The 109,662-nt window shown below is 70.5% G+C and carries 112 protein-coding genes (2 of these 112 cut by a window edge); 71 read left to right on the forward strand and 41 right to left on the reverse strand.

What is annotated here, in order from left to right; genetic code table 11:
• The 3 genes from ACF1AJ_RS14210 to ACF1AJ_RS14220 form a co-directional block, all read right to left on the reverse strand.
• Window positions 1–935: the 5' portion of a transporter gene (locus ACF1AJ_RS14210; RefSeq protein WP_391507918.1), read on the reverse strand. Its footprint begins 637 nt before the window's first position; 935 of the gene's 1,572 nt are visible here — the first part of the coding sequence; its start codon is at window positions 933–935; its stop codon lies off the left edge, out of view.
• Window positions 917–1,690: an ABC transporter ATP-binding protein gene (locus tag ACF1AJ_RS14215; RefSeq protein ID WP_309855239.1), complete on the reverse strand. Its 774-nt coding sequence runs from the start codon at window positions 1,688–1,690 to the stop codon at window positions 917–919. Before ACF1AJ_RS14215 ends, ACF1AJ_RS14210 begins: the two co-directional genes overlap by 19 nt.
• Before the next feature lie 291 nt (window positions 1,691–1,981).
• Window positions 1,982–4,267 (reverse strand): hypothetical protein, encoded by a 2,286-nt coding sequence (locus ACF1AJ_RS14220; protein WP_391507919.1) that lies wholly within the window; start codon window positions 4,265–4,267, stop codon window positions 1,982–1,984.
• Between the two features lie 260 nt (window positions 4,268–4,527).
• Here ACF1AJ_RS14220 and ACF1AJ_RS14225 point away from each other — a divergent pair, with 260 nt between their 5' ends.
• Window positions 4,528–5,898: an ABC transporter substrate-binding protein gene (locus ACF1AJ_RS14225; RefSeq protein WP_391507920.1), complete on the forward strand. Its 1,371-nt coding sequence runs from the start codon at window positions 4,528–4,530 to the stop codon at window positions 5,896–5,898.
• Window positions 5,899–6,264: 366 nt separating this feature from the next.
• Here the strand turns inward: ACF1AJ_RS14225 and ACF1AJ_RS14230 are convergent, their stop codons facing one another.
• From ACF1AJ_RS14230 to ACF1AJ_RS14240, 3 genes are all read right to left on the reverse strand, one after another.
• Window positions 6,265–7,518, reverse strand: coding sequence for an MFS transporter (locus tag ACF1AJ_RS14230; protein WP_391507921.1), 1,254 nt, complete (start codon window positions 7,516–7,518; stop codon window positions 6,265–6,267).
• 133 nt (window positions 7,519–7,651) lie between these two features.
• Window positions 7,652–8,626, reverse strand: a complete 975-nt coding sequence (locus tag ACF1AJ_RS14235) for a carbohydrate ABC transporter permease (protein WP_391507922.1) — start codon at window positions 8,624–8,626, stop codon at window positions 7,652–7,654.
• Complete coding sequence (locus ACF1AJ_RS14240) at window positions 8,626–9,597, reverse strand: carbohydrate ABC transporter permease (protein WP_391507923.1); 972 nt, start codon at window positions 9,595–9,597, stop codon at window positions 8,626–8,628. The genes ACF1AJ_RS14235 and ACF1AJ_RS14240 overlap by 1 nt, the downstream gene beginning before the upstream one ends.
• A gap of 417 nt (window positions 9,598–10,014) precedes the next feature.
• On the opposite strand from ACF1AJ_RS14240, the gene ACF1AJ_RS14245 reads away from it, so the two are divergent.
• From ACF1AJ_RS14245 to ACF1AJ_RS14285, 9 genes are all read left to right on the forward strand, one after another.
• Entirely contained in the window at window positions 10,015–11,049 is a 1,035-nt protein-coding gene (locus ACF1AJ_RS14245) for a LacI family DNA-binding transcriptional regulator (RefSeq protein WP_018192717.1), read from the forward strand.
• Window positions 11,050–11,338: 289 nt separating this feature from the next.
• A complete protein-coding gene (locus ACF1AJ_RS14250; RefSeq protein WP_391507924.1) occupies window positions 11,339–12,376 on the forward strand; it encodes a BadF/BadG/BcrA/BcrD ATPase family protein in 1,038 nt (345 codons plus the stop codon).
• Window positions 12,377–12,415: 39 nt separating this feature from the next.
• Window positions 12,416–13,675, forward strand: a complete 1,260-nt coding sequence (locus tag ACF1AJ_RS14255) for a 6-phospho-beta-glucosidase (protein WP_391507925.1) — start codon at window positions 12,416–12,418, stop codon at window positions 13,673–13,675.
• A complete protein-coding gene (locus ACF1AJ_RS14260) occupies window positions 13,672–15,222 on the forward strand; it encodes an FAD-dependent oxidoreductase (RefSeq protein ID WP_391507926.1) in 1,551 nt (516 codons plus the stop codon). Before ACF1AJ_RS14255 ends, ACF1AJ_RS14260 begins: the two co-directional genes overlap by 4 nt.
• A gap of 74 nt (window positions 15,223–15,296) precedes the next feature.
• Window positions 15,297–15,614, forward strand: a complete 318-nt coding sequence (locus ACF1AJ_RS14265; RefSeq protein ID WP_391507927.1) for a hypothetical protein — start codon at window positions 15,297–15,299, stop codon at window positions 15,612–15,614.
• 74 nt (window positions 15,615–15,688) lie between these two features.
• Entirely contained in the window at window positions 15,689–16,171 is a 483-nt protein-coding gene (locus ACF1AJ_RS14270) for a hypothetical protein (protein ID WP_391507928.1), read from the forward strand.
• Entirely contained in the window at window positions 16,152–16,601 is a 450-nt protein-coding gene (locus ACF1AJ_RS14275; protein ID WP_391507929.1) for a DUF6098 family protein, read from the forward strand. The genes ACF1AJ_RS14270 and ACF1AJ_RS14275 overlap by 20 nt, the downstream gene beginning before the upstream one ends.
• The gene (locus tag ACF1AJ_RS14280) at window positions 16,594–17,229 is read left to right on the forward strand and encodes a hypothetical protein (RefSeq protein ID WP_391507930.1); all 636 of its coding nucleotides are present in this window, start codon (window positions 16,594–16,596) and stop codon (window positions 17,227–17,229) included. The genes ACF1AJ_RS14275 and ACF1AJ_RS14280 overlap by 8 nt, the downstream gene beginning before the upstream one ends.
• Window positions 17,226–18,191 (forward strand): glycosyltransferase, encoded by a 966-nt coding sequence (locus ACF1AJ_RS14285; RefSeq protein ID WP_391507931.1) that lies wholly within the window; start codon window positions 17,226–17,228, stop codon window positions 18,189–18,191. Before ACF1AJ_RS14280 ends, ACF1AJ_RS14285 begins: the two co-directional genes overlap by 4 nt.
• 5 nt (window positions 18,192–18,196) lie before the next feature.
• Here ACF1AJ_RS14285 and ACF1AJ_RS14290 read toward each other — a convergent pair whose 3' ends face one another.
• The 6 genes from ACF1AJ_RS14290 to ACF1AJ_RS14315 form a co-directional block, all read right to left on the reverse strand.
• Window positions 18,197–19,063: a hypothetical protein gene (locus ACF1AJ_RS14290; RefSeq protein ID WP_391507932.1), complete on the reverse strand. Its 867-nt coding sequence runs from the start codon at window positions 19,061–19,063 to the stop codon at window positions 18,197–18,199.
• Window positions 19,064–19,085: 22 nt separating this feature from the next.
• Complete coding sequence (locus ACF1AJ_RS14295) at window positions 19,086–19,349, reverse strand: Rho termination factor N-terminal domain-containing protein (RefSeq protein ID WP_018192707.1); 264 nt, start codon at window positions 19,347–19,349, stop codon at window positions 19,086–19,088.
• A gap of 61 nt (window positions 19,350–19,410) precedes the next feature.
• Window positions 19,411–20,064 (reverse strand): hypothetical protein, encoded by a 654-nt coding sequence (locus tag ACF1AJ_RS14300; protein ID WP_391507933.1) that lies wholly within the window; start codon window positions 20,062–20,064, stop codon window positions 19,411–19,413.
• Window positions 20,065–20,170: 106 nt separating this feature from the next.
• On the reverse strand, window positions 20,171–21,694 hold the full coding sequence (locus ACF1AJ_RS14305) for an FAD-dependent oxidoreductase (protein ID WP_391507934.1): 1,524 nt from the start codon (window positions 21,692–21,694) through the stop codon (window positions 20,171–20,173).
• Between the two features lie 45 nt (window positions 21,695–21,739).
• Window positions 21,740–22,021: a hypothetical protein gene (locus tag ACF1AJ_RS14310; RefSeq protein WP_391507935.1), complete on the reverse strand. Its 282-nt coding sequence runs from the start codon at window positions 22,019–22,021 to the stop codon at window positions 21,740–21,742.
• Between the two features lie 82 nt (window positions 22,022–22,103).
• A complete protein-coding gene (locus ACF1AJ_RS14315) occupies window positions 22,104–22,442 on the reverse strand; it encodes a hypothetical protein (protein ID WP_391507936.1) in 339 nt (112 codons plus the stop codon).
• An 85-nt stretch (window positions 22,443–22,527) separates the two neighbouring features.
• Here ACF1AJ_RS14315 and ACF1AJ_RS14320 point away from each other — a divergent pair, with 85 nt between their 5' ends.
• From ACF1AJ_RS14320 to ACF1AJ_RS14335, 4 genes are all read left to right on the forward strand, one after another.
• A complete protein-coding gene (locus ACF1AJ_RS14320; protein WP_309855209.1) occupies window positions 22,528–23,139 on the forward strand; it encodes an NAD(P)H-dependent oxidoreductase in 612 nt (203 codons plus the stop codon).
• A 53-nt stretch (window positions 23,140–23,192) separates the two neighbouring features.
• Window positions 23,193–23,996 carry a putative protein N(5)-glutamine methyltransferase gene (locus tag ACF1AJ_RS14325; RefSeq protein ID WP_391507937.1) on the forward strand — a complete coding sequence of 268 codons (804 nt, stop codon included), beginning with the start codon at window positions 23,193–23,195 and terminating at the stop codon, window positions 23,994–23,996.
• Between the two features lie 54 nt (window positions 23,997–24,050).
• Window positions 24,051–24,866: a tryptophan-rich sensory protein gene (locus ACF1AJ_RS14330; protein WP_391507938.1), complete on the forward strand. Its 816-nt coding sequence runs from the start codon at window positions 24,051–24,053 to the stop codon at window positions 24,864–24,866.
• A 90-nt stretch (window positions 24,867–24,956) separates the two neighbouring features.
• The gene (locus tag ACF1AJ_RS14335) at window positions 24,957–25,880 is read left to right on the forward strand and encodes an AEC family transporter (protein ID WP_391507939.1); all 924 of its coding nucleotides are present in this window, start codon (window positions 24,957–24,959) and stop codon (window positions 25,878–25,880) included.
• Window positions 25,881–25,911: 31 nt separating this feature from the next.
• Here the strand turns inward: ACF1AJ_RS14335 and ACF1AJ_RS14340 are convergent, their stop codons facing one another.
• Window positions 25,912–26,427 carry a tetratricopeptide repeat protein gene (locus ACF1AJ_RS14340; RefSeq protein WP_391507940.1) on the reverse strand — a complete coding sequence of 172 codons (516 nt, stop codon included), beginning with the start codon at window positions 26,425–26,427 and terminating at the stop codon, window positions 25,912–25,914.
• A 9-nt stretch (window positions 26,428–26,436) separates the two neighbouring features.
• Window positions 26,437–26,970 carry a TOPRIM nucleotidyl transferase/hydrolase domain-containing protein gene (locus ACF1AJ_RS14345; RefSeq protein WP_391507941.1) on the reverse strand — a complete coding sequence of 178 codons (534 nt, stop codon included), beginning with the start codon at window positions 26,968–26,970 and terminating at the stop codon, window positions 26,437–26,439.
• A gap of 65 nt (window positions 26,971–27,035) precedes the next feature.
• Between ACF1AJ_RS14345 and ACF1AJ_RS14350 the strand changes: the two genes are divergently transcribed.
• The gene (locus tag ACF1AJ_RS14350) at window positions 27,036–27,347 is read left to right on the forward strand and encodes a hypothetical protein (protein ID WP_391507942.1); all 312 of its coding nucleotides are present in this window, start codon (window positions 27,036–27,038) and stop codon (window positions 27,345–27,347) included.
• Window position 27,348: 1 nt separating this feature from the next.
• On the opposite strand, the gene ACF1AJ_RS14355 is transcribed toward ACF1AJ_RS14350, so the two are convergent.
• Together ACF1AJ_RS14355 and ACF1AJ_RS14360 are read right to left on the reverse strand one after the other, a co-directional pair.
• Window positions 27,349–27,894, reverse strand: coding sequence for a hypothetical protein (locus tag ACF1AJ_RS14355; protein ID WP_391507943.1), 546 nt, complete (start codon window positions 27,892–27,894; stop codon window positions 27,349–27,351).
• 35 nt (window positions 27,895–27,929) lie between these two features.
• Window positions 27,930–28,199, reverse strand: coding sequence for a TetR family transcriptional regulator (locus tag ACF1AJ_RS14360; protein WP_309855198.1), 270 nt, complete (start codon window positions 28,197–28,199; stop codon window positions 27,930–27,932).
• A gap of 84 nt (window positions 28,200–28,283) precedes the next feature.
• On the opposite strand from ACF1AJ_RS14360, the gene ACF1AJ_RS14365 reads away from it, so the two are divergent.
• Together ACF1AJ_RS14365 and ACF1AJ_RS14370 are read left to right on the forward strand one after the other, a co-directional pair.
• Window positions 28,284–29,213, forward strand: a complete 930-nt coding sequence (locus tag ACF1AJ_RS14365; RefSeq protein ID WP_391507944.1) for an aldo/keto reductase family oxidoreductase — start codon at window positions 28,284–28,286, stop codon at window positions 29,211–29,213.
• Window positions 29,214–29,387: 174 nt separating this feature from the next.
• Complete coding sequence (locus ACF1AJ_RS14370) at window positions 29,388–30,596, forward strand: GDSL-type esterase/lipase family protein (protein ID WP_391507945.1); 1,209 nt, start codon at window positions 29,388–29,390, stop codon at window positions 30,594–30,596.
• Between the two features lie 6 nt (window positions 30,597–30,602).
• Here the strand turns inward: ACF1AJ_RS14370 and ACF1AJ_RS14375 are convergent, their stop codons facing one another.
• Window positions 30,603–31,511: a 5'-3' exonuclease H3TH domain-containing protein gene (locus ACF1AJ_RS14375; protein ID WP_391508770.1), complete on the reverse strand. Its 909-nt coding sequence runs from the start codon at window positions 31,509–31,511 to the stop codon at window positions 30,603–30,605.
• Between the two features lie 90 nt (window positions 31,512–31,601).
• On the opposite strand from ACF1AJ_RS14375, the gene ACF1AJ_RS14380 reads away from it, so the two are divergent.
• The 4 genes from ACF1AJ_RS14380 to ACF1AJ_RS14395 all read left to right on the forward strand — a co-directional run bounded on the left by ACF1AJ_RS14380 (window position 31,602) and on the right by ACF1AJ_RS14395 (window position 34,635).
• Window positions 31,602–32,051, forward strand: a complete 450-nt coding sequence (locus ACF1AJ_RS14380; protein WP_391507946.1) for an SRPBCC family protein — start codon at window positions 31,602–31,604, stop codon at window positions 32,049–32,051.
• 34 nt (window positions 32,052–32,085) lie between these two features.
• Entirely contained in the window at window positions 32,086–32,490 is a 405-nt protein-coding gene (locus ACF1AJ_RS14385; protein ID WP_391507947.1) for an NUDIX domain-containing protein, read from the forward strand.
• Between the two features lie 74 nt (window positions 32,491–32,564).
• Window positions 32,565–33,779, forward strand: a complete 1,215-nt coding sequence (locus ACF1AJ_RS14390; protein ID WP_391507948.1) for an alpha/beta hydrolase family protein — start codon at window positions 32,565–32,567, stop codon at window positions 33,777–33,779.
• 1 nt (window position 33,780) lies between these two features.
• On the forward strand, window positions 33,781–34,635 hold the full coding sequence (locus ACF1AJ_RS14395; protein WP_391507949.1) for an SDR family oxidoreductase: 855 nt from the start codon (window positions 33,781–33,783) through the stop codon (window positions 34,633–34,635).
• A 73-nt stretch (window positions 34,636–34,708) separates the two neighbouring features.
• On the opposite strand, the gene ACF1AJ_RS14400 is transcribed toward ACF1AJ_RS14395, so the two are convergent.
• From ACF1AJ_RS14400 to ACF1AJ_RS14410, 3 genes are read right to left on the reverse strand one after another with little or no spacing between them, the layout of a single operon-like run.
• A complete protein-coding gene (locus tag ACF1AJ_RS14400; protein WP_391507950.1) occupies window positions 34,709–36,397 on the reverse strand; it encodes a phospholipase C in 1,689 nt (562 codons plus the stop codon).
• A 59-nt stretch (window positions 36,398–36,456) separates the two neighbouring features.
• A complete protein-coding gene (gene efeB / locus ACF1AJ_RS14405) occupies window positions 36,457–37,689 on the reverse strand; it encodes an iron uptake transporter deferrochelatase/peroxidase subunit (RefSeq protein ID WP_391507951.1) in 1,233 nt (410 codons plus the stop codon).
• Window positions 37,686–38,888 carry an imelysin family protein gene (locus ACF1AJ_RS14410; protein WP_391507952.1) on the reverse strand — a complete coding sequence of 401 codons (1,203 nt, stop codon included), beginning with the start codon at window positions 38,886–38,888 and terminating at the stop codon, window positions 37,686–37,688. The genes efeB and ACF1AJ_RS14410 overlap by 4 nt, the downstream gene beginning before the upstream one ends.
• A 227-nt stretch (window positions 38,889–39,115) precedes the next feature.
• On the opposite strand from ACF1AJ_RS14410, the gene ACF1AJ_RS14415 reads away from it, so the two are divergent.
• The gene (locus ACF1AJ_RS14415; protein WP_391507953.1) at window positions 39,116–39,334 is read left to right on the forward strand and encodes a hypothetical protein; all 219 of its coding nucleotides are present in this window, start codon (window positions 39,116–39,118) and stop codon (window positions 39,332–39,334) included.
• On the opposite strand, the gene ACF1AJ_RS14420 is transcribed toward ACF1AJ_RS14415, so the two are convergent.
• The gene (locus ACF1AJ_RS14420; RefSeq protein ID WP_391507954.1) at window positions 39,331–39,978 is read right to left on the reverse strand and encodes a response regulator; all 648 of its coding nucleotides are present in this window, start codon (window positions 39,976–39,978) and stop codon (window positions 39,331–39,333) included. The two genes, ACF1AJ_RS14415 and ACF1AJ_RS14420, sit on opposite strands and share 4 nt — an antisense overlap.
• Window positions 39,979–40,236: 258 nt before the next feature.
• Between ACF1AJ_RS14420 and ACF1AJ_RS14425 the strand changes: the two genes are divergently transcribed.
• From ACF1AJ_RS14425 to ACF1AJ_RS14515, 19 genes are all read left to right on the forward strand, one after another.
• On the forward strand, window positions 40,237–43,194 hold the full coding sequence (locus tag ACF1AJ_RS14425) for a PAS domain S-box protein (protein ID WP_391507955.1): 2,958 nt from the start codon (window positions 40,237–40,239) through the stop codon (window positions 43,192–43,194).
• Window positions 43,195–43,351: 157 nt separating this feature from the next.
• Window positions 43,352–43,657: a hypothetical protein gene (locus ACF1AJ_RS14430; protein WP_391507956.1), complete on the forward strand. Its 306-nt coding sequence runs from the start codon at window positions 43,352–43,354 to the stop codon at window positions 43,655–43,657.
• Window positions 43,658–43,713: 56 nt separating this feature from the next.
• The gene (locus tag ACF1AJ_RS14435; RefSeq protein WP_391507957.1) at window positions 43,714–44,163 is read left to right on the forward strand and encodes a hypothetical protein; all 450 of its coding nucleotides are present in this window, start codon (window positions 43,714–43,716) and stop codon (window positions 44,161–44,163) included.
• Window positions 44,160–45,392 carry an NRAMP family divalent metal transporter gene (locus tag ACF1AJ_RS14440; RefSeq protein ID WP_391507958.1) on the forward strand — a complete coding sequence of 411 codons (1,233 nt, stop codon included), beginning with the start codon at window positions 44,160–44,162 and terminating at the stop codon, window positions 45,390–45,392. The genes ACF1AJ_RS14435 and ACF1AJ_RS14440 overlap by 4 nt, the downstream gene beginning before the upstream one ends.
• Window positions 45,389–45,793: a hypothetical protein gene (locus tag ACF1AJ_RS14445; protein ID WP_391507959.1), complete on the forward strand. Its 405-nt coding sequence runs from the start codon at window positions 45,389–45,391 to the stop codon at window positions 45,791–45,793. The genes ACF1AJ_RS14440 and ACF1AJ_RS14445 overlap by 4 nt, the downstream gene beginning before the upstream one ends.
• Window positions 45,780–46,124, forward strand: coding sequence for a PRC-barrel domain-containing protein (locus ACF1AJ_RS14450; RefSeq protein WP_391507960.1), 345 nt, complete (start codon window positions 45,780–45,782; stop codon window positions 46,122–46,124). Before ACF1AJ_RS14445 ends, ACF1AJ_RS14450 begins: the two co-directional genes overlap by 14 nt.
• 88 nt (window positions 46,125–46,212) lie before the next feature.
• Window positions 46,213–46,707, forward strand: coding sequence for a DUF4383 domain-containing protein (locus ACF1AJ_RS14455; RefSeq protein ID WP_391507961.1), 495 nt, complete (start codon window positions 46,213–46,215; stop codon window positions 46,705–46,707).
• Between the two features lie 9 nt (window positions 46,708–46,716).
• On the forward strand, window positions 46,717–47,964 hold the full coding sequence (locus ACF1AJ_RS14460) for a cytochrome P450 (RefSeq protein ID WP_391507962.1): 1,248 nt from the start codon (window positions 46,717–46,719) through the stop codon (window positions 47,962–47,964).
• On the forward strand, window positions 47,961–48,938 hold the full coding sequence (locus ACF1AJ_RS14465) for a glycosyltransferase (RefSeq protein ID WP_391507963.1): 978 nt from the start codon (window positions 47,961–47,963) through the stop codon (window positions 48,936–48,938). The genes ACF1AJ_RS14460 and ACF1AJ_RS14465 overlap by 4 nt, the downstream gene beginning before the upstream one ends.
• A 116-nt stretch (window positions 48,939–49,054) precedes the next feature.
• Window positions 49,055–50,092, forward strand: a complete 1,038-nt coding sequence (locus ACF1AJ_RS14470; RefSeq protein ID WP_391507964.1) for an iron-containing redox enzyme family protein — start codon at window positions 49,055–49,057, stop codon at window positions 50,090–50,092.
• Window positions 50,089–50,295: a CDGSH iron-sulfur domain-containing protein gene (locus tag ACF1AJ_RS14475; protein WP_391507965.1), complete on the forward strand. Its 207-nt coding sequence runs from the start codon at window positions 50,089–50,091 to the stop codon at window positions 50,293–50,295. The genes ACF1AJ_RS14470 and ACF1AJ_RS14475 overlap by 4 nt, the downstream gene beginning before the upstream one ends.
• Before the next feature lie 161 nt (window positions 50,296–50,456).
• Window positions 50,457–50,936: a CinA family protein gene (locus tag ACF1AJ_RS14480; protein WP_391507966.1), complete on the forward strand. Its 480-nt coding sequence runs from the start codon at window positions 50,457–50,459 to the stop codon at window positions 50,934–50,936.
• The gene (locus ACF1AJ_RS14485; protein WP_391507967.1) at window positions 50,933–51,469 is read left to right on the forward strand and encodes a DUF6328 family protein; all 537 of its coding nucleotides are present in this window, start codon (window positions 50,933–50,935) and stop codon (window positions 51,467–51,469) included. Before ACF1AJ_RS14480 ends, ACF1AJ_RS14485 begins: the two co-directional genes overlap by 4 nt.
• Window positions 51,470–51,543: 74 nt before the next feature.
• Window positions 51,544–51,879, forward strand: coding sequence for an Lsr2 family protein (locus tag ACF1AJ_RS14490; protein ID WP_391507968.1), 336 nt, complete (start codon window positions 51,544–51,546; stop codon window positions 51,877–51,879).
• Between the two features lie 80 nt (window positions 51,880–51,959).
• On the forward strand, window positions 51,960–54,332 hold the full coding sequence (locus ACF1AJ_RS14495) for a molybdopterin oxidoreductase family protein (RefSeq protein WP_391507969.1): 2,373 nt from the start codon (window positions 51,960–51,962) through the stop codon (window positions 54,330–54,332).
• On the forward strand, window positions 54,329–54,790 hold the full coding sequence (locus ACF1AJ_RS14500) for a hypothetical protein (protein WP_391507970.1): 462 nt from the start codon (window positions 54,329–54,331) through the stop codon (window positions 54,788–54,790). The genes ACF1AJ_RS14495 and ACF1AJ_RS14500 overlap by 4 nt, the downstream gene beginning before the upstream one ends.
• 9 nt (window positions 54,791–54,799) lie before the next feature.
• Window positions 54,800–55,336: an HPP family protein gene (locus tag ACF1AJ_RS14505; RefSeq protein ID WP_391507971.1), complete on the forward strand. Its 537-nt coding sequence runs from the start codon at window positions 54,800–54,802 to the stop codon at window positions 55,334–55,336.
• Window positions 55,333–56,187, forward strand: coding sequence for a DUF6457 domain-containing protein (locus tag ACF1AJ_RS14510; RefSeq protein ID WP_391507972.1), 855 nt, complete (start codon window positions 55,333–55,335; stop codon window positions 56,185–56,187). Before ACF1AJ_RS14505 ends, ACF1AJ_RS14510 begins: the two co-directional genes overlap by 4 nt.
• Window positions 56,184–57,347 (forward strand): molybdopterin molybdotransferase MoeA, encoded by a 1,164-nt coding sequence (locus ACF1AJ_RS14515; protein WP_391507973.1) that lies wholly within the window; start codon window positions 56,184–56,186, stop codon window positions 57,345–57,347. Before ACF1AJ_RS14510 ends, ACF1AJ_RS14515 begins: the two co-directional genes overlap by 4 nt.
• Before the next feature lie 144 nt (window positions 57,348–57,491).
• Here ACF1AJ_RS14515 and ACF1AJ_RS14520 read toward each other — a convergent pair whose 3' ends face one another.
• Window positions 57,492–58,388 (reverse strand): SDR family oxidoreductase, encoded by an 897-nt coding sequence (locus tag ACF1AJ_RS14520; protein ID WP_391507974.1) that lies wholly within the window; start codon window positions 58,386–58,388, stop codon window positions 57,492–57,494.
• A gap of 274 nt (window positions 58,389–58,662) precedes the next feature.
• On the opposite strand from ACF1AJ_RS14520, the gene ACF1AJ_RS14525 reads away from it, so the two are divergent.
• The 8 genes from ACF1AJ_RS14525 to ACF1AJ_RS14560 all read left to right on the forward strand — a co-directional run bounded on the left by ACF1AJ_RS14525 (window position 58,663) and on the right by ACF1AJ_RS14560 (window position 67,246).
• Window positions 58,663–59,664 (forward strand): SIS domain-containing protein, encoded by a 1,002-nt coding sequence (locus ACF1AJ_RS14525; protein ID WP_309855153.1) that lies wholly within the window; start codon window positions 58,663–58,665, stop codon window positions 59,662–59,664.
• A gap of 10 nt (window positions 59,665–59,674) precedes the next feature.
• A complete protein-coding gene (locus ACF1AJ_RS14530; protein WP_391507975.1) occupies window positions 59,675–60,598 on the forward strand; it encodes a PfkB family carbohydrate kinase in 924 nt (307 codons plus the stop codon).
• Window positions 60,599–60,633: 35 nt separating this feature from the next.
• Window positions 60,634–61,728 carry a LacI family DNA-binding transcriptional regulator gene (locus ACF1AJ_RS14535; RefSeq protein WP_391507976.1) on the forward strand — a complete coding sequence of 365 codons (1,095 nt, stop codon included), beginning with the start codon at window positions 60,634–60,636 and terminating at the stop codon, window positions 61,726–61,728.
• Between the two features lie 239 nt (window positions 61,729–61,967).
• Window positions 61,968–63,290 carry an ABC transporter substrate-binding protein gene (locus ACF1AJ_RS14540; RefSeq protein WP_391507977.1) on the forward strand — a complete coding sequence of 441 codons (1,323 nt, stop codon included), beginning with the start codon at window positions 61,968–61,970 and terminating at the stop codon, window positions 63,288–63,290.
• Complete coding sequence (locus ACF1AJ_RS14545) at window positions 63,287–64,273, forward strand: carbohydrate ABC transporter permease (protein WP_391507978.1); 987 nt, start codon at window positions 63,287–63,289, stop codon at window positions 64,271–64,273. Before ACF1AJ_RS14540 ends, ACF1AJ_RS14545 begins: the two co-directional genes overlap by 4 nt.
• Window positions 64,267–65,103 carry a carbohydrate ABC transporter permease gene (locus ACF1AJ_RS14550; RefSeq protein WP_309855145.1) on the forward strand — a complete coding sequence of 279 codons (837 nt, stop codon included), beginning with the start codon at window positions 64,267–64,269 and terminating at the stop codon, window positions 65,101–65,103. Before ACF1AJ_RS14545 ends, ACF1AJ_RS14550 begins: the two co-directional genes overlap by 7 nt.
• A 4-nt stretch (window positions 65,104–65,107) precedes the next feature.
• Window positions 65,108–66,277 carry an MFS transporter gene (locus ACF1AJ_RS14555; RefSeq protein ID WP_391507979.1) on the forward strand — a complete coding sequence of 390 codons (1,170 nt, stop codon included), beginning with the start codon at window positions 65,108–65,110 and terminating at the stop codon, window positions 66,275–66,277.
• A gap of 87 nt (window positions 66,278–66,364) precedes the next feature.
• The gene (locus ACF1AJ_RS14560) at window positions 66,365–67,246 is read left to right on the forward strand and encodes a manganese catalase family protein (protein WP_391507980.1); all 882 of its coding nucleotides are present in this window, start codon (window positions 66,365–66,367) and stop codon (window positions 67,244–67,246) included.
• A 64-nt stretch (window positions 67,247–67,310) separates the two neighbouring features.
• Here the strand turns inward: ACF1AJ_RS14560 and ACF1AJ_RS14565 are convergent, their stop codons facing one another.
• From ACF1AJ_RS14565 to ACF1AJ_RS14580, 4 genes are all read right to left on the reverse strand, one after another.
• Complete coding sequence (locus tag ACF1AJ_RS14565) at window positions 67,311–68,501, reverse strand: MFS transporter (RefSeq protein ID WP_391507981.1); 1,191 nt, start codon at window positions 68,499–68,501, stop codon at window positions 67,311–67,313.
• Window positions 68,502–68,556: 55 nt separating this feature from the next.
• Complete coding sequence (locus ACF1AJ_RS14570) at window positions 68,557–69,495, reverse strand: helix-turn-helix transcriptional regulator (protein WP_391507982.1); 939 nt, start codon at window positions 69,493–69,495, stop codon at window positions 68,557–68,559.
• 63 nt (window positions 69,496–69,558) lie between these two features.
• A complete protein-coding gene (locus ACF1AJ_RS14575) occupies window positions 69,559–69,732 on the reverse strand; it encodes a hypothetical protein (protein WP_309855133.1) in 174 nt (57 codons plus the stop codon).
• 2 nt (window positions 69,733–69,734) lie between these two features.
• Entirely contained in the window at window positions 69,735–70,136 is a 402-nt protein-coding gene (locus ACF1AJ_RS14580) for a ChaB family protein (RefSeq protein WP_391507983.1), read from the reverse strand.
• Between the two features lie 146 nt (window positions 70,137–70,282).
• On the opposite strand from ACF1AJ_RS14580, the gene ACF1AJ_RS14585 reads away from it, so the two are divergent.
• From ACF1AJ_RS14585 to ACF1AJ_RS14610, 6 genes are all read left to right on the forward strand, one after another.
• Complete coding sequence (locus ACF1AJ_RS14585) at window positions 70,283–71,497, forward strand: zinc-dependent alcohol dehydrogenase (protein ID WP_391507984.1); 1,215 nt, start codon at window positions 70,283–70,285, stop codon at window positions 71,495–71,497.
• A gap of 52 nt (window positions 71,498–71,549) precedes the next feature.
• Window positions 71,550–72,323 (forward strand): alpha/beta fold hydrolase, encoded by a 774-nt coding sequence (locus ACF1AJ_RS14590; RefSeq protein ID WP_391507985.1) that lies wholly within the window; start codon window positions 71,550–71,552, stop codon window positions 72,321–72,323.
• On the forward strand, window positions 72,320–73,030 hold the full coding sequence (locus tag ACF1AJ_RS14595) for an esterase/lipase family protein (RefSeq protein WP_391507986.1): 711 nt from the start codon (window positions 72,320–72,322) through the stop codon (window positions 73,028–73,030). Before ACF1AJ_RS14590 ends, ACF1AJ_RS14595 begins: the two co-directional genes overlap by 4 nt.
• 91 nt (window positions 73,031–73,121) lie before the next feature.
• Entirely contained in the window at window positions 73,122–73,496 is a 375-nt protein-coding gene (locus tag ACF1AJ_RS14600; protein WP_391507987.1) for an META domain-containing protein, read from the forward strand.
• Between the two features lie 179 nt (window positions 73,497–73,675).
• The gene (locus ACF1AJ_RS14605; RefSeq protein WP_391507988.1) at window positions 73,676–75,109 is read left to right on the forward strand and encodes a glutamate decarboxylase; all 1,434 of its coding nucleotides are present in this window, start codon (window positions 73,676–73,678) and stop codon (window positions 75,107–75,109) included.
• Between the two features lie 59 nt (window positions 75,110–75,168).
• The gene (locus tag ACF1AJ_RS14610) at window positions 75,169–76,782 is read left to right on the forward strand and encodes an amino acid permease (RefSeq protein ID WP_391507989.1); all 1,614 of its coding nucleotides are present in this window, start codon (window positions 75,169–75,171) and stop codon (window positions 76,780–76,782) included.
• Between the two features lie 4 nt (window positions 76,783–76,786).
• On the opposite strand, the gene ACF1AJ_RS14615 is transcribed toward ACF1AJ_RS14610, so the two are convergent.
• Window positions 76,787–77,692: an SDR family oxidoreductase gene (locus ACF1AJ_RS14615; protein WP_391507990.1), complete on the reverse strand. Its 906-nt coding sequence runs from the start codon at window positions 77,690–77,692 to the stop codon at window positions 76,787–76,789.
• A gap of 106 nt (window positions 77,693–77,798) precedes the next feature.
• Between ACF1AJ_RS14615 and ACF1AJ_RS14620 the strand changes: the two genes are divergently transcribed.
• Together ACF1AJ_RS14620 and ACF1AJ_RS14625 are read left to right on the forward strand one after the other, a co-directional pair.
• Window positions 77,799–78,362, forward strand: coding sequence for a helix-turn-helix domain-containing protein (locus ACF1AJ_RS14620; protein ID WP_391507991.1), 564 nt, complete (start codon window positions 77,799–77,801; stop codon window positions 78,360–78,362).
• 83 nt (window positions 78,363–78,445) lie between these two features.
• A complete protein-coding gene (locus tag ACF1AJ_RS14625) occupies window positions 78,446–79,408 on the forward strand; it encodes a PrsW family intramembrane metalloprotease (protein ID WP_391507992.1) in 963 nt (320 codons plus the stop codon).
• Here the strand turns inward: ACF1AJ_RS14625 and ACF1AJ_RS14630 are convergent.
• The gene (locus tag ACF1AJ_RS14630) at window positions 79,380–80,354 is read right to left on the reverse strand and encodes an NAD(P)/FAD-dependent oxidoreductase (RefSeq protein ID WP_391507993.1); all 975 of its coding nucleotides are present in this window, start codon (window positions 80,352–80,354) and stop codon (window positions 79,380–79,382) included. The genes ACF1AJ_RS14625 and ACF1AJ_RS14630 overlap by 29 nt on opposite strands.
• Window positions 80,355–80,419: 65 nt before the next feature.
• Here ACF1AJ_RS14630 and ACF1AJ_RS14635 point away from each other — a divergent pair, with 65 nt between their 5' ends.
• Entirely contained in the window at window positions 80,420–80,998 is a 579-nt protein-coding gene (locus ACF1AJ_RS14635) for a helix-turn-helix domain-containing protein (protein WP_391507994.1), read from the forward strand.
• Window positions 80,999–81,027: 29 nt separating this feature from the next.
• Here ACF1AJ_RS14635 and rimK read toward each other — a convergent pair whose 3' ends face one another.
• The gene (rimK, locus tag ACF1AJ_RS14640) at window positions 81,028–82,254 is read right to left on the reverse strand and encodes a 30S ribosomal protein S6--L-glutamate ligase (RefSeq protein WP_018192648.1); all 1,227 of its coding nucleotides are present in this window, start codon (window positions 82,252–82,254) and stop codon (window positions 81,028–81,030) included.
• Window positions 82,255–82,280: 26 nt separating this feature from the next.
• Between rimK and ACF1AJ_RS14645 the strand changes: the two genes are divergently transcribed.
• Window positions 82,281–82,757 (forward strand): ATP-dependent zinc protease, encoded by a 477-nt coding sequence (locus tag ACF1AJ_RS14645; protein ID WP_391507995.1) that lies wholly within the window; start codon window positions 82,281–82,283, stop codon window positions 82,755–82,757.
• Between the two features lie 294 nt (window positions 82,758–83,051).
• Here ACF1AJ_RS14645 and ACF1AJ_RS14650 read toward each other — a convergent pair whose 3' ends face one another.
• A complete protein-coding gene (locus tag ACF1AJ_RS14650) occupies window positions 83,052–83,930 on the reverse strand; it encodes a hypothetical protein (RefSeq protein WP_391507996.1) in 879 nt (292 codons plus the stop codon).
• Window positions 83,931–83,961: 31 nt separating this feature from the next.
• On the opposite strand from ACF1AJ_RS14650, the gene ACF1AJ_RS14655 reads away from it, so the two are divergent.
• The 3 genes from ACF1AJ_RS14655 (at window position 83,962) to ACF1AJ_RS14665 (ending at window position 86,604) form a co-directional block, all read left to right on the forward strand.
• On the forward strand, window positions 83,962–84,849 hold the full coding sequence (locus tag ACF1AJ_RS14655; protein ID WP_391507997.1) for a DNA-methyltransferase: 888 nt from the start codon (window positions 83,962–83,964) through the stop codon (window positions 84,847–84,849).
• 68 nt (window positions 84,850–84,917) lie between these two features.
• Window positions 84,918–85,742: a phosphatase PAP2 family protein gene (locus ACF1AJ_RS14660; RefSeq protein ID WP_391507998.1), complete on the forward strand. Its 825-nt coding sequence runs from the start codon at window positions 84,918–84,920 to the stop codon at window positions 85,740–85,742.
• A 121-nt stretch (window positions 85,743–85,863) separates the two neighbouring features.
• Entirely contained in the window at window positions 85,864–86,604 is a 741-nt protein-coding gene (locus ACF1AJ_RS14665) for a DUF4190 domain-containing protein (RefSeq protein ID WP_391507999.1), read from the forward strand.
• Window positions 86,605–86,608: 4 nt separating this feature from the next.
• Here the strand turns inward: ACF1AJ_RS14665 and ACF1AJ_RS14670 are convergent, their stop codons facing one another.
• The 3 genes from ACF1AJ_RS14670 to ACF1AJ_RS14680 all read right to left on the reverse strand — a co-directional run bounded on the left by ACF1AJ_RS14670 (window position 86,609) and on the right by ACF1AJ_RS14680 (window position 89,316).
• Window positions 86,609–87,493 (reverse strand): alpha/beta fold hydrolase, encoded by an 885-nt coding sequence (locus ACF1AJ_RS14670; protein WP_391508000.1) that lies wholly within the window; start codon window positions 87,491–87,493, stop codon window positions 86,609–86,611.
• A 12-nt stretch (window positions 87,494–87,505) separates the two neighbouring features.
• On the reverse strand, window positions 87,506–87,898 hold the full coding sequence (locus tag ACF1AJ_RS14675; RefSeq protein ID WP_391508001.1) for an SRPBCC family protein: 393 nt from the start codon (window positions 87,896–87,898) through the stop codon (window positions 87,506–87,508).
• Between the two features lie 143 nt (window positions 87,899–88,041).
• Complete coding sequence (locus ACF1AJ_RS14680; RefSeq protein ID WP_391508002.1) at window positions 88,042–89,316, reverse strand: hypothetical protein; 1,275 nt, start codon at window positions 89,314–89,316, stop codon at window positions 88,042–88,044.
• A 45-nt stretch (window positions 89,317–89,361) separates the two neighbouring features.
• On the opposite strand from ACF1AJ_RS14680, the gene ACF1AJ_RS14685 reads away from it, so the two are divergent.
• A complete protein-coding gene (locus ACF1AJ_RS14685) occupies window positions 89,362–89,916 on the forward strand; it encodes a CGNR zinc finger domain-containing protein (protein WP_391508003.1) in 555 nt (184 codons plus the stop codon).
• Here ACF1AJ_RS14685 and ACF1AJ_RS14690 read toward each other — a convergent pair.
• From ACF1AJ_RS14690 to ACF1AJ_RS14715, 6 genes are all read right to left on the reverse strand, one after another.
• Entirely contained in the window at window positions 89,904–90,926 is a 1,023-nt protein-coding gene (locus tag ACF1AJ_RS14690) for a LacI family DNA-binding transcriptional regulator (RefSeq protein ID WP_391508004.1), read from the reverse strand. The two genes, ACF1AJ_RS14685 and ACF1AJ_RS14690, sit on opposite strands and share 13 nt — an antisense overlap.
• Before the next feature lie 27 nt (window positions 90,927–90,953).
• Entirely contained in the window at window positions 90,954–92,405 is a 1,452-nt protein-coding gene (locus ACF1AJ_RS14695; RefSeq protein WP_391508005.1) for a GH1 family beta-glucosidase, read from the reverse strand.
• Window positions 92,406–92,407: 2 nt separating this feature from the next.
• A complete protein-coding gene (locus tag ACF1AJ_RS14700; RefSeq protein ID WP_391508006.1) occupies window positions 92,408–93,310 on the reverse strand; it encodes a carbohydrate ABC transporter permease in 903 nt (300 codons plus the stop codon).
• On the reverse strand, window positions 93,307–94,389 hold the full coding sequence (locus tag ACF1AJ_RS14705; protein ID WP_391508007.1) for a carbohydrate ABC transporter permease: 1,083 nt from the start codon (window positions 94,387–94,389) through the stop codon (window positions 93,307–93,309). The genes ACF1AJ_RS14700 and ACF1AJ_RS14705 overlap by 4 nt, the downstream gene beginning before the upstream one ends.
• Before the next feature lie 68 nt (window positions 94,390–94,457).
• Window positions 94,458–95,780 carry an ABC transporter substrate-binding protein gene (locus ACF1AJ_RS14710; protein WP_391508008.1) on the reverse strand — a complete coding sequence of 441 codons (1,323 nt, stop codon included), beginning with the start codon at window positions 95,778–95,780 and terminating at the stop codon, window positions 94,458–94,460.
• Between the two features lie 328 nt (window positions 95,781–96,108).
• Window positions 96,109–98,175 (reverse strand): MDR family MFS transporter, encoded by a 2,067-nt coding sequence (locus ACF1AJ_RS14715; RefSeq protein WP_391508009.1) that lies wholly within the window; start codon window positions 98,173–98,175, stop codon window positions 96,109–96,111.
• Window positions 98,176–98,493: 318 nt separating this feature from the next.
• On the opposite strand from ACF1AJ_RS14715, the gene ACF1AJ_RS14720 reads away from it, so the two are divergent.
• Both ACF1AJ_RS14720 and ACF1AJ_RS14725 read left to right on the forward strand, forming a co-directional pair.
• Window positions 98,494–99,393 (forward strand): DUF1287 domain-containing protein, encoded by a 900-nt coding sequence (locus ACF1AJ_RS14720; RefSeq protein ID WP_391508010.1) that lies wholly within the window; start codon window positions 98,494–98,496, stop codon window positions 99,391–99,393.
• Between the two features lie 60 nt (window positions 99,394–99,453).
• Window positions 99,454–100,281 (forward strand): D-alanyl-D-alanine carboxypeptidase family protein, encoded by an 828-nt coding sequence (locus ACF1AJ_RS14725; protein WP_391508011.1) that lies wholly within the window; start codon window positions 99,454–99,456, stop codon window positions 100,279–100,281.
• Window positions 100,282–100,299: 18 nt separating this feature from the next.
• On the opposite strand, the gene pgm is transcribed toward ACF1AJ_RS14725, so the two are convergent.
• Window positions 100,300–101,919 carry a phosphoglucomutase (alpha-D-glucose-1,6-bisphosphate-dependent) gene (gene pgm / locus ACF1AJ_RS14730; protein WP_391508012.1) on the reverse strand — a complete coding sequence of 540 codons (1,620 nt, stop codon included), beginning with the start codon at window positions 101,917–101,919 and terminating at the stop codon, window positions 100,300–100,302.
• Between the two features lie 57 nt (window positions 101,920–101,976).
• On the opposite strand from pgm, the gene pheA reads away from it, so the two are divergent.
• From pheA to ACF1AJ_RS14745, 3 genes are all read left to right on the forward strand, one after another.
• A complete protein-coding gene (gene pheA / locus ACF1AJ_RS14735; RefSeq protein ID WP_391508013.1) occupies window positions 101,977–102,978 on the forward strand; it encodes a prephenate dehydratase in 1,002 nt (333 codons plus the stop codon).
• Between the two features lie 30 nt (window positions 102,979–103,008).
• On the forward strand, window positions 103,009–103,632 hold the full coding sequence (locus ACF1AJ_RS14740) for a hypothetical protein (protein WP_391508014.1): 624 nt from the start codon (window positions 103,009–103,011) through the stop codon (window positions 103,630–103,632).
• Window positions 103,633–103,894: 262 nt separating this feature from the next.
• Window positions 103,895–105,145 carry an SGNH/GDSL hydrolase family protein gene (locus ACF1AJ_RS14745; protein ID WP_391508015.1) on the forward strand — a complete coding sequence of 417 codons (1,251 nt, stop codon included), beginning with the start codon at window positions 103,895–103,897 and terminating at the stop codon, window positions 105,143–105,145.
• A gap of 46 nt (window positions 105,146–105,191) precedes the next feature.
• Here ACF1AJ_RS14745 and ACF1AJ_RS14750 read toward each other — a convergent pair whose 3' ends face one another.
• Window positions 105,192–106,190, reverse strand: a complete 999-nt coding sequence (locus tag ACF1AJ_RS14750; RefSeq protein WP_391508016.1) for a diacylglycerol/lipid kinase family protein — start codon at window positions 106,188–106,190, stop codon at window positions 105,192–105,194.
• 38 nt (window positions 106,191–106,228) lie between these two features.
• Here ACF1AJ_RS14750 and serS point away from each other — a divergent pair, with 38 nt between their 5' ends.
• From serS to ACF1AJ_RS14765, 3 genes are all read left to right on the forward strand, one after another.
• Window positions 106,229–107,494: a serine--tRNA ligase gene (gene serS, locus ACF1AJ_RS14755; RefSeq protein ID WP_391508017.1), complete on the forward strand. Its 1,266-nt coding sequence runs from the start codon at window positions 106,229–106,231 to the stop codon at window positions 107,492–107,494.
• Window positions 107,491–108,294, forward strand: coding sequence for an HAD family hydrolase (locus ACF1AJ_RS14760; protein WP_391508018.1), 804 nt, complete (start codon window positions 107,491–107,493; stop codon window positions 108,292–108,294). The genes serS and ACF1AJ_RS14760 overlap by 4 nt, the downstream gene beginning before the upstream one ends.
• A 166-nt stretch (window positions 108,295–108,460) precedes the next feature.
• On the forward strand, window positions 108,461–109,662 hold the 5' portion of the coding sequence (locus ACF1AJ_RS14765; RefSeq protein WP_391508019.1) for an LCP family protein. The gene runs 91 nt beyond the window's last position; 1,202 of the gene's 1,293 nt are visible here — the first part of the coding sequence; it begins with the start codon at window positions 108,461–108,463; the stop codon falls past the right edge of the window.

Below are 109,662 nucleotides of genomic sequence, written 5' to 3' on the forward strand. Positions count from 1 at the left end.
AGCAGCGGGATGATGAGCAGCTGCCGGAGGTACCGCGGGTCGCGGAACCAGTACGTGAGGCAGCGCGCCGCGATGGCGCCGGCCGGCGTGCCCGGCAGGATGCCGAACAGGCCCGACTTACCGGGCGCACGGACGCGGGACGAAGCGCGGGCGGGGGTGACAAGGGAGCGCGCGAGCCCCCACCGCCAGACCGCCCAAAGTACCGCGAACGTCGCGACGGCGATGAGCAGCCGCAGCACCGCGCCGAGCGGGTCGCCCGCGGCGACGGCTCCGGGCACGGCCCACACCGCGCCGAGGGGCGACCAGCCGAGGCCGGCGGCGACCGCGGGCAGGGCGTCTGCGGACGACCGCAAGCCGCTGGTGATCCCGATGATGATCGGCCCGGCGAGGATGAGCGGGATCAGGATGAGCAGGCCGCTGGCCTCGCGGAAGCGGCGGCCCGAGGACAGCCCGCTCGCGATGGAGGTGACCGCGCGCGACACGACGATGCAGGTCGCGGCGCCGAGCACCCCGGTCACCAGGGCGATCAGGGCGACTCCCGGCGAGTGCAACCAGGGAAGGGCGGTTCCCAGGGACGCGATGGTCGTCGCGGCGCCCGCCACGCCGACCGCGCCGCTCAGCAGCATGCCGAGCATCAGAGGCCGGAGGGCGATCGGATAAACGGCGAGGTGCCCGGGGTCGAGGGTCTGCTCTACGCCCGAGAGCAGCAGCGGCAGCACCGCCCAGCCGAGCACGGCCGCCGAGCCCGCGAGCACCACGGCGGTCGTCGCGACCTCCGCGGGCGCGAACGACAGGCCGACGAGCGCGCCGAGGACGACGAGGAGGCCGACGGCGCCGTAGATCGCGCCGATGATCACGGCGACCAGCTGCCCGGTGCTGCGGCGGAACGAGTTCTTGAGGACGAGCAGGCGCAGCCTTACGAGTGTCGCAACCACTCCGGCCCCTCCCCGACACGGCGTCCGCCGACGAGCTCGACGAAACGGTCCTCGAGCGTCGAGCCCGCGCGCACGTCGTCCACCGAGCCCGCGGCGACCACGCGCCCGGCCGTGATGACGGCGACGTGGTCGCACATCCGCTCCACCAAATCCATCACGTGCGACGAGACCACCACGGTCCCGCCGCCGTCGACGTAGGTGCGGAGGATGTCGCGGATGTTCGCCGCCGAGACCGGATCGACCGACTCGAACGGCTCGTCCAGCACGAGAACGCGCGGAGCGTGCACCATCGCGGCGGCGAGGGCGATCTTCTTCGTCATGCCCGCGGAATAGTCGACGACGAGCGTTCCGCCCGCCGACTCCAGGTCGAGCAGCTGCAGCAGGTCGTGAGTGCGCTGCTGGGCGGTGGGGCGGTCCATCCCGCTCAGGAGTCCCGCGTACTCGACGAGCTGCTGCCCGGTCAGCCGGTCGAACAGCCGGACGCCGTCCGACAGGACGCCGACCATCGCCTTCGCCGCGAGCGGGTTCTTCCACATGTCGACGCCGTGGATGAGAACCTCGCCGGCATCCGGACGCAGCAGGCCGGTCGCCATGCTGAGCGTCGTCGTCTTGCCCGCGCCGTTCGGTCCGACCAGCCCGTAGAAGCTGCCGGACGGCACATCCAGGTCGATCCCGTCGACTGCGACCTTCTGGCCGAACCGCTTGTGCAGCCCGCGAACCCTGATCGCGAGGTCGTCGTCCTCCGCCACGCGCACCCCCTCACGTCGTCCGTGCCGTCCGCACGTCGGACAGCCCGTGCGACCACCCTATCGGCGGGGTCCGACGCCATGTCCAGGAGTACGGACGATCCGACACGGCGGCTTCGGCGAGGCCGGACAGGACGCGGCATGCCGTGCACGCCTCGGGTTCGCGTCGGCATACCGCGCCTGTTCTCCGGCGGGGGAGGGAACGCCCGCCGGAGAGTCCTCCGGAGGCGAGGACGCGACCGGATTGCGCATCCGCCCGGTTGGCAGGCCGCTCTCAGGTTCGGGTCCAGGACGCGGCGGTCAGCTCCCCAGCGGACCGACGTACGAGCGCGCCTGCAGCGGGAGGGCGAGGGCGGCGCCGAATGCGGCGACCTCCGCGCGCAGGTCCACAGCGTCCGATCCCGCCGCCGCCTCCGCCGGGCGGAATCGGTAGCGCAGCGTCCCGGTGAACTCCTGCCGCGCCTGGAAGTTGGTGAAGTGCAGATTGTTCATGACCCAGCTGTTGATGTGTCCCACCGGAGCATCGAGGGTGCGCGCCCACTTCCCGGTGTGGAAGCCGCCCAGCTGGACGAGCGGCGCATCCACCGCGCCCCAGAGCACCGCCGATCCGCCGTCGGCGCTGCGAACGCCGACGGCGTGCTGGACGGAGTACCAGTCCTTCGACGTGTCCGGCAGCTGTTCGGTCTCGGCGGCGAAGACGGCGCCCGCAGTCTCCAGCAGGAACTCCGGGCGGTCCACGGCGAACGGGAAGGCGACGAACAGGCTCTCCGGCCCGAAGTGCTCGGACTTCGCGATGTGCACGGCGAGGTCGATGTCGTCCAGCTCGCGGTAGAGGGTGAGCGTGTGCGTGGCAGTGAGGCTCCCGGGGAGTTCACTCGACCATCGGATGCGCGCGTAGGCGTCGGTCTCGATCGTCTCCGGCGACGAGGTGGATGCGGCGTGCGAGCGCTCGAACTCGGGGCCGGGGAAGCCGGGGTTGAAGTTCTTCGGGTTGTCGAAGATCGCGTGCGAGCGACCGGCCGCGGTGACGGTCTCGGCGACGACGGCCCCGAGACCGTGCGGCGCGTGCGCATCCACCACCTCCCGGCCGGTCCGGACGTCCACGAGCGAGACGACGCCGCCGCGCCCCGGGTCGACGGTCGCCCGGAAACGACCCGTCTCGACGGTCGTGCCGCTGGTGGCGGCGGGCTCCTCGGCTGGCGCGGGCAGCACCACGACGCTCGACGCGGGCACGTCCGCGACCAGTGTCACCCGGCGGGACCCTCCGACCTCCGCCTCGACGGCCTCCCGGCGCGGGCGGTCGGTGAGGTTGGCGACCAGCACGCCGTCCGCCTGCTCGGGCTCGCGGCCGGACGCCGCGAGGCGGTACAGGGCCTCGACGTTCAGGTCGCGGGCGAGATCCCGGGCCCCGTAGGCGAAGCCGGCCTTCGCGTTCCAGTGCGAATGGCTGAAGTGCGAGTGCGGCTTGGAGTAGGTCTCCCACGAGCCCCAGGTGTGCTCGCCGAAGAGCAGGAGCTCCTCATCCACCCGCTCGAACGTCGCCGCGAGCTCGGCGTCGTCGCGCACGCGCACCGGGCCCCGGCGGTAGCCCAGGACCGTCGCGAGCGCCGGCTCGCCCTCCCCGCGCTCCCGGGCGAGATCGAGGGCCGCGCGCGCAGAGAGCGCGAACCGCCGCGCCTCGCGGTAGACGGCGACCTCGCGGGCGGTGGAGCCGTGGCCGTGCGACCACCAGTCCGCCCACTCGCCGCGGAACACGGGCAGGTCATCGGACGACTGCGCGGCCAGCGCGTCCATCGCCGTGTCGATCGTCGCGGTCTCCATCGGGATGTCGGGGTGCCGCTCGTTCCAGTGCCGCACCACGCCGGTGAACAGCGCCGTCGGCCAGCGGTTGTCGTTGCCCGCGTGCACCACCGCAGTGTCGAACGGGTAGTCGTCGCGCGCGTCGAGGCGCTCGACGAACTCGAGGATGCGCCGCTCGGCGAGGGCGGCATCCCCGTCGACGATGCCCCACTCCTCGCCGAAGCCGTAGTGCGTTGAGAGGAGGGTGAGCACGCGCCGACCGGAGGGCGCCTCCCACCGGAACACGCTCGGCTGCTCCAGGGGCGCGCGGCCGTGGTCGGGGTTCAGGGCCATGACGAGTCGGTCGATCCCGGCGTCCAGCATCGCATCGGCCACACCCCAGGCGATGCCGTTCACGTCGCCGTGCTGCTCGGTGCGCACCGGGATGCCGGCGTCGCGGATGCGCTGGAGCGACCGGTAGGCGGCTTCGAACTCGGCGAGGTCGGGCAGCTGCGTCATGTTGAGGTACCCGCCGGTCACCGCGATGGTGCCGTCGGCGGCCAGTTCCCGCAGACGCGCCGTCTCTGCCGGGGTCGCCGTTCGGAGGAATTCGAGCACCGGCCGCGCCACCTCGAAGGTCCAGCGGAAGCGGTCGGGAGCGTCCGGCGCGGCGGCGTCCTCGTCGGCCAGCCGGATCACTTCGCGCACGATCTGAGCGTGCATCCCGTCGATGATGCGGGGGCCGTTGGTGTAGCCGACGTCGTGGTGGGTGTGACCGAGCAGCAGTAAACGGCGGATGCGGGGCATCAGGGCCTTCCTTGCGGTGAATGTGGCATCGTTGCCATACGACCCTAGGGCTTGAGAAGCGCAAGCTTCAAGCGTAAGAAACGATCAAGTAACGAAAACCGGCTCCGAGGACCCGGTCCCCTTGTGAAGAGCGTCACCGCTGCATTAGCGTGCGATGTGGGAAGGTTTCCATACTGTCGCTCAGACCCCGGCAGTAGGGGATCCCGTACCTCTTCGCACGGGCGAGGACGCCCGCTGCGACACCACTGAAGGGAAATCAGATGAACAAGAGGCACACCGCCTTCGCCGCGCTGGCACTCACCGCGTCGGTGGCGCTCCTCGCCGGTTGCAGCTCCAGCGGCGGCAGCTCGTCCGGCGGGGACTTCTCCAAAGACGCCAAAGGCAGCCTGAACGCCTGGGGCTTCGACAACGCCGACGACGTCGGCACCTCCCGAATCGACTACGCCAAGAGCCAGCTCAAGGGCGTCACCATCAAGATCGACCAGACCCCGTTCGACGCGCAGAAGTTCACCACCCGCGTCGCCGGCGGCAACGTCCCGGACGTCGTCCAGATGGACCGCAACTTCGTCGCCACCTACGCGGCGCAGGGACTCATCCAGCCGCTCGACCAGTGCTACAAGGTGCACGACGTCGACCCAACGTCCAGCTACTACCCCTCCGTCATCGACGACATCACGTACAAGGGCAAGGTCTACGCGGTCCCGCAGTTCTACCAGCCGCCGGCGATCATCACCAACGAGCGCGTCATGAAGGCGGCCGGCGTGACCGACGCCGAGATCGACACGTCCAAGCCGGACACGCTCGTCGCCGCGATCAAGAAGATGTACAAGTCGTCGGGCGGCAACCCGTCCGTGCTCGGCTTCGACCCGGTCGCGGGCGGCCAGGCCGGTCTGTGGATCCTCGGCTACGGCGGACAGATCATCGGCAGCGACGGCAAGCCGACCCTCGACGACTCGAAGAACGAGAAGGGCCTCGAGGTGCTCAAGCAGATCACCGACGCCCAGGGCGGCTACGCCAAGGTGAAGAGCTTCACCGACTCGTTCGACACCTTCGGCGAGAACAACCAGTACGTGAAGGACCAGGTCGGCGCGCAGGTCAACGCCCAGTGGTACGTCAACGTGCTGACCCCGTTCGTCGACAAGGTGGACATCGGCGCGGTCCCGTTCAAGGGCCCGGACGGCCAGCCGTTCACCGTCGCCTCGGGAACGTCGTTCGTCATCCCGACCGGCGCCAAGAACAAGGACGCCGCGTGCGCCTGGGCGCTCAACCTCACCAACCTGCAGGCGTGGGAGGCTGCGGGCGCTGCCCGTGCCGAGACGCTGAAGAAGACGCCCGGCGCGATCAACACCGGCCTCTTCACGGGTTCGCCGGAGGCCGACAAGACGCTGCGTGAGAAGTACGTGAAGCCGTCCGGCAACGCGGGCTTCGATAAGGCGATCTCGACCTACTACGACGTGGTGGGCAGCGGAAAGTCGTTCGGTGCTTCGCCGGCCGGCCAGCAGATCCAGACGGAGCTGCAGAACGCCATCCAGTCGGTGCTCCTCGGTAACAAGTCGCCGAGCGAGGCCCTGAAGGATGCGCAGGCCGCGGCCATGAAGGCCTACGACCAGTCGACCAAGAGCAGCAAGTAACCCGCTCGCACAGGGGCGGTCTCCTCGCGGAGGCCGCCCCTTCTGCGTGCCCGCCGCGCACGTCCTCGCGTCGAGGTGCACGTAGTTGCGGCCGCCTACGGCGTGTCGAGCGCATCTACGTGCACTTCGCGGGCTTTTCCGTGTGCGGGATGCGCGCGCCGAGCGCGGGAGCGCGCACCGAGCTGCGAGTACGTGCGGTAACTCGCCCCGCTTCCCCGCATCCACTCACGTCGCGCGCCGGTCCGCCTGGCGTTGAGGTGCACGTCGTTGCGGCCGCCTGCGGCGTGTCGCGCGCACCTACGTGCACCTCGAGGCCGGACAGGTGCGGGATGCGCGCGCCGAGCGTGGGAGCGCGCGGCGGCCGCGCTACGCGTCCGCGGGGGCGGGCAGGTCCGCGACCTCGCGCACGCCGCGCAGCGACGCCCAGAGGATGACGGGGCACGCGAGGAGGAGCACGCCCGCGACGATGAGCGTCCAGCGTGCGCCGATCGCATCGCCCAGCAGGCCGCCGACGATCGCGCCGACCGGGAAGAGGCCCATCACGACGACCTGCATGGTCGCGTTGACCCGCCCGAGGACGCGGTCGGGACAGATCTGCTGCCGCACGCTCACCTGGGTGATGGCGTAGACGATCTGCCCGAATTCGCCGGCCGCGATGCCGAGGACGATCAGCAGAGTCCACCATCCCGGCTGGGCGAAGGCGCCGAGCAGCGACAGCGGCGCGGTGACGGCAAGCGAGAGCCAGACGATGCGCACCGACCCGACCGCCCGCGACAGGCGCGTGGTGAAGGCGGCGCCGATCATGACGGTGACCGAGCCGACCGCGATGACGATGCCGATCAGCGCGGGAGAGAGCCCGAGCGTCCTCGACAGGAACACGATGTTCACCGCCGACGCGATCGCGAACGAGAAGTTGCTCAGGGCGCTCGCCAGCGCCGTCGACCGCAGCACGCGCGAGCGGAACACGAAGCCGAGACCCTCCGCGATCTCCGTCCGCATCCGCCGACGGTGCTCAGGAGCCGTGGGCTCCTCCTCCCGCGCCCGGATGCCGAGAAGGCATAGCGCGGACACCGCGAACGTGCCCGCCTGCACCAGCACGACCGTCGCTGCGCCGATCAGCGACACCAGCACGCCACCGAGGGCGGGCCCGGCGACCTGCCCCGAGGCGCGCACGAACTCGAGGGAGGAGTTGCCGGCGAGGACGCGCTCCCGTCCGATCACGGCCGGCAGATAGCTCCGATAGCCGACATCGAAGAACACGCGAGCGACACCGGCCAGCAATGACACGACGAGCAGCTGACCCATCGTGAGCAGCCCGAAAACCGCCGCCAGGGGGATGGTCGCCAGCAGCACAGCGCGCACCAGATCGCTGGCGACGAGGAGCGGCCGCCGACGCATCCGGTCGACCCACGCGCCGGCGGGGAGCCCGAGCAGGGCGAACGCCACGGTGGATGCCGCCCCGAGCATCCCCACCTCGAACGGTGTCGCGTCAAGGCTCACCACGGCGAGCAGCGGGAGGGCGACACCCGAGACCTGGGCGCCGAGCTGGCTGGTGGTCTGCCCGATGAGCAGCAGACGGAAGTCGCGGGATGCGAACAGAGAGGGAGAAGGAGTTGTCACGACGAGGGGCCTTTCGAATCCGGAACAGGTGGTCCTCCCACCCGCCGGCTCGATCCGAGAATCGTCGCTAGGGGGGTTAAACGTTACCGGGCGCGGTGGACGATGTCCAACCGCGCCCGGTGTCCGGGATGGGTCAGCCCTTGCGGCCCTGCGTTGCCACGCCTTCGATGAAGTACCGCTGGCCGAAGCCGAACAGCAGCAGCATGGGCAGCGTCACGATCAGCGCGGCCACCATCACGTACTGGTAGTCGCCGTGGCCGCCGTTGGTCGGGCTGAATGTGGTCATCGCGTACGAGATGCCGAGCGGCACGGTGAAGCCCTCGACGCCTCCCGCGTTCAGGTAGATCAGCGCCGCCTGCAGGTTGTTCCAGCTGGCCTGGAACTCGAACAGGAAGATGATGATGAACGACGGGATGCTGAGCGGCATCGCGATCTTCGTGAACAGCTTCCAGTAGCTCGCGCCGTCGAGCCGTGCGGCCTCGAACAGCTCACGCGGGAGCCCCATGAAGAACTGCCGCTGCAGGAAGATGTAGAACGCGGAGCCGAACAGGTTCATACCGAACAGCGGGAGCCACGTGCCGATCAGGCCCAGGTTCTTCCAGATCAGGTACTGCGGCACCATCGTGACGGCGCCGGGCAGCATCATCGTCGCCAGCACCAGGCCGAACAGCAGCGTCCGGCCGGGGAACTTGAAGTACGCGAACCCGAACGCGACGATCGAGCTCGAGATGGCGACCAGGCCGGCGGCGAGGACGGCGATGACGACGCTGTTGCCGATCCACGAGAGCAGCGGCAGCTGGTTCCACACCTCCACGTAGTTCTGCGGCGTGAACGTCTTCGGCCACAGGGAGTTGTCGAACACCTCCTGCCGCGGCTTGAGGCTGGCGGCGAGGAGCCAGGCGAACGGGTACAGGAAGAGCAGCGCGAAGGCGATGGCGACGATCCAGAGGACCGTCTTCCCGATGATCGTCCTCGGCTTGTACCAGCGGCCGCCGGCGGGCTTGTCGCCGCGTCCGTTGGAGGAGCTGCCTTGCAGCTGGGCGGCTTCCAGCTCGGAGGCGAGCGGGGCCAGGGCCGCGGCGGCAGTGGACTGGGTCGCGGAGGACATCACTTGTCTCCTTCGTAGTAGACGAGGCGGTTGCTGACCTTCACCTGGATGAGCGTGATGATGAGGATGATCACGAACAGCAGCCACGCCATCGCCGCGGCAAAGCCGAAGTTGAACTGGCGGAAGGCCTGCTGGAAGAGGTACACGCCGTAGAACAACGACGAGTCGGGGGAGGCGTTCGTCTGGTCTCGCCAGAACAGCAGGTAGGCCTGGTCGAACACCTGGAGGGCCGCGATCGTCAGCACCACCACGTTGAAGAAGATCGCCGGGGAGATCATCGGGATGGTGATGGTGAAGAACTTGCGGATGGGGCCGGCGCCGTCGAGGGACGCCACCTCGTAGAGGTCGCGGGGGACGTTCTTGAGCGCCGCGAGGAAGATCACCATGGTGCCGCTGACGCCCCACAGGGTCATCAGCACGATCGAGGGCTTCACCCAGTTCGGGTCGATCAGCCACTGCGGGCCCTCGATGCCGAAGATGGCGAGGAAGCGGTTGATCGCTCCGGTGTTGCCGTTGAGGAGCAGCAGGAAGATGGATGCGGTGGCGACCGCCGGGGTCATCTTCGGGAGGTAGTAGATGGTGCGGAACGCGCCGGCGCCGCGGCCCACCCAGTTGAGGAGGAGCGCCAGCAGCAGCGCGAAGATGATCTCCAGCGGCACCGCCATCACGGCGTAGAACAGTGTGTTGCCGAGCGAGAGGCCGACCTTGGGGTCGTTGAACAGCTCCGAGTAGTTGTCGAAGCCGGCCGGCGTCGCGCTGTTGGTCGCCAGGTTGTAGTTGCTGAACGAGATGAAGAGGCTGTACAGCATCGCGCCGAGCGTGAACACGAGGAAGCCGATGATCCACGGGCTGATGAAGAGGTAACCCGCGATCGCCTCGCGCCTGTTGTACTTGGTGCCCCGCTTCTTCTTGGCGGGCTTGTCGTCGCCCGTCCGGGTCTTGCTGCGCGACGTATCGGAGAGGACGGCCATCACCGGCTCCTCTTCCTTGCGCCATCGAGCTCGGTGATCTTCATCGCCACCCTTTCGATCCGTCCCCCGCCTCCGTCGGCGTGGTGTGTGGCATCGTTACCACATAGCAGCGACTATAAGTCCTCCCGAGCGTGCCTGCAACCGGAGCCCAGCCCATTCCCGGGCACGGGCGGCCTCTCGGGATGCGGACCGTCTCGGCTATGTGGGCGGTGCCGGCGGGGGAACTGCCTGTATGACGCGAACGGTACACCCGGTTACGCCGGTCGTCACGGGCGGAGCGCCCTCCGCGACGCCCGTCGGCGGCTCTTGCGGCGGCGCCGTGACGCATCCGTGACGGCACGGCAGCGGGCCGGCGCGGCGGCCATTAGGGTGGATTCGCCGGGCGTCCGGCGCTCCGGCGCCCGTGGAAAGGGTTCGATGATCGAGAACGACGCCGACGGCACACAGCGGCGCGCGACGCTGAAAGATGTCGCGCTGGCCGCCGGGGTGTCGCAGTCGACCACTTCCCGCGCCCTGAGCGGTGAGGGCTACGTCGCCGCGGGGGTCCGCGAGCGGGTGCTCGCCGCCGCCGAGTCGCTCGGGTACGTCCCGCACGCCATGGCTCGCAGCCTGCGCAAGCAGGACAGCCGCACGATCGGCGTGCTCGTCTCCGACCTGCGCAACGCCTTCTACGCGGATCTCGCCGCGGGCATCGCCGCCCGCGCCCGCCGCGAGGGGTACACGATGATGCTCGTCGACGACCAGGGCTCCACCGAGGCCGAGATGGATGCCGCGCGAGCGTTCGTCGCGACGCGCGTCGCCGGAGTGATCGTCACACCCCTCTCGGGCGACGTCTCCAATTACCTGATGCGCCAGCACATCCCCGTCATCGAGGCCGACCGCCAGTTCTCCGCCGGCCGCTGCGACGCGGTCATCATCGACAACGCGGGCGTGGCGAAGCGGATGACGGACCACCTGATCGACCTCGGTCACCGCCGCATCGCGCTGTTCATCGACGAGACGACGTGGACGACCGGTGGCGAGCGGGCCGCCGGTTACCGCAGCTCACTGGAGGGGTCGGGCATCCCCGCCGATCCGTCCCTCGTGATCTCCACCGGATGGGATGCGGACGGCGCCCGCAAGTCGGCGATCGACATCCTGGCCCGCCGCGACCATCCGACCGCGATCTTCGCCGCCAACAACCTGCTGGCGGAGGGCGTCTGGCGGGCCACCAACGATCTCGGACTGCGCATCCCCGAGGACGTCAGCGTCGTCTCCTTCGACGACTCCGAGTGGATGAGCATGGTGAGCCCGGGCATCACCGCCGTGGCTCAGGATGCGGTGTCGCTGGGCGAGACCGCGCTCGACCGACTGCTGGGGCGCCTGCAGGACCCCGCAGCCGAACCGCAGACCATCGTCCTCGAGGCGCAGGTGCTGCCCCGCGGCTCCACGGCGGCGCCGCGCGCGCTGTAGCGGCGCGACGCTGCTCTGGCCGCACATTCGCCGCGAATGTCCGTTATGCCGCGTCCATAACGCACATTCGGCAAGAATCTCCGCGATTTGGCGCAAATCTCGATCTGGTCGAGGTGAACGACGCACATTCGGCACGAATGTCCGTTTTTGCCGGGCCGATAGTGCACATTCGGCACGAATCTCGGCGTCGGTAGGCGGTGCCCGAGGCGATTTGGCGCAAATCTCGCGAGGAGATGGTCGGTGCCGCGCCCCGGCGGCAGAGTGGAAACGATCCCATATTTGCGGCAGGATGGGCGCGGCGAAAGGATCGACGCTGACGAACACGCATCGCGCACCGCACCTCGGGCTGTCCGTCGCCATCGACGGCGGCAACTCGAAGACGGAGGTCGTCGTGCTGGAGGGCGGCCCGCACGGACTGACGGAGCGAGCCCGCGGCATCGGCCCCGGCAGCGGCGCCGGACCCCATGCGGTGGCGTCCGCCGTGGCAGCCGTCCTCCGCGATCTCGGCATCGCAGCCGCGACCGTCACCCGCGTCTCCGCGGCCGTGGCCGGGCTCGACTTCCCCGGCGACGAGCGCGGCCACCGCGCAGCGCTGGCCGAGCTGTTCCAGCGCGCGGCGGTCGAGGTCGTCGGCGACGCGGTCGCGGTCCTGGACGCGGGTGCCGGGCTCGGCGACGCCCTCGCCGTCGTCTGCGGCGCGGGCCTGAACGCCGTCGCCCGCGGACCGCACGGGCTCGCGACGGTCCCCGCGCTCGGCTGGCCGAGCGGCGACTGGGGCGGCGGCGACGAACTGGGCCGTGAGGCGGTCCGCGCGGCGGCTCGTGCGGAGGACGGGCGCGGGCCGTCCACGTCGCTGCTGCCGCTGGTCCTCACCGAGACCGGGGCCGCCGACACCGTCGCCCTGTCCCGGGCGATCCGCGACGGCGACGTCTCCATGCGCCAGGTCGGCTCCCTCGCCTCGGTCGTCGCCCGCGCCGCGGCCGAGGGCGACCCGGTCGCATCCGGCATCGTCGAGCGGGCGGCGGCGGAGGCGGTGGCGCTGGCAGCCGTCGTCGCGAGAAGAGCCTGGGCAGCCGATCCGGCCTCCACGGGGGATGCGCCCGGGCGGCGTCTTCTCGTCCCGCCCGGCACGCCCGCCGTCCTCGCCGGAGGCATGTTCTCCGACCCCGGCTTCCGGGGAACCGTCTCCTCGGGCCTCCGCCGCCTCGGCTTCGACCCGCGACCGCTGGAGTTCCGCCCGGTCGACGGCCTCGTCCGCGCTCTTCGCGAGGCTCTGGCCCGGACGTCGACCGACGCCCCTACCGACCCCCATCCGCGCACTCCCTGACACCCCCACGCCCCATCCCGAACCACGAAAGGACCCGCGATGAAGGTCACGGTCATCGGCGCAGGCTCCACCTACACCCCCGAGCTGGTCTCGGGGTTGTGGAACGAGCGCGAGCGCCTCACGGTCGACGAACTCTGGCTGATGGACGTGGACGGCCCGCGCCTGGAGATCGTCGGCGGCATGGTGCGGCGCATGCTCGCCCGTCAGGGAGCCGACGTCCCGGTCACGTTGACGACCGACCGCACGGCCGCCATCGACGGGTCGGATGCCGTACTCATCCAATTGCGCGTCGGCGGCCAGAGCGCGCGGCTCCAAGACGAGCTGTTCCCCCTCGCCTGCGGCTGCGTCGGCCAGGAGACGACGGGAGCAGGCGGCCTCGCGAAGGCGTTGCGCACGGTCCCAGTCGTCCTCGACATCGCACGCGAGGCTCGGGAGCGCGCCAACCCGGGCGCGTGGATCGTCGACTTCACGAATCCCGTCGGCATCAACACGCGGGCCCTGCTCGACGACGGCCATCGGGCGATCGGGCTGTGCAACTTCGCGATCGGCGTCCAGCGGTGGATCGCACGCGAGCATGGCGTCGAGCCGCACCGGGTCGAGGTGGACCCGGTCGGCCTCAACCACCTGTCGTGGGTGCGCCACATCCGGGTGGACGGTGTGGATGTGCTGCCCGGCATGATCGCGGAGCGTTCGGACGACCTGGGCCGCCGCGGAGGCGTTCCGGGCGAGCTCATCCGCGACCTCGGTGTGCTCCCCTCCTATTACCTGAAGTACTACTACGCGCATGACGCCACCGTCGCCGAGATGGTCGCGGGCACGCCGCGGGCAACCGTCGTGGCCGACGTGGAGCGTGAGCTCCTCGCCCTGTACGCCGACCCGACCGTCGACACCAAGCCCCCGCAGCTGGAGGCGCGCGGCGGTGCCTTCTACAGCGAGGCGGCGACGGCGCTGCTCGCGTCTCTCGTGGCCGGCACCGGCGACACCCACGTCGTGAACGTCCGCAACGACGGGCTGATCCCCGGTCTCGCGGACGATGACGTGATCGAGACCCTGTGCCGAGTGGATAGGTCGGGCGCGACCCCGCAGCCGCAAGAGCCGGTCGCACCGGAACTGCTCGGGCTCATCCAGCACGTCAGTGCGTATGAGCGGCTCGCCGGGCGCGCCGCGGTGACCGGCGACCGTCAGCTGGTGCGGAAGGCGCTGCTGGCGCATCCCCTCGTCGGCCAGTGGGATCTGGTGACGGCTCTCGAGAAGGGCATCTTCGAGACGGGCGGCCAGCTTCTGCCGCAGTTCGCATGAGCGCGTTCGAGGTGGCGGTCTACGGGGCCACCTCCGCCGGCGTCGCAGCGGCCGTCGCGGCGGCCGAGTGCGGCGCGCGGACGGTCCTCGTCGAGCCCGGCCGGCACCTCGGCGGCATGACCTCCGGCGGCCTCGGCTACACCGACGTCGGAGACGTCCGCGCTCTCGGCGGCGCGGCCGCACGCCTCCGAGCCGACATCGCCGAGCACTACGGCACCACCCCCGGGCACTACGCCGGGCCGGAACCGCACGTCGCCGAGGCGATCTTCCGGCGGTGGCTGGAGGAGGCCGGCGTCGACGTGGTCTTCGCCGCCCGCCTGACCGACGTCGAGACCGCGCAGGGCCGGGACGGCCGCGAGCTGCGCTCCTTCACCGTGAACGGCGGCGACCGCATCCAGGCCGGCGTATTCGTGGATGCGAGTTACGAGGGCGACCTGCTCGCGGCGGCGGGCGTGCCGTACCGCGTCGGGCGCGAGGACCGCGGCCTGCACGGCGAGCGGTTCGCGGGAAGGCAGGAGCTCCTCCCCGGCATGCACAACATGCCGCCGTGGGTGTCGCCCTTCGCCGACGATCCGACCGGGCTGACGGCGGGACGCCTCCTGCCGCAACTCCACGACCGCCCGCTCGCGCAGCTCGGCGAGGGGGACGGCGGCGTGATGTCGTACGGCTTCCGGGTCTGCCTCACGACTGCCGCCGACCGCATCCCGTTCGATCGTCCCGACGGCTACGACGACGAGTACTGGGAGCTGGGGCGCAGCCTCTTCGCCCGCGATCGGAGGGAGGGCGTCGAACGCACGGCCGGTCGGATGCTGGGGCTCGAACCGAACCTGCCGGGCGGGATGGCGGACGGCAACTCGCTCGGACCGGTGTCGTTGAGCGTTCTGGACGGATCGGCGTGGGAGTACCCCGACGCCTCGCCGGAGCGGCGCGAGGAGATCCGTCGGCACCACGTCGACCACACGCGCGGCTTCCTCTACTTCCTGTCGCACGACCCTGCGGTGCCGTCCGCGATCCGGAGCGAGCTGGCGCGCTGGGGACTGCCGCGCGGCGAGTTCGCCGACACCGGCCACCTTCCGCACCAGCTCTACGTGCGGGAGGCGAGAAGGATGGTCGGCGAGCGCATCCTGACCGAGCACGACCTGCTCGCCGGCGGGATGCCGGAGGACACGGTCGCGCTCGGTTCGTACCACATCGATATCCGCGAGGTGCAGCGCGTCTGGCGCTGGGTGTACGAGCATCCTGACCCGATCGGAACCGTCTTTACGGAGGGGTACCTCTCCGTCCCCGTGCCGGTCTACGGCATCCCGTACTCCGCTCTGCTGCCGAAGCGGGAGGATGCGACGAACCTTCTGGTACCGGTCTGCCTGTCCGCCTCGGCTGTCGCTTTCGCGTCGGTTCGGATGGAGCCGCAGTACATGATGCTCGGCCAGGCCGCAGGCGCGGCGGCAGCGCTCGCGGCAAGCGCCGGTACACCGGTACAAGATGTGAGGATCGCGCAACTCCAGGAACGGTTGGAGGCCTCCGGACAAGCGATCCGCCTCCCCTAACCACGGTCTGGCACCGGTGTCAATCCCCCTGACGCGACAGGATTTGCATGCCTCCTTAGGGCACTATGAGGACCATGGGAAAACTCGTCTACGGCGCTGGCCAGGAGTATGACCTCGACGATCGGGTGCTCAGCCACGTCAAACTGGCCATCGTCGCCAAGCTTCGCCGCCACGAGAGCTTCCTGCTGAACTGGGATGTCCCGGTCGAACAGGGTTCCGGCCGCGTCTCGCTCTGGATCAGCCGCGAAGTGCCGCTGGCGTTCCAGTTCAGCGGCAGCCGTCCGCCCGCCATCAACCCGCAGTGGCTCGAAGCGCTGATGCACACCTCCCAGCGCACGGGGGGCATGGTGATCATGCCCGAGGACGAAGTCGAGCGTCACCTGCCGGGCTGACCGCACGGTCCAGGCGGTTCGTCAATCCCCTGCTTTCGAATGCGTCTCGACTTACTTTTGCTTGCATGGGCGATATGACTGCGACGGCAGTGTTGATGATGCTGCCGCGGCGTGCGCGGACGCCGGTCGCCGTCCTGACGGATGGCGTGGTCCCGTCCTCCCTCCGTCTCGACGTCTTCGGCGGACGTGACCTCTTCGTCCGCATGCGGCGCGGGCCGGGCGTCCACGGTCTGAGCGAGCCCTACCGAGAGGTGCCGCGCGACGACTACCCGGCGGAGTCGGAGCCGGCGCTGGTGGTGACGTCGGAGCGCTATGCCCAAGCCCGCTTCGCCTGTTCGGCTTCGGTTTTCGGCGCGTCGGACGTCGTCGTCTTCGTGCCCCTGGACGACGATGCGGAGGCGCCTGCGCGCATCGACATCCCCATCCCCTCGCTCGACCGCCCGTCGTGGCATGCGTTCGAGCTGGTGTCGCGCACCCGCATGGAGTGCCGGTACCGTGTCGTGCCGCAGCGCGACGGTGTCCCGACCGGAGGTTCCCATGCTCTATCAGCTCTCTGAGATCGAGCGCCTTCTCGACGAGGCGCCCGGGCTCTACGTCCGATACTCGGCGGGCTATGCGGCCGATCTCGAGGCCGGGCCCTTCGACACCGAGAGCGGCCTCCCGCTCCCCGGCCTGCCTGCCCGGCCGCTCGATCCCGCAGCCTGGTGGAGCCTTCCCCCACGCGAGTGGATCGCTCGGCAGTTGACCCGTCTGCCGGCTCCTCGGCACGCCCCGTTCGACGGTGTGCGCCCTGAGCGCTTCGCGTGGCTGCTGCGCGGCCGCCCCGCCGGTCACGGTCTGGACGGCGAGGCGCTGGTCGCCGACGTCGAGGTGGTCGGCCGGCTGGCGGAGTGCCTGATCGCGGAGGCCGACCGCGTGTGCGAGGAGCGGTTCGACGCGGAACCCGGGCGTCGCGAAGCGGAGCTGGTGTCGGTGGCGCATGCCTGAACGTCTGCTCGTCGAGGCCACGGCCATCCTGCAGCTCATCTCCGACAGTCCGTCGGGCGGCACGGCCATCGTGTTGCGGACGCCCGAGGCGCCGCCGTTCGTCGTGATGGGCGACGACACGGAGGAGGGCTTCTCGCGGCTGCGCCGGGGCGCGATCGCCTACGGGGTTCCCGAGCTGTATCAAGTGCTTCCGCGGGACATGCTGCGCGCCGGCCACATCCTGCACGTCCGGGACGACCATCGGCCGGCGCGGGTGGACAAGGCGGGTTCGATCTTCGGGCCGACTCCGGACAAGCTGTGGGTGCCGCTGGATGATGAACGTCGCCCGTTCGCGCGGATGCGGGTGCCCATCCCGTCGCTGGAGCGACCGGCGTACGTGGAGTTCGCGCTGGAGAGCGACGGTGACGTGCTGGAGTACCGGTTGGACGGCGAGGCGCGGATCGGCGACGGCTACATCTGCTCGTACTGCGGCAAGCTCTGCCCCACGAAGGAGCCGCACACCGCAGCGCACGGCGTGGCCGGGCATACGCACGCCGGCGTCGCCGCGGGCCAGGACCAGGACGGGCCGGCGCCCGAGACCGGGCCTCTGGAAGTGAGGGGCCACCCCGGCCCCGGGTCGCAGCTGTGAGCCGCGCTCTGCGGCTGCTCGTCTGGCAGGTCCACGGCGGCTGGATGGATGCGTTCGTGCGCGGTCGTCACACCTACCTGCTTCCCGTGGATGCGGCAGGCGAGGGCGGGGTCGGCGCACGCGACTGGCCGGCGAACGTCGTCGACGTCCCGGAGGCCGACCTGGCGTCCACTCCGTTCGACGCCGTCGTGGTGCAGCGGCTGGAGGAGTTCGACCTGGTCGAACGGCTCACGGGCCGGCGTCCCGGTGTGGATGTGCCGGTCGTGTTCGTCGAGCACAACACGCCCCAGGAGGGCGTGCCGAACTCGCGGCATCCCCTCGCCGACCGGGACGACCTGCTGATCGCCCACGTCACCCACTTCAACGCGCTGTTCTGGGACACCGGCTCGACCCGCACCCGGGTGATCGAGCACGGCGTCGTCGACTACGGCAACCACTTCACCGGCGAGCTTCCGCGCGCCGCTGCCGTGATCAACGAGCCGGTGCGGCGCTGGCGGGTGACCGGCTCGGATCTTCTCGGCGGTTTCGCCGCTGTGGCCCCGGTCGACGTCTTCGGCATGCAGGTGGACGACCTGGCGCACGCGCTCGGCGTCGGCGGCGACCGGGTGGTCGCCGCGGGCGACATCGAGGCGCCTCGGCTGTTCACCGAGGTCGGGCGTCGGCGTGTGTACGTGCATCCCAACCGCTGGACGTCGCTGGGGCTCTCGCTGCTCGAGTCAATGACGGCCGGGATCCCGGTCGTGGCGCTGGATGCGACGGATGCGCGCCGCGCCGTGGTACCTGGGGTCGGCGCCATCTCCACCGACCTGACCGAGCTGCACGACGCCGTCCGCGCGTTCGTGGACGACCCCGGTCGCGGGGCGGAGGCGGGCGGACGCGCGCGCGAGTGGGCGCTGGAGCGGTTCGGTCTCGGCCGCTATCAGGCCGAGTGGGACGACCTGCTGTCGCACTGGGTCGGCTGACCCCGTCAGTCGTCTCGCGCGTCCCGCAGGGCCTTCTCCGCTTCGCGGACGGCGCGTTGCGCGTCGGAGATCCGGGTGCGCAACTCGCGCTCGGCGGCACGCGCCTCGCTCAGGTCGTCGGTGATCCGCTGAAGTCGTCGTTGCAGCGAGTCGCGCTCGGCCTCCAGATCGCCGCGCCGGTCGACCGTCTCGTCGAGCTCGTCGTCGAGGGCCTCGGCGTCTTCGCGGGCGCGCGCGACTGCCTTCTCGGCGGCCCGGATGCGGCGCTGCCGTTCCCGGCGCTCACTCGGCGACTCGGTGTGCTCCTCCTCGGCCGGCTCGTCGTCCGCTTCGGCGGCGTCGGCATCCTCGCCTCGGCTCTGCGCCTTCCGGCGGCCTGCCCTCGGCGCCGGGAAGTCCTCGATGTCGATCGGCAGCGCGACGGCGTCGGAGACGTCGACCTGCTCGAGACCGGTCGACTCGAGGGCGCGGACCAGCATCCCGCTTCGAACCGCGGCTGCCGCTGCCGGGTCGATGACGGCCGCCTGCAAGGTCTCCTCGACCTCGCGCTGAACCGCCGGGCTGAGGTCCAGTCCGTCGGTCGCGCGCTGCAGCAGCCGCTGGCGCTCCTGGGTGAGCGCGCGGATCTCGGCGCGGTCGCGGGAGGCGAACGCGTCCCGCATCCGCGAGCCGATGTCCAGCACGTCGCCGACGAGGTCGGGGTGCTCCCGGGTGAGCGCGTTGATCGCGGCCGCCGACGCCGACGGCTTGCGCAGGGTCTTGATCTGCTTGGCCGTCGAGCGGTCGGCCTGGGCCGCGGCCGCGTTGCGCCGGGCGATGAAATCGCCGGGTGCGGCCGAGTACAGCTCGCCGGCCACATCCCGCAGGTCCATGCCGCGAGTGTACGCGCGGGACTCAGTGGTTGCGGAGCTCCTTCACGAGCTCGCCCTTGTTCTTCTTGGAGTAGCCGCTGAGGCCGAGCTCTTTCGCCCGCTTCTTCAGCTCGGGCACCGTCCAGTCCTCATACGAACCGGAGTCGCCGCCCTTCCGGCCGACCGAGGATCGGCCGCGGGACGCTGCGGCGTTGGAGATGCGAGCCGCCTTCTGCTTGGAGTCCCCCTCCTTGCGCAGCTTCTCGTAGAGCTCCTGGTCTTTCAGCTGGGGCTTGTTGCCGGGCATATCCGCTCCTTCCGTTTCGGCAGGAACAGTACGCCCGGCACCGCCGGCTGTCAGGGTGCGATCAGACGCGCGGCCCCTTCGCCGCCTTCACCGCGCCGAAGTACTCGTTGGATGGGCGGAGCCACATCAGCACGACCGCGACGATCGTCGCGAGCACTTGCAGCAGCCCGGTTCCGAAGCCGGTCAGCAGGTTGAGCAGCGAGAGCACGGTCAGCACCGTGAGGACGATGCGCGCCCAGTTCGCGCCGCGACGCATGAAGTACGCGAAGAGGACGAACACGACGGCCCAGAAGATCAGCGTGACGATCGACCAGGTCACGAGGAAGGTGACGGATGCATCGGCGACCTGCTGCGCGGTGAGGCCTTTGAGGTCGCTGCCCTGCTGCTCGATGATGCGCACTTGGTCGGCGCGCGAACCGGAGACGACGGCGATCGTGATGATGCCGCTGATCACGCTCAGCACGGCGCCGGCGACATACAGCCAGAACGCGATGTTGACGGTGTTCGGCGGAGACGTCGGCGCGACGGTGGTGGACGGGCCGGTCGCTGCGGCCGGGTACGAGCTCGGGGGCGGCGGCGGCGCCGACGGGATGCCCTGGCTGGGCGGCGGCGGCGGAGGAGGAGTCGGACCGGATGCGGGCGGCGGGCTGACCGGCTCGCCCGCCCCGGCGGGTCCGGCGGGGCGCGGCGTGCTCTCGTCGTCTGGGTTCGTCATGCGGCGACCATACTCCCGGCCCGATCGGCCTGACTAGGCCTCGCCGGGCGGGCCGGTCGCGGAATGGCCGCAGGCCGGCCGCGCGCGATCCCGGGCGACGCGCCCGTCAGACGGTCGTCTCCGGCGCCCGGACGGCGGGAGCCGGGGCGAGCGGCTGGGTGGCCGGGCCTTCGAGCACCGTGCCATCCGGCGCGAAACGCGAGCCGTGCAGCGGGCAGTCCCACGACAGTTCGGCGTCGTTCCAGCGCACCACGCCGCCGAGGTGGCTGCAGACCGCGGTGAGCGCGCACGTCGTCCCGTCGACCGTCGACACGGCGACCGGGGTGCGACCGCGGCGGCCGACGGTGCCGGTGCCCTCCGCGACCAGCTCGTCGCCGACCTCCGGGCCCGTCTGAGCGGACGCCCACTCGGTCACCGCGGCCTTGCCGACGCCGGCGTTCATGGCGACGCCCGACGCGATGTCGGCCGGCCGGGTGACCCGGTGGTGCATCACGCGAGCCCACTCGAGGGTCTCCCCGGTCAGGTCGGCGGTGAGGCTGAGTGCGGAGGCGACGGCGTTCGTCATCCCCCACTTGTCGTAGCCGGTGGCCAGATAGATGCGGCCGCGGCCGCGGGGCAGCCAGCCGACGAAGGGGATGCGGTTCGCCGACCGGTAGTCCTGCGCTGCCCACCAGTGGGTCCGCTGCGCGCCGGGGAAGGTGCGCTCGGCCCACGTGGTGAGGTCGGCGAGCTTCTCGGCCGGGGAGTCGGCGCGGCCGGCCGGGTGCCCGTTGCCGCCGACGAGCAGCAGACGGCTACCGTCCGCCGCGGTCGCGGTGCGGAGGGAGCGGGTGGGTGAGTCGGCGGAGATGTACATGGCCTCCGGGATGTCGCCCGGCACACGGAAGGCGGTGACGTATGAGCGCGTCGGTTCGACCTTGGCGAAGTACAGGCCGCGGTCGAGGATGGGCGTCCCGGTCGCGATGATGACCTGGTCGGCGCGGGATGTGCCCGAGGTGCTGGTGACGACGGCCGGCTTCGCGGCCGAGACGTCGGTGACCCGTTCGCCCTCCACGATCCGCCCGCCGAGCCGCCGGAACTCCGCGGCGAGCGCGGCCAGCACCTTCAGCGGATGCACCTGCGCCTGGCCGCCGAGGGTGAGCGCTCCCTCCACGGCGAACGGCAGCTCGGTGGTGCGCTCCTCCACGGCGTCGAGGCCGGCAACGCGGGCGGCGGCGAGTTCCGCATCCAGCTTGTCCAAGCCGTCGAGCGTTGTGGCGTACGTGACGGCGTCACGCGTCTCGTAGGGTACGGCCTGTTCTTCGAGGAAGTCGAGCAGCCAGCCCTGGCCCGCCGTGTTGCCGTCGACGTAGGCGCAGAGCACCGCCTCGGAGGCATGCCGGCGGATGGAGGAGAGCGTCGTGCCCTGCAGCAGGCTCACCTTCCCTGTCGTGTTGCCGGTGGTGACCGCGCCGACCGTGCGCGCCTCGAGCACCAGGACGCGCATCCCCGAGCGAGCCAGCATCAGGGCGGTCGCGAGGCCCGTCAGGCCGGCGCCGATGACGATGGTGTCGTAGTGCCCGTCCCACTCGAACGCGTCGGTCGGGATGTGCGGAGAGGTCTCGAGCCAGAGGGACGTCGTCGGCGGCATGACACGAGCATCCCCCGTCGAGGACGCCGTGGGAAGCGGTTGACTTCAGGCCAGCGAGTCGAAGTCGAACCAGAACGCGTCGTCGTCGTCCTCCCCGGCGGTGGCCCCGGAGGCGACGGGATCGCGCGGGATCGTGGCCGTCTCGATCCGCACGCGCGTCTGCGCGGTGACGAAGATCTCGCTCGGCGGTCTGCTGGACTGCGAGATGGAGACGAAGTCGCCGTCGTTCCTGCTCGCCTGAACGACCTGGGACTTCAGCTCCTCGACCGGCGCGCGGTCGACGAAGGTGAATCTCAGGTCGTCGATGTAGACGTGGAACACCTGCATTTACCTCTCCCGGTCGTCGATTCCTGCCCGATAGTACGCGGCCCTTCGCGTTGTGCCAGTCCGACTCTGTATCGGGCGGTGTTCAGAGCAGGTCGAGGTCGACGTCGGGGATCTCGTCCGTCCCGTGCTCCACGAAGGTGGCACGCTGCGGTGCCAGCGCCGCGATCCTGTGCTCGAACTCCTCGACGAAGGGTTCGTCGCGCAGTTCGGCGCCCGAGAACTCGGCGTCCTCCGCCAGCATCTGGCTGGCCGGGCCGAGCAGCAGCAGCACCTCCCCGGTGCTTCCCCCGTCCAGCACCGCGGGTGCGCGCACTTCGGCGGCGGAGTTGTTCTTGGCCAGCGCGGCGGCGAAGCGCACGATGACGTCGGCGATCTCGTCTCCGGTCAGGAGGGAGCCGCTCGCATAATGGATGCGCTTCATCACCAATCCATACGATCACCCGGGGCAAAGGTCAAGACATGCGGCCGCCCTTGCGGAACGCCGGGTGTGCGCGTTCACTCGCGGAATGACCGATCAGACCAGACCGTTGACAGCGCTCGCCCTCGTCTGCACGCTCAAGCCGTCGCCGAGCGAATCGAGCAGCCAGCTGCTGGCGCGCCAGCTGCTGGACGAGCTGGCCACCCACGATGTGACCGGAACCGCGGTGCGCCTCGTCGACTACGACATCAAGCCCGGGGTCGAGCTCGACGAGGGCGATGGCGACCAGTGGCCGCACATCCGCGAGCAGATCATCGCCTCCGACATCCTCCTCATCGTCACGCCGACGTGGATGGGCCACCTCTCGTCCGTTGCGCAGCGCGCGCTTGAGCGCCTCGACGCCGAGCTGTCGGAGACGGACGACGCCGGTCGCCCGCTCGTCGAGGGCAAGGTGGGCATCGTCGGTGTCGTGGGCAATGAGGACGGCGCGCACGGCATCATCGCCGACCTCTTCCAGGGCCTCAACGATGTCGGCTTCAGCATCCCGTCGCAGGGGGCGACGTACTGGAACGGCGAGGCGATGCAGACCGTCGACTACAAGGATCTCGACGAGACTCCGGAGGCTGTGGCGAGCGCGAACGCCGTCGTCGCGAAGAACGCCGCCCACCTGGCGCGGCTGCTCTCCGAGCGCCCGTACTGACCGGCGCCCGGGCACCGGGCGTGCGGGCCAGGCGCCGCCGCTAGCATTGCCGCGTGCCCGAACCCGACCGCGAACCCGACCAGGCGGTCGTCGCGCGGCTGCGGGCGGCGGGATGCGTCTTCGCCGAAGACGAGGCGCGCCTGCTGATCGAGGCGGCCGGTTCGCCCGCCGACCTCGACGCCCTGGTGTCGCGCCGCGTCGCCGGCGAGCCGTTGGAGCCGCTGCTCGGCTGGGTCGAATTCGGCGGCCTCCGCCTCCACGTCGCCCCGGGGGTCTTCGTGCCACGGCGGCGCACCGAGCTGCTCGCACGCCGCGCAGCCGAACTCGCCGCGTCCACGGTCGCCAAGTCCGGAATCGCCGTCGTGGTCGACCTGTGCTGCGGTGTCGGCGCGATCGGCGCGGTCGTCGCCGACCGCGTGCCGGGCGCCGAGATCGTCGCCGCGGACCTGGACCCGGTCGCCGTCGAATGCGCCCGGCGCAACCTCGCTCCCGATCGCGTCTTCGAGGGCGACCTGTTCGCGGCGCTTCCTTCCGAGCTCCGCGGGCGCGTCGATGTGCTGGCCGTCAACGCGCCCTACGTCCCGACCGACGCGATCGCCCTCATGCCGCCGGAGGCGCGCGATCACGAGCCCGGGATGGCGCTCGACGGCGGCGTCGACGGCCTCGACATCCACCGCCGCATCGCCGCCGAGGCAGCGGACTGGCTTACCCTGGGCGGGACGCTGCTGATCGAGGCCGGCGAGGAGCAGGCAGCCGTCTCCTCCGCCCTGTTCGCGGCGTTCGGACTCGAGCCGCGGATCGAGTCCGACGACGACCTGGGCGCCACCGTGGTCATCGCTTCCGCGCCGGCGGCCTAGCGCTGCCGGGCGCATCCCTTCACCGCAGACGGCGACAGGACTACCGTGCCCGGCATGAGCACGCTCGCCGCCGCGCGGCCCATGCCGGCCGACCGCGTCCGCCAATCCCTCGTCATCGCCGGCACCGTGGTGGCGCTGATCGGTGCGGTCGTCGGTTCCGGTTTCGCCGGAGGGACGCCCATCCCCGAGGTCGCGGGTGGCGCCTTGAGCGCGGACGCGACTCTTCTGGCCCCCGCCGGGCCCGCGTTCGCGATCTGGTCGGTCATCTACGGCGGCTTGATCGCGTACGCCATCTGGCAGGCGCTGCCGTCGCAGGCCGCGCGCGACCGTCAGCGCCGAGCCGGGTTCTGGGTGCTGGCCTCCCTGCTGCTCAACGCCGCATGGATCCTCTCCGTGCAAGCCGGGCAGCTGGCGCTCTCGGTGGTCGCGATCGTGGCGCTGCTCGTCGTGCTCATCGCCGCGTTCGTCGTGCTGCGTCGACACCCCGGCGACTCGACCGCCGACGCGGTGCTCCTCGACGGCGTGATGGGCCTGTACCTGGGCTGGGTGATGGTGGCGACGGTCGCGAACGTCACCTCGCTGCTGCAGGTGGCCGGGTTCGACGGCTTCGGCGGCAACCCGCATGCCTGGGCGATCGCCCTCCTCGCGGTCTTCGCCGTCATCGGCTGCATTCTGGCGGTATGGGACGGCGGCCGTTTCGCCCCGGCCGTCGCGGCGGCGTGGGGTCTCGCCTGGATCGGCGTCTCGCGCCTGACCGGCTCGCTGGTTTCGGCACCGGTCGCGATCACCGCGTTCGCCGCGGCCCTGTTGCTGCTCCTGGTCGCGCTCGCCGTGCGGGTGGCGCGGCCGTCGCGGCGCGGTCGCGCGTGACGGGTTGACGCGACACGCCGTCGCGCGGCGGGCGGCGACGGCGCGTCGCGTCAACTCGATCGGCGGCGCACCCTCCCCTACGCTGGACCGGTGGGCGGCGTACTGACCGGGTTCGGGATCATCGCCTTCGTGATCCTCGTCGGCTACGTCGCCGGGCGGCTGCGGATCGGCGGTCCGACCGCCCCGTACGTGCTGAACCGGATCGCGTTCTTCGTGACGAATCCGGCTCTGCTGTTCGTCACGCTCGCTCACGCGGACCTGCGGGTGGTGTTCTCGACCCAGCTGCTCGTCGCTGCGATCGCCGCCGTCGCCTCGGGCGGCGTTTTCGTCGCGCTGTCTCGCGCGTTCTTCCGCTCGCCCGCGCCCGAGACGACCATCGGAGCGTTGGGCGCGGGATACGTGAACGCCAACAACATCGGCATCCCGGTCGCCGTGTACGTGCTCGGCAGTGCGTCCTATGTCGCGCCCGTGCTGCTGCTCCAGCTCATCGTCTTCGCGCCGATCGCCCTCACGATCCTCGACACCACCAGCCGCGGGACGATGTCGGTGCGCTCCATCTTGACCCAGCCGATCCGCAACCCGATGATCATCGCGTCGGTGCTCGGCATCCTCGTCGACGTGAGCGGGATCCAGCTGCCGAATGCCGTCTACCAGCCGTTCGAGCTGCTCGGCGGTGCTGCGGTGCCACTGGTGCTGATGGCGTTCGGGATGTCGCTCGTCGGCTCGAAGCCGTTGGAGGCGGGAACGGGCCGCACACCGATCGTCGTGGCCGTCGCGCTCAAATCGGCGGTGATGCCGTTGCTCGCCTTCCTGGTCGCCCGGTTCGTCTTCGGGCTGGAGGGACAGCCGCTGTTCGCGGCGGTCGCGCTCGCCGCACTGCCGACCGCGCAGAACGTCTACAACTTCGCGGCGCGCTACGAACGCGGGATGCCCGTCGCGCGCGACATCGTGCTGTTCACGACGATCTTCGCCGTGCCGTCCCTGCTGGTCATCGCGGCGCTCCTCGCGCCTTGAACGTGGCCTGACACGGCTCAGCCCGTCCGGCTCAGCGCTCCGCGTCGAGCGATCGCAGGTACTCGGCGTTGCCGCGGATCGCCGCCTCATAGCGCAGCAGGTCCGGCGTGCGGATGCGGTCGGCGGCCAGCTCCATCAGCTCCGCAACCGCGCCGTCGCTGCGGCCGGCCGCGTGCAGCGAGAGCGCATGCCACACCAGCACGGACTCCGACTCGGGGAACAGCTCCCGCGCCCGGTCGAGCACCGCGAGCGACTCGTCGAACCGGCCGAGGTTCCGCAGCGTGCTGCCGTACTGCAGCAGGCAGCGCCGCAGGGTGTCGCCCGCGAGCCCGGCGTCGAGGGCGCGCTCGTAGTATCCCGCCGCCGTCTCCTCCTCGCCGGCGGTGTCGTAGGCGCCGCCGACCTCGTAGAGCACGTGCGGATCGGTGGGATGCTCGGCCAGCACGGTACGCAGCGCGGCGATCGTCGGCGCCATGTCGTCGCGGTCCCTGGCCTCGAACAGGTCCTTCAGCCGCTGCAGCAGGGCCGGGTCGGTCGTCTCGGGCATCCGCCCACCCTACTGGCCGGCCCCGATCACGCCGCGGAGCGGCGCGGGCAGCTCGTGCGCGCCCAGCGCGGAGGTCAGAACGGCGCCGTAGTGCTCCTTGCGGCCCGACGTGGTGCCGAAGAACCGGTGCAGCTGCTGGTCGAGGGTCCGCACGCGCTGAGCCGGTTGCTGCTGGAACATCCGGAACAGCCGGAGGTCGCCCTCCCGCTCGAGCACGTCCTCCGTCCGTCGATGCCCCAGTGCGCGGACGAGCTCGGCCTCCAGGTCAGGCCGGCAGACGAACACGACGCCGTCGTCGAGGCCGGCGCGCTGGAAGAAGCGCAGTTCGGCGGCGTCGCAGAGTCCGCGCAGCCGCAGGCCGGCGTCCCCGCCGAGCTCCGCGGCGAACCGGCGGACGCTCATCGCACCGCCCATCGGCACGACCGCGACCCCGTCGGCCGCGAGGTCGACGCCCAGGATGCGGGCGGCGGCGAGCACGGCCGCCCGGTCACTGGCGCCCTCGACCAGGATCGCCGTGCTGGCATCCACCCACTGTCCGGCCACGGTCACATTGTGCACTCGCCGTCGACCCCTGTCGCGGTCGCGAAGCCGCGCGTACGGTGCGAGCCATGAAGATCATCACCTTTGCCGCAGGAGTCGCCGTCGGTTTCATCATCGGGTCGCGCGCCGGGCGCGGTGCGTACGAGGACATGCGCCGCAAGTGGCGCGGCTTCGCCGACTCGGACACCGTGCAGCACGTGAAGGGCGACGTCAAGGACTTCGCCGGGCGTGCCGCCTCCGACGTGGGCGACAAGGTCAGCGAGACCGTCAGCAAGGTCACCGAGAAGGCGACCTCGAAGATCGACGAGGTCACGGGCAAGAGCGGGAACGGCTCCGCCGGCTCCGGCTCCACCTCGGGCACCGCCTCGCCGGCCGTCTGAGTCAGGCTCCCTCGGGCGGGTGGGCCAGCAGGTCCACCCGCTCGCTCAGGTACGCGCCGAAGTCCCGCGCATCCGTGTCGCCGGCAGCAGGGCTCCAGCGCACCAGGGGTTGAGCGTCACGGACGAACAGCGGGCCCGTCGAGGCGCGGAGGGTGGATGCGTCGAGCGGGATGACCGGCGCGTCGAAGTTCACCGTCTCACCGTTCCGGAACCGCCCCCGCGCTGCCGCCGCCCGCAACGCCCGGCGCTCCTCCGCCGACCGGGATTGATACTGCGGCCGCCCCGGAGGCGTCGCCCGCACCAGCGTCCCGGTGGCCCGCAGGATGCCGTCCGCATCCAGCAGGAAGACGCCGAGACGCCACACGCTTCCGATCCCGCGCAGCACGGGCTCGCGCTGGATCAGGAACTGACGGCGGGCGGGCACGTACTCCGCCAACGCCTCCTGGCGAGCCCCGGCCTCGGTGAGCGTGGCGACAGCGTCGACGATCGCCGCCCGGATGCGCTCGACCGCAGCCCGATCGGCGCCGTCGTCCGTCTCCGCACCCACGCGTCGAAGCCTACGGGCGTGCCACCCGCATCGGGCTACACCGTCCGGATGGAGAACGAGTTGTCGTCGGTGACGAGCAGCAGCTCGACGCCCGCCTCGTGACGCAGCACCACCAGGGCGGAGGCGTCGGTCGCCGCCACCCGCTCGACCTGGTTGAGGAAGATACGCGCCATCTCGTCGGTGACCCGGAAGTCGCGGCCCAGAGCGTGGACGATGTACCCGGACCGTGTGGACGGACGGCGACCCAGCGCCGTCTCCTGCGCGAAGTCGTCGACGGCGACGTGGAAATCAGGCGTCATGGTCATCGGGGGCTCCTTCTCTAGCCTCGCCGACGGTAGTCGCGGAAAACCGCGCTAGGCAGGGGGTTGACGCGGGGTTAGATGGAAGGCATGAAGACGTTCACCTTCCCCCGAACCGACATCACCGCCTCCAACATCGTTCTCGGCCTGATGCGCATCTCGTCCCTCGACGACGAGCAGATCCGCACGCTGGTCCGGACCGCCCGCGACGAGGGCATCACCATGTTCGACCACGCCGACATCTACGGCACCGAGCGGCACGGCTGCGAGCGCCGCTTCGGCGACGCGGGCGCCATCCCTGCCGCCGAGCGCGACCAGGTCGCCATCCAGTCCAAGGTCGGCATCCGCGACGGATTCTTCGACTTCTCGCGCGAGCACATCCTGCGCTCCGTCGACGAGTCGCTGGAGGCGCTGAAGACCGACTACCTCGACATCCTGCTGCTGCACCGCCCGGACACCCTGGTGGAGCCGGACGAGGTCGCGCTCGCCTTCGACGAGCTGCAGAGCGCGGGCAAGGTGCGCGCGTTCGGAGTCTCGAACCAGACGCCGGGCCAGATCGAGCTGCTGCAGCGGTCGCTCTCGCAGCCGCTCATCGCCAACCAGGTGCAGCTCAGCATCACCCATGCCCCGCTGATCGCGCAGGGCGTCGCCGCCAACATGGCGGGCCTCGACCAGTCGATCTCGCGCGACAACGGCATCCTCGACTACGCCCGCCTCCACGACATCGTGCTGCAGGCGTGGTCGCCGTTCCAGAAGGGCTTCTTCGACGGCGTCTTCCTCGGCGACCGCGAGAACTACGCCGAGCTCAACGACGTGATCGACGAGCTGGCGCAGAAGTACGACGTGAGCCCGACCGCGATCGCGGTCGCGTGGATCACGCGCCACCCGGCGGGGATGCAGGTCGTCCTCGGCACGACCAACGACCAGCGGGTGCGCGACTCGGCGGCCGGCTCCGAGATCCCGCTGACGCGCGAGGAGTGGTACCGGCTGTTCACGTCGGCGGGCCACATCCTGCCGTAGCGGGCTGAACGGGAGGAGGATGCGCGGCCGGGCCCGCGCATCCTCCTCCGTTTCCGGACCCCGGCTGGCGTGTCGCCGGCCGTCCGCCTCCTTTTCCGCCGAGCGCGTCGCGCAGCGAACAGGACGCGCCCGGCCGATTGCGGCCGCCGGCAGCGCGCGGGATACGGTCGAGAGGTGGACGACGAGAGAGTGTCGCTGCCGCGCCGGCTCGCGAGGCGGGCGCGGCTGGTGCGTGTCGTCGCCGTCCGCTCCCGGCTGGTGCGTCCGCTCGACGGACGCCAGGGCTCCGTCGCCGGGCGCCGTCCGCTGCGCGTCCTGCTGATCGGTTCCGGGCCGGTGGTCGGCTGGGGTGTCGGCAGTCACGATCTCGCTCTCCCCGGGGCGGTCGCCCGCTCACTCGCCGCCGTGACCGATCGCGGTGCGGTAGTGGATGTGGTGCCGCATGCCTCGGCGGGAGTTCGCCGTCTGAAGCGGATGGTGGGTGCGGCGGGCGTCGACCGCTACGACGCCGTCGTGCTCAGCGCAGCCGTCGCCGACGCGCTCCGGTTCGCCGAGCCCCGCCGGTGGGGGAGGCGGCTCCGGCGGCTGCTCGCAGACGTGCACCAGCGCGGCCCCCGCTCCGTGCTGTGGCTGGGCGCGCAGCCAATCCGCTCGATCCGCCCGTACGACACGCCGGCCGGGATGCTGGCCGAGGCACACGCGGAGCGCCTGAACGCGATCGCCCGCGCGGCATGCGCCGAAACGGGGAGCCTGTACGTCGCGCTGTCGGCGCCCCCGCGTGTGGACGGTCGACGGCACCGCACTCCCGGCGACTACCTGTTCTGGGCTCGGCAGATCGTCGATGCACTGGCGCCCTCGCTGCAGGAGTGCGCTGCGGAGCGGACGGCCCCGACCACGGAGGGCGCCGAGCGGGTCGAGGCGATCGAGCGCCTCAAGCTGAGCCGCCACGGCGGGGACGCCCGGCTGGAGGGCATCGTGGGCACGGCGAAGCGCACCCTGGGCACGGAGATCGCGATGTTCACCGTGCTCGACGACGAGCGGGAGTGGCCGCTGGCGTCGACCGGATCGGTGCTCGAGTCCATCCCGATCGAGCAGTCGGCGTGCATCCACACCATCCAGACGCCCGACGGGATGGTCGTGCCGAACGCGGTCGAGGACGAGCGTTTCGCCGGGAATGCGCTGGTCACGGGACCGGCGGGTCTGCGGTACTACGCGGGCTATCCGGTCGAGGCTCCCGACGGCACGCGGATCGGAGCGCTCTGCGTGTTCGGTCGCGCGCCGCGGGAGCAGGCCGACGGCGAGGCCGACCTCGACGTGCTGCGCGAGCTGGCGCTGCTCGCCCAGCGGGAGCTCTGGCGCTGGGAGCCCACCTCGGAGGCGTGAACGCGATCAGCGCTCCAGCGCCGTGAGCAGCCGGTCGAGCGAACCGCCCAGCCCCCACCGCTCGGAGAGGGCGCTGAGCGCCTCGCGCTGCTCGTCACTCGGCGCGGTGAGTCGCGCATCCACCTCGGGGAGGGGCAGGTCGCGGACGACCTCGACGACCCGCGGTGCGACCGCCAGGTAGTCGACCGCCGCTGCGAAGCGCGCTCGGGCCGCCGGCTTCATGCCGCTGGAGGAATCCTCTGCCGCCGCGATGATCCCGGCGAGGTCGCCGTACTCCGACAGCAGCGCGGCCGCGGTCTTCTCGCCGATGCCGGCGACGCCCGGCAGGCCGTCCGAGGTGTCGCCGCGCATCGCCGCGAAGTCGGCATACTGGTCAGCACGCACACCGTATTTGCTCTGCACGACGTCGCCGGTGACGAGTTCGAGGTTGCTCATGCCGCGAGCGGTATAGATGACGCGGACCTCGCGCTCGTCGTCGACGAGCTGGAACAGGTCGCGGTCGCCGGTCACCACATCCACGGGCCCCTCAGTCGTCGTCGCGAGGGTGCCGATGACGTCGTCGGCCTCATGCTCCGCCGCACCGATGATCGGGATGCCGACGGCGTCGAGCACCTCGCGGATGACGGGCACCTGTGTCACGAGGGCCTCCGGCGTCTCCTCGACGTCGACGCCGCCCGGCACCGACTGCGCCACCCGGTGGCCCTTGTAGCTCGGGATGAGGTCGACCCGCCAGCGCGGCCGCCAGTCGTCGTCCCAGCAGGCGATGAGTGCATCGGGCTGGTAGTCGGTCACCAGCTTCGCGATGATGTCGAGGAAGCCGCGGACCGCGTTCACCGGCGTCCCGTCGGGCGCCTTCACCGTGTCGGGCACGCCGTAGAACGCGCGGAAGTAGAGGGAGGCGCTGTCGAGCAGCATCGTTCGGCCGGTCACGCCCCCGATCCTGGCACGTCGGGCCGTCCACCGGAACGCTTCCTCCGGCAGGTGAGCGAGCGCTAGGGTCGGCGCATGGCCGGAACCGTCGTCATCGAACGCACCGAACGCATCCAGGCGGGCAGGCAGCGACTGCTGCCGCTGCTCTCGCGGCTGCCCGAGTGGACGCAGTGGTCGCCGTGGGAGGACATGCACCCGGACCTGAAGCGCGACTACTCGGGGGAGCCGGGCGCGATCGGCTCGACGTACACCTGGTCTGGTAATCGCAAGGCGGGAGCGGGGGCGATGCGGGTGACCGCCGTGGACGACACCGGCGTGGGCATCCACCTCGACTTCACCCGGCCCTTCCGGTCGTCGAACGAGCTGCGGTTCGTGCTGGAGCCGGAGGGCGACGCCACGCGGGTGATCTGGCGGATGGAGACGCCGCAGAAGCTCTACACGCGGTTCGTCAACCTCGACAAGCTCGTCGGCGGCGACTTCGAGAGGGGCCTCCGCAACCTCAAGCAGGTGGCCGAGGCCGCGTGACGGCGACCGCCGCCGCCTTCGCTAGCGTGGAGGAGTGACCTCCGCCCCACTCATCGTGTCCGCCGTCGCGGTCGTGCGCGACCGAACCGTGCTCATGGTGACCGCCCGACGTCGCGACGTCTACTACATGCCGGGCGGCAAAGTGGATGCGGGCGAGACCGCGGCGGAAGCGGCCGCCCGCGAGGCGTTCGAGGAGGTGGCGCTCCGTCTGGCGCCCGACGACCTGGAGGAGCTCTTCGAAGTGCGGACGCAGGCGCACGGCGAGCCGGACGGGCGTCAGGTGCACATGCGCGTGTTCCGTGCGACGACCGACGAGGAGCCGGCTCCGTCTGCCGAGGTCGACTCCATCCACTGGACCACCAGCGCCGACGCGGACCGCTGCCCGCCGGCCGGAAGAGAGGTGCTGCGCCGCCTGGTCGAACTCGACCTCATCGACTAGACGATGCATCCATCGGCCGCATGTGCCCCACGCGAGGGCTGGCGGTCGCGCCCGCCTGCGGCCAGGCTGGTGCCATGGCGCGAACGCATGAGTTCCGGTTCTCCGGGAATGCCGACTTCGACTTCGAGATCCGCACCACGATCGGCCAGGCCTTCAGCGGTGCAGCCGACATCGGCGAGGTGCTCGCCGCGGTCGAGGGGGTCGGCGAGAAGGACCACGACGGCTGGTTCCGCGCCTGGCTCGTCCTCGGCGACCGGATCGCCGCCCAGGCGGACGCGTCCGCTTCCGCCGGTCATGCGGTGAGTGCCGCCGGCGCGTACCTGCGGGCTGCCTCGTACTACGCGACGGCCCTGAACGCCGTCGCTTCGTTGCCGACAGAGGATGAGCTGCTGCCGACATTCCGCAAGCACAGGGCTGCGTGGGATCGCTGGGTGGACCTCGTCGACCGCGATATCGCGCGCGTCGAGATCCCCTACGAAGACACCAGGCTGCCCGGTTACCTCTTCCGCGCGCCGGGCACGGCCGGCGACGACCGCCCACTGCTGGTCGTCGTGAACGGCAGCGACGGGGCGCTCACCAGCCTGTGGTCGTCGGCGGTCTCGGGAGCGCTCGCGCGCGGCTATCACGCCCTCGTCTTCGACGGGCCGGGGCAGCAGTCGATGCTGTTCGAGCGGAACGTGCCGTTCCGGCCGGACTGGGAGGCCGTCCTCACGCCCGTCCTCGACTTCGTTCGCGGCCAGGACGGCGTCGACGCCGACCGCGTCGCCCTCTACGGGATCAGCCAAGCCGGGTACTGGGTGCCGCGCGCTCTCGCCTTCGAGCACCGGTTCGCGGCGGCGATCGCCGACCCGGGCGTCGTGGACGTCTCGACCTCCTGGACCGAGCACCTCCCCGCGAACATGCGCAAACTGCTCGACGAGGGGCAGGACGAGAAGTTCGACCGCGACATGCAGATGGGGATGAAGTTCTCGCACGAGCTCGCGTACACCTGGAAGTTCCGCGCGCGGCCGTACGGCACCACCGGCTACGCCGAGACGATGCGCGCCGTGCTCCAGTACAACGTCACCGAGGTCGCCGGCCGGATCACCACTCCACTGCTCATCACCGATCCGGAGCACGAGCAGTTCTGGCCGGGCCAGTCGGAGCAGCTGGCATCGCTGACGCCGGGCGTCTCGACCCTCGTGAAGTTCACCGAGGCGGAAGGCGCCGACTTCCATGTCCAGCCGCTCGCCCGCGCGCTCACCGAGCAGCGGATGTTCGACTGGCTGGATGATCGGCTGGGGCACTGAGATGAGCAGCGATCTCCCCACGCTCGCGGTCACCGGCGTCACCGGCGCCGTCGGGCGGATGACGGCCGACCTCCTCGCCGACGCCGGCGTGCCGTTCCGGATGCTGGCGCGGTCTCCCGAACGGGCGCCCCGCTATCCCGGGACGACCGTGGCCGCGGCGACATACAGCGACCGCGAGGCGGTCCTCTCCGCGCTCGACGGGGTGGAGACGCTGCTCATGGTGTCCGCCGCCGAGAACGCCGAACGGCTGGGCGAGCACCTGGCCTTCGTGGATGCGGCCGAGGAGGCGGGCGTCCGCCACATCGTCTACACGTCGTTCTTCGGCGCCGCGCCGGACGCGACCTTCACGCTGGCCCGTGACCACTACGCGACCGAGCAGCGCATCCGTTCCTCGGGAATGCGCCACACATTCCTGCGCGACAACCTGTACCTCGACTTCGCCGAGTTCCTGATCGGCGACGACGGCGTGATCCGCGGACCCGCCGGTGACGGCCGGGCGGCAATGGTCGCCCGCGCCGACGTGGCCCGGGTGGCGGCCGTGGCCCTGCAGGATCCGTCGGCCCACGCCGATGTCACCTTCGATCTGACCGGTCCGGAGGAGCTGACGCTGGCGGAGGTCGCCGAGAAGCTCAGCGCCCACTCCGGCCGGGCGGTCTCGTTCCATGACGAGACCATCCCGGAGGCGTACGCCTCGCGCGCGAAGTGGAACGCCCCCGACTGGCAGGTCGACGCCTGGGTCTCGACGTACACGGCGATCGCGGCGGGCGAGCTCGCGGGGGTCAGCGACGATGTGGAGCGCGTGACCGGCCGGCGACCGCTGTCGCTCGACGAGCTCCTGCGCGGCGCCATCGCCTGACGGCATGGCCTTCGCCGCAGCCATGCGCAACGGAGGGCGGCCCGCAGGCTGCGGACCGCCCTCCGTGGTGGCGTTACGGCTGCGCGGACCAACCGCCGCGCGGAGGCGTCGGCCAGTGGGGGCGCGTGGGGACGATCGAGCTGACCGCACCCGTCGCCGGGTCGAGGAGCACCTCCCGCTGCTGCGGGTGGAACCAGTCGAACATCCCGCCGAGCGATCCGGCGCGCGTGTCGAACGAGGCGTCGCCGATGCGTCCGGTCAGCCAGTTGTTCTCGATGAAGCGCAGCACGCTGGCCTGCTCGACCGGCGTGTGGTCGACGCGGTTCTGGGCGGCCCAGGGCGATATGACGAGCATCGGGAGGCGCTGGCTGGGCCCGCAGCGATCGGCGTAGCCGCCCTGCGTGCGCTTCACGCTCGTGCACACCGTCGAGTCGACGGCCGGATCGGCGGACCCGTTGGCGACCTTCGGCGCGACGTGGTCGTACCAGCCGTCCGAGTCGTCGTAGGCGACGACGACCGCGGTGCTCGACCAGCTGTCCGACTTCTGGAGGGCGTTGATCTCGTTCACCAGGAATTTCTGCTCGTCCAGCGGGTCCGAGTAGCCCGCGTGGCCGTCCTGCGCCTCCGGGGCCTTGAGGAACGACACGGCCGGAAGGTTGTCCGCCTTCAGGGCCGCGTCGAACGACGTCAGGTCGTACTGGTGGTTCGCCTGGTCCGTGTGCCCGATCGCCTTGACCGAGGTCGGCGGCAGGTGGTGCGGGTTCGATGTCGACTTGTAGTACTGGAACGGGGAGTGGTGCGGCGAGTAGTCCTTCGGCGTCGCGCCGGCGATGTTGGCTGTCACCGCGTCGCACTTGGCGTACGAACCGGCCTGGCCGTTCCAGGCCGTGGTCGGCGTGAATCCGCCCTGGAACCATCCCCAGCTGACGCCGCGCGCGTTGAGCAGGTCGCCGACATTGCGGCCGGACATGCCGACCACTGCGGAGGACGACGTGTGGTCGTTGTCCGAGCAGTCGTCGTAGGCGGGGTCGGGATCGCCGATCACGGTTCCGACACCGGTGGCGTCGGGCGACTGGACGGCCGTGGATGCGGTGAGGACGGCTCCGGTCTTGGGGTCGTAGGCGGTGCCGCCGTGCGTCTGACCGGAGATGAGGTTGAGCGCGCCCGGCGTGGACGGACCGAACGTGGTGTCCCAGCTGTTGTCGCTCATGGCGTAGTTCTGGGCGTAGTTCCACAGACCGGTGACGGTGTTGCCGTCGTAGTAGTCCATGACCAGCCCCGGTGCGCCGTACGCGCCGGTGCAGGTGTCGCTCTCGGTCTTCTGGACGAAAAGGTCCATCTTCCCGCCGTCGACGGCGGCCTGTTCGGCGGCGTAGCTGTGGTTCTGGTCGCACGTGACCGCCTGCGCGGGCGTGAGCCGCTTCGGCGCGTACAGGTTGGGGTTGTTCGTCAGCGTGCCGGATGACGTGAGGGTGTCGGTGCGCGGGGTGCGCGGCGACGCCTGGAACGGGGTCCCGTCGGTGTTCGCGGCGTTCGGGTAGGTCCCGAAGTAGTGGTCGAACGAGACGTTCTCGTCGAAGATCACGACGAGGTGCTTGATCGGGGTGAGGGTCTGGGCGGAGTGGTCGGCGTGCGAGCCGCCGGCCGTGGCGACTGCGGGCGCACCCGCGAGGATTCCGGCGCCGGCGAGGGCGGCCGCGCCGGCGAGCGCGACGCCCGCGAGGGCGACCGGGGAGCGGCGCAGACGGGAGGGTCTGAACACGATTCCTTCTTCCTTGTTTCACTGATCCCGGCACGGTCGTGACGGGTGGCCTCCGCTGGTCAGGCGAGCATGGTGCGCCCGAGCCAGTCGGAGGAGTCGCGGGCTCCGGGGAGCGCGAAGTAGTAGCCGCCGCCGAAGGGCTGGATGTAGTCGGCGAGCGGTTCGCCGGCGAGGCGTTTCTGCACGGTGACGAACTGCCGGTCGAGGTCCTGGTTGAAGGCGACGAAGACGAGGCCCATGTCGAGGTTGCCGTTGGCGTCGAGCCCGCCGTCGTAGTTGTAGGCACGGCGCAGCATCCGCTGGTCGTCGGTCTCCTTTGTGCGCGGGTTGGCGAGCCGGATGTGCGCGTCGAGCTGGATGACGTCGCCGGTCGGGTCGTTCTCGAAGTGCGGGTCGTCGAACTCGGCGGAGGCCGTGAGCGGGGCGCCGCTGTCGCGTCGCCGGCCGATCATGTTCTCCTGCTCGTGCAGGTTCACGCGGTCCCAGAACTCGACGAGCATCCGGATGACGCGGACGACGTGGTAGCTGCCTCCGGCCGCCCAGGCGGGTTCGTTTCCGGCTTTCGCCCACACGAGCCGCGCCATCTCGGCGGCGTCCGCGGTGTCCGGGTTGCTCGTGCCGTCCTTGAACCCCATCAGGTTGCGCGGCGTGCCGCTGGGGCGGGGCGGCGAGACGAAGCCGTCCTGCCGCCAGCGCACCTGCATCGCGCCGCGCGTCGCGCGGGCGATCTCGCGGACGGCGTGCGTGACCGCGTCCCGGTCGGCCGCGCACACCTGCAGCAGCAGGTCGCCGTCGCAGACCTCGCGCCGGAGCGCGTCGTCGGGGAACTCGTCCATCGTCCGCAGCCGGGCGGGCTTCCGTGCGGCCAGCCCGAAGCGGTCGTCGAACAGCGAGGCGCCGGCTGAGAGCGTGACCGTCAGCGAATCGGGGACGACGGTCGGTCCGAGCACACCCGAGTCGCGCGGCGGCGCGACGAGCCCCGGGTCGGGCGGTGTCCCTCCCGTGGTGACGAAGCGCGCGCGCTCGGTGATCGTCTTCAGCAGATCGGCGAGCTCGGCCCGGGATGCGGCGGTGACGTCGAACGCGACGAACGACGCCTCGCGCTGCGGCGAGGTGAGGATTCCCTGCTGGTGCTGCCCGTGGAACGGGATGGTGGCGGAATGGGCGGCTGACGGTCGAGAGGCGGCCGCGGCTCGCGCGTCGGCCGTGAGGCCCGCCCCGGCAGCGACGGCGGCGCCGGCCGCTCCGATGGCACCCGCCTGGAGGAAGCCGCGGCGGTCGATGGGCGTCATGAGTCCCTCCTCGGGTCGCAGATGGCGGCGACCGGCGCGAGCAGTTCCGCGGCGCGGTCGAGTGCCGCATCCATCCGCTCCCGGTCCGTCCGGCTGAGCTGGCCGAGCGGCGTCCAGGTGCCGTCGGGAGCGCGGTGGGTCTCGACCACCGCGTGGGCGGCGGCGAGGGCCGCCCGGGTGTCACCGAGTTGCTCGTATCGCCCGGTCAGCACCGGTTCCAGTGGCGCGAGCGCCTGCTCGGCGCCTGTCAGCTCAGCATTGACGCTGGCCAGCGAGGTGCCGGAGCCCGCGTCGGTCGCACCCGTCAGGGTGTCCTGGATGGCGTCCTCGACGATCTCGTGCGCCCGGAGCGCCACATCGCCGGGGTCGAGCTGGACGCCGGCGAACTCGGTCTGCAGCCGGTCGACCAGGTCGAGGAGGTCGCGGGCGGATGCGGCGACCGTCGCTGCCGCATCCCCGTGCCAGAGCTGCGATTCGACGAGGTGGAAGCCGGTCGGATCTGCGCGCGGCAGCCCGTCGAGCTGGTCGCCGAGCTCACCGAAGGCGTCATACGCCGCGCCGAGCGTCTCGTAGGTGGTGTGTGCCGTCAGCCAGTCGCGTCGTGCGGCCGGTAAGTCGCCCTCCTCGGCGTCAGCCGCGACGGCGGCGACCTGCTGGCGGAGCGCGGGCAGCCGGGAGGCGACCCAGCTGGTGTACGCCTGGGCGACCGGGATGAGATCGGTGCGTGTGACGGGCACGATGCCGGGCGTGAGCGGCGAACCCGGCGGCGCTTTCCCGACCGTGACGACGGGCCCGTGGACGGGATCGGCGTCGGCCGGCAGGCAGACGAACCGGTAGCGGCCGGCGCCGAGCGTGACGCGTGCGGTGGCATGGGCGCCGGAGCCGAGACTCTCGAGGTCGAGGTAGACCCGCTTGCTGTCGACCGCCTGCACGTAGACCTCGATGCCGCCGACGGTCGTGTTGGTCACCGTGAAGGTCTGGTCGCCGCCGGGCACTGTGCGTGCGGAAGCGGTCCCGCTCGGCGTCCCGCTCTGGCCCCATCCCTGCCCGCAGTCGTCCATCCCCGCGGTGATGTCGAACGCGTCGGGCGCATTCGGTGCGACGGCCACCGGCCGCAGCGCGATCGTCAGGATCGTCGCGACGACGACGAGCGCTCCGAGCGCCGCGAAGAAGGCGGCGAGCCGGGCGCGGGTCGACATCGGGCAGGACTCCTGTGGGGGATGGACGCCGGCGACGGGCCGGCGTCAGCGATCCTAGAAGCGGGCTCCCGCGCGTCGTCCCCGGCTTCACCCGCTGTTCATCGGACCGTCACCGGTATGCCCCCGGAAGGGGGGTGAGAGCACGCCGAAGACGTTCGGGAGCCGAACAGATGGGCCCGATCGGGTGCTCCGGCGGGCGCATGATGGGACGGACGGGAGGAGGGGTGATGCGTCAGGCGAGCTGTCCGCAGTGCCGCGGCGTGGCCCGGCTCGTCAGCAACCCCTACTACGGCGCCGGACTGGCCGTGCACCGCGACCTCCTGGTCTGCGAGGACTGCGGCTATTCGGGCTTCGCGGAGAACGACGACGCCCCGACCGGGGAGACGACGGCCGCGCCGCAGGAGAGTGTGCTGCGGCGGGTGCTCCGTTTCGTGACCGGTCGCTAGCGGATCCGCACGCGCCCCTGCTGCCACAGGCGCGCGGCCGTCACTCGCGGGTTGGCCTGCTCGTCCGCATCCACTCCGAGCGCCGTGTAGAGGCGGCCGAGCATGGTCTCGACCGCGCGGACGCTCGTTCCGCGTTCGGCGGCGATGCGGCGGGTGGATGCGCCGGACGCGACGAGGCGCAGCACCTCGGCCTGCGCCCGCGTGACCGTGCGGACGTCGTCGTCCGGTTCGGCGAGGTGGTGCTCGCCTCCGACGATCGCGGCATCGACCGCGGCGACAAGCACGTCCACGTCCTTCACCTGCGACTTGACCAGGTAGACGACCGACGGCGGGAGGGTGCCGTCGCCGACCGCCAGCTGCGGGGAGAGGTGCGACGTGAGCACGACGAGGCCGACCCACGGCTGCTCGCGATGCACCCTCCACAGCAGCTCAGCGCCCGAGTCGCCGCCGCCGAAATCGAGGTCGGTGACCACGGCGTTCGGTTCCACCTCGGCGATGATGTCCCAGGCGTCCGCCGCGCTGGTCGCCTGGGAGGTCTCGATCCCGGTGGAGCGGAGTGCGGACGCGACCATCGACGCCGTGAAGACGTCGTCGTCGGCCACCACGGCACGCAGGGTCCGTGTTCGCGCGGATGTGTCGGTCATGGTTCTGGCTCCTGCCCCTTCGTCACCGTCCCAGAGGTGGACGCCACGCGGCGAGCTCAGCAGGTCGGGTCGGGCAGCCGCTCCTGACCAGTATCGGCTGAGCGCGTCCGCGCCCCCGGCGGGCGAGGTGGCGCGGGCGTTCGCGCAGCGAACACCAGCGGGGGATCGGGTCGTCAGCGACCGCGAGGACCTCTCGGCCCGGGGTTTCCGTGCCCATGGCCGTCAGTGTAGGCCCGAAAGTCCGCCTACAATCCCTCCATGCCCCAGCCGAACTCTCCGCGCGCGTCGCAGACGACGCCGTCCGACGCGTTGCGGCTGAACGGGCTGGACGCGCTCTTCCACGGTCACCCCGACGGGGTCTGCGTCGTCGATGTCGACGGCACGTTCGTCGAGTGCAATCGCGCGCTCGCAGACCTGACCGGGTATTCGGCCGAGGAGCTGGTGGGGATGTCGTTCGCCCGTCTGCTCCATCCCGACTCCCTCGGGTACACGCTCGCCCGGTTCGAGGAGGCGCTCGCCGGGGAGAACCGGCGGTACGTGACGCGCGTCGTCACACCCGAGGGTCGCATCCGCTCACTGGATGTGACGATCATCCCCCTGCGCGGCACCGACGGTGCTGTGGCCGCCGTGCTCGCGATCGCCCGCGACATCGGCGACGTGGAGCGCTCGGCCGCCGCTGCGGCCGGCAACGAGGCGCTCGTGCGCATGGCAGCCCGCATCGCGGGGTTCGCCGGCTGGGTGGTCGATGTGACGAGCGGCGGCGTCGAGTGGAGCGAGGGACTCTTCCGCCTGCTCGGCATGGAGCCCGGGCGCGTCCCCGTCGACGCGGAGGCTCTCGCGCTGTTCGAGCCGGAAGACCGCCGGGCGGTGCGGACGGCCTTCCAGCGCACCGCGATGCACGGAGACCCACTGGATGTGCGGGCCACGATCGTCGACGCGTCCGGCCGGACGGTGCACGCGCACCTGGTCGGTGAGCCGGAACGCAACGAGAACGGCGACGTGGTGCGCATCCACGGTGCGTTCCACGACGTCACCGCCCTGGTGCGCCATCGGGAGGAGCAGCGCGCGATGGCCCGCTTGCTGCGGAACTCGCTCGACCAAGTGCACGACGCGATCGGATTCGTGGACCGCTCGTGGCGGTTCACGTTCGCGAACTCGTGGGCGCTTCAGCTCGGCGGGATCGACGAGACGCGTTTGCGCGAGAAGACCGTGTGGGAGATGTTCCCGACGGCCCTCGGCAGCGCGTTCGAGGGAATCTACCGCGACGCCATGGATCGCGGCGTCGCCGGGAGCGCCCGCGCCTTCTCGCCCGAGTGGGGCTGCTGGTTCGAGGTGGATGCGCACCCCACCGAGGAGGGCATCGCGATCATCGTCCGCGACGTGACGGAGGACCAGGAGGCCCGGCGCACCCTCGAGCAGTACACGCGGCGGGTGGCGTCGCAGGCCGCCCTGCTGGACGCCGCGCGCGACGCGATCCTGGTGCGCGACCTCGACGGCGTCATCCGCTACTGGAACCGCGGCGCGGAGGCCATCTACGGCATCCCGGCGTCAGAGGCGGTGGGGCATTCGGTGCGCGAGCTGCTTTACGACGACCCGGCCGAGTTCGACGCGGCGACCGAGTCGCTGATGCGCGACGGGTTCTGGGTGGGCGAACTGCGGCAGCGACGGGTCGACGGGTCGCAGCTGATCGCCGACTGCCGCTGGCAGCTGTCGCGCGGCGAAGACGGCGAGGTGACCGTCTTCGCCGTCAACTCGGACATCACGGAGCACCGCATGCAGGAGGAGCAGCGCATCCGGACGCAGCGACTGGAGAGCCTGGGCACGCTCGCCGGCGGCATCGCGCACGACCTCAACAACGTGCTCACGCCCATCCTCATGTCAGTGCAACTGCTGCGCCAGGACGAGCAGGATGCGCGCAGGCGCGACCTGCTCGACACCCTCGACGCCGCGGCGCAGCGCGGCGCCGGGATGATCCGTCAGGTGCTGTCGTTCGCCCGCGGATCGGAAGGCCGGCGGGAGCCCGTCGACCTCGTCGCCCTGTTGCGGGAGGTGGAGCGGTTCTGCCGCGAGACGCTGCCGCGGTCCATCGAACTGGTGGTGGATGCGGCCGCCGAGCTGCCTCCCGTGACGGGCGACGACACCGAACTCTTCCAGGTGCTGGTCAACCTGATCACGAACGCCCGCGACGCGATGCCCGACGGCGGCGTGCTGACTGTGCGGGCGACCGCGCGCGACGACGGGGTGCGGCTCGAAGTGCGCGACTCGGGATGCGGGATGGACGGGCGCACGGCGGGCCGCATCCTGGAGCCGTTCTTCACCACCAAGGAGAATGGGACCGGCCTCGGCCTGCCGACCTCCGCAGCCATCGTGAAGGCGCACGGCGGTGAGCTGCAGGTGGAGACGGCGACAGGCGCGGGTACGTCGATCGCGTTCGTCCTTCCGCCGGCGAAGGGCGAGGCGGATGGCCGCTCGCCCGTTCGCGCGCCGGCCGTGCCGCGTGGAGCCGGGCGCCGGGTGCTCGTCGTGGACGACGAGGCGGCGATCGGCGAGCTGGTGCGGCAGACCCTCGACCAGAACGGCTTCGTGACGGAGGTCGCGCGCGGCCCGGAAGCCCTCGGACTGCTGGCCGGCGGCCGGCGCTTCGACGCGGTCATGACCGACATCATGATGCCCGGCGTCCCCGGCGACCGGATCGCCCGGATGGTGGCCGAGCGGCAGCCCGAAGCAGCGATCGTGCTGATGAGCGGCATGCTCCCCGGGCCGTCGGCCCGGGCCTCGGTCGAGCGCGACGGAGCCTACTTTCTCGCCAAGCCGTTCACCCCGTCCGCCCTGCTGGCGACACTGGACTCGGCCCTGAAGCAGCACAGGAACGTCGCCCCGGACGCCGTCCTCCGCACCATCGTCGAGCCGGCGCTCCGCGATGCGGTCGTCGCCCTCCAGGAGGGGCTCCCCTCCGAGACGGAGCGCGAGCGGCTCCGGGCCTCGCTGACGGCGGCGGCCGAGTCGTCGCAACTGGCCTTGGGCGATCGCGCGTCCGACCCGCGCATCCACCGGATCATCGGGGCTGCGGCTTCCGCGGCGATGGCGCTCTCCTTCAGCGCCGGCATCGTCCAGGCGGCCGACATCCGGGAGCGGCTGGAGGAGGGACTGCGGCTCATGGCGGCGGGATCCTGGCCACCCGAAGACCAGGATCCCGCCGCGGAAGTGTCGCGCTGACGCCGTCGTGGACCGGGGGGAACGGGACGGCGCCTGCGCGACGCACATGATCCTCGCTTCTGAGGCCGCCGCCTGCAACGGTGCGCCCACTCCTCTGTGCGTCGTGCGAACAAATCCGCTAGCCAACGAGAGCGCTCTCTTGTGTAAGGCTTCGGACATGAAGGAATCTCACAGCGCCGATATCACGGAACCGGCGTCCGTTCACGGGCCGGGTCGTGCCCCGGCTGGGATGCCCCTCACGATCCGGTTGGGCGAGCAGGAGTACGCCGCCCTCGTCCGGATAGCGCGCTCACGCGAGACCACAGCAGCAGCCCTGGTGGAGAAGCTGGTGCTGCACGCGTTGAGCAGGGCCGACGTGCCACCACCGGCGGACTCGCACCCCGCGCGGAGGCACACCACCTACGAGGAGGCGACGGCGGGCTTCCGCCCGGACGTCCCCGCGGGGACGGCACCCGACATGTAAGAGTCCACAGGGAGCAGCACTTTCACCGTTCTCACAGCGCGCGTACAGTCCTCGGCGTGAGGCATCGACACGTCGCCACGGGGGCGGTGGCGCTGCTGATGGCGGGCGTGCTCACGGGCTGCTCCGCCGACGACAGCGCTCGCAGCTCCCTCTCCCAGTCCGCGGGCACGGCCGCATCGGCCGCCCGGGCCGGCGGCCTCGTGCTGGGGCTCCACGAGCAGGACCTGCTGTTGTCGACCGTCCAGGACACCGGGTTGACCGATGTGGCCGAGCGGCTGGCGCAGGAGGCGCAGACGGTCTCGACGATGACCGCCATCGGCGGGATCGGCGCCCGGCGCGACAGCGTGCTGGCCGACATCCGCGCGGCCCAGGACGTGGTGACCGCCGCGCAGAGGGCGGAGGCGTCCGGCACGGACTCGGCCGCCACCGTCGACCGGCAGCGGCGCGAGCTCGACCGGCTGGCCCGCGACCTGCAGGCGGCTTCCCAGCGGCTGGATCGCGGATGAAGGGGATCTTCGCCGTCGCGCTCGGCGTGCTGACCGCCATCGGCGGATTCGTCGACATCGGTGACCTCGTGACCAACAGCGTCGTCGGGTCACGGTTCGGGATGACGCTGACCTGGGTCGTCATCGTGGGTGTCGTCGGCATCTGCCTGTTCGCCCAGATGTCCGGCCGGGTGGCCGCGGTGAGCGGCCGGGCGACGTTCGAGATCATCCGCGAGCGGCTCGGGGCCCGTATGGCCCTCGCGAACCTGTCGGCCTCGTTCCTGATCAACCTGCTGACCCTGACCGCAGAGATCGGCGGCATCGCGTTGGCGTTGCAGCTCGCCTCCAGTATCGAGCCCGTTCTCTGGTTCCCTGTTGCGGCCATCGCCGTGTGGATCGTCATCTGGCGGGTCAAGTTCTCGATCATGGAGAACGTGACGGGGATGGTCGGCCTCGCTCTTGTCGTGTTCGCCGTGGCCCTGTTCTTCCTCCACCCCGACTGGTCCGCTCTGGGCTCGCAGGTGCTGCTCCAGCCGTCGCCGCATACCGACGAGACGCCGGGGACGTACTGGTACTACGCGATCGCCCTGTTCGGCGCCGCCATGACGCCGTACGAGGTGTTCTTCTTCTCGTCCGGCGCGATCGAGGAGAAGTGGAAGAAGAAGGATCTTGCCCAGTCACGTCTGAATGTGCTCGTGGGCTTCCCGCTCGGCGGTCTGCTGTCTCTCTCGATCGCGGCCTGCGCGACGGTCGTGCTGCTCCCGAAGGGCATCCAGGTGGAGTCGCTGTTCGAGACGGCCCTTCCCGTGGCGCAGGCGCTCGGCAAGATCGGGCTCATCATCGTCATCCTCGGCTTCGTCGCCGCGACCTTCGGCGCAGCACTCGAGGTGACGCTGTCGAGCGGGTACACCCTCGGCCAGTTCTTCGGATGGCCGTGGGGCAAGTTCCGGCGCCCGGCGTCGGCGTCGCGGTTCCACGCCGTGATGATCCTGTCGCTGGTGGTCGCTCTCGGCATCCTCTTCACCGGCGTCGACCCGGTGCAGGTCACCGAGTTCTCGGTGGTGTTCTCCGCCATAGCCCTGCCGTTGACGTATCTGCCGATCCTGATCGTCGCCAACGACCCGAAATACATGGGGGACGAGGTCAACGGCAGAGCCACGAACTTCTTCGGCCTGATCTACCTCGGGCTCATCCTGGTGGCGTCGATCGCCGCCATCCCCCTCATGATCGTGACGGGAGCAGGAGCATGACGCAGAAGCGCGACCTCCCTCCGGCGCCGGCCGTCGCCGGTCGGCTGCTGGACGCCGGACTCGACCTCCTCGACAGGCAGATCCTCGATCCCGACGGCGTCCCGGTCAGCACCGTCGACGACCTCGAGCTGACGACTCCGGAGGACCTGGAGCATCTCGACCCGGACTCCCCGCCGATCATCGCGTCGCTGCTGACCGGGCCCATCCTCATGACGCGGGTCTTCGGCGGGCGGCTTCCGGACTCGCGCTTCATCCGCATCCCCTGGAAGGTCGTCGCCGACACGGAAACGGTCGTGTCGGTGGGCGTCGCGGCCGACTCCCTCGACGCCAGCTGGACCGAACGATGGATGCGCGACCACGTGATCGCGCGCATCCCCGGAGGTCGCCATGATCCTGAGTGACCTGCTCGGCAGCCCGGTGCTGACCGCGGAGGGGGAACGGCTCGGTGTCGTGGTCGACGCCCGCTTCGCTCTCGACGGGCCGCCGGAGGGAATGCTCGCCGCCGCCCGCCTGCACGGTCTGGTCGTGAGCCCGCACGCCCACGGCTCCTTTGCGGGCTACGAGCGGAGGGACGTGGATGCGCCCGCGCTGATCGCGCGCTTCCTGCGCTGGCGTGCGCGCGGCTCCGTGCTGGTGCTGTGGCCGGACCTCGCGTCGTTCACGGACGACGTCATCCGCCTCCGCGCGGGCGCGACGCTCTACTCGCCGCGCTTCGACTCCTCGGAGGTGTGAGCGCCGTCGCGGCGTTGTCAAGCACTGACGGGACGGCCGGAAGCCTGGTTGCCTGCTGAGAGAGACCTGCTGAGAGAAGGGAGCCACTATGACCACCGCAGACCCCACCGACCGCGGTTTCGCCGACCGCGACGACCGTCGCTACGCGGGCACCGCCGTCCAGAAGGCGTCGCTCGTCGCCGGGATCGTCTTCCTCGTCGTCGGCATCGCCGGGTTCATCCCGGGCCTGACGACGAACTACGGCGCGCTCGGGTTCGCCGGGCACGACTCGATGGCGATGCTGCTCGGCGTGTTCCAGGTGTCCGTGCTGCACAACCTGGTGCACCTGATCTACGGCGTCGCCGGGCTGGCGTTCGCCGCGACCCGGATCGGCTCGCGCATGTACCTCGTCGTCGGGGGAATCGTGTACGGCGTGATCTGGCTGTACGGACTCCTGTTCGGCGGCGACCACCCCGCGAACATCGTGCCGCTGAACTCCGCCGACAACTGGCTGCACCTGTTCCTCGCCGCCGCCATGATCCTGCTCGGCGTGCTGCTGAGTCCGCGTGGGGCGGGCGTCAATCGTCCGGCGACGCGGGTCTGAGGGGTGGGCATGGGCGACAGCACCCTCCGCTTCCTTCGCGACGGCTACCTCTTCGGCACGCGCGGCTTCCGTTCTGCCGGACGCGACCACTTCCGGACCCGCCTGCTCGGCCGTCCCGTGCTCGTGATGCGCGGGGCGGACGCCGCGCGCTTCTTCTACGAAGGCGGCCGCTTCTCGCGGGAGGGCGCCATGCCGCGCAGCGTCCTGAAGCTGCTGCAGGACGAGGGGAGCGTGCAGTCGCTGGAGGGCGAAGCGCACCGCCGGCGCAAGGAGCTGTTCCTCGGACTCCTGATGGGCCCGTCGGGCGACGCTCTGGTCGAACGGTTCCGCGAGGAACTGCTGCGGGCGGTGTCGCAGGCGGGCGGCGGGGAGGTCGTGCTGCTCGACCTGTTCCACGACGTGCTCACGCGTGCGGTGACCGGCTGGGCTGGTCTGCCTGACGCCGTGCTGGCCGATCTGCGGAGCAGCGGTGTGCTCGCCCAGATGGTGGATGCCGCGGGGACGGTCGGGCCGGAGAACTGGGCCGTCCGCGCTCGGCGGTCGCGGGCGGAGCGACTGCTCGCCGACGCCGTTCGCAATGAACGCGCCACACCGACGGCGCCGGAGGGCTCGCCGTTCGCGGTGATCGCCGCGTACACAGAGCTTACGTCCGGCGCCGAGGCCGCCCATCCCCTTCCTCCCGAGGTCGCGGCCGTCGAACTGCTCAATCTGCTGCGGCCGGTCGTCGCCGTCGGCCGGTACCTCACGTTCGCCGCCCTCGCGCTGCACCGGCACCCCGGCTGGCGGGCCGACCTCGCCGGCGGGGATGATGCAGGGGTGCGCTGGTTCGCGCAGGAGGTGCGCCGGTTCTATCCCTTCTTCCCGGTGATCGGCGGCCGGGCGACCCGCGACCTCGACTGGAAGGACGAGCATGTGCGTACCGGCGACTGGGTGCTGCTCGACCTGTACGGCACGACGCACGATCCGGCCATCTGGGACCAGCCGAACCGGTTCCTGCCGCAGCGCTTCGACGGGCTCGTGGTGGAGCCCAACACCCTGATCCCGCAGGGCGGTGGCGGCTATCACGACGACCACCGCTGCCCCGGCGAGCCTGTGACGGTCGACCTGGTGGATGCGGGCATCCGCATGCTCGCCCGCGAACTCGACTGGGCGGTGCCGGAGCAGGACCTCCGCATCAGCCTCCGCACCTTTCCCGCCCGCCCGCGCAGCGGACTGGTCGTGACCGGTCTGCGGGCGTCGGAGCCGGCGGCCGTATGAGTCTCGACGCCGAGTACGTGCTGCCGCTCCGCTGGTCGGACGACGCCGGCCTCGCTGAGCTGGTGGAGTACCTCACGCGCCTGCGGGAGCAGATCGACCTCACGGTGGTCGACGGATCGGAGCCGGAGCGCTTCAGCGCGCATGCGCGGGCGTTCCCGCCGGGCATCCGCCACCTCCCCGCGGAGCCGTGGCCCGGTCACAACGGCAAGGTCGCCGGGGTCATGACCGGCCTCCGGACCGCCCGCCACGATCGCGTCGTGCTGGCCGACGACGACGTCCGGTACGACGAGGGGGCGTTGCGCGCGGTCGTCGCCATGCTCGACGTCGGCGACCTCGTGCGGCCGCAGAACGTGTTCGACCCCGCGCCGTGGCATGCGCGCTGGGACACCGGGCGCAGCCTCCTGAACCGCGCCCTCGGCCACGACTACCCGGGCACGCTCGCCGTTCGCCGCTCGCTCGTGCTGGCGGCCGGCGGGTACGACGGCGACGTGCTCTTCGAGAACCTGGAGCTCATCCGCACCGTCCAGGCGGCGGGCGGACGGGTGATCGCCGCCGATCGGATCGGCGTGACCCGGCGGCCGCCCGAGGTCGGCCACTTCCTCCGGCAGCGGGTGCGGCAGGCGTACGACGATTTCGCCCAACCGGCGCGGCTTGCGGTGGAGCTGGCCGTGCTGCCCCTCGCTCTCGCCTCGCTGCGGCGTCCGCGCCGTCTGCTCATCGGGGTTCTCGCCGTGGTGGCGCTCGCCGAGGCGGGCCGCCGCCGTGCCGGCGGTCGTCGGCTCTTCCCGCCGACGGCCGCCCTGTGGGCGCCGGCGTGGCTGGCCGAGCGAGCCGTCTGCGTCTGGCTGGCCGTCGGCGCCCGCCTGCGCGGCGGCGTCCGCTACTCGGACGGCCGCCTCCGCCGTGCGGCGACCCCGCTCCGTACTCTCCGCCGCGCTTCATCAAACGGACGATTCGTGCCGAATGTGCGCTAACGACTCGCCTAAACGCACATTCGGCACGAATCGAGCGCCACATCTGACGCGCACGCACTGAAGCGGCGCTCAGGCAACCACTTGACCGCGCGCCGTTCCCCCGGTTGCTTGGGAGTATGACACCACGCATCACCCCGCGGGGGCCGGTGAGCGAGGCGCTGCTGGACGCGCTCAAAGCCGATCCCTCCGCCGCATCGGACGACGTCGTCCGTTTCACCGAGAACGCCACCGCCGCGCTCGCAGCGGAGCCGGACCTGCTCACCGACGAGGACCTCCAGCTGACCCTCCTCCTGCTCTACGGCCTCCACTACGGAGACACCGTCGAGGCCGACGACGAGTGGGAGTGGAACCCGGACCTGCTGCGCACCCGCCGCGCCATCGAGCGCGTGTTCGAGGGCCAGCTCCGCGAACGCGTCCCGGTCGGCGAGCTGCCGGAGCCGAACGCGGACGCCGTCGCCGCCTACCTGTTCGACCTCACCTCCGAGGACGGCGGCCCCAGCCTCTCGCGCTTCATCGCCAAGAAGGCGACGGAGGAGCAGGCGGTGGAGTTCGTCATCCACCGCTCCATCTACACGCGCAAGGAGGCAGACCCGCACTCCTGGGCCATCCCGCGCCTCACCGGCCGGGCGAAGGCCGCGCTCGTCGAGGTGCAGTCCGACGAGTACGGCGCGGGGCGCCCGGACCGCATCCACGCGGAGATCTTTGGCCGCACCATGCGCAACCTCGGGCTCGACGACAGCTACGGCGCCTACATCGACAACGTGCCCGCCATCACCCTCGCGTCGTTCACGATGATGTCGATGTTCGGTCTCAACCGCAGCCTCCGCGGCGCGATCACCGGTCACCTCGCGGCATTCGAGATGACCTCGTCGATCCCGAACCGTTTCTACGGAAACGGTTTCCGGCGGCTCGGTCACGACGACGAGGTCACCTGGTACTACGACGAGCACGTCGAGGCGGATGCGGTGCACGAGCAGATCGCGGGCCGCGACCTCGCCGGAGGTCTCGCCGAGCAGCATCCCGAACTCCTGCCGGACATCGTCTTCGGCGCCGCCGCCTGCCTCTACGTGGACGGCCTCGCCGGTCAGCACATGCTGGAGAGCTTCGAAGCGGGCCGCAGCTCGCTCCGCCAGCCGGTGGCGGTGGCCGCATGACCGCCCACGAGGACGAGCCGGTGATCGTCGCCTGCCCGGACGGCCCGCTGCTCGTACGCGGGCACGTCGAACTGACGACGCCGGACGGCACCCCCATCGAGCAGCATCGGCGGACCGTGGCGCTCTGCCGGTGCGGAGTGTCGACGATCAAGCCGTTCTGCGACGGCAGCCACAAAGCGGTGCACTTCCGCACCGACCACTGAAGACCATCCACCACCGAACAGAAGGAGCGGACATGTCCGACCCCCAGAACACCGAAGGCGACCGCCACGACGAGAACACCGAGGCGGAGCAGCAGATCATCGACAAGCCTTCGCAGGCGGAAGGCGACGAGGGCGACAGCGACAACGGCTAGGGTTCCTGCATGACGACGGAGAACGACACCGACCTCGGCGAGAAGATCGCCGACCTCGCCTCCTCCGCCGGCGTCACCATCGCGGTCGCGGAATCGCTGACCAGCGGAGCGATCGCCTCCGCCCTCGGCGCGTCCCCGCAGGCGGGCGACTGGTTCGCCGGCGGGGTCGTCGCCTACTCCGAGCACGTCAAGTTCGACGTGCTCGGAGTGACGCCCGGCCCCGTGATCACGGCCGAGTGCGCCGAGCAGATGGCGTCGGGCGTCGGGAGGCTGCTCAGCGCCGACCTGGTCGCCGCGGTCACCGGCGCCGGCGGCCCCGGGCCCGAGGAGGGCAAGGAGGCGGGCACGGTCTTCCTGGCGCACGGCCGGCCGGACGCACCGCAGGTCGAGGAGCTCCACCTCGACGGCGACCCGGAAGAGGTGGTCAAGGCCACCGTCGACAAGGCGCTGGCGGCTCTCGCGCGTGACCTGGAGGCGCAGCGACGATGAGCAGTGATGAGGTGTGGGAGGCGCCGGAGGGCGAAGGCGCGGACGTTGATCCCGGCGATGGGCGCGACGAGACGTCCGCGCAGCGAGCGGACCGCAACTGGAACGAGCTGCTGCAGGAGTTCCGCGTCTTCCAGACGGGCACCCAGATCCTCGCCGCCTTCCTGCTGACGCTGCCGTTCCAGCAGCGCTTCGCCCAGCTGGCGCCGTTCGACGTGGTGGTCTACCTGGTGCTCGTCTTCCTCGCGGTGATCGTGACGCTGCTCGCCCTCGCGCCGGTCGCGCTGCACCGCCTCCTCTTCCGCCAGAAGGCGAAGACGGAGCTGGTCGGGCTCGGCAGCAAGATCCTGATCGTCTGCCTGGCGGCCGCATCCCTGCTGTTCACGGGCATCGTCCTGTTCATCGTCGACTTCCTGCTCGCGCCGCCCGCCGGCATCATCGCGGCGAGCTGCGTCTTCGTCGTGCTCATCGTCATCTGGGTGGTGCTGCCGCTGGTGATCCGGGCTCAGCGACGGGCGCACGTCGCCGGTCGCTGACGCGCGCCTCCCCGGTAGGCTTCGCGACAAGCGCACCTATGGGTGCATCCCATCGACGAAGTGGCGGGACCGATATGGCCAAGCGAGTCACCTACCAGTTGATCGACGACCTCGACCAGTCCGTCATCCCGGAGGGCGACGGCGAGACGATCGAGTTCTCGCTCGCGGGCGCTCAGTACGTCATCGACCTGTCCTCCGAGCACGCCGACCAGCTGCGGGCGGACTTCGCCAAGTGGATCGAGGCCGCCGGCCGCAACGACGCCCCCGCATCGGACGCCCCGCCGTCGCCGGACGAGCGCCGGGCGATCCGGGAGTGGGCGCGCAAGAACGGCGTCGAGGTCGGCAGCAGGGGCCAGATCCCGCGGGATGTCGTCGACGCGTTCCGGACCGGGCGGCCGCTCGCGCGCTGAGCCGCGCGCCGTGCACGCGCTCAACGGTTGCGAGTTCGCAGGGGCTTGAAGCCGCGCCCAGGTGAGCCGACAGTGGCTGCATGGACCAGCCGACGACGGTTTCCGCCGGGGATCGCTCCCGGATCGACGACATCTGGGGTGAACGCACCCCCTTCGCGCGCGGCGGCCGCTGGCCGGACCGCGCCGACCTCATGCTGCAGGACGGCCTGACCGAGAACGACGTCGACAACTGGGTGCGCAGCGCCTGCGTGCTGTGCAGCAACGGGTGCGGATGCGACATCGCGGTCAAGGACGGACGGATGGTCGGCATCCGCGGCCGGGTCGACGACCCGATCAACCACGGCCGGCTCGGACCGAAGGGCCTCTACGCCAGCTGGGAGGGGATGCGCGGGCGCGACCGCTTGACGCATCCCCTCATCCGCCGCGACGGCGAGCTCGTGGCGGCGACGTGGGACGAGGCCATGTCGGCGATCGTCGACCGCAGCCGCGCGCTGCTCGACGAGGTGGGGCCGCTGAGCCACGGCTTCTACACGTCGGGCCAGCTGTTCCTCGAGGAGTACTACGCGCTCGCCGTGATCGGGAAGGCCGGGATCGGCACCCCGCACATGGACGGCAACACCCGGCTCTGCACGGCGACGGCGGCATCCTCCCTGAAGGAGACGTTCGGCGCGGACGGCCAGCCGGGGTGCTACGAGGACATCGACGAGTGCGACGCGATGTTCCTCTGGGGGCACAACCTGGCGGCGACGCAGACGGTGACCTGGGCGCGAGTCCTCGACCGGCTCGCCGGACCCAACCCGCCGCGGCTCGTCGTGGTGGACCCCCGACGGACGGCGACAGCCGAGAAGGCCGAGGTCCACCTCGCCCTCCGCCCGGGTACGAACCTCGCCCTCCTCCTCGCGCTCGAACGTGAACTCATCGAGAACGGCTGGATCGACGAGCAGTACGTCGCCGCGCAGACCGTCGGCCTCGACGAGTTGACCGGCCAAGTGGCGGAGTGGACGCCGGAGCGTGCGGCCGAGGTCTGCGGGGTGCCTGCGGACGACATCCGCCGCGCGGCCCGCATCTTCGCCGAATCGCCGCGGGTGCTCTCGACGGTGCTGCAGGGGTTCTATCAGGCTCCGCAGGCCACCGCGTCCTCCTGCCAGGTCAACAACCTGCATCTGCTGCGCGGGATGATCGGGCGGCCGGGCGCAGGCATCCTGCAGATGAACGGGCAGCCGACCGCGCAGAACAACCGCGAGTGCGGCGCCGACGGCGACCTTCCCGGGTTCCGCAACTGGGAGAACCAGGAGCATGTGAACCAGCTCGCCGAGCTGTGGGGCGTCGACCCGCTCGTCATCCCGCACTGGGCGCCGCCGACCCACGCGATGCAGCTGTTCCGGTACGTCGAGCAGGGCTCCATCCCGTTCCTCTGGGTCTCGGCGACCAACCCGGCGGTGTCGCTGCCGCAGCTTCCGCGCATCCGGGAGATCCTCGCGAAGCCGGACCTGTTCCTTGTCGTGCAGGACCTGTATCTGACCGAGACGGCCGAACTCGCCGACGTCGTGCTCCCTGCCGCCGGCTGGGGTGAGAAGACGGGCACCTTCACCAACGCGACCCGCACCGTGCACCTGTCGGAGAAGGCGGTCGAGCCGCCGGGCGAGGCACGCGCCGACCTCGACATCTTCCTCGACTACGCCAAGCGGATGGACTTCCGCCGCAACGACGGAGCGCCGCTTCTGGAGTGGGAAGGGCCGGAGGATGCGTACCGGGCCTGGCAGGAATGCTCCCGCGGACGCCCGTGCGACTACACCGGCATCTCCTACGACGACCTGCGGCGGGAGTCCGGCATCCGCTGGCCGCGGCGTGAGGGCGAGACCGGAAGCGTCACCAGGCTGTACGCCGACGGCGACTTCCCGTCGCATCCCGACTACTGCGAGAGCTTCGGTCACGACCTGCTGACCGGCGCGACGGTCGGCGAGGAGGCGTTCCGGGCGCTGCGGCCCGACGGGCGCGCGATCCTCAAGTCGGCGCCGTACTCCGGACCGCACGAGCCCCCGGACGACGAGTACCCGCTCCAGCTCACGACCGGGCGGAGCCCGTACCACTTCCACACGCGCACCAAGACCGGGCGGAGTCCCGAGCTGGTCGACGCAGCACCCCACGTCTGGGTGGAGCTGTCGGAGGTGGATGCGGCCTCGCGCGGCATCGACGAGGGCGACCTCGTCGAGGTGGTCTCGCGCCGCGGCCGGCTGGTCGCGCCGGTGCGGATCGGGAAGGCGCGCACCGGGACGGTGTTCGCTCCCTTCCACTACGGCTACTGGGATGCGCCGCCCGGCGCCGAGGAGCGCCACCCGACCGCCGCGAACGAGCTGACGGCGACCGAGTGGGATCCGGTGTCCAAGCAGCCGGTCTTCAAGTCGGCCGCCGTGCAGGTCCGTCGGCTCGAGGGAGCGGAGGACGCATCGTGAAGCTGCCCGTGTACCTCACCCTGCTCGCCGAGTCCGAATCCACCCTCGCGACGTCGTTCCGGCAGGTCGCCGACGCCCACGGCGACGAGCCCGACGTCCACTTCCTCTGCCTGACGCTCGCTCAGCAGTGCGAGAGCCACAGGGAGAAGCTCGACCCGGTCATCGCCCGATTCGGCGGCGCGGCGGCCGACGACGAGCCGGAGCGCCTGCACGCCGACGCCATCGAGGAGCCCCGGAGCGGCCCGCTCGGTCTCCTCCGCGACCTGCAAGACCTCTACCTGCTGGCCAGCCTCACCGATGTGACGTGGACGATGGTGAAACAGGCGGCGCAGGCGCTGCAGGATGCGGAACTCCTGGAGGTCATCGCCGGATGCGAGCACGAGACGTCGGTGCAGCTGCGCTGGCTGATGACCCGGATGAAGCAGGCGGCGCCCCAGGCGCTGATCGCCGCGAAGTGAGGAGCTCCGATGAAGCCGTCCCTGCTGTCGCGCGTCTCCGAGCGGGCCGGATCGGCGGGGGCCGGCGCGTACACCGCCGTGCTCTCCCTCGTCGTGCTCGCCGCGTCCGGTACCATCGGGCTCGTGCTCAGCTCGCCGTGGCTGTTCCCGAGTCTCGGGCCGACGGTCATGCTCGTCTTCGGCGCGCCGGAGCATCCCTCCTCGCGTCCGCTGAACGCTGCGGTCGGCCACGCCGTCGCGCTCGTCGCCGGGGTGGCCTGTCTCTTCCTCTTCGGGATGAACGGCAAGCCGTCCGCGCCATCGGCCGGCCTGTCGACGGGATACGTGCTCGCCGGTGCGCTCTCCGTGGCGATCACCGCGTTCGTGCTGCATGCACTCAAGCTGCAGCATCCACCGGCCGGCGCCACGACCCTGATCGTCAGCCTCGGCGTCATCGCCACCCCGCTCGGCATCCTCTCGATGGCAGCCGCGATCGCGTTCACCATCATCGTCGGCTGGGGCATCAACTGGGCGCTCGGCGAGCGTCCGCCCGGAGCCGTCCGGTGACGCTGAGAGAGGCCGTCATCGTCGTGGCGGGTGGTCGGTCGACCCGGTTCGGGTCGGACAAGCTCCGGCACAGGATCGACGGCCGCACGCTGCTCGAGCGCACGGTGGTCGCCGCTGCCGGAGCGGACGTGGTGGTGCTCGTATCCGCTGCCGACGCTGGCGACACTCCCGACGGGGTGCACGTCGCGGTCTCCGAGAACCCGCGGTGGGGAGGACCGTGCGCGGCGATCGGGGCGGGGGTGGACGCGCTGGTCAGCGGACTCGCGGCCGGGGCCGATGACGCATCCGTCGATGTGCTGATCGTCGCCGCCGACCTGGCCGACCCCGACGCCGCGCTCGCCGCCCTGCGCGAGATCGAGGCGGGTGTGCTCACGGATGAGGCGGGCGGTCCGCAGTGGCTTCTCGCGCGTGCGCCGCTCGCCGAGCTCGCCCGCCGGATCGCCGATTTGCGCCGGGAGCGGGGCATGCTCGCCGGGCTGCCTGCGGCGGCCCTCCTCGGCAGCATTGAGGGACGGCACCCCGCGCCCGCGCGCATCCACGCCGACATCGACACGCCCGCCGACCTACCCGACCGCGCCGATCTGGCGGAACGGCCCGAACAGAGGAGCTCACGCATGGAACCGTCCGAACTCGACGACTGGGCCGACGAGGCGGCGGCAGCGGTGGGCGTCCAGCTCGAACCGGGCGACATCGCGGCCGTGCTCGACCTTGCGCGCGACGCCGCTCACGGCATCGCCCGACCGGCCGCGCCGCTGACCACCTTCATCGCCGGCATCGCGGTCGGTCGCAACCAGCCGCTCGCGGAGGCCGTCGCAGCGCTCAACGCGGCGATCGAGAAGCGATCGTCGTGACCGCGTGGCGCGACGCCCGGGCGATCGCGAACGATCTCGGTCGCGAGACGCCGACGCGCGTGCTCCGGGTGCCGGTGGGTCGGGCGGCCGGTCTGACGCTCGCCGCCGATGTGCGCTGCGAGCGGCCGCTTCCGCCGTTCGACAACTCCGCCATGGACGGCTGGGCGGTCGCCGGCGACGGGCCCTGGCGCGAAGGCGACCCGGTGCTGGCGGGCAGCATCCCTCCGACCCTTCCGTTGCAGCCCGGCGAGGCGCGACCGGTCGCCACGGGCGCACCCGTCCCTCCCGGAACGGCGACGGTCGTGCGGTCGGAGCACGCGGTGCGCCTGGAGGACGAGCCGCTGATCGACGCCGACCCCGCTCCCGGCCCGGGCAGCCACATCCGTCGGGCGGGCGAGGAGGCCGCGCCGGGCGATGTTGTGTTGTGCACCGGCGCTGTGCTGTCGCCCCCGGCACTCGGGCTGCTCGCGGCGTCGGGGGTCGAGCAGGTCGACGTCTCCGCACCGCCGCTCGTCACGTTCGTCGCGATCGGGGACGAGCTGACCGGGTCGGACCCGACGCCTGGGCGCGTCACCGACAGTCTGACCCCGATGATGCCGTCGCTGCTCGCCGCGGTGGGAGCCCGCTGCGCGACCACCGCACGCGCCCTCGATCGCGCAGCGGACGTCGCTGCGGCCATCCGCCGGGCCCGCACCGAGACGATCATCACGTCCGGCGGGACCGCGCACGGGCCGGCCGATCCGGTACGCGACGCGCTCGCGCGGCTGGAGGCGCGCGTCCTGATCGACGGCGTGAACCTGCGACCCGGCGGCTCGCTGCTGCTCGCCCGTCTGCCCGACGGACGCCACGTGCTGTCGCTGCCCGGGAATCCCCTCGCGGCCGTTGTCGCGCTGCTCGTGGTCGGGTGGCCGCTGGTGCGCGGGAGGCTCGGGCGGTCTGCTCCCGGTCTGGAGGCCGTGTCGGCGGCGATGCTGCCGGAAGCGATCCCGGTCGCGGGCGGGCCCGATCGCGCCATCGCCTGCGTCGTCGATGGCGGAGCACTCGCTCCGGTGCCGTACCAGCGCTCGGGGATGCTGCGGGGCGCGGCGACGGCGACCCGGCTCGCGATCGTCAGTCCGGACGGCGCTGCCGTCCTCCGTCTGCCCTGGGCCTGGGACTGACGCACGCGCGCGGACGCCGGGCGAGCCAGACCCGGCTCGCGATCGTCAGTCCGGACGGCGCTGCCGTCCTCCGTCTGCCCTGGGCCTGGGACTGACGCACGCGCGCGGACGCCGGGCGAGCCGACGGCCCGCCCGGCGCATCGGTCACGGAGTGGGCATGCCGCCCGTCACGGAGAGCGTCTCGCCGATCACGTAGCTCGACTCGGGCGACGCGAGGAAGACGTACGCGGGCGCGAGTTCGGCGGGCTGCCCGGGGCGTCCAAGCGGCGTCTGCTGCCCGAACTCGGGGATGGCCTCGGCCGGCTGTCCCTTGCTGACCTGCAGCGGGGTCCAGATCGGTCCGGGAGCCACCGCGTTGACGCGGATGCCCTTCGGCGCGAGTTGCTGCGCGAGAGCCTTCGTGAAGGCGTTGATCGCGGCCTTCGTCGTCGCGTAGTCGACGAGCTGCTCGCCCGGCTGGTACGCCTGGATCGACGTGGTGTTGATGATCGTCGCGCCGGCAGGGAGGTGCGGCAGCGCCGCGCGCGTCAGCCAGAACATCGCGTAGACGTTGGTCTTCATCGTGTGGTCGAACTGGTCGTCGGGGATGTCCGTGAGGCTCTCCGTGGCGATCTGCTTCCCGGCGTTGTTGACCAGGATGTCGATGCCGCCGAGCTCATCCAGCGCCCGCTTCACGATCTCGTCGCTGAAGGCTCGCTCCTTGAGGTCGCCCGGGATGGTGACGGCCGTGCGGCCGGCGTCGCGGATGAGGCCGGCGATGCGCTGCGCATCCTCTTCCTCCTCCGGGAGGTACACGAGGGCCACGTCCGCGCCCTCGCCCGCGAACGCGATCGCGGTGGCAGCGCCGATCCCGGAGTCGCCGCCCGTCACGATCGCCTTCCGGCCGGTCAGGCGGCCGGTGCCGACGTAGCTGTCCTCGCCCAGGTCGGCGCGGGGGCTCAGGTCGCTCTCGAGACCCGGCTCGGGCACCTGCTCCTCGTCGGGGGAGATGCTGGGGTAGCGGTCCACAGGGTTGTCGAAGGTGTACTGGTTCTCTGGCATGCCCCCACGCAATCACCGCGCGCGCGTGCGTCCAGGGGGCTGCGCGCGCCCGCATCCCGGGGTATGCCCCTCCCTCCCTGCCTCTCACTTCGCCGAAGTGCACGCTGTGGCGCACCTCCACGGCGTGTCGACCGCAACAACGTGCACCTCGACGAAAAGAGGGACAGGGAGGGGAGGCGAGAGAGGGGAGGGGGTGTTGCGGAAGGAGTCGGGCTGTGTCACGATTGAGACGAATTGATACCGGTACCAAAAACGGATCGGTGGAGGGAGACACATGCTGGGCTTCAACGAAGAGGAATTCCTGGAGCAGGTGCGCAGCACCGTCGCGCTGCGATCGCAGATCGAGGAGCTGGCCGAGCGCGTCAGCGCCGGGCGCTGGAAGAACATCTACTTCATCGGCGCGGGCGGCACCTACGCCGCAGCACTGCCGTACGAGCGCTTCTTCCAGACGCGCTCGTCGTTCCCGGTGCGCGCCGTCATCGGCAAGGAGTTCATCCTCGCGCCGGACCCGCAGTTCGGCCCGGACTCGGTCGCGATCTTCGCCTCCGTCTCCGGCACCACCGAGGACATCATCGACTGCGTCGAGTTCGCCCGCGAGAAGGGTGCGCTGACCATCGGCTTCACCGGCCAGGCCGACAGCCCGATCGCCTCCGCGGTCGACGAGGTGCTGCTCTCGGCGCCTAAGGCGTGGCCGTTCGACGTCCAGTTCCTCACCTTCGGCGCGAAGCTCCTCTCGCTGCGCGGCGAGTTCGACGGCTACGACCGCCTGGTGAAGGATCTCGAGGCGATCCCCGAGGCGCTCGTCTCGGTCACCGAGCAGGCCGACCCGATCGGCAAGGCGTTCGCCGAGAAGCACGCCGACACCGACTACCACTTCCTGACCGGATCGGGTCAGCTGTGGGGCTTCACCTACCTGTACTCGATGTGCATCCTCGAGGAGATGCAGTGGCTCACCACCACGCGCGTCCACGCCGCCGAGTTCTTCCACGGCTCGCTCGAGCTCATCGAGAAGGACACCAGCATCCTGGTCTTCGCCGGTGAGGATGAGACCCGTCCGCTCACCGACCGCGTCATCGCCTTCGCGAACGAGTACAGCGACGACGTCACGGTGATCGACACCAAGGACTACGAGCTCCCGGGAGTGAGTGACGAGTTCCGGGGGCTGCTGGCCCCGATCGTCGCCGACGCCGTGGTCGACCGCTTCAGCAAGCACCTGGCCCAGGTGCGCGACCACTCGCTCGACCTGCGCCGGTACTACCGCGTCGTGGCGTACTGAGCGGGCGCCGATGAGCACGGTGCGCGTCCTCGGTCTCGGGGACAACATCGTCGACCGGTTCGTCGACCGCGGGGTCGAGTACCCGGGAGGGAACGCCGTGAACGTCGCGGTGTTCGCCCGGCAGCTCGGCGCCGAGGCCGCGTACCTGGGGGTGTTCGGCGACGATGAGCAGGGGCGCTTCGTGCGGCAGGCCATCGAGGACTGCGGGGTCGACACCTCGCGGTCCTCGGTGCGCCCGGGCCCGAACGGCGTGACCGAGATCGAGACGGTCGACGGCGAGCGGAGGTTCCTCGGGTGGAACCACGGCGGCGTCACCCTGAGTGATCCGGTCCGGCTGGGGGAGGATGACGTGCGCTACGCATCCGGCTTCTCCCTCATCCACTCGAGTGCGTACTCGGGTGTCATCCCGGAGCTGCCGAAGCTGGCGGCGACGCGGACCCTGCGCTCGTACGACTTCTCGTCCGAGCCGGAGTACCGCACCGGGGAGTACCTGGATTCGGTGGGCCCGTGGATCGACCTGGCCCTGGTCTCGCTCGGCGAACTGTCGCGCACCGACACCTGGGCCGAACTGCGGCGGATCGCCTCGCACGGCCCGTCGCTCGTGCTGGGGACCCAGGGGGATGCCGGCGCCGTCCTGTTCGACGGCGATGCGTACTACTACTCCGACGCGGCTCCCGTGCCTGGTCCGTTCGTCGACACGATGGGTTGCGGCGACGCCTACGTGAGCGCGTTCGTGGTTGAATTGCTGCGATCCGGCTGGCGCAAGAACGCCCGACCGGGTGGCGCGGCGCTGCATCGGTCGATGCGGCGTGCGGCGCAGTTCGCCGCCCGGCAGTGCACGGTCGAGGGCGCGTTCGGTCACGGGCGTGCCGTCGACGAGGCGGCGAGGACGGTCGGTTCGCTTCCGCCGGTGGCGGCGGGCGACGTGGGCTGAGGGCGTGAGCCGCCCCGGATCAGGAAGGGGTGGCGATGTCCACGGAGCGCGACCACCGCATTCCCTCGCCGACGATCTCGGAGGTGGCGGCGGCCGCCGGCGTCGGTCGGGCGACGGTCGCCCGGACGCTCGGCGGTTACGGCTCGGTGAGCCCGAAGACGCGGGATCGCATCCTCGCCGTCGCGAAGGAGCTCGGCTACCGTCCGAACACGATCGCGCGCAGCATGACGACGGGCGAGACCCGCACGCTGGGCGTCGTTCTCGCCGACGTAGGCAATCCGTTCTTCGCCGGCGTGCTGCGCGGCATCACGGACGCCGCCAGGAGGGCCGACTACGACGTGCTCGTGCTGAGCACGGACGAGGACCTGCAGCTGGAGGCGGCCGCGATCGACGTGCTCGTCGACAAGCAGGTCGACGGGATCGCGCTGGCGCCGGCGGCGGGCCGCAGCGCCGAGCTGACGCACCTCGACATCGTCGCGAAGCGCGAGATCCCGCTGGTGCTGCTCGACCGCCTGGTGGACACGGTGGATGCGGACGCGGTCGTCATCAACAACCGTGAGGCGTCGCGCCAGGCCGTCATGTCGCTGATCGAGAAGGGCCACCGGCGCATCGCGTTCGTGTGGGGCCCGGTCACGACGGAGCCGGCCGCGGACGCCGACGACCTGCGGCGCATCATCGACCACGCCCTCTGGAGCGACGGCGAGCGTCTGCTCGGGTACCTGGACGCGCTGGAGCTGGCCGGCATCCCGTTCGACACGTCTCTGGTGACGCACGTGCTGAAGAACGAGTCGCAGGCGACCAGGGCGGTGCTGGGGATGCTGTCGCTGTCGGATCCGCCGACCGCGATCTTCGCGACGGAGACGGATGCGCTGACCGGTTCGCTGCGTGCCCTGCGGCAGCGCGGGCTGCGCTGCCCGGAGGACGTCTCGCTCATCGGCTTCGACGACAGCTCGTGGGCGAGCGTGATGACCCCGCCGATGTCGGTGGTCGCCCAGCCGATGCACCAGCTCGGCGAGCTCACCGCCGAGTGCCTGCTGGCCCGGGTCGCCGGGAGCGACGCCCCGACCGCCACCCACGTCCTCGAGGCCGACTTCGTCGAGCGCGCCTCCGTGGCCCCGCCGCGCTCCTGACCCCTCTCCCGCGCTCCCCCGCACCCCTCCCTCACGCGATTTGCGCCAAATCGCGGTTATCGCCGACCCATAACCGAGATGTGGCACCAATCGCGCACAGGGTGGGGGGTGCCGCGATTGGGCAGTGTTGATACCGGTACCAAAATCACGTATAGTCGTCGCAATCGGTCGCCGAGAGCGACCCACGATCCAAAGACGGGTCAGCGGACACCTCGACCGCACGACCCGCACGACGGGAGATGAGCGTGAAGAAGACCAGGACCATCACGGCAGCGACAGCGGGCGTCATGGCGCTCGCACTCACCGCGTGCTCCTCCGGCGGCGGCGGCTCGGCCGACATCACCGCGAAGCCGGACTACTCCGGCAGCATCAGCATCCTCACCGCCGCGGCGGGCGATCCGCTCGGCTCGTACTTCGAGAACCTGGTGAAGGACTACAAGAAGCTCCACCCCGACGTGAAGATCACGCTCGCGCAGGAGACCGACGACAACGCGATCAAGGACAAGGAGAAGGTCCTCATCGGATCGCAGTCGCTGCCGGACATCTACTTCAGCTACGCCGGCAACTGGGGCGAGAACTTCGCCGCCAACGGCCTGGCCGTCGACCTCAGCTCCGTCATCGCGCCCGGTACGACCTGGGGCGACACCTTCGGCGAGGGATCCCTGAACGCGTTCAAGTACGACGGCAAGTACTACGGCATCCCGCAGTACGTCGACGGCAAGTTCATGGGCTACAACAAGAAGATCTTCGCCGACCTCGGCCTCGACGTGCCGAAGACGCTCGACGAGCTCATCTCCGACTGCTCGACCATCAAGGCCGCCGGCATCGTCCCGATCGCCTTCGGCAACAAGGACGGCTGGCCGGGCCTCCACTACCTGGGTCAGCTGTTCGCCTACGACGTTCCGCAGAAGACGCTCGAAGCCGACCTGCTGCCGAAGACGGCGAAGTACACCGACGACGGCTACGTGCAGGGGATGAAGCAGTTCCAGGAGCTCGTCACGCAGTGCACCGGCGACGCCTCCAACTCCAACGGCGTCACCTACACGACCGCGCAACAGCAGCAGGCGACCGGCAAGGCGGCCATGTACTACCAGGAGCTCATCGAGTTCGACTCGGTGAACACGAAGGACAGCCAGCTCAGCAAGGACGGCTTCGGCATCTTCCAGCTCCCGGCTCCCGCCGACGCGAAGGGCGACAGTTCGACGCTGGAGGCGGCTCCGGAGGGCTACATGATCAACAAGAAGAGCAAGAACGCCGCGCTCGCTCTCGACTTCATGAAGTTCGTCATGAACAAGAAGAACGCGACGACCCTGTCCTCGCCGCCCTACGGCCAGCCGAGCGCGGTGAAGGATGTGGTGACCGACCAGATCGCGACCCCCGCCGTGGCGGAGGGCACGAAGCTCGTGAACGACGCGAAGTCCACCGTCGTCTGGCTGGACATGGCCAACGTGCCCGACGTCGGCGACGCGTGGGTCTCCGTCTCCGAGGGCCTCGTCTCCGGCAGCCTCACCCCGGAGGCCGCGCTGAAGGCCGTGCGACAGGCGTCCGAGAAGGCGAAATGACCACGACACAGGCGCCTCAGCCGGCCGTGCGGCCGCGCACCCCGTCCCTCGCGGGCTCGGGTCGCGGCCGCACGGCCCCGGCTCCGGGCGACACGGCCCGGCGGGGCGCCGGGCGTTGGCGCGGCCTGGTCTGGCTCATCCCGGCGCTGGCCGTCCTTGCCGTGTTCGTCTACTGGCCGCTGATCCAGAACGTCGTCTTCAGCTTCCTGAAGTGGAACATCTACAGCGGCGACCAGACGTTCGTCGGCGTGGAGAACTACGCCGACCTCGCCCAGGACCCGATCTTCTGGAGGGCGCTCGGCAACAACACCTGGTACGCGGTGCTGTCGATCGTGTTCCAGGTGTTCGGGGCTCTCGTCCTCGCGGCCATCGTCGAGAGCGTCCGCAGCGAGCGCTGGCGGAAGGCGTTCCGGGCGATCTACTTCATCCCCTCGGCGATCTCGCTGACCGTCGCCGGCCTCCTGTTCTACTTCATCTACCAACCGCAGACCGGCATGCTGAACGTCTTCCTCGACAACGTCGGGCTCGGGCAGTTCTCGCAGGCGTGGCTCGGTCACGAGGGAACGGCGATCTTCGCGATCATCGCGATGAGCCAGTGGCAGGGTTTCGGCTACAGCGTCCTGCTGTTCTCGGTGGCGTTGCAGCGCATCCCGCAGGAGCTGTACGAGGCGGCCAACCTCGACGGCGTCGGGCCGATCCGTCGCTTCTTCCAGGTGTCGCTGCCCCTAGTGCGCGAGATGACCGGCCTGATGATGATCGTCACCATCTCGGGCGCCTTCCAGGTGTTCAACGAGGTCATGGTGATGACGAGCGGCGGGCCGAACAACTCCAGCCAGGTGCTCGGCACATGGCTGTACCACGCGGGATTCGTCACCAACGACTTCGGTTCTGCTGCCGCGATCGGCGTGGCGATCTTCGTGATCACGCTGCTGCTGGCCGCCGCCCAGCTGGCCTACTCGCGCAAGAGGAGAGTGGAATGGTAGTCCTCGCCCGTCTCGGCCGCTGGTCGCGCAGCGCCCTGGTCTGGGCTCTGCTGCTGGCCCTCGTCGTCGTGGTCCTCTACCCGCTGCTGTGGATGGTGACCAACGCCCTGAAGACCAACGCCGAGCTCTTCGGCAACCCCTTCGCGCTGCCGACCGAGTGGCTGTGGCAGAACTTCGCCAAGGCCTGGAACCAGGGCGTCGGCGACTTCGTGCTCACGAGCGTCTCGCTGACCGTGCTGGCGACCCTTATCACCGAGCTGATCAGCGCGTGGGCGGCGTACGGGCTGACGCGGGTGAACATCCCCCTCAACCGCACCTTCACCGTGATCGTGCTCGCCGGTCTGATGCTGGCGCCGACGGTCGCGCTCATCCCGCTGGTGAAGCTGTTCCAGGCCTGGGGGCTGTACGACACGTTCTTCGGTCTGCTGATCCTCTACACGGCGTTCCGCATCCCGTTCACGGTCTTCCTGATGCGCGCGTACATGCTCGACCTGCCGCGCGAGGTGGATGAGGCCGCGTCGATCGACGGCGCTTCGCGGGCGGCGACCTTCTGGCGGATCATCCTGCCGATGAGCATGCCGATCGTCGCGACCACGATCGTCCTCAACGTTCTGCAGAACTGGAACGAGTACCTGTTCGCGATGATCTTCACCAGCGGGACGGGCGTGCAGACGCTTCCCGTGGGTCTCGCGGACATGATGTCGAAGAACGGCACGCAGTACCCGGTCGTGTTCGCGGGGATGGTGATGGCCGCCCTGCCGATGGTCATCCTGTTCTTCGTGTGCCAGCGCTACTTCGTGCGCGGTCTCGCCGGCGGCGTGGGCAAGTAGCGGGGTGCGGACGTACCTGGAGCTCGTCCGCGTCCCCGGGGTCCTGCGGGTCACGGTCTCGCAGCTGGTGGCGCGCTTCCCGCTCGGGATGCTGTCGCTCGCCGTCCTCTTGCACGTGCGGCACGCCAGCGGGTCGTACGCGCTGGCCGGTCTCGTCGTCGCGTGCGTGAGCGTGGGCGAGGCGGTGGCCATGCCTCTGGTCAGCCGGTCGGTCGGGGTGCTGGGCATCCGGCCGCCGGTGCTGGTAGCCGCCCTGCTGAACGCAACGGGGATGCTCCTGCTCGCGTTCGGACCGCCGCATCCCGCGCTGATGGTGGCGCTCGGGGTGGTGATCGGCGCGTCTGTTCCCCCGCTCATGCCGGTGGTCCGCGCGCTGTACCCGCGGCTGGTGCCGCGCCGGACCGTCCCGGCGCTGTTCGCCCTCGACACCTCCGCGCAGGAGCTGATCTGGATCACCGGACCGGTGGTCGCCACACTGCTCAGCGGCGCGGTGTCGACACAGGCGCCGCTCGTGCTCGCTGCGCTGGTGACGCTCGGCGGCACGGTGTGGTTCCTGCTCGCCCCGCACATCGCGGGCGTCCGGCTGCCGCGCAGCAGGACGCGCCCCGGCACCGTGCTGCTGACGCGGTCCGTTCGCCTGGCCGCCGCGACGAGTTTCGCGCTGATCGCGTCGTTCGCCGCGCTCGAGATCGCGCTGGTGGCGCGCTTCGACGGCCACGGCATCCTCGCCGGGCTGGCGATCGCGATATCGAGCCTGGGGTCGCTCATCGGCGGGATCGCGTTCGGTCACCGGAGCTTCGGGACGAGGAGTCTGGCGGCCGTGCTCGGTGGTGTGGCCGTCGCGACGGCGGCTGCCGGGCTGGTCCCCGGCATCCCCTTGCTCTACGGCGTGCTGTTCCTCTCGGGGCTCGGCTTCGCGCCGTCGCTGGCCGCCCTGTACGCCATGGTCTCATCCGCTCTTCCGGAGACCGCGACCCCGGAGGCCTTCGGCTGGCTCAACACGGCGGGGCTCGTCGGTGGAGCGACCGGCACCGCGGTCGCGGGGGTGCTCGGGGATGCGCTCGGTCCGGCCGGCCCGTTCGTCGCGGCGACCGTTGCATCCGTGGTCGCCGCGCTGCTGCCCCTCACGCCGGGCCTGCGCCCCGCACCGGGGCACAACACTGACGCCCATTAATCGCCCGGCCCGCCGAGCTGTCAACGGCTGGGATGTGCGAATCCCCCGCGTACCTCTGGAAGCACCAACCAGAAAGGGGATCTTCGTATGTTCTTCCACCGTCAGGAGATGCAGCACACCGCGAAGCCGGACAAGCCGGATGCCGTCTACGCCAGGAAGCTCCAGGAGGTGCTCGGCGGTCAATACGGCGAGATCACCGTCGCGATGCAGTACGGCTTCCAGGCCTGGAACGTCCACATCCCGGGCAAGTACCGGGACCTCCTCTTCGGCATCGGGGCGGAGGAGTTCGGTCACGTCGAGATGCTCGCCGTGATGATCGCCCAGTTGCTGGAGAAGTCGCCGCTCGGCATCACGGAGGACGCCGTGCAGGACGACCCGGTCGTCGCAGCGGTCGTCGGCGGCACGGATGTGCAGCACGCCATCGTCGCAGGCGCGGGAGCCCGGCCCGTGGACAGCAACGGCAACCCGTGGCAGGGCAGCTACATCACCGCGAGCGGCAACCTCCTCGCCGACTTCACCGCCAACGCGAACGCCGAGATGCAGGGTCGGCTCCAGGTCGCCCGGCTCTATCACATGACCGACGACGCGGGCGTCCGCGATCTGCTCTCGTTCCTGCTCGCACGCGACACCATGCACCAGAACCAGTGGATTGCCGCTGCCGCCGAGCTGCGCGAGGAAGGCGCGGAGGACCTCCCGGTTCCGAGCAACTTCCCGCTCAACAAGGAAGACCGCGACGTGGCCTATCAGTACATCAACTTCTCCGATGGGGCTGCTGCCGCAGAGGGCCGCTGGGCGAGCGGACCCACGCCCGACGGCAAGGGCGAGTTCACCTACCTCGACGGGCCGCAGGCGACGGTCCCGATGCCGCCGCCCACCCACCCCGACTCCCGGTTCTACGGCACGACGGAACTGCCGAACACCGTGGAGAAGGTGGCGGGGGCTGTTCAGGACAAGCTGAACAAGGAGTGAGTCACTCCTCGTGCGGCAGGCTCCGGGCCACTCGGAACGTCTCGAGGCTCGGGTCTGCCGCATCTCACGCGTCGGTGAGTTCCACCGCGTCCGCCCGCCGGCGAAACGCCGGCAGCAGGAGCGCCACGACCGTGAGGACGGCGAAGGCCGACGCGCACGCGATGATGCCGCCGGCCGACCCCGACCGGTCGAGCACCAGGCCGGCGAGGATGGGCGTGATCGGCGCGACCAGACCGACCACCAGCACGACCGTCGACTGCACGCGGCCGACCAGATCGTCGGGGGAGCGACGGGAGACCTCTCCGAACAGCGATGCCGCCACGACCGGAGCGGAGAGGAACGCGACCGCGCCGGCAACGCCGATGAGCACGGGCGACTGCAGCGGGAGCAGGGCGAGCGTGGCGGCGGTGTCGAGCGCTGCCGCGATCCGGAAGACCGCGCCCGGCCGCAGCCGTCGCTGTACGGCCGGGGTGATCAGGGCGCCCACCAGACCGCCCGCCGCGCTGATGCTCGACATCAAACCGATGCCGGCGCTGCCCGCGCCGCGATCCTGCGCCACCACGATCACGATCAGGCCCACCGCGGAGAACGTCGCCGTCAGGAAGGCGACCCAGAGAGCCGCGGGCAGCAGGAGCGGGTCCGAGCGCAGCCAGCGCCACGCGCCTCCGCGCGCGCCGGCCGCCGTCCGCGGCGCGGGGACGGGCGGCACCGCCAGGATGAGGACGAGCGACACGAGATAACTCCCGGCGTCGACCGCGAACGGCAGCCACGGAGCGACGCCGAACAGTGCCCCGCCGGCCAGCGGCCCCAGCAGCCCGGCCAGCTGCGAGCGCGACTGCATCCGCCCCACCGCCACCGAGCGTTCCGAGGGCGGTGTGATCGCTCGGATCATCCGGAACTCCGCCGGCCCGAACACTGCGCCGGCCGTCACCTCGAGAGCGACGATCGCGACCACGAGACCTGTTCCCGCTGCACCCGAGGCGACGGTGACGGCCAGCGCCGCCAGGAGCGCGCATCGCATCCCGTCGGCGGTCAGCATCAGGGCGCGTGGCGGGTTGCGGTCGGCCAGCGAGCCGGCCGGGAGCCGGGTCAGCAGGCCGGTGGCGGCGACGACCGCGCCCACCAGGCCCGCTTGAGCGGCCGATCCGGTGAGCTGGAGGATGAGCAGCGGGTAGGCGAGGGAGGAGACGCTCGTCCCGAACTGCGAGAAGGCCTGCGACAGCCAGAGTAGGGCGAAGGAGCGTCGCGGGTCCATCCGGGGATTCTACGAAGTCGGTTGGCCCCTTCGTCAGCGGTAGCGGGGAGAAATCTCAGTCCTGCAGCGCCACCGCGGGGTGCATGCCGTACGCCTCGCGGTAGCGGCGGGCGAAGCGGTCGAGGTCGGCGAAACCCCACCGGCCCGCCAGGTCGGCGAGATCCGTGGTCGCCGGGTCGGAGACCTGGAGCTCCGTGTGCGCAGCAGAAAGTCGCACCTGCTGGAGGTAGCCCTGGGCCGTCGTCCCCGCGTGGGTGCGGAAGGCGGCGTGGAGTTGCGCGATGGTCGTCCCGGCCGCCCCGGCGATGTCCGTCACGGTGATGGGAAGGGAGGCGTAGTCCTCGATGAACCGCACAGCCCGGCGGTACGACTCCAGCTGAGCTGCGGGCGTCTGCGCCTGCTCCCGGGGATCGGTGCTCAGCGAGAAGCAGTTCAGCGCGGCCAGCGACAGCGTGTGGAAGAGACTCGCGCGCACCAGCGGATGCCGGAACGTGCCCGACTCCATGTATTCGGCGGCGACCGTCGCGGCCGTCATCATGTACTCCGCGTGCTTCGGGCTGCGCGTCTCGGCCGATCCGAACACGACAGGGCCCTCGTGGCCCAGCGCCGTGGCCGCCACGTCGCTCAGGATCTGCGGCGACAGGAAGATGTTGACGACGTCGCTGTCCTCGGCGAAGCAGGTGAAGTCGTGACCCGGCCGGATCAGGAAGGGCGACCGCGTGCCGAAACCGCGCTCGCCGTCGATGTCCCAGCGGTACACGTCGCTCTTGACGTTCACGATGACGACGTCGTCGAAGTCACCGGACGTCTCCCACTGGCCGCCGATCGCGTATCGCGCGACCGAGAACGAGGGGTCGATCGCCTGGTCGACGTCGAAGGAGAAGTCGTTCTGCGGCAGCTGCGCGAAGGCGAAGCGGCCTCCGGCGGCAGCCATCGCGGCATCCGCCTCCTCCGGATCGGAGGTGTGGCTGTGCAGGCGCGTGAAGTCAGCCATCCGCCAACGCTACCTCGCTCTCCTGAGGAAAGGGAGGGCGAGGGGTGATTGACGCGGCGCCCGCTACTCGGTATGGCCGAGCACGCCGACCGGGATGCCGAAGGAGAGTGCGATGCAGACGATGCCCGCGAAGAACACGAGGCCCTGCCATGCCGGGAAGGTGTCTGCGAATCCGAGGAGGAGGAGCCCCACCAAGAACAGGATGAAGCATCCGATGAACGCGAGCACGTCGCCCATTGCTAGCCCTTCTTTCGTTTGGCCGCCGTCTCGCGGCGATTGGCGCGCTTGATCTCGTCGATCAGCTCGTCCTTCGTCATGCGCGTGCGGCCGGAGATGTCGAGGCGCTTGGCGATGTCGAGCAGGTGGGCCTTCGACGCGTTCGCGTCCACGCCCTCCTCGGTCGGTGCGTTCGTCTCGCGGCCGCCTGCCGCCTTCCGGTCCGACGGCCCGTTCTCGGCCTTGCGCTCCCAGTGGTCGCCGACCTTCTCGTACTCGTGCTTGAGTGCGGCGAAGGCGGTGCGGTGCGCCCGTTCCCCCTCGCCGTACTCCTCGACAGCCGAGTCGTGCGCCTTCGACCAGAGGGCCTGGGCGTGCTTCTCGGAACGCTCGAGGGTGGAGGGCAGCTCCTGCGATGCGGGCATGGTCCTGTGGTACTCCTTCCGCTGCCGTCGGGGCTAGTACTTCTCCACAGCTACCCCGCTCCCCAGGGTTTTCAACCGGGTGCTCGTAAGGCCCCCGCCGCGCGTACCGTCACGCCAGTCTGGAGAAGCAACCGGGAGGAGACATCATGAAGGCGATCGTGTGGCACGGCGTCGGCGACATCAGGCTCGACGACGTACCGGACCCGACCATCCAAGAACCCACCGACGCGATCGTGCGCATCACGACCAGTGCGATCTGCGGCACCGACCTGCACATGGTGCGCGGAACGATGTCCGGCATGGTGCCCGGCACGGTGCTCGGTCACGAGGCCGTCGGCGTGGTCGAGGAGGTGGGGGATGCGGTGCGCGGATTCTCGCCGGGCGACCGCGTGATCGTCTGCTCCACCATCTCCTGCGGCGTCTGCCCGCAGTGCCGCGCCGGGAACACCGCCCAGTGCGACGTCGCCAACCCGAACGGCCCCGCGGCCGGGACCTCCTTCTTCGGCGGACCGGAGACGACGGGCCCGGTGAACGGGCTGCAGGCGGAGTACGCCCGGGTGCCCTGGGCGCAGCACACCCTCATCCCGCTTCCGGAGGCGGTCAGCGACGAGCAGGCCATCCTGCTCTCCGACATCTTCCCCACGGCGTGGTTCGGCGCGGAGCTCGCCGGCGTCAAGCGCGGCGACACCGTCGCGGTCTTCGGTGCGGGCATCGTCGGTCAGCTCGCCATCGCCTCGGCGTTCCGGCAGGGCGCCGGCCGGGTGTTCGCCGTCGACGGCATCCAGACCCGGCTCGCGCAGGCTCTGGAGCAGAACGCCGAGATCATCGACTTCAACTCCGAGACGCCGGTCGACGCGATCCTCGAGCTGACCCGCGGGGCGGGCGTCGACGCGGTGATCGACGCCGTCGGGGTGGATGCGCAGCGCCCGAAGAGCGGCCCTGCCGCCGAGCAGGCGCAGGAGCAGGCGTCGGAGTTCGAGGAGGCGCAGCGGGAGGTCGCGCCGGAGACGAACCCGCAGGGCGACCTCTGGGTGCCGGGCGACGCCCCGACCCTGGTCTCGCAGTGGGCGGTCGAGTCGGTCGCGAAGGCCGGGCGGATCGGCATCATCGGCGTCTACTCGCCGCAGTTGACGCACTACCCGATCGGCGCCGCGATGAACAAGAACCTCACCGTCCGGATGGGCAACTGCAACCACCGCGCGGTCACGCCACCGCTCATCGACCTCGTCGCGGCCGGCCTGTTCGACCCGACGCGGTTCATCACGCAGGAGGTCGGCGTGGTCGATGCGCTGGAAGCCTACGAGAGTTTCGACCGCCGCGAGGAGGGCTGGCTCAAGACGGTGCTGGAGCCGTCGGTGTGAGGCCGAGCCGCCGCCGGCGGGCGGGCGGAGGCGGCCCGGGTAGCGTGGAGGGGTGACCGACGACCTGACGCCTCCGCTCCCGCCCCGCGCCGTCGTCACGGTCGACACCGGTCCGCAGCGGCCGGCGCCGCAGGACGGCGACGCGACGGCTCCCGTCTTCGTGCTCGTGCATGGCATCGGGGTCAGCTCGCGCTACTTCGAGCGGCTGGTGCCGACGCTCGCCGAGGAAGGACGGGTCGTCGCCCTCGACCTGCCCGGATTCGGCAAGGCCAAGCCGTTCCGTCCGGATCACGGGCTCTCCGTCGCGGAGTTCGCGGACTCCGTCGCCGCCCTCCTCGACGACGCCGGCATCGCCGACGCCGTGGTGGTCGGCCACTCGATGGGCACCCAGGTCGCCGTCTGCCTGGCGGCCCGCCGGCCCGACCTCGTGCGCGGCCTCGCCCTGCTCGGCCCGGTGATGGCACCTCAGGATCGCAATGCCGTGAAGGCCGGAGTCCTGCTCGGGCTCGACACCCTGCGGGAGGATGCACGCGGCAACCGCATCGTCATCGGCGACTACCTGCACTGCGGACCGGCCTGGTATCTCGCTACGCTGCCCGCCATGCTGGAGTACCGCATCGAAGACGAGCTGGAGCACGCGAACGTGCCCGTCGTCGTGGTCCGCGGGGCCCGCGACCCGATCGCCCGCGACGAATGGGTCGCCGAGCTGGCGAAGCGCTCCGGTGGCGCCGCCGCACGCGTGCCGTCCGTCGCCCACCTGGTCATGCACGGCGCGCCCTGGCGCACGGCCGCCCTCATCTCTCAGCTGGTGCGGGTACCCGGATGAGGCGCACCCTGCTGCGCCGCGCCGGCGTGCTCGCGCTCGACTGGCTCTACGCCGGCCGTCACCAGCTGCGCGCGGCGTTCGACCGCAGCAACCCGGACGCGCTCGTTGCCGGCGAGGGCTCGCGCACACCCGTCGTGCTCATCCCCGGCATCTTCGAGACGTGGCGCTTCCTTCGCCCGCTCGCCCAGCACATCCACGCGTCCGGTCACCCGGTGCACGTCGTCACCGCGCTCGAGGACAACCGGATGTCCGTGCCGGAGGCCGCCGCGCTCGTCCAGCGTCATCTCGACGAGCACGACCTCAGGGATGTCGTCATCGTCGCGCACAGCAAGGGCGGCCTGATCGCCAAATACCTGATGGGGATGCCGGACTCGGGCCCGCGCATCCGCACCACCGTGGCCGTGGCCACGCCGTTCGGCGGTTCGTCGCTCGCGCGGTTCATCCCCATCTCGAGCGTCCGCGCGTTGATGCCGTCGTCGCCCGGACTCGTCCGGCTCGCGCTCAATCGCGCGGTGAACGCCCAGATCATCTCGGTCTGGGGATGGTTCGACCCGCACGTCCCCGCCGGCAGCAGGCTCGAGGGCGCGCGCAACATCGAGCTGGACGTCGGCGGACACTTCCGCATCCTCGCCCGGCCCGAGCTGCTCGCCATCGTCGACGAGGTGCTGTCCCCGGCCGCCGTCGCCGACGATCGATCCGACGACTGAGCCGTCGGGCGTCCGGCCGCGCGCGCCGATTCCCCCTGTCGCTGACAGCCGCCGCGGCGCTACCCTGACGCCGAGAAAGCGGGGAGGGGCCATGCTGCGCCAGCGACGGATACGACACCTGACGGCGGTTGCCGCCGCGGTCCTGCTGCTCGCCGGCTGCGCCGGCACCCCGAGCGGCCAGGCGGTCGTCGGACGCTGGGGTTCCACGTCCACAGGGCAGCCGAACCTCGACATCGAGAACGACGGCACCTTCTCCGGCTCCGACGGCTGCAACACGCTCTCGGGCAAGGGCCAGATCGAAGGAGACGAGATCACCTTCGGGCCCATCGCATCGACGCTCATGGCCTGCGAGAACGTGGACACCTGGCTCAGCAAGGCGGCCACGGGCAACGTCTCGGGCGACACGATGACCGTCCTCGACGACGGCGGCTCCACGATCGGCACGCTGAACCGATCCGGCTCCTGAGGCCCGCTCGGCACGGACGTCGCGGAAGCCGGAAAAGCCGCGACAACTGTCTATCGCGGCGAATCACGCCCTCGTTACGGTGACGCTGTTCGCCCGGTCACGGATCGGCCGGCCGGACGACGTACAAGCGAACGTCCACTGCGCGAGCCGGTGCCCGCGCCGTCCGAGGAGTGAAGCGAATGACCATCTCAGAGTCGAAGGAGCGGGCGAAGGCGTCGCAGTCGCCCTCCACCGCCTACACCGGCACCAGCGACCGGACCCAGCTCAACCCGATCTTCGCCCGGCCGGGCGAGAGCACCGATCTGCCGGTGGACCGCATCCCCGATAACGAATCGCTGCCCGAGACCGCCTACCAGATCGTCCACGACGAGTCGATGCTCGACGGCAACGCCCGCCTCAACCTGGCCACCTTCGTGGGCACCTGGATGGACGATCACGCCGCGCGGCTCTACGCCGAGTCGGCCGACAAGAACATGATCGACAAAGACGAGTACCCGCAGACCGCGGCGATCGAGACGCGGTGCTGGAAGATGATCGCGGGCCTGTGGAACGCACCGGATCCGGAGAAGGCGATCGGCACCTCCACCATCGGCTCGTCGGAGGCGTGCATGCTCGGCGGGCTCGCGCTGAAGCGCCGCTGGCAGCAGGCGAGAAGGGCCGAAGGCAAGTCCACCGAGAAGCCGAACCTCGTGCTCTCCAGCGCCGTCCAGGTCTGCTGGGAGAAGTTCTGCAACTACTGGGACGTCGAAGCCCGGTACGTGCCGATCAGCCTCGACCACAAAGTCCTCGACGGCTACGAGCTGGAGAAGTACGTCGACGAGAACACGATCGGCGTCGTCGCGATCATGGGTGTCACCTACACCGGGATGTACGAGCCGGTGGAGCAGATCTCCGAAGCCCTCGACCGCATCCAGGCCGACACGGGACTCGACATCAAGATCCACGTCGACGGAGCATCGGGCGGGATGATCGCGCCGTTCCTGCAGCCGGAGCTGTCGTGGGACTTCCGCGTCGACCGCGTGGTCTCCATCAGCACCTCCGCCCACAAGTACGGCCTCGTCTACCCGGGCCTCGGCTGGGTCGTCTGGCGCACGGTCGAGGACCTCCCGGCCGACCTCGTGTTCGACGTCACCTACCTCGGCGGTCACATGCCGACGTTCGCGCTCAACTTCTCGCGTCCGGGCGCGCAGGTGCTGCTGCAGTACTACCTGTTCCTGCGGCTCGGCTTCGACGGCTACTACCGCGTGCAGAAGGCGTCGCAGGATGTCGCGCTCTACCTCTCGGGGGAGATCGCCAAGATGCCCGCGTTCGAGCTGTGGAACGACGGCTCCGACATCCCCGTCTTCGCCTGGCAGCTGAAGGAGGGGCACACCGAGAACTGGAACCTGTACCACCTGTCCGAGCGCCTCCGGCTGAAGGGATGGCTCATCCCCGCCTACCCGATGCCCGACGACATCAGCGACCTCACCGTCCAGCGCATCGTCGTGCGCAACGGGCTGAGCCGCAACCTGGCGGAGTCGCTGGTGAGCGACATCCGCGAGGCCGTCGCGTACCTCGACCAGCTCGAGGGCCCGATGCCGATAGAGGGCCAGACGGCCTCCTTCACCCACTGACCGCCCGACCGGCGATCGAGACCCCGGCGCACCGCGCCTCACACGAGCGGGAGAAGACCATGACCGCAACGAGCGAGCCCAACAAGGCCGCGACGGGCCACACGCGGGCGGACGGCACGCCGGCCCCCGGCCCCGACCACGTCAAACCGCATCCCTTCGACTCCGTGCCGCACAAGCCGGCGATCGGGTCGCCCGGCACGACGGCCCGCACATTCATGAGCATCACCCAGCTGGCGATGCTCACCGTCGTCGCCGTCGCGTCCCTGCGCAGCCTCCCCGCCATGGCCGGGTACGGGCTGGGCTCGGTGACCCTGTTCATCATCCCGGCGATCTTCTTCCTGATCCCGGTGGCGCTGGTCGCCGCCGAGCTGGCCACCGGCTGGAAGGGCGGCGTGTTCACCTGGGTGCGGATGGCGTTCGGTGAGCGCTGGGGATTCCAGGCGATCTGGCTGCAGTGGGTGCAGAACGTCGTCTGGTACCCGACGCAGATCGCGTTCATCGCGGCGTCGCTGGCGTTCGTGTTCCTCGACCCGAATCTGGCGAACTCCGGCCTCTACACCGCGATCGTGATCCTCGTCATCTACTGGTTCTCGACCTTCATCACCCTGCGCGGCGGCAATCTGTTCGCGAAGGTCGGGTCGTGGTCGGGGCTCGCGGGCACGATCTTCCCGGGCATCCTGCTGATCCTGTTCGGGGCGATCTGGCTCGGGACGGGTCAGCCGAGTGAGACGCCGCTGCAGGCGTCGGCGATCATCCCGCCGTTCACCGGCATCGCCTCCATTGTGCTGATCGTCTCGAACGTGCTGGCGTATGCCGGCATGGAGGTCAACGCCGTCCACGCGAACGACCTCAAGAGCCCGGGCAAGGGCTACCCGAAGACGGTGCTCATCGCGTCGATCCTCATCCTCGGGATCTTCATCTTCCCGACGATCGCGATCGCGGTGGCTGTTCCGTCGTCCGAGCTCGGGCTCACCACCGGCATCAACCTCGCGTTCAAGACCTACTTCGACACCTGGGGGATGTCGTGGGCGACCCCGCTCATCTCCCTGCTGATCGCGCTCGGCGCGTTCGCGTCGGTGGTCACCTGGATCGCGGGCCCATCGCGCGGTCTGCTCGCCGCGGCGCGCTCGGGCTACCTGCCCACGTTCCTGCAGCGACGGAACAAGGCGGGAGTGCAGGTCGGCATCCTGAACGTGCAGGGCATCGTGGTCACGCTGCTGGCCGCGCTGTTCATCTTCGTGCCGAACATCAACACCGCGTTCATCCTGCTGGTGGACATGGCCGCGGCGCTCTACTTGATCATGTACATGATGATGTTCGCGGCCGCGATGCGGCTCCGCCGCACGCACCCGGACGTCACGCGCAGCTATCGCACTCCCGCCATGGGCCTGATCGCGACGATCGGCTTCCTCGCCTGCCTGGCCGCGTTCGCGCTCGGGTTCGTGCCGCCGGAGGGTTTCGCGGCGGGTGCACCCGGATGGGCGTACCCGGCCCTGGTCGCGGTGATCGTCATCCTGCTGGGCGTGCCCCCGCTGATCTTCTATGCGGCCCGTCGCCCCGGCTGGGACCAGCGCACGCCAGCAGAGAAGACGACCTTCGACGACGTGCTGGTGAACCCGCCCGCCGAATCCTCGTCCTCCTCGTCTCCACCCCCTCCGCCTCAAGCCCCGTGAGGGGTCAGGCCGCGGCGCGGGCGAAGTAGGAGCCGGCAGCCAGGTCCTCGAGGAGGGTCGGGCCGGTCGGCTCCCAGTCGAACCGGCGCTGCGTGAGCGCGCTGGACGCCTGGAGGTCGAGGGCGAAGATCCGCCCGATCCACCCGAAGTGCGCGTCGACGTCGGCAGGGTCGATCGAGGCGGCGGGAACGCCGAGCCCGGCGCCGATCGCCTCGGCGATGTCGCGGGTGGGCACCCCCTGCTCGGCGATGGCGTGCACGACGGTCGCGGCCCCGGCGTTCTCCAGTGCGCGGACGACCAGGCGGGCCGCATCCCCCCGGTGCACGGCCGGCCAGTGGTTCGACCCGTCGCCGACGTACCCGGCCACGCCCTTCTCACGGGCGACGCGCACCAGCTCCGCGGTGAAGCCGTGGTCACCCGCGCCGTGGACGGTCGGGGCGAAGCGCAGGGCGACCGGATGGATGCCGCGGTCGACGAACCCGAACGCCAGCTCCTCCGCGCCGCCGCGCGGGGCATCCGGTCCGGAGAACGGCGCGAGGTCGTCCTCCGTCGCGATCTGGCCGGGTGCGATGAAAGCCGTTCCGGAGGCGAACAGCAGGGCGGCGTCCCTACCCTCGAGGGCGTCGCCGAAGGTCTTGAGCGCGGCGCGCTCGGAGCGCCCCGCTCCCGCCTGGTCGCTGAAGTCGTGGTTGTAGCCGAGGTGGATGACGGCGTCTGCTTCGGCGGCGGAAGTGCGCAGCACCTCGAGGTCGCCCAGCCCGCCGGAGACCGGTTCGACGCCCGCGGAGCGGAGGCGCGCGGCAGACGCGTCAGACCTCGCGAGCCCGCGGACCTCGTGGCCGGCGGCGAGGAGTTCGGGGACGACAGCTGATCCGATCCAGCCCGACCCTCCGGTGATGAATACACGCATGATGTGCTCCTTTCGCTCGTCTCTTCCCGGTCGATCGACCGCTGATGTCAGAGACTGACGTCAGCGTAGCATTCATGTCAGCGACTGTCATCACTACACTGGCATCATGGGACGCTGGGAGCCGGACGCACAGGGCCGCCTCGCGCGCGCCGCCCTCGAGCTCTATCTCGACCAGGGCTACGAGCAGACGACGGTCGCCGACATCGCTGCGCGCGCGGGCGTGACGGAGCGGACGTTCTTCCGTCACTTCGCCGACAAGCGCGAGGTGCTCTTCGCGGGGTCGGCCACGTTCCAGGCGACGGTCCTCTCGGCGATCGCCGAGCACGAGGGCGGCACGACCGCACTTGCTGCCGCCGCTGCCGGGATGGATGCCGCGGCGGCGTTCCTCGAGAGCAGCCCCGACCCGACGTTTGCACGTCGCCGGGCGGCCGTCATCGCGGCGAACGCGAGCCTCCAGGAGCGCGAGCTGCTCAAGCTCGCGACCGTGGCATCCACCTCCGCGGCCGCCCTCGTGGAGCGCGGCTTCGATCCGGACGAGGCGGCCATCGCCGCCGAGGCCGCGATGGCCGCGTTCCGGCTCGCCTTCGAGCGCTGGGTGGCGTCCGACGAACCCCTCGACCTCCGAGGACTCGTGGCCGAGGGCATTGACCGGTTCCGCTCCCTCGCCTGACCGGAGCCCTGGCGTAGACCCATGGCGGTGGGAAGATATTCGCACTGTCAGCGGTGGCGCGGCATCGAGCGAAGGGGAGTCGGATGACAGCACAGACATGGACGGAACGGCCGGAAGCAGCGCCGCACCCGCATCACCATCACGGTTGGTGGTGGAAGACGCTCCTCACCGGCCTGGCGCTGTGGATCCTGACCATCGTCGTGACGATCGTCACGGGCAACACCAACCTCATCCCGACGCTGATCCTGCTCGGGAGCTTCCTCGTCCCGTTCTGCGTCGTCCTCTTCGCCATCGAACGCGTGAGCGGCAGTGTGAGCTCGCTGCAACTGGTCCTCGCCTTCTTCATCGGCGGGATCTTCGGTGTCCTCGGCGCCTCCTTGCTCGAGGTGAACCTGCACCAGAGCTACTGGCTGTACCTGTTGGTGGGTCTCATCGAGGAGCTGGTGAAGGGCATCCTGCTGGTCATCATCGGCTGGCGCGTCGTGCCGAAGACGGCCACGCAGGGCGCCCTGCTCGGGGCGACGGTAGGAGCGGGATTCGCCGCCTTCGAGTCGGCCGGATACGCCTTCAACGCGGCGATCACGGCTCGCGGAATCGACCTCGTCTCGCTGCTCCAGACCGAGGTGCTGCGCGCGATCCTCGCGCCGGTCGGCCATGTCCTGTGGACGGCCGTGCTCGGCGCCGTGCTGTTCGGCGCGGCACGGGGCCGCGATCGCTTCCGCTTCTCGATCTGGATCGTGGTGACCTACGTCGGGGTGGCCATCCTGCACGGGCTGTGGGATTCCGCGAGCGACCTGGCTGCCGTCATCGCGCTGCTCGCGAACGGCCGCGCGGTCGAGGAGCTCACCTCGGCCGGCGGCCTCACGGCGCAGACCGCGTCGGCCGTGACCGCGCTGGCGGGCATCCTCTACATCGTCGTGCTGATCGTCGTCGCCGCCGGCGGCATCCTGACGCTCTGGCTCGTGCTGCGGCACTACCGCCGCGCCGAGCGGCCGCGGGCGGTCGAGCAGCCGGCCGTCAGCGGCTCGCAGCAGCCGACCGTCTGAGCGCCACCGCGCGGTCGGCGTCCTCCAGCGCGAGTTCCGCGTTGATCTGGGCGCCGGCCAGCGCGCCGGCGGCTGCGGCTGCGCCGACCTGCGCCTTGGCGTCGGCGACGTTGCCCGCCGCCCAGACCCCGGGCACACCTGTTCGACCGAACTCGTCCGCCTCGATGCTGGTGCCCATCCCGCCCGGCAGGTCGACGCTGCGGAGACCCAGGGACTGGAGGCCCTGTGTGCGGGCCTCCATGCGCGAGCCGACGGCGAGCACCTCCCGTGCGACCAGCGTGCCGTCGTCCAACCGGACGCCGGTGATGCGTTCGTCCGCCGTCTCGACGGCGGCGATACGCCCCTCGACGACTGGGACGCCCAGCGCCTCGAATCGCGTCCGCGCGGCCTCGTCGGGCTCGTGACCGTTCGCGAGGTACACGACGTCGTCCGAGAGCTGCCGGAACAGCAGCGCCTGATGGACCGATCCCTCCCCGGTCGCGACGATGCCGATCGGCCGGTCGCGGACCTCCCAGCCGTGGCAGTACGGGCAGTGCACGAGGTCGCGGCCCCAGCGCTCGGCGAGGCCCGGGATGTCGGGGAGTACATCCCGCAGGCCGGTCGCGACCAGCAGTCGGCGTGCCCCGACGGTGCGTCCGTCGCCGAGGGTCACGACGAATCCGTCGCCCGAGCGCACCGCATCCGTCACCTCGCTGTCGAGGATGCGTCCGCCATAGCGCCGGACCTCCTCGCGCCCGATCCGCAGCAGCTCCGACGGCGGCACCCCCTCGCGCCCGAGAAGCCCGTGGACGCCTTCCGCCGGAGCGTTGCGCGGCGATCCCGAGTCGATCACGAGCACCTTCCGCCGCGAGCGCGCCAGCATGAGTGCGCCGTTGAGTCCCGCCGCACCGCCGCCGATCACCACGGCGTCCACCGCCTCGTCCTGCTGTTCCCACTGGTCCGTCATGCAGCCAGTGTCGGTGCCGGAATGCAGGATGGCAATTCTTCTTGCCGAAGTGGCAAACTGGGCGGATGGACACCGAAGACGCCATCGCCGCTGCTGGAGCCCGGTTGCGCCGTCTGCGCAACGACCGCGGCCTGACCCTCGCCGAGGTCGAGGAGACGACCGGCATCTCCGCCAGCACACTCAGCCGCCTGGAGTCCGGCCGCCGCCGGGCGACCCTGGAGCTGCTGCTGCCGCTGGCGCGCGTCTACGGCACGACCCTCGACGAGTTGGTCCACGCGCCCTCCACCGACCCGCGCGTGCGGGCCCAGCCGATTCGCCGCGACGGCATGACGATGCTTCCCCTCTCGCGGCATGCCGCCGGGCTGCAGGCGTACAAGATCGTCATTCCGCCCGGGGCGCGTTCGGTTCCGCGGCAGCGGACCCACGAGGGGTACGAATGGCTCTACGTGCTCAGCGGCCGCCTGCGCCTGAAGCTCGGCGACGACGAGGTCGTCCTGGAGCCCGGGGAAGCGGCCGAGTTCGACACCCGGGTGCCGCACTGGTTCGGGACGGAGACGGGAGGCGCGGTCGAACTGCTCTCACTGTTCGGTGCGCAGGGGGAGCGGGCGCATGTCCGTGCCCGCACGACAGCGGTGGCGGGATAGGAGGGGCGCGATAGCGGGGGCGCCCCCGCTCACTCCGTCGCGGCGACGGGCGCGGTCTCGCTCTCGGTCAGCGCCTCCTGCGCCTCCTTCGGCAGCTTGCGCACCTTGGCCCGGCGCTTGCGGCGGTCCGGGATCATCGACCGCATCTCCTCCAGCCGTCCGAAGCAGAGCAGCCGGTCGCCCGCCTCCAGCACGACGCCGCTGCGCGGGTTCGGGATGACGGACGCGCCCCGATGCAGGGTGAGCACCGAGATGTCGCGGTCGCCGAGACCGGAGTCGCGGAGGGTCTTGCCGACGAGGTCCGCGTTGGTGTGCACGAGCAGTTCGGCGACGCCGTAGCCGGTCGAGACGGTGAGGCGCTGACGGACGTCGATCTCGGGGAACGCCACCTGGTTGTCGATGAAGTCGATGATGGCGCCGGCCACGTCCAGCCCGGTCGCCCGCTCGATGCCCTCGAGCCCCGGTGAGGAGTTGACCTCCATGACCAGCGGGCCGTCCTTGCCCTCCAGCATGTCGACGCCGGCGACGCGGAGTCCCATGATCTGGGCCGACCGCACCGCCGCCTCCTCGAACTCGGGAGTCAGTGCGACCTTCTCGACGGTGCCGCCGCGGTGCACGTTGGAGCGGAACTCGTCGCCGCTCGCCACGCGCCGCATCGCGGCCACCACCCGGTCCCCGACGACGAGCGCCCGGATGTCGCGCCCGCGGCTCTCGGCGATGAAGCTCTGGATGAGCACGTTCTGCTTCGTGGAGTGGAGCGTCTCGATGATCGACTCCGCGATCTTCGCCTCCGGGGCCAGGATGACGCCGATGCCCTGGGTTCCCTCGAGCAGCTTGATCACGACCGGCGCACCGCCGACGCGCTCGATCGCCATGCGCACGTCCGCGCGGCTGTTCACGAACGCCGTGCGCGGCATCCCGATGTTGTGGCGCGAGAGGATCTGCGTCGCCCGCAGCTTGTCCCGCGAGTTGGTGATGCCGTTCGCGGTGTTCGGCGTGTACACATCCATCTGCTCGAATTGCCGCACGACCGCGGTGCCGTAGTAGGTGATCGAGTTGCCGATGCGCGGCAGGATCGCGTCGTAGTCGGACAGCAGCCGGCCGCGGTACTGCAGGTCCGGCTCGTCGCCGGAGAGGTCGATCGCGAACCGGAGCGTGTTGAGCACCTTGACCGTATGACCGCGGTTCTCGGCCGCCGAACGCAGCCGCTGCGTCGAATACGCGTGCGGGGCGCGCGAGAGGATGGCGAGTTTCACGGGAGGGCTCCTGCAAAGATGGGGGAATGGCCGACCTCCATCCAACCACCGACACGGTCGGCTGGCGTGAGTGGGTGAGCCTTCCCGGCCTCGGCGTGCCGTGGATCAAGGTGAAGGTCGACACCGGGGCCCGCAGCTCGTCCCTGCACGCCTTCGACATCGAGGAGCTGCCGGGCGACCGGGTGCGGTTCCGGGTGCAGCCGTGGCAGGACTCCGACCGGGATGCGGTCACCGCCGAGTGCGCGGTGCACGACCGCCGCGTAGTGCGCAGTTCGTCCGGTCACACGGAGGAGCGGATCGTCGTGCTGCTCGAGCTGGTGCTGGGCGGTCGCCCGGTGACCGCGGAGACGACGCTGACCAACCGGGACCAGATGGGCTTCCGGATGCTGGTCGGCCGCGAGGCGCTCCGCCAGGGCTTCATGGTCGACCCGGCGCGCTCCTTCCTCGGCGGGCGGGCGCCGCGCGAGATCCGCCGCCGCAACCGCGGCCGCGAGCTCGCCTGACTGGTCCCTCCCGCCTCGCCGCTTCTCCTCCCTTTCCGCGCGCTGGCGCAAACGGAGGAGTTTCCGGCCGTTCCGGCCGACTGCCCCTCCGTTTACGGCCGAATCGCCCATCCCATCCCCGCTTCTCCTCCGTTTCCGCGCCCAGATCGCTGCGGTCGCAGGGCGTGCGAAACGGAGGAGATGGACGCTCGACGCGCCGCGAAAGTGCGGGAACGGAGGACATCCGCACCGGGAACTCGGCTCGTCTCCTCCGTTCGCGAAGCCGGAGGGGAGGCGGACGGCGAGGCGCGGCGCTCAGTCCAGACCGAGTTCGCGCCTCCAGTGGGCCAGGAACTCGGCTCCCGCGTCGTCGTGGATGGCGTCGCCGATCGTGATCACCTGGTACGGCCGCTCGAGCACGCCGTCGGCGGGCCGCACGTCCACATGGGCGACCTCGTAGCCCGCGTCGTGCACGAAGTCCGCCATCTTGTAGTCGCTGCGCGAGTCGCCAACCGATCGCCAGCGGCGGGGGAGCGGTCCGCGCGCCGCGAAGTAGTCGAAGGCGCGCTGCGCGCCACGGTCCTTGTCGAGCAGCACCGACTCGATGTCGGTCGAGATGATCGTCGGGTCGATCCGGTACGGCACGGCGCCCTCGGCGTCGGGCGCCTCCCGGTCGCCGTAGCGCAGGCCGACCCCGAGGCCGGTCAGCGCGTCGAAGGCGGCGTCCTGGAAGCGCGACTGGGCCTCGGCGTAGGTCTCCGCATCCACGTCGGTACGCTGCTCGACCGAGATCATCGCGCGCTTGGTCTCGTCGAAGAACATGGTGTCGGCGAAGCGGTCGCGCACCAGCCGGCGGACCGCGTCGACGGCTTCGGGAGTGAAGGCGACCGTCTCGTCCACGGTGACCTCGCCCATCCCCTCGCCCGTGATCGGCGCCCACGCGCCGCCCTTCTCGAACACGCCGAACATTCGCGCGCCGTGCTGATCGAGCGCCTCGCCGAGACCTGCATCGCACAGCGGATTCACCACCTGGTTGCGAATGAAATCGCCCGACCGTCCGGTGATGAACGCGATCGGAACGCCCGCGGCGGCCATCGCGACGAGGTCGGTGACGATGCTGCGGATGGCGATGGTGCGGGTGACGGGACTCGCGATGGGCCCGTCGACGTCGAAGAGGAGGCCGAGGTTGTGCACAGTCCATTCTCTCCGCTGCGAGAATGGTCGCATGTCGCAGCCCGCTCCCGCAGCCGAACCGCTGTGGCATCCGGATGCGCCCAGCACGGTCGTGCAGGGCGACAACCTGGAGGTGCTGGCGGCTCTGCCGGACGCGTCCTTCCGCCTGATCTACCTCGACCCTCCCTTCAACACCGGGCGGCCGCAGGCGCGCCAGACGCTCACGTCGGTGCGCTCCGAGGGCGGCGTCGGCAGCGTGATCGGCTTCAAAGGGCGCAGCTACGAGCGCATCAAGGGCGACCTGCTCAGCTACGACGACCGCTTCGAGGACTACTGGGGCTTCCTGGAGCCGCGCCTGATCGAGGCCTGGCGGGTGCTGGCCGACGACGGGACGCTGTACCTCCACCTCGACTACCGCGAGTCGCACTACGCCAAGGTGCTGCTGGATGCGCTGTTCGGCCGGGAGTCGTTCCTCAACGAGATCATCTGGGCCTACGACTACGGTGCGAAGCCGAAGAACCGGTGGCCGGCCAAGCACGACACGATCCTCGTCTACGTGAAGAACCCGTCCGCGTACCATTTCGACAATGCCGCGGTCGAGCGCGAGCCGTACATGGCGCCGGGGCTCGTCACCCCGGAGAAGGCGCAGCTCGGCAAGCTGCCGACGGACGTCTGGTGGCACACCATCGTGTCGCCGACGGGTCGCGAGAAGACGGGATACCCGACACAGAAGCCGGAGGGCGTGCTTCGTCGCATCGTCCAGGCGTCCAGTCGCGAGGGGGACTGGGTGCTCGACTTCTTCGCCGGGAGCGGCACCACCGGCGCGGTCGCCTCGGCGCTCGGGCGGCGCTTCGTACTGGTGGACAGCAATCCGGCCGCCGTCGCGGTCATGCGCGATCGGCTGGCCGCGTGCGAACCCGGCGTTCGCTTCGTCGACTGAGCGGATCCCCGCGATCTTCGGCGTTCGTCCGGAAATCTCAGAGTCGTGTGTGGAAGGGTGGATGCACTATGCGATCGAGCCTCCGCGCCCTCCCCTTCCTCTGGGGTGCGCTCGTCTCCGCGGGCTCGTTCGTCGCCGTCTACCTGGTGTTCGTGCAGAGCTACATCGGCCAGGTCATCGATGAGCGCGCCTTCGCCGGAGCCGACGCCTGGAAGGGCGACGTGATCGAGTTCGCGCACACATTCCTCAACGCGCTGCCGGTCGCATCGGTGGTGATCGGGGCGATCGTGGCCATCGTGATCGTGCTGATCCGGCGCAACTGGCTGGTGTTCGCGGTGGCGGTCGGAGCGGCCATCGGCGCGAACGTCAGCACGCAGGTGCTGAAGTACACCATCCTGTCCCGGCCCGAGAAGGGCGTGGATGTCGGGCTCTCCAACTCGCTTCCCTCCGGTCACACGGCGGTCGCCGCCTCTGCTGCGCTTGTCGTGTTCCTGGTGGCGTCACCGCGCCTCCGCCCGGTCGCCGCGGTCGTCGGCTCGATCTTCGCGATCGCGGCCGGCGCATCCACCCTGGTCGAGCAGTGGCACCGGCCCAGCGACGTCGTGGCCGGAATGCTCGTCGTCGCGTTCTGGGGCTGCCTCGCCGGGATCGTGCTGGCGTGGCTGCACCTGCCGGGCGCCGAACCGCCGGTGCGGAGCAAGCTGTGGCCGCTGGTGTGGATCGGGGCGGTCTGCGCCGCCGGCTCGGTCATCGCGCTTCTCGTCACGTACTTCTCGGCGCAGTCGGGCACGGAGCACCTGTTCATCGCCTACGCGGGCGGCGTCGCCGCGATCGTGGCGACCGGGTTCGTGCTGGCCGCGCTGGGCAACCGCCTGTACCGCCGCCTGGCCTGACGCTCGGGCGGTTGTCGCGCGCCGCGTCATATTGCCGACATTCGGTGCGTCTGCACGGGTGGGCGGTGATTTCGCGCCGCCCCACGACGCCCGGCGCGCAGACCGTGCCCAGGAAGGCCCCATGAACGACGAGACCCCCACCCCCGCGGAGACGGACGCCCGACCCGCCGCTCCCATCGAACCCGCCGCGTCGGTCACACCCGGTGATTCGGCCCCGCCCATCCCGCCCGGCCTTCCTGCGCACGCGCGTCCGCAGAAGACCAACGTCCTGGCGATCATCGCCCTGATCGCAGGCTTCCTCGTTCCTCTCGCCGCCTTCATCTGCGGAGGCATCGCTCTTTCCCAGATCAAGCGGTCGGGCGACAAAGGACGCGGTCTGGCCTGGTCCGGCATCATCGTCGGCGCGGTCATGAGCGTGCTCACCATCGTGGTGTCGATCCTGATCGTCGTCGCTACCGCGGCCGCCGTGCAGAGCGCCGTCGACACGGCATCGCAGAAGGGATCCGTGTCCGCGTTCCAGAAGCCGGGGTGCCAGGAGATCGGCGAACTCGTCGTCGACATCAGCGAGCAGATGGGCGGGATCGCCCAGGCGACGGGTGCTGAGCGCATCGAGGCGATCTCCGAGATGCAGGAACTCTCCGCTGAGGCGCATGCGCTCGCCGTGACGATCGACGACCCCGAGGTCGCTGACGCTGCGGAGAACGCCGTGACGGCGCTCGACGATGTCGTCGCGACCCTCGAGGCCGCGTCCACGGATGCGCCGGCCGACCCGGGGAGCGCGTACGACACGATCGCCAGGGTCAAGGAGCAACTCACGGCGCTCTCAGCCGCGATGACGGAGCTGGAGACGGCCTGCCGTTAGCGGATCAGGGCGTCGCGGAGCCGTCGACGCGCTCGCCGAAGAACCCGGCCAGCGCGTCGACGAGCTCCGCAGGCGCCTCCTCCGCGACGTGGTGGCCCGAGTCGATCCCGTGCCCGCGGACGTCGGCGGCCCAGCTGTTCCAGATCGCGAGCGGGTCGCCGAAGAGCTGCTCCAGGTCGTCGCGAAGTGACCAGAGCACGAGCAGCGGCATCGTCAGCTGTCGCCCGGCGGCGCGGTCCGCCTCCTCGTCGGCCCGGTCGACGGTGAGTCCAGCGCGGTAGTCCTCCAGCATCGCGCGTACGACCTCCGGGCGGTGGATGGCCTCCCGTCGTTCGGCGAAGTTCTCGAGCCCCATCGCCTCCGGATCGCCGTGGTACCAGGCGTCCGGGTCGGCGCTGATGACGCGCTCGGGAGTGTCCGGCTGGGCGAAGAAGAACCAGTGGTACCACTGGGTGGCGAACTCCGGCGTGATGCGGTCGAGGTGCTCGACGATGGGAAGGCAGTCGAGCAGGGCGACACGGCGGACGGCTTCGGGATGGTCCATCGCCAGCCGGAACGCCGCGTAGCTGCCGCGGTCGTGGCCGACCAGGTCGAAACGGTCGTGGCCGAGTCGGCGCATCAGCTCGCGGACATCCTCGGCCATCGCCCGCTTCGACGCCTGCGCGTGATCGGGCTTCGGCGCGGGCGCGGTCGAGCGGCCGTAGCCGCGCAGATCCGGCACGACGACGGTACGGCCGTGCTCCACGAGCAGCGGCGCCACCCGATGCCAGGTGGAGCCTGTGCGAGGGTGGCCGTGCAGCAGCACGATCGGCGGTCCGTCGCCGCCGATCCGGACGTGGATGCGCGCCTCGCCGACATCGACGTCGGCGAACTCGAACCCGTCGAACATCGCGCCGGTCGGTCAGGCCTTCTCGCGCAGGTTCTGCGCGATCTTCGCGAGCGATCCGTCCAGCGCCTGCTGCATCCCGTCGAAGTCGTGCGTGGTGTGGATGGTGAGCTCGACGCCGTCGTCGGTCAGGCGGAGCGAGCCGTGATAGTCGTGCGGCCCGGGAGCCGACCAGCGCACCTCGCGGGCGGCGCGATCCACGTCGAAGTTCGCCTCGGAGGTGACGGTCTCATCCGTGCCGTCCTGGTCGGCGTCGACGTGCGCCGTCGTCTCGACTTTGCCGTCGGGCAGCTCGTGCGCCTCGGTCACGCGCGGGAAGTAGGCGGGCAGGTTCTCCGGGTCGGAGACGTAGTCGAAGTACTCGTCGGCGTCGCCTTCGAGCGCTCGCTTCGCAGTGTATGTAGGCATGTCGCGACCGTACGCTCGCCCCGCCCCCTCCGCACCCCCTTGTCCGTCCCTGCCCCTCCGCCCCTCCGCCCGCCGTCGAGTCCGCAAACTTTGCACGCGCCGCACCGCAGAAGTGTGCAAAGTCTGCGGACTCGACGGTGGGGTCAGGGGGCGAGGGAGGTACGGGACGAGCGGGACGAGCGGGACGAGCGGGACGAGCGGGCGGCGCGGGAGGGACGGGACGCGACGGCGGCGTCGAGCGCGACGGCGGCGAGGGTGAGGGCGCACACGCCTGCGGCGCAGAGGATGAGCACTCCGGCACCGAACGGAGCGATCAGCCCGGCGGCGGCCACCCCGACCGCGGTCCCGGCCACTTTCACCCCGGCGACGGTCGCGAAGACGCGTGCGGCCGCCCCGGGCGGCGAGTACTCCGTCCGGGCGGCGAGGGTCGCGGCGAACAGGGCGGAGCTTGCGGCACCGACGAGGGCGAATGCCGCACCGGCGATCACCGTCGCGGCGGAAGGCGCGAGCAGCGCCGCCAACGGCAGGAGCAGCGCGAGACTCGCGACCGCGACCCCGATGCGCACCAGACGTTCCGGCGACCCGGACAACGGCCGCGCGATGAGCAGCAGCGCCGCCCCCAGACCGCCGGCGCCATACAGTGCCATGAGCAGTGCTGTCGAAGCCGGCGATGCACCCCGGCTCGCCGCCAGGGCGGCGGCGATGACCGGTGCCGCAGCGAGCGCCGTCGCCGAGCCCACTGTGGCGACGGTGGTGCGCCGAAGGGGCGCGGACGCGAGCAGCACTCGCAGAATGCCGCCACCCGCGTCGCGCGCGGCCGCCTGGCGAGAGCGCGGGAGCCAGAGCACCGGCACCGCGGCGATCACCAGCAGTCCTGCGGTCGCTGCCAGCGCTCCGCCGGCAGAAAGCATGACGGCGCCGGCGGCGATGGCGGCCGGGCCGACGGTCCCGGCGACGCCGTAGGTGAGCGCGTCGAGTGCCTGCCCACGCCGCTGGGTGACACTTCCGGCGTCCGCCGCCGGCTCATCCGACGTCGACACCGTCGCCAGGATGGGCGCCAGCCGACTGCTCAACCCTCCCGTCACGAGCGGCCCCGCGCATCCCGCCGCCGCCAGCGCGGCCGCCGCGCCGATGACGCTCACCGGCAGTATCACCGCCGCGACGACGAGGAACGCCGCGTACCAGACGAACGCGGCCGCGAGCACCGGCCCCGGCCGCTCGCGCGCATCCAGCAGTCGTCCGGCGAGCGGCCCGATGAGGTGCGGGATGGTGAGCGCGGCGGCCAGCAGACCTCCCGCGGCGGGTCCGGCGGCGGCCGTGCCGGCGAGCACCGCCGCGACGACGGCCCCCGCGTCCGCCGACCGGGCCGTCACCGCCGAGGTGACGTAGGCGACCACGCCGACTCTCCGCTCGCTCATGCGCCACACGTTGCCCCCACTCGCGTCACCTGTCAAGATAGTGACGTGACTTTCGAGTTCGTTGCGGGCAACCTCGCCCTCGACTTCGTGGCGACCGTCGCCGAACGCCGGACGACGGCGGTCGAACGCGTCCCCACCCCTGAGGCGCTCGCCCGCTGGTTCGCGGATGCGGGACTGGTGGATGCGCCTCCGCTCGTCGACGACGCGGGCCACCGCGACGCACTCCGTCTGCGCGAGACGATCTGGCAGCTGCTCACCGCGGACCCGGCCGAGCCGCTCGACGCGGACGCCGTGCGGCGGCTCCAGCGCCACGCCGCTGCGCCCGTGCCGGTGCCTGTCCTCGCGACAGACCGCACCGTCACCACGACGGGCGACCTCAGCGGCTGCCTCGCCACGGTCGCGCGGGCCGCCGTCGACGCGTTCCGCCCCGAGAACGCCCGGCACCTCAAGTGGTGCGAGGGCACGGACTGCACGCGGCCGTTCCTGGACGCGTCGCGCGCCTCCAATCGCCGCTGGTGCGGGATGGCCGGATGCGGCGACCGCGCGAAGGCCGCCGCCTACCGCGCCCGCAAGCGAAGCGCGGGGCGTCAGGTGCTCTGACGCACCACCAGCTCGGTCGGCAGCAACGTCACGCGATCGACGTGCTCGCCCGCGAGGCGCCGCACGAGCACGCGCGCCATGGTCTCGCCCAGCCCGATGGACGGCTGGTGCACCGTCGTCAGCGGCGGCGTCGACATCAGGCCGAAGCTGTCGTCGTCGTACCCGACCACCGCGATGTCGCCCGGGATGCTGAGCCCCGCCTCATGGATCGCCGAGTACGCTCCGGCCGCCATCTGGTCGTTCGCCGCGAAGAGCCCGTCGATCGGACGGCCCTCCGCCAGCAGCCGTCGCATCGCCTCGGAGCCCGACGCGGGCGAGAAATCGCCGTATGCGATGCGGGTGGCGTCGAGCCCGGCCGCATCCATCGCCCGCTTCCAGCCCGTGTAGCGGTCGAGTCCGGCCGGCATGTCCTGCGGTCCGGTGATGAGGGCGATGTTGCGGCGCCCGCGGTCGATCAGGTGCTGGGTGGCGACCTGAGCGCCCGCGACGTTGTCCACATCCACGTAATACGAGAGGTGCTCGGTCTCACTGACCGGGCGTCCGCCGAAGACGAGCGGGAGGGATGCGCCCAGCTGCGCATAGGAGTGGTCGCCCGAGTGGTGCGAGACCACGAGCGCTCCGTCGACGTTGCCGCCCATCAGGTAGCGCCGGGTCTTGTCGGGGGTGGTCTCCGACGAGATCACCATGTTGAGCGTGTACTCCGTGTCGGCGAGGCTGAGCGCGACGCCCTGGACGATGGATGCGAAGAACGGGTCGGCGAAGACCTTGGCCGTCGACTCCGGCACGACGAGGGCGACGACCTGCGTGCGCCGCGACGCCAGCGAGCGCGCGGCACGGTTGGGCACGTAGTTGAGGTCGGCGATGGCCCGCTCCACCGCGGCGACGACCTCGGCCGTCACCTTCGGCGATCCGTTCACGACCCGCGACACGGTCGCGCGCGACACCCCGGCGCGCGCGGCCACCGCCTCCAGGGTCGGCACCGCCCCGCCCGTGATCTGCTCGGTCGTCATCGGGTCTCCTCGTCGCTCGCGTCCATGCTAGACGCGCGACGCGGCGACCTCCTCCGCGACGCCCTCCGCGCGTGCTGCCGCGATGACCTCGGCGAACGCCCACCCCGAGCCCTTGACCGTGCGCTCCTGCGTCTCGTAGTCCACGCGGACGATCCCGAACCGCTTGGCGTAGCCCCACGCCCATTCGAAGTTGTCGAGCAGCGACCAGACGAAGTACCCGCGCACGTCGGCTCCCTCGTCGATGGCGCGGCCGACCGCGTCGATGTGGGCGAGGATGTACGCCGCGCGCTCGCTGTCGTGCACGCGGCCGTCGCCGGACACGACGTCCTCGTACGCGGCGCCGTTCTCTGTGATGTACAGCGGCGGCAGGGTGGGATAGTCGCGGGTGAGGCGCACCAGCAGGGCGCGCAGCCCGTCGGGGTTGACCTCCCATCCCATCGCGGTCGTGGGCAGGTGCCGCGACGGGAAGGTCACGTGCTCGCTGCCGACGAACGGTGACGAGGTCGGCCGCGGCGTGGGTACAACCGGCGCGGGCTCGTCCGTGCCGAGGGGATGCCCGCTCACGTTGTCGTCGTGATAGTGGTTCACGCCGAGGAAGTCGAGCGGCTGCGCGATCGCGGCGAGGTCGCCGTCGTGGACGAGCTCCTCGAACCGGTACTCGCGCACGTCCTCCAGCACGTCGGCCGGGTAGGCGCCGAGCAGCAGCGGCTCGAGGTACATCCGGTTCCAGAGGCCGTCGATCCGGCGGGCAGCCTCCCGATCCATCGGGTCGGCGGGATCGTTCGGCACGGCGGTCGTCAGATTGAGGGTGATGCCGAGCTTCAGCTCATCGCCCTTCCCGCGCTCCGCGGCTCGCGACCGGATCGCGGCGGCGGCGAGCCCGTGGGCGAGGTGCTGGTGGTGCAGCGCGGCGAGTCCGGCGCGCGGCTCCTGTCGCCCGGGGGCGTGCTCGCCGCCTGCATAGCCGATCAGGGAGGAGCACAGCGGCTCGTTGAAGGTCGTCCAGTGGTCGACGCGGTCGCCGAGGGCGTCGTACACGGCGATCGCGTAGTCGCGGAACCGGTACGCGGTGTCGCGGTCCGCCCACCCGCCCTTCTCCTCGAGCGCCTGCGGGAGGTCCCAGTGGTACAGGGTGAGCCACGGCAAGATGCCGGCGCCGAGCAGCTCGTCGACCAGCCGGTCGTAGAACGCGAGCCCGGCAGGGTTGACGGTCCGGTCGCCCGGCTTCACCCGCGCCCACGACGTCGAGAACCGGTACGACTGCAGCCCGAGGGAGGCCATGAGCGCCACGTCTTCCGGCATGCGGTGGTAGTGGTCGACCGCCACCTCGGGGGTGTCGCCGCCGGCGATCGCCTGCGGTACCCGGGCGAAGGCATCCCAGATGGAGTCCTCCTTGCCGTCCTCGTGGGCGGCGCCCTCGATCTGCGCTGCGGCGGTGGCCGACCCCCAGAGGAAGCCGTCGGGCCAGGTGCGGTTCATTCTCAACCTTTCACCGCACCCGCCATGATGCCGGAGACCAGCTGCCGGCCGGCGAGCACGAAGAGGATCAGCAGGGGGATGGTGGCGAGCACGGCTCCGGCGAGCACGATCGAGTAGTCGACGTACTTCGCCGACTGGAGCTGACTCAGCGCCACCTGCAGTGTCGGGTTCTGCGGTGCGACGAGCAGCGGCCAGAGGTAGTCCGTCCACGCGGTCATGAAGGTGAAGAGGCCGAGGATCGCCATCGCCGGTCGCGCGGCGGGGACGCCGACGTGCCAGAACGTGCGGATCATACTCGCGCCATCGACGCGGGCCGCCTCGATGAGTTCTTCGGGGATCACATCGACCAGGTACTGCCGCATGAAGAACACGCCGAACGCCGTGACCAGGGTCGGCACGATGACCGCGCCGAGGGTGCCCGTCCAGCCGAACTGCTTCATGACCATGAACAGCGGGATGATGCCGAGCTGTGTCGGCACCGCCAGCGTCCCGACGACGAAGACCATCAGGCCCTCCCGCCCGCGGAAGCGCAGCTTGGCGAACGCGTAGCCGGCCAGCGTCGAGAATCCGACGACCGAGACGGTGATGACCGACGCGACGATGATCGAGTTGCCGAGCGCCAGCCAGAACGGCACGGTGTTCAGCACTTCTCCGACGTTGGTCCAGAACTGCCCGCCGGGCAGCAGGGGCGGCCAGGTCGACGTGAGCACAGTGCTGTCGCTGGAGCCGGCGACGAACGACCACCACAACGGGTAGGCGCCGCCGATGAACAGGGCGAGCAGGATGCCGTAGGTGAGGAATCCGGGCCGGCGGTCGATGCCGAGGGCCTTGCGCTTGGGGGCCCGTCCGGGTCGGGTCCCGGCGACGGGGCGGGGCGCGCGGGTCTCGCGTGTTGTGGCGGTCACAGGTTCTTCTCCTCGCTCGCTGCGGCCAGGATGCGCGAGGCCTGCAGTCGTTTCGCGGTCCGTTTCTTGCTGAGCCGGCTCTCGGTCGAGGCGATGCGGCGCGAGATCAGGAAGTTGAGCACGCCGAACACGACGATCAGGAGGAACAGCAGCCACGCGATGGCGGAGGCCTTTCCGAAGTTCTGGCGGTTGAAGGCCATGTCCCAGAGGTAGAGCACGGTGGTCTGGTATTGCCGCTGCGGGCCTCCGGGCACCGCACTCGACGGGTTGAACAGCTTCGGCTCGGTGAAGATCTGCAGTCCGCCGATGGTGGCCGTGATGATGACGAAGATCATCGTGGGGCGGATGCTCGGCAGCGTGATCGAGAAGAATCGACGGAACGATCCGGCCCCGTCGAGCGCGGCCGACTCGTGGATGTCGCGGGGGACCGCCTGCATGGCGGCCAGCAGGATGAGCGCGTTGTAGCCCGTCCAGCGCCAGTTCACCATGGAGGCGATGGCGACGTGCGACGGGAAGGTCTGGGTCTTCCACATCACCGGGTCGAGTCCGACGGCCTGCAGCATGTTGTTGATGAGGCCGTACTTCTCGTCGAACGCGCTCGAGAAGATCAGTGTCACCGCGACCGGGGTGACGACGTAGGGGAGCAGCACGCTCATCCGCCAGAAGGTCTTGGCGCGGATGTTCTGGTCGAGGATCGCGGCGATGAACACGGCGGCGACCAGCTGCGGGATGGCGGAGAGCAGGAAGATGCTGATCGTGTTGAACAGCGAGTTCCAGAAGAACGGGTCGCTGAGTTCCGCCGCGTAGTTCTTGAAGCCGACCCACTCGCCGGGGCCCGTGAGCAGGTTCCAGTTGTTGAGCGAGACGACGAACGTGTAGACGAGAGGGAACAGCCCGACGAGTCCGAAGAGGATGAAGAAGGGCGCGATGTAGAAGTAGGGCGACGCCTTGACGTCGAAGCGGTTGAGGCGCTGTCGGAAGCTGAGGTCGGCGCGCGGTGCGCGGCCGCGCCGCGGAGTCGCGGCGGGGGCGGCGGCGCCTGCGGCGTCGTCCCGGGCGGTGGGTGCGGTGGTGGTCATGGCGGTTCTCCCCGTGGAGCGGGCCCCCGCCGCTGTTGCGACGGCGGGGGCCCTTGTGCGGTTTCGGGTTACTTGTTGACGACCAGCTGGTTGAGCAGCTTCATGGCGTTGCTCCACGCCTGGTCGCCGTTCGCCTTCTTGGAGTCGAGCTCCTGGACGGACGGCCCGAAGACCTGCGACTGGATGACGGAGTCGTCCGGCCCCTTGAACTGGGCGACGACGCCCTTGGCACGCTCGCCGAGGATCTGACCGATGGGCGCGTTGTTGAAGAACTTCGTCAGGTCGTTCTCACCGGTGACACCCGCGTCGGTCTGGGCAGCGGTCACCGACGGGAAGGTGCCGGCAGCCTGGAAGGTCTGCACCTGCGACTTGGCGGTGGTCAGCCAGGCAGCGAGGGCCGCGGCCTCCTTCGGGTGCTTCGACTGCTTCGGGACGGTCAGGAACGATCCGCCCCAGTTGGCCGCGCCGCCGGGGAACACGTTGGCGAAGTCCCACCCGCTGGTGGCATCCCCGCCGCCGGCCTTGACCTGGCCCTGCACGACGCCGAGCATCCAGCCCGGGCAGACGAACGTGGCGAAGGAGCCGTCGGTGAAGGCCTTCCCCTTACCCCAGTCCCACTGTGTCTGATTGGACGAGAGGCCGGCAGCAGCGCCTGCGGCGAGCTTCGACCACAGCGCCTTGAGGTCGCTGTTGTCTTCGATGTTGAGCTTGCCGTCCTTGGTGTAGTAGCCCTCCTCCTGCTGGTTCACCATGGCGTTCCAGATGAAGCCGGACTGGTCGTACCAGGGCTTGCCGGTGGCGGCGTGGTACTGCTCGCCGACCTTGAAGAAGTCGTCCCAGGTGGCGTTCTCGCCCCCGAACAGCTTGGCGACGGACTCGCGGTCGCTGGGCAGGCCGGCCGCGGCGAAGAGCTTGCCGTTGTAGCAGAGGCCCTCCGGCCCGATGTCGGTGCCGTAGCCGATGATGCGGCCGCTCTTGTCGGTGGCCTGCTTCAGCTTCCAGTCGACCCAGCGGTCCTTGATGTCGTTCGCGCCGTAGTCCTTCAGGTCGTTGAACTGGTCGGAGACCTGCATGACCTTGCTCAGCCAGCCCTCTTCGACGGCCTGGACGTCGGGGAGGCCGCTGCCTGCCGCCTGCTTCGTCTGCCAGTCGGTGAGCGCATTGTCACCGGTGTCGATGTTGGTGGCCTTGATCTTGACGTTCGGGTGCTCCTTCTCGTACTGCGAGTAGAGCTTGTCGAAGCCCATCGTGCCGAACGTGGTGACGGTCAGCGTGACGGGGTCCGAGCTCGATCCACCGCCGCCGCTCGATGAGCATCCGGCTGCGATGAGGGCGAAGGATGCTGCGCCGGCGACGGCCGCGGCGATCCTGGTGCGTCGTGAAAGCTTCACGGTTCACTCCTTTGTGCGTGTGTCTTGTGTGCGCCTGGTGCGCTTGAGAGCGCTCTCATTGCGAAACCGTGAGAGCGCTCTCACGCGTTGCAGGTGAATCTAGAACGGTTGGCGGCCCCCTGTCAAGCCTTTCGTGGTCGCGCTCTCATCCGCGTCGTTCCGGGACTCTCGGGTTACACGGCACCCTGGCCTTCGCGAGCCGCCGTTGAGTTGACGCAACACGCCGTGCGGCGACCGCTCGCAACGGCGTGTTGCGTCAACCGGGCGGCCGAACGCAAAACGGCCGCCCATCCCCGGAGGGGAGGACGGCCGTTCCGCGAGCGTCGGGCTAGTCGACCGCCGGCCGCGGGCGCTGGGCGCGAGTGGATGCGGTGTCCGCACCCGGCTCGACGAGTGCCCCGAACTCCGAGGCCGCCCGGTTGGCGATCAGGCCGACGTCGTACTGCTCGGCGTCGTCGTCCTCTGCTGCGGAGGCGAGTACGCCCGCCGGGGTGAGCGCCCGATCCTTCTCGGCCTGCGCGTCTGCCGCATCGGCCGCGTCGTCCGCCGCCTCCTGAAGAGCCGACTTCGCGCGCAGCGGCGGGGTCTTGAAGAACAGCGACAGCACGAACGCGATCAGCACCACGATCATCGCGACCCAGTAGACCGTCACCGCCGACGCGTTGAAGGCCACGAGGAACGGCTTCGCAAGGCGCGGATCGGCATCGTTCAGGAACGACGTGTCGTTGACGTCAGCGCTGCTGGAGCCGCTGTTGGTCGTCTTCAGCTTGTCGGCGACCGTCGGCACGACGGCGTCGACGACCTGCTTGCGCTGGTCGGCGTTCGAGAAGTCGATCGGCTCGGCCGGCACCTTCTGCTCGGCGACGGCCTGCGGGACGCCCTGGGCGACCGCCTGCTGGACACCGGCCTGGTGCGCCTGGGCCTGTGCCTGCTTCTCGATCGGGTCGACGATCTTGTTGTAGATCTGGTCCATGATCTGCTTGTTCTCGGGCGCGCTGGCGACCGACGGGGTGAGCGCGGCATCCAGAGCGCTGGTCAGCGTCGGGGTGTCGGTCAGCGCCGTCTTGATGTTCGTCGGGAACACCGTGAACAGCAGCGACAGCAGAACGGCCGTGCCGAGCGTTCCACCGATCTGCCGGAAGAACGTGGATGCGCTGGTCGCGACGCCCATGTCCCGCAGGCCGACCGAGTTCTGGCTGGCGATGGTCAGTGTCTGCATCAGCTGGCCGAGGCCCAGGCCGATCAGCAGCATGGCGCCCGCGATGAACCAGTACGAGTCGTCCGCCTTGATGAAGGTCAGGTAGAAGAATCCGCCGGCGAGCATCGCGGTACCGATGATCGGGAACTGCCGGTAGCGACCGGTGCGCGCGATGATCTGGCCGGAGACGATCGACGAGACCATCAGGCCGAGGATCATCGGCAGCAGCTGCAGCCCCGACTCCGTCGGGGTCGAGCCGAGCACCAGCTGGAGGTACAGCGGCAGGGTCAGCATGGCGCCGAACATCCCGAAGCCCACGAAGACGCCGATGATGGTCGCCATCGAGAAGGTGCTCGAGCGGAACAGCTTGATCGGGATGAGCGCGTCGTCCTTCATCGCGATCTCGATGAGGATGAACGCGATGACGCCGATGACGCCGATCACGTAGCAGGCGATGGAGGCCGGGCTGTCCCAACCCCACGTGCGGCCCTGCTCGGCCACCAGCAGCAGCGGGACGAGCGCGACGATCACGCCGGCCGCACCCCACCAGTCGATGCGGGCGGACCCGCGTTCCCGCTTGGGCAGGTGCAGGAAGCGCAGCACCATCGCCAGTGCGGCGAGGCCGATCGGCACGTTGATGAGGAAGACCCAGCGCCATCCGGTGATCCAGAGGATCTGGTCCGCGCCGGCGAAGAGTCCGCCGATCAGCGGGCCGATGAGGCTGGAGATGCCGAAGACGGCGAGGAAGTAGCCCTGGTACTTCGCCCGCTCCCGCGGAGCGAGCATGTCGCCCATGATCGCGAGCGGCATCGACATGAGGCCACCGGCGCCGAGACCCTGGATGGCACGGAAGGCCGCGAGCTCGACCATCGACGTCGAGAACGACGCGAGGATCGATCCGATGATGAAGATCACGATGGCGATCACGAACAGCGGCCGGCGGCCGAAGATGTCGGAGAGCTTGCCGTAGATCGGGGTGGAGATCGTCGAGACGATCAGGTAGCCGGTGGTGACCCACGCCTGCTCGCTGAGTCCGTGCAGGTCGTCGCCGATGGTGCGGATCGCCGTACCGACGATCGTCTGGTCGAGGGCGGAGAGGAACATGCCGGCCATGAGGCCGAAGATCACGAGAAGGATCTCGCGATGCGACATGATCGGTTTGGGGGCGGCTGTCGCCGCGCTGGTCTGACTGGACATCTGTCTCCGGGTCGAGAGTCGGGTGTGGGGACGCCCGGCACGCGGGACGTCACACCGGTGTGGGGCAAAGAGAATTTTGCGGAGACTGCAAAGTTACACCCCGTGCCACCATGCTCACAACGCAGAGGCGGAGAGCCGCAGCCGTCCGTTCGCCAACGGCGAACGCCGTAACGGCGACGCGTTGCTGCCAGGGCGAACGCACCCGACCGTGTAGCCGAAAACGAACGGAAGTGGCCCCCATCCAGGTCACGCAAATGTAGGGGGCGTACGTTGGAAATGCCGACCCCCGACCATCTCTGAAATCGCCTCGAAAGTTCTATGAGATCTCTCAGCCGTCCCCGCCGCATCTTCGCAGCAGCCGCTGTCGCCGCCTCCGCGGCTCTCGTCTTCACGGCGTGCGCCGGTGAGCCGTCGCCGGTCACGAAGGCCGTCGCCCAGGCCGCCGCCCCGACGCCGTCTCCTGCGGCGACCGTCGTGTCGTCCGTCCAGCCGGCTTCGGGCAGCGTGTCCGGCGGCACCGTGACCCTCACGGGCACGAACCTCGAGAAGGTCGCCGCCGTTCAGGTCGGAGGCCAGCCGGCCACCGTCACCCAGGCGACCGACGACAAGGTCGTCGTCACCGTGCCCGCGGCGGCGAACTTCCAGGCCGGGAGCGTGCCGATCACGGTCACCGACAAGAGCGGCAAGCCCGTGACCACCTCGGCGGGGACCTACGACTATCAGGTGCAGACGCCGGTCGACAAGCAGCTCGCCTATGCGCTCACGTACTGGAAGAACTACAACACGGCCGAGTACGGCGACCTGAACCCGGTCGGCGGCGACTGCGCGAACTTCGTCAGCCAGACCCTCATCGCCCGCGGTTGGCAGATGAACGGCGACTGGTACAACCATGACGCCGCGGCCGACTGGAGCCCGGCGTGGGGATACGTGCCGGCTATGGACAACTACTTCCGCGAGAACGCCGCGAAGCTCGGCCTCACCGAGTACTCGTTCGACCAGCGCGACAAGATCAAGGTCGGCGACATCGTGATGTTCGACTGGAACGACAACAACTCGCTCGACCACGTCCAGATCGTCTCCGCCGTGCAGAACGTGAACGGCCAGATCAAGATCAAGATGGTGGGTCACAACGAGGACAGCGACTACCGCGACCTCGACGAAGCCATCACGGTCGACCACCCGGGTGGTATCGGCCACTTCTGGAGCCTCTCCAAGTAGCGATCGCCATTCCGGCCACATCCGCCGGGCCGCGTCACGCGCGTGAGCTATGCTCATCGCGTGACTCTGGGGGGTGCCCGCGTGCGGCGGGTGGGGATGAGGCGCGCGGCCGTGATCGGCGGCGCACTCGTGGCGATGCTGGTGCTGTCGGGATGCGTCCCGGGCTCGGTCGCAGCCGCCGGCGCGACGCATCGTCCGACGCCCCACCGCTCCGCCCCGTCGCCAAGGCCGCCGCGCCCGACGCCGACTCTTCCGCCGACGCCGACCCCGGTCGCTTTCGACAAGACGGCCCAGTCGACCGACGACCCGGCCAGTCCCTGGGTCGTGGTCAACAAGGCGCGCGGCCTGAACCCGGTGGACTACGCCCCCACCGACCTCATCTATCCGGATGTCCCGAACCTCAACGACCAGCCGATGCGGCAGGAGACCGCCGCCGCCGTCGTCGCCATGTTCCAGGCGGCGAAGTCGGAGGCGGGCCTGAGCCTGTCCATCCAGAGCGCCTATCGCTCCTTCGACTCGCAGACGCGCGTGTACGCCGACGACGTCGCCCGGAACGGCCAGGCCTACGCCGACACGGACACCGCACGCCCCGGGCACAGCGAGCACCAGACGGGCCTGGCCGTCGACATCAGCGCCGTCCCCGCGCACTGCTCCCTCGACGCCTGCTTCGGCGAGACCGAGCAGGGCCGCTGGCTGGCGGCGAACGCCTGGCGCTTCGGATTCATCCTCCGCTACCCGGCCGACAAGGTCGCCATCACGGGCTTCACCTACGAGCCCTGGCACTTCCGCTACGTCGGAGTGCTCCTGTCCACCCAGCTGCACACCACGGGCGTCACCACCCTCGAGGAGTTCTTCGGCCTCCCCGGTGGCGAGACCTACCCGGGCTGAGGCCGAATCGACTCGGCGTCAGGCACCCAGCGCGTCCCCGACGATCCGCTTCGCCTCGTCCTGCACCTCGCGCAGGTCGTCCTCGCCCACGAACGACTCCGCGTAGATCTTGTAGACGTTCTCCGTGCCGGAGGGACGCGCGGCGAACCACGCCGATTCCGTCTGCACCTTCACGCCGCCGAGCGGCGCGTCGTTGCCCGGCGCGTGGCTCAGCTTCGCCGTGATCGGTTTGCCGGCGAGCTCGGTCGCCGTGATCGCGTCGCCGTCGAGCTTCGAGAGCGCGGACTTCTGCTCCGGCGTGGCGGGCGCATCCACCCGCTGGTACACCGGGTCGCCGAACCGCTCGGTCAGCTCGCGGTACAGCTGAGACGGCGACTTGCCCGTCACAGCGCGGATCTCGCTGGCGAGCAGGGCAAGCAGGATGCCGTCCTTGTCGGTCGTCCACGCCGTCCCGTCGAAACGCAGGAAGGAGGCGCCCGCGCTCTCCTCGCCGCCGAACCCGACGGTGCCGTCGATGAGGCCGGGCACGAACCACTTGAAACCGACCGGGACCTCCCACAGCCGGCGGCCCAGCGACTCGGCGACACGGTCGATGATCGACGACGACACGAGGGTCTTGCCCACTGCGGCGTCCTTCCGCCACTCGGTGCGCGTGCGGAATAGGTAGTCGATCGCGACAGCCAGGTAGTGGTTCGGGTTCATCAGGCCGCCGTCGGGCGTCACGATGCCGTGGCGGTCGGCGTCCGCGTCATTGCCGGTGAGGATGTCGAAGTCGGCGCGCCGGGCGACGACCGAGGCCATCGCCGACGGGCTGGACGGGTCCATCCGGATCTTGCCGTCCCAGTCGAGCGTCATGAAGCCCCAGGCCGGGTCGACGTCCGGGTTCACGACGGTCAGGTCGAGGTCGTAGCGTTCGGCGATCGCCTGCCAGTAGTTGACGCTCGCGCCACCCAGCGGATCGGCGCCGATGCGGATGCCGCTGTCGCGGATCGCCTTCACGTCGATGATGTTCTCGAGGTCGTCGACGTAGTGGCCGCGGAAGTCGTAGGTCTCGACGCCCGACGGCTCCGCCATCCGCACCTCGGTCATCCCGTTCGCGATGATCTCGTTGGCGCGCTTCGCGATCCAGCTGGTCGCGTCGGTGTCGGCCGGTCCGCCGTGCGGCGGGTTGTATTTGAAGCCGCCGTCCGACGGCGGGTTGTGGCTCGGGGTGACGACGATGCCGTCGGCCTGGTCGTCATGGCCGCCGCGGTTGTAGCGGATGATGGCGTGCGACAGCGCGGGGGTCGGCACCCAGTCGTCGAACTCGTCGACCAGCACGCGGACCTCGTTGCCGACGAGCACGGCGAGGGCGGTGGTCGTCGCGAACTCGCTCAGCAGGTGGGTGTCCGCACCGAGGAACAGCGGGCCGGTGATGCCCTGGCTGTTGCGATACTCGACGATCGCCTGCGTGGTGGCCGCGATGTGGTTCTCGTTGAACGCCGTGTTCAGCGACGAGCCGCGGTGGCCCGACGTGCCGAACACCACGCGCTGCTCCGGGATGCTCACATCCGGCTTGAGCTCGTAGTACGCGCGCCGCAGGGCGTCGACGTCGATCAGGTCGGAAGGCTGGGCGGGGGTGCCGGCTCGTTCGTCCATGTCACTACTCTTCCACGGCACGGGGGCCACGCCAACGGGCTCGGTAAGCTGAGCGGCATGTCCTCCGCCCCCGACAGCGCCCCCGCGGAGCTGCCCGCCTCCCTCGACGACGTGTACAGCTTCCTCGGCCCGTCGGGCACCTTCACGGAGGCGGCCCTCAAGCAGGTGCCCGAGGCGCGCGGCAAGCAGTGGCGGGCGGTCAACAACCTCGGTGAGGCGCTGGCGGATGTCGTGGAAGGTCGCAGCGTCGCCGCGATGATCGCGATCGAGAACTCGATCGAGGGCGGGGTGTCGGTGGCGCAGGATGCTCTGGCCACGATCCCGGGCCTGCGCATCATCGGCGAGTACCTCGTGCCGGTGAACTTCGTCCTCGTCGCCCGACCGGGCACCACACTCGCCGACGTGCACACCGTGAACGCGCATCCCGTCGCGTACGCGCAGTGCCACCAGTGGCTGGACCGTCGTCTCCCCGACCACGGCCACCTGCCGGCGTCGAGCAACGTCGCCGCGGCCGCCTCGCTCTTCGAGGGCAGCGCGGCGGATGCGGCGGTCGCGCCGCCCGGGATCGTCGACCACCACGACGTGGTCGTCCTCGCCGACAACATCGGCGACAACCCGAACGCCGTCACCCGCTTCGTGCTCGTCAGCACCACGCGCAGCGTGCCGGAGCCGACCGGCGCCGACAAGACCAGCCTCATCGCCGAGCTTCCCGACGACCGTCCCGGCAGCCTCCTCGACCTCCTCGAGCAGTTCTCCACCCGAGGGATCAACCTGAGCCTCATCGAGTCGCGCCCGATCGGCGACGCGCTCGGCCGCTACCGGTTCGTCATCGACGCCGACGGACACATCAAGGACGAGCGCGTCGCCGACGCGCTGCTCGGCCTCCGCCGGTTCAGCCCGTCCGTCATGTTCCTCGGCTCGTACCCGCGAGCCGACGGTCAGAGGGTGGAGTTCGACCAGCGCTATCGCGACGACGTCTTCACCGAGGCGCGCGAGTGGCTCGCCTCCCTGACCGACGAGGACCGGCCGGCAGGCGCGCAGGACGGCGCGTCGGCGTAGGCTGCCGAACAGGACAGCCGGGAGGTCATCATGGTCGCAGACGAGCGTGACGACAGCGGTCGGGCGGACGGCTTCGACCCGCGCTTCGACCCCGCATTCCAGCGCGGCTACCAGCCGCAGCCCGGCGAGCGCGCCCGTACGCGGGTCCGGGCCGACGCACCGGACTCGGCCTACCGCCGGCCGTCGTCGCTGCTGCGGACCCGCGAGGACTCCGTGCCCGCGACGCCCTCCGAACCGCTGACCCCATACGAGGAGGCGGCACTCTCGCTCGACGAGGGCCGCCCGGCACTGCCGGAGCAGCTGGAACCGGGCACATCCGCTCCGCAGACCGTGGTCGTCGCCTCCGCGGGGGCGCTGTCCGGCGTCGAGCTGAACCCGCGGCGCAACCCCTTCCTCCTCGCCCTCTGGCTGATCGGCGGCGGGTTCGTCGTGCTCGGCATCGTGCTCTACGCCGTCTCGGTGACGTCGTCGTACAGCGGCCCGACGCCGAGCACCGACGTCGGTGCGCTGGTGTTCGCCCAGCTCGGGTGGATGCTCGCGGGGCCACTGATCACGGTCGGCCTGCTGACCCTCGTCGCTCTGCTCTTCCTCACCGCACTCTCCGGCCGGCGGATGCGCGATGCGATCCCGGAGGACGACGCCCCGGCGGGATGACGCCCGCCACAGCTGTCTCTCGGAGCGTGCGGAGGTCGCCATACACTGCGGCCACGACGGCGGTTCTCGACGCGTCGAAGCTCACCCCGACGTCGAAGACCCTATGCGTGCTCCGCGGGGTGGAGTAACACTCCCTCCCGGGCTGTTCCATCGGCGCCCGATTTCCGCTCTATAGGCGCGACTTCGGACGTCCCTCGTCATGATTCGACCCGTAGACCTCTCTGTCCAGGTGAAGCCACCTTCGACAGTCAAGGAGTCCACGATGGATCGAGACACCCCTCCGACCACCAGCGCACGATCGCCGAGACGGAGACGAGCCCGGCGCGCCTGGCCCGTCGCCGCCGTCCTCGGCCTGGCCGCGGCGGCCGTCGTCATCCCGGCGCAGGGCGCCACCGCGACCCCCGGTCCCGGCTCCTACGTGGCCCTCGGCGACTCGTATGTCGCCGGCCAGGCCCTCGACCACCTCACGGGTGCGTACCCCGAGTGCCTCCAGTCGGCGGCGAACTACCCGCGAACGGCCGCGTGGCGTGCCGGGCTTCTCGCCAACGACCAGAGCTGCTCGGGCGCGACGATCCCCGACCTCTTCGCCGCGAAGGGCGCCATCCCGGCGCAGACGGACGCGCTCAGCGCATCCACTCAGGTGGTCACCCTCTCGATCGGAGGCAACGACCTCGGGTTCTCGGCGATTCTGCGCTCGTGCCTGGCCGCCTCCGCGGACGGTCCGCTGTGGAGCGGCGAGAAGTCGTGCCGCGAGAAGTACACGGTCGGCGGAGTGGACACCCTCAGCGCCAAAGCAGCCGGCGTCGTCGCTCCGGCGGTCGGCGAGGCGGTCACCCGCATCCGTGCGAAGGCGCCGAACGCCCGGGTCGTCGTGGTGGGCTACCCGACGCTCATGCCGGATGCCGCCCACACGCCGGCGGGAGGCTGCTTCTCGCCGCTGACCTCGAGCAAGCCGGCCTTGCCGTTCGCGACCACCGACTTGGACTACTTCCACGGCGTCCAGTCGACGCTCGACATCCGTACCCAGGCCGCGGTCCGCGCAGCGGGCGCCGAGTACGTCTCGCTGCTCGCCGACACCGCCGAGCACTCGGTCTGCAGCGCGACGCCGTACATCGACGGGATCACACTCTCCGGTTTCGTGCTTTCGCCGACCTCGATGCACCCGAACCTGGCCGGTCTCGGCTACCAGGGCCGGGCCGTCGGCGCCGTGCTGAAGGCGCCGCGCGACTTCCAGGGTGTGACCGGCGCGCTGGTCTCCGTCGGTGGGACCTCCGCCGATCTGCAGATCCACGTGCCGTCGGCCACGCTGCACACCACCCCGGATATCGCGGCCGAAATCAACGGGTCGTACGTCGCCAACGTCAACGGCGAGCACGGCTGGTACGTCTGGTTCGAGAACCGCGAGGACACGCGGGTCTACCACGTGACCGTCACGGTGAGGCCGGGCGACACCGTCCGACTGCGGACGGCGACGGGCGCGGTGCAGGTGCTGACCCTGACGCCCAAGGCGTAGGGCGAGCGGGGCGGTCGCCCTCCCGGAGTCCGGGGAGGCGGCCGCGTCAGCCGACCGGGATGCCCGGGGCCTTCACGCGCAGCGCCAGCTCGTCCACTCGGAGATCGAGGCGCAGGATCTCGCCGAACGCATCCCCGTCGAGTTCGAACGGCTCCGGCGCATCCACGGCCAGTTGCACCGAGGCGCCGCGCAGGTAGCTGAGCCGGGTGCGGATCGCGCGATCGGTGAAACGGATGATCCTGCGGCCGATGCTCGACTTCCGGAGGACGCGGTTCTCCCAGGTCACCTTGCGCCAGATCGCCAGCCAGCCGAACACGGTGGCGGGTTGGACGACCGCCACGTCGAGAAGCCCGTCGTCCAGCTCGCCGTCGGGGATGAGCTCCATGTTCCCCGGCAGCGCGCCGCAGTTCGCGACCAGGATGGTGCTCACGTGCGCCGACCGCTCGTGTCCGTTGTCGAGCCGGTAGCGCACAGGGACCTTCGACGCCTTCGGGAGCGCCCGGAAGGCCGCGTCGACATACGCCAGCCAGCCGAAACGGCGCTTCAGCTGCGGCCGGGCGTTGGCGATCATCGTCGCGTCGATCCCGACACCTGCCATCACCAAGAACGCGTGCTCGGTCGCCGAGCCGTCGAGGCGGTGCGCCAGGGCGACACCGACGTCGATCCGTCGCTCTCGGCCGCTGAACGCGACGGCGCACGCCGCTTCGACGCTCGCGATCGGAATGCCCAGGTTCCGCGCCAGAAGATTGCCGGTGCCGCCGGGAATGATGCCGAGGGTCGCATCCCGTCCGCGCAGTGCCTCAGCCACGGCGCGCACGGTGCCGTCGCCACCCGCCGCGAGCACCAGGGACGCGCCCCGGGCGAGCGCCTCGCCGACCTGCGACTGTCCGCCCTCCTCCGGCGTCGTCTCGAGCCAGACCAGTTCGAACCGGCCGGCAGCGGCGGTCTCCACCGCCGCACGGACCCGCGGCACGTCGACCCGGACGGGGTTGTAGATGACGGCGGCGACGCGGCGCTGCTCCCCGTCCCGTCCGTTCACGCACATCACGCTACCTGTTCGGCATCGGTCGATAAGCTGGTCAGGTGATCGATCCCGTACTTCTCCGTGAGAACCCCGACATCATCCGGCGCTCCCAGGAGGCCCGGGGCGACTCCGTGCAGCTCGTCGACGAGGCCATCCGGGCCGACATCGAGCGCCGCGCGGCGATCACCGCCTTCGAAGAACTCCGCGCCGAGCAGAACGCGTTCGGCAAGCAGGTCGCGAAAGCGCCGAAGGAGCAGAAGAAGGAGCTCGTCGCCCAGGCGCAGCAGCTCGCCGGTCGCGTGAAGGAGGCCCAGCAGGCCGCCAACGACGCGGATGCCCGGTTCGAGCAGCTGGTCCGCAGCATCGGCAACCCGATCGTGGACGGCGTCCCGGCGGGCGGGGAGGACGACTTCGTCGTCCTCAAGACGGTCGGCGACATCCCCGAGTTCCCGTTCGAGGCGCGCGACCATCTGGAGCTGGGCGAGCTGCTCGGCGCTATCGACATGGCCCGCGGCGCCAAGGTCGCCGGTGCCCGCTTCTCCTACCTCCGCGGCATCGGCGCGCGGCTCGAGCTCGCGCTGATGAACATGGCGCTCGACAAGGCCCTGCAGAACGGATTCATCCCGCTGATCACGCCGACCCTGGTGAAGCCGGAGATCATGCAGGGCACCGGGTTCCTCGGCGCCCACGCCGACGAGGTCTACCACCTCGAGAACGACGACCTCTATCTGACCGGAACGAGCGAGGTCGCGCTCGCCGGCTACCACTCCGACGAGATCATCGAGGTCGACGAGCCGATCCGATACGCCGGCTGGTCGACCTGCTACCGGCGCGAGGCCGGCTCGGCGGGTAAGGACACCCGCGGCATCATCCGCGTCCACCAGTTCGACAAGTTGGAGATGTTCGTCTACACCCGCCCGGAGGAGGCGGAGGCCGAGCACGAGCGGCTGCTCGGCTGGCAGGAGGAGATGATGCAGGCGCTGGGTCTCAGCTACCGCGTCATCGACACCGCGGCGGGCGACCTCGGTTCGAGCGCCGCACGCAAGTACGACGTCGAGGCCTGGATCCCGACCCAGGGCCGCTATCGCGAGCTCACCTCGACCTCGAACTGCACGACCTTCCAGGCTCGCCGCCTCGACATCCGCTACCGCACCGAGAGCGGCAAGACGGCGCCGGTCGCGACCCTGAACGGCACGCTGGCCACCACGCGCTGGCTGGTCGCCATCCTCGAGACGCACCAGCAGGAGGACGGGTCGGTGCGCGTGCCGGAGGCGCTGCGCCCCTACCTCGGCGGACTGGAGCTGCTGGAGCCGACGCGTTCGTGAGCGACGACTCCCGCCTGCTGATCGCGCTCGACGTCGACGGCACGCTGATCCATGAGGACGAGACGGTCGGCGATGCCGTGCGCGCCGCCGTGACCCGGGTGCGCGACGCCGGCCACGAGGTGATGCTCGCCACCGGCCGCAGCTGGGAGACGGCGCGGCCCATCCACGAGGAGTTCGGCCTCACCAGCGAATACGTCGTCTGTGCCAACGGCGCCCTGACGATGAAACGCGACGACACCGTGGAGGGCGGTTACCGGCGTGAGTTCATCGAAGTCTTCGACCCGACCGAGGTGTTGGAGACCATCCGCCCGCACCTCCCGAGCGGCAGCTTCATGGTGGAGGGGCCGACCGGGTTCCGCCGGTACACCGAGGGCATGACCGACTGGGAGCTGGTCAACGCCGAGCAGGTGCCGTTCGAGGAGCTGCTGCAGCATCCCGCGACCCGTGTCGTCGTGGTGTCGCCCGAGCACGACACCGAGGAGTTCCTCTCGATCGTCGACCGGATGGGCCTGCAGCGGGTCAGCTACGCCATCGGGTGGACCGCGTGGCTCGACATCTCGCCGGACGGCGTGAGCAAGGCCACGGCGATGGAGCGGGTGCGGCACGCGCTCGACATCCCGCGATCGCGCGTGGTCGCGGTCGGCGACGGCCGCAACGACATCGAGCTGCTCACGTGGGCGGGTGCCGAGGGCCTCGCGGTCGCGATGGGTCAGGCGCCGGACGAGGTGAAGGCGGTCGCGACGCGATCGACAGCGCCGGTCGTCGACGACGGACTCGCGCAGGTCCTCGACGCGCTCTGACCGGCGTCCCTCGGTCGACGTCCCTCGATCTGGGGCGGCCTGCGGGCGGAGCGACGTGCGCCCATCCAGAGCATTGCCAGCCTCCCGTGCCACCCTTTAAGACGGCGTGCGCTCTTTTCCGGGCGCCCGCCTGTGAACGTGCGCACACCCGGCCGGAAGGAAGTGAATGAGCGAGATGCACACCCGCGCGCAAGCGCGAGCGCAGGAGAAGGCGGCAGGACCAGCGGTCCGCCACGGTCGACTGAAGCAGCACCATCCGCTCAAGGCACTCCTCAAGATCTTCGTCGCGGTCGTCGCCGTCTTCGGCATCACCGGCGTCTCCCTGGCGGCATACGCGGCGGTGGATGTGGTGTCCAGCGTCAAGAAGTCGGTCAAGCTGGTCGACGCGAAGGGCAAGGAGACGACGCCCGGCGTCGGCGCCATGAACGGTGCGTTCAACGTCCTCCTCGCCGGTAGCGACAGCGGCGGCGGCAACAGCGCCTACGGCGATCGTGAGGAGAACCTCAACGACGTCACCATGCTGCTGCATGTCTCCGCCGACCACCAGAACGCGACCGTCGTCAGCTTCCCGCGCGACATGTTCGTCTCCATCCCGTCCTGCCCCGACCCGAAGGGCGGCAGCTTCGACTCGATGAGCCGCCAGAAGATCAACAACTCCCTGAGCTACGGCGGCCTGGCCTGTACGGTGCTCACGGTCGAGAAGCTGACGGGTCTCGACATCCCCTACGCCGGCGTGATCGAGTTCGACGGCGTGATCGAGATGTCCAACGCGGTCGGTGGCGTGCCTGTCTGCGTCGCCGGCGACATCGAAGACCCGTACACCGGGCTGGATGTGAAGGCCGGCCAGAACGTGCTCGAGGGCTCGCAGGCCCTCGCCTTCCTCCGCACCCGTCACGGCGTGGGCGACGGCTCGGACCTCGGCCGCATCAGCAACCAGCAGGTGTTTCTGTCGTCGCTCGTCCGGACGATCAAGAGCGCCGACGTGCTGAGCAACCCCGTCAAGCTGTACGGCCTGGCGAAGGCCGCGACGAGCAGCATCACGCTCTCCGACAGCCTGAACAACCCGACGACGATCGTCTCCATGGCGATGGCCCTGAAGAACATCGACATCAGCAAGGTCGTGTTCGTTCAGTACCCGAACCACTACGTCGACGGCGGGGTCGCCCCGACGACGGATGCGGCGGACCAGCTGATGAGCGCCCTCCAGAACGATCAGCCGGTCACCCTCACGGGCGACACCGGCGTGGGCTCGGAGGCCGACCCGAACGCTCCGGCGACGCAGGCCCCGGCGACCCAGGCTCCGTCGACGCAGGCGCCGGCCACCCAGGCCCCGGCGACGCAGGCTCCGACGACCGGCACCCCCGGCGC

The organism is Leifsonia sp. NPDC014704 (genome assembly GCF_043083605.1).
Taxonomy (GTDB): Bacteria; Actinomycetota; Actinomycetes; order Actinomycetales; family Microbacteriaceae; genus Leifsonia.

What these genes read in the sequence shown, in the direction of transcription:
- ACF1AJ_RS14220 (WP_391507919.1), bottom strand. Translation starts at nt 4,267, where the DNA reads ATGCCCCGCATCCGCCGTTTACTGCTGCTCGGTCACACCCACCACGAC.
- ACF1AJ_RS14225 (WP_391507920.1), top strand. Translation starts at nt 4,528, where the DNA reads ATGAACAAGAGGCACACCGCCTTCGCCGCGCTGGCACTCACCGCGTCG.
- ACF1AJ_RS14235 (WP_391507922.1), bottom strand. Translation starts at nt 8,626, where the DNA reads ATGTCCTCCGCGACCCAGTCCACTGCCGCCGCGGCCCTGGCCCCGCTC.
- ACF1AJ_RS14240 (WP_391507923.1), bottom strand. Translation starts at nt 9,597, where the DNA reads ATGGCCGTCCTCTCCGATACGTCGCGCAGCAAGACCCGGACGGGCGAC.
- ACF1AJ_RS14245 (WP_018192717.1), top strand. Translation starts at nt 10,015, where the DNA reads ATGATCGAGAACGACGCCGACGGCACACAGCGGCGCGCGACGCTGAAA.
- ACF1AJ_RS14250 (WP_391507924.1), top strand. Translation starts at nt 11,339, where the DNA reads ATGGGCGCGGCGAAAGGATCGACGCTGACGAACACGCATCGCGCACCG.
- ACF1AJ_RS14255 (WP_391507925.1), top strand. Translation starts at nt 12,416, where the DNA reads ATGAAGGTCACGGTCATCGGCGCAGGCTCCACCTACACCCCCGAGCTG.
- ACF1AJ_RS14260 (WP_391507926.1), top strand. Translation starts at nt 13,672, where the DNA reads ATGAGCGCGTTCGAGGTGGCGGTCTACGGGGCCACCTCCGCCGGCGTC.
- ACF1AJ_RS14265 (WP_391507927.1), top strand. Translation starts at nt 15,297, where the DNA reads ATGGGAAAACTCGTCTACGGCGCTGGCCAGGAGTATGACCTCGACGAT.
- ACF1AJ_RS14270 (WP_391507928.1), top strand. Translation starts at nt 15,689, where the DNA reads ATGACTGCGACGGCAGTGTTGATGATGCTGCCGCGGCGTGCGCGGACG.
- ACF1AJ_RS14275 (WP_391507929.1), top strand. Translation starts at nt 16,152, where the DNA reads ATGCTCTATCAGCTCTCTGAGATCGAGCGCCTTCTCGACGAGGCGCCC.
- ACF1AJ_RS14280 (WP_391507930.1), top strand. Translation starts at nt 16,594, where the DNA reads ATGCCTGAACGTCTGCTCGTCGAGGCCACGGCCATCCTGCAGCTCATC.
- ACF1AJ_RS14290 (WP_391507932.1), bottom strand. Translation starts at nt 19,063, where the DNA reads ATGGACCTGCGGGATGTGGCCGGCGAGCTGTACTCGGCCGCACCCGGC.
- ACF1AJ_RS14295 (WP_018192707.1), bottom strand. Translation starts at nt 19,349, where the DNA reads ATGCCCGGCAACAAGCCCCAGCTGAAAGACCAGGAGCTCTACGAGAAG.
- ACF1AJ_RS14300 (WP_391507933.1), bottom strand. Translation starts at nt 20,064, where the DNA reads ATGACGAACCCAGACGACGAGAGCACGCCGCGCCCCGCCGGACCCGCC.
- ACF1AJ_RS14305 (WP_391507934.1), bottom strand. Translation starts at nt 21,694, where the DNA reads ATGCCGCCGACGACGTCCCTCTGGCTCGAGACCTCTCCGCACATCCCG.
- ACF1AJ_RS14310 (WP_391507935.1), bottom strand. Translation starts at nt 22,021, where the DNA reads ATGCAGGTGTTCCACGTCTACATCGACGACCTGAGATTCACCTTCGTC.
- ACF1AJ_RS14315 (WP_391507936.1), bottom strand. Translation starts at nt 22,442, where the DNA reads ATGAAGCGCATCCATTATGCGAGCGGCTCCCTCCTGACCGGAGACGAG.
- ACF1AJ_RS14320 (WP_309855209.1), top strand. Translation starts at nt 22,528, where the DNA reads ATGACCGATCAGACCAGACCGTTGACAGCGCTCGCCCTCGTCTGCACG.
- ACF1AJ_RS14330 (WP_391507938.1), top strand. Translation starts at nt 24,051, where the DNA reads ATGAGCACGCTCGCCGCCGCGCGGCCCATGCCGGCCGACCGCGTCCGC.
- ACF1AJ_RS14340 (WP_391507940.1), bottom strand. Translation starts at nt 26,427, where the DNA reads ATGCCCGAGACGACCGACCCGGCCCTGCTGCAGCGGCTGAAGGACCTG.
- ACF1AJ_RS14350 (WP_391507942.1), top strand. Translation starts at nt 27,036, where the DNA reads ATGAAGATCATCACCTTTGCCGCAGGAGTCGCCGTCGGTTTCATCATC.
- ACF1AJ_RS14360 (WP_309855198.1), bottom strand. Translation starts at nt 28,199, where the DNA reads ATGACCATGACGCCTGATTTCCACGTCGCCGTCGACGACTTCGCGCAG.
- ACF1AJ_RS14365 (WP_391507944.1), top strand. Translation starts at nt 28,284, where the DNA reads ATGAAGACGTTCACCTTCCCCCGAACCGACATCACCGCCTCCAACATC.
- ACF1AJ_RS14375 (WP_391508770.1), bottom strand. Translation starts at nt 31,511, where the DNA reads ATGCTGCTCGACAGCGCCTCCCTCTACTTCCGCGCGTTCTACGGCGTG.
- ACF1AJ_RS14380 (WP_391507946.1), top strand. Translation starts at nt 31,602, where the DNA reads ATGGCCGGAACCGTCGTCATCGAACGCACCGAACGCATCCAGGCGGGC.
- ACF1AJ_RS14390 (WP_391507948.1), top strand. Translation starts at nt 32,565, where the DNA reads ATGGCGCGAACGCATGAGTTCCGGTTCTCCGGGAATGCCGACTTCGAC.
- ACF1AJ_RS14395 (WP_391507949.1), top strand. Translation starts at nt 33,781, where the DNA reads ATGAGCAGCGATCTCCCCACGCTCGCGGTCACCGGCGTCACCGGCGCC.
- efeB (WP_391507951.1), bottom strand. Translation starts at nt 37,689, where the DNA reads ATGACGCCCATCGACCGCCGCGGCTTCCTCCAGGCGGGTGCCATCGGA.
- ACF1AJ_RS14410 (WP_391507952.1), bottom strand. Translation starts at nt 38,888, where the DNA reads ATGTCGACCCGCGCCCGGCTCGCCGCCTTCTTCGCGGCGCTCGGAGCG.
- ACF1AJ_RS14415 (WP_391507953.1), top strand. Translation starts at nt 39,116, where the DNA reads ATGCGTCAGGCGAGCTGTCCGCAGTGCCGCGGCGTGGCCCGGCTCGTC.
- ACF1AJ_RS14420 (WP_391507954.1), bottom strand. Translation starts at nt 39,978, where the DNA reads ATGACCGACACATCCGCGCGAACACGGACCCTGCGTGCCGTGGTGGCC.
- ACF1AJ_RS14425 (WP_391507955.1), top strand. Translation starts at nt 40,237, where the DNA reads ATGCCCCAGCCGAACTCTCCGCGCGCGTCGCAGACGACGCCGTCCGAC.
- ACF1AJ_RS14430 (WP_391507956.1), top strand. Translation starts at nt 43,352, where the DNA reads ATGAAGGAATCTCACAGCGCCGATATCACGGAACCGGCGTCCGTTCAC.
- ACF1AJ_RS14440 (WP_391507958.1), top strand. Translation starts at nt 44,160, where the DNA reads ATGAAGGGGATCTTCGCCGTCGCGCTCGGCGTGCTGACCGCCATCGGC.
- ACF1AJ_RS14445 (WP_391507959.1), top strand. Translation starts at nt 45,389, where the DNA reads ATGACGCAGAAGCGCGACCTCCCTCCGGCGCCGGCCGTCGCCGGTCGG.
- ACF1AJ_RS14450 (WP_391507960.1), top strand. Translation starts at nt 45,780, where the DNA reads ATGATCCTGAGTGACCTGCTCGGCAGCCCGGTGCTGACCGCGGAGGGG.
- ACF1AJ_RS14455 (WP_391507961.1), top strand. Translation starts at nt 46,213, where the DNA reads ATGACCACCGCAGACCCCACCGACCGCGGTTTCGCCGACCGCGACGAC.
- ACF1AJ_RS14460 (WP_391507962.1), top strand. Translation starts at nt 46,717, where the DNA reads ATGGGCGACAGCACCCTCCGCTTCCTTCGCGACGGCTACCTCTTCGGC.
- ACF1AJ_RS14465 (WP_391507963.1), top strand. Translation starts at nt 47,961, where the DNA reads ATGAGTCTCGACGCCGAGTACGTGCTGCCGCTCCGCTGGTCGGACGAC.
- ACF1AJ_RS14470 (WP_391507964.1), top strand. Translation starts at nt 49,055, where the DNA reads ATGACACCACGCATCACCCCGCGGGGGCCGGTGAGCGAGGCGCTGCTG.
- ACF1AJ_RS14475 (WP_391507965.1), top strand. Translation starts at nt 50,089, where the DNA reads ATGACCGCCCACGAGGACGAGCCGGTGATCGTCGCCTGCCCGGACGGC.
- ACF1AJ_RS14480 (WP_391507966.1), top strand. Translation starts at nt 50,457, where the DNA reads ATGACGACGGAGAACGACACCGACCTCGGCGAGAAGATCGCCGACCTC.
- ACF1AJ_RS14485 (WP_391507967.1), top strand. Translation starts at nt 50,933, where the DNA reads ATGAGCAGTGATGAGGTGTGGGAGGCGCCGGAGGGCGAAGGCGCGGAC.
- ACF1AJ_RS14490 (WP_391507968.1), top strand. Translation starts at nt 51,544, where the DNA reads ATGGCCAAGCGAGTCACCTACCAGTTGATCGACGACCTCGACCAGTCC.
- ACF1AJ_RS14495 (WP_391507969.1), top strand. Translation starts at nt 51,960, where the DNA reads ATGGACCAGCCGACGACGGTTTCCGCCGGGGATCGCTCCCGGATCGAC.
- ACF1AJ_RS14505 (WP_391507971.1), top strand. Translation starts at nt 54,800, where the DNA reads ATGAAGCCGTCCCTGCTGTCGCGCGTCTCCGAGCGGGCCGGATCGGCG.
- ACF1AJ_RS14520 (WP_391507974.1), bottom strand. Translation starts at nt 58,388, where the DNA reads ATGCCAGAGAACCAGTACACCTTCGACAACCCTGTGGACCGCTACCCC.
- ACF1AJ_RS14525 (WP_309855153.1), top strand. Translation starts at nt 58,663, where the DNA reads ATGCTGGGCTTCAACGAAGAGGAATTCCTGGAGCAGGTGCGCAGCACC.
- ACF1AJ_RS14530 (WP_391507975.1), top strand. Translation starts at nt 59,675, where the DNA reads ATGAGCACGGTGCGCGTCCTCGGTCTCGGGGACAACATCGTCGACCGG.
- ACF1AJ_RS14535 (WP_391507976.1), top strand. Translation starts at nt 60,634, where the DNA reads ATGTCCACGGAGCGCGACCACCGCATTCCCTCGCCGACGATCTCGGAG.
- ACF1AJ_RS14540 (WP_391507977.1), top strand. Translation starts at nt 61,968, where the DNA reads ATGAGCGTGAAGAAGACCAGGACCATCACGGCAGCGACAGCGGGCGTC.
- ACF1AJ_RS14545 (WP_391507978.1), top strand. Translation starts at nt 63,287, where the DNA reads ATGACCACGACACAGGCGCCTCAGCCGGCCGTGCGGCCGCGCACCCCG.
- ACF1AJ_RS14550 (WP_309855145.1), top strand. Translation starts at nt 64,267, where the DNA reads ATGGTAGTCCTCGCCCGTCTCGGCCGCTGGTCGCGCAGCGCCCTGGTC.
- ACF1AJ_RS14560 (WP_391507980.1), top strand. Translation starts at nt 66,365, where the DNA reads ATGTTCTTCCACCGTCAGGAGATGCAGCACACCGCGAAGCCGGACAAG.
- ACF1AJ_RS14565 (WP_391507981.1), bottom strand. Translation starts at nt 68,501, where the DNA reads ATGGACCCGCGACGCTCCTTCGCCCTACTCTGGCTGTCGCAGGCCTTC.
- ACF1AJ_RS14570 (WP_391507982.1), bottom strand. Translation starts at nt 69,495, where the DNA reads ATGGCTGACTTCACGCGCCTGCACAGCCACACCTCCGATCCGGAGGAG.
- ACF1AJ_RS14575 (WP_309855133.1), bottom strand. Translation starts at nt 69,732, where the DNA reads ATGGGCGACGTGCTCGCGTTCATCGGATGCTTCATCCTGTTCTTGGTG.
- ACF1AJ_RS14580 (WP_391507983.1), bottom strand. Translation starts at nt 70,136, where the DNA reads ATGCCCGCATCGCAGGAGCTGCCCTCCACCCTCGAGCGTTCCGAGAAG.
- ACF1AJ_RS14585 (WP_391507984.1), top strand. Translation starts at nt 70,283, where the DNA reads ATGAAGGCGATCGTGTGGCACGGCGTCGGCGACATCAGGCTCGACGAC.
- ACF1AJ_RS14595 (WP_391507986.1), top strand. Translation starts at nt 72,320, where the DNA reads ATGAGGCGCACCCTGCTGCGCCGCGCCGGCGTGCTCGCGCTCGACTGG.
- ACF1AJ_RS14600 (WP_391507987.1), top strand. Translation starts at nt 73,122, where the DNA reads ATGCTGCGCCAGCGACGGATACGACACCTGACGGCGGTTGCCGCCGCG.
- ACF1AJ_RS14605 (WP_391507988.1), top strand. Translation starts at nt 73,676, where the DNA reads ATGACCATCTCAGAGTCGAAGGAGCGGGCGAAGGCGTCGCAGTCGCCC.
- ACF1AJ_RS14610 (WP_391507989.1), top strand. Translation starts at nt 75,169, where the DNA reads ATGACCGCAACGAGCGAGCCCAACAAGGCCGCGACGGGCCACACGCGG.
- ACF1AJ_RS14615 (WP_391507990.1), bottom strand. Translation starts at nt 77,692, where the DNA reads ATGCGTGTATTCATCACCGGAGGGTCGGGCTGGATCGGATCAGCTGTC.
- ACF1AJ_RS14620 (WP_391507991.1), top strand. Translation starts at nt 77,799, where the DNA reads ATGGGACGCTGGGAGCCGGACGCACAGGGCCGCCTCGCGCGCGCCGCC.
- ACF1AJ_RS14625 (WP_391507992.1), top strand. Translation starts at nt 78,446, where the DNA reads ATGACAGCACAGACATGGACGGAACGGCCGGAAGCAGCGCCGCACCCG.
- ACF1AJ_RS14630 (WP_391507993.1), bottom strand. Translation starts at nt 80,354, where the DNA reads ATGACGGACCAGTGGGAACAGCAGGACGAGGCGGTGGACGCCGTGGTG.
- ACF1AJ_RS14635 (WP_391507994.1), top strand. Translation starts at nt 80,420, where the DNA reads ATGGACACCGAAGACGCCATCGCCGCTGCTGGAGCCCGGTTGCGCCGT.
- ACF1AJ_RS14645 (WP_391507995.1), top strand. Translation starts at nt 82,281, where the DNA reads ATGGCCGACCTCCATCCAACCACCGACACGGTCGGCTGGCGTGAGTGG.
- ACF1AJ_RS14655 (WP_391507997.1), top strand. Translation starts at nt 83,962, where the DNA reads ATGTCGCAGCCCGCTCCCGCAGCCGAACCGCTGTGGCATCCGGATGCG.
- ACF1AJ_RS14660 (WP_391507998.1), top strand. Translation starts at nt 84,918, where the DNA reads ATGCGATCGAGCCTCCGCGCCCTCCCCTTCCTCTGGGGTGCGCTCGTC.
- ACF1AJ_RS14665 (WP_391507999.1), top strand. Translation starts at nt 85,864, where the DNA reads ATGAACGACGAGACCCCCACCCCCGCGGAGACGGACGCCCGACCCGCC.
- ACF1AJ_RS14670 (WP_391508000.1), bottom strand. Translation starts at nt 87,493, where the DNA reads ATGTTCGACGGGTTCGAGTTCGCCGACGTCGATGTCGGCGAGGCGCGC.
- ACF1AJ_RS14675 (WP_391508001.1), bottom strand. Translation starts at nt 87,898, where the DNA reads ATGCCTACATACACTGCGAAGCGAGCGCTCGAAGGCGACGCCGACGAG.
- ACF1AJ_RS14680 (WP_391508002.1), bottom strand. Translation starts at nt 89,316, where the DNA reads ATGAGCGAGCGGAGAGTCGGCGTGGTCGCCTACGTCACCTCGGCGGTG.
- ACF1AJ_RS14690 (WP_391508004.1), bottom strand. Translation starts at nt 90,926, where the DNA reads ATGACGACCGAGCAGATCACGGGCGGGGCGGTGCCGACCCTGGAGGCG.
- ACF1AJ_RS14695 (WP_391508005.1), bottom strand. Translation starts at nt 92,405, where the DNA reads ATGAACCGCACCTGGCCCGACGGCTTCCTCTGGGGGTCGGCCACCGCC.
- ACF1AJ_RS14705 (WP_391508007.1), bottom strand. Translation starts at nt 94,389, where the DNA reads ATGACCACCACCGCACCCACCGCCCGGGACGACGCCGCAGGCGCCGCC.
- ACF1AJ_RS14715 (WP_391508009.1), bottom strand. Translation starts at nt 98,175, where the DNA reads ATGTCCAGTCAGACCAGCGCGGCGACAGCCGCCCCCAAACCGATCATG.
- ACF1AJ_RS14720 (WP_391508010.1), top strand. Translation starts at nt 98,494, where the DNA reads ATGAGATCTCTCAGCCGTCCCCGCCGCATCTTCGCAGCAGCCGCTGTC.
- pgm (WP_391508012.1), bottom strand. Translation starts at nt 101,919, where the DNA reads ATGGACGAACGAGCCGGCACCCCCGCCCAGCCTTCCGACCTGATCGAC.
- pheA (WP_391508013.1), top strand. Translation starts at nt 101,977, where the DNA reads ATGTCCTCCGCCCCCGACAGCGCCCCCGCGGAGCTGCCCGCCTCCCTC.
- ACF1AJ_RS14740 (WP_391508014.1), top strand. Translation starts at nt 103,009, where the DNA reads ATGGTCGCAGACGAGCGTGACGACAGCGGTCGGGCGGACGGCTTCGAC.
- ACF1AJ_RS14745 (WP_391508015.1), top strand. Translation starts at nt 103,895, where the DNA reads ATGGATCGAGACACCCCTCCGACCACCAGCGCACGATCGCCGAGACGG.
- ACF1AJ_RS14750 (WP_391508016.1), bottom strand. Translation starts at nt 106,190, where the DNA reads ATGTGCGTGAACGGACGGGACGGGGAGCAGCGCCGCGTCGCCGCCGTC.